The sequence below is a fragment of the Sorangium sp. So ce124 genome, from assembly GCF_051525235.1.
Lineage (GTDB): Bacteria > Myxococcota_A > Polyangia > Polyangiales > Polyangiaceae > Sorangium > Sorangium atrum.
Genome location: NZ_CP150312.1, coordinates 4,054,954 through 4,170,296, shown reverse-complemented (window position 1 = coordinate 4,170,296; position 115,343 = coordinate 4,054,954). Strand labels below are relative to the sequence as shown.

Genomic DNA, 115,343 nt, shown 5'->3' with positions numbered 1-115,343 from the left:
CAGCTCGTAGGGACCAAAGGGCCCCTTCGTCGAGCGCAGCACATACTCACCGTTCGCGTATTGCGTGGTGAAGATGTAGTAATTTCCATCCTTCTTGATGAAGCGAGAGCCCTCCAGCGGTCCGGAGAGGTCGCCCGGCGTCTGGAACACCGTCTGACTCTTGACCTGGCTGAAGCCGTCCGCGCTCAGCTGCGCTACGCTGATCGTGTTGTTTCCGGAGGCCACGTACATGGTGTCGTCGTCGTCGATCAACAGCCCCATGTCGTAGTAACAGCCACCCTTGTGCTTTTCCCACGGACCTTCCGGGGACTTGGATGTGAAGACCCAGCCGCCGCCCTTGTTGTGCATGCAGCCCATCCAGTAGAAGGTCTTGTTGCTCTCCCGGTACTGGAGCGTCGACGCCCAGATGCCGTTGACATAGGATCGACCCCCGTTCAGGTCGTACGACGGGTCGACGTCCAGCAGGGGAACGGAGTGTGAAACGTACTCCCAGTGGACCAGATCGTAGGAGCGGAGGAGGGGCGCTCCCGGCGCATGGTGGAACGTGGACGCCGTGTAGTAGTAGGTGTCGTCGACGCGAATGACCTCGAGGTCGGGGAGGTCCTGCCAGATGAGAGGATTGGAGTAGGTCTCGGGGCAGACAGCCGGGGCGCCGCCGCCGTCGCCGCCGTCGCCGCCGTCGCCACCGCCGCCGGTGCCGGGGTCACCGCCTCCGGTCGCGTCCGAGCCTCCGCTGGCGCTCGTCGAACCGACGCTCGTCGTCTGGCCATTGCTCCCGCCCGAGCCGCTGCTGCTCGAAACGCCCATCCCGGGGCCGGTCGTCGCGCCCGTGGTGCCGCCCCCGCCGCTGCCGCCATCGCCGTCGCCCACCTGCGACTCCCCGCTACACCCTGCAAGGAGAGCGAGAAGACAGACAGCGGACGCCGTACCGCCCGCACGTCGGTTGAGAGAGCGGGTGCTGGGAGGTTGGGAAGAGAAGTGCATGGTCATGGCCCGATAAGAGGTGTCAGCGTTGAGCGCGCGGCGCGCGGCTTTCAGAAAAATGAAAAATGAACGCGTCCAGGCGACGCTGCTCCTTGGCCGGGACGACCCGCCGTGGTCGCGCGGCGGCCGCCCTGAAGCATCGCCACAAGTCTTTCGGGGGAATTCACAGGGAGGTGAGAAGACGGGGAGTCAACTCCCACCAATCTCCCCGTCTCCCCGTCTCCCTGTTCAATTTTCCGACAAGAATGCCGACCCCAGGAGGGGCCTGGTCAGGTCACCGCCCTGCCCGAGCGCACCTGAGTCAATTGTGAACGTTCACATCAAGCGAGTCAACCCAAATTGACAGGCGCGCGTCGCCGTCGATGGCGGCTCAGGAGCGCGGCCGGGGGATCCCGAGCCGCTGGCGCCGCTCCCACAGCGCCTTGCGGCTGATGCCGAGGCGGCGGGCGATCTCGGTCTCCGTCAGCTCGTGCTGGTGCTCGAGGACGAAGCGGCGGAAATAGCCCTCGAGGGAGTCGGACGGGGGCTCTCCCTCGTGCGCGTCCGCGGCAGGCCCGGGCGGAGGCGGTTGAGGGGGCGCGTCGAGCCCGAGCAGCTCCAGCCCGATCTCGCTCGCATCGGCGAGGACCGTCGCGCGGTGAACGGCGTTCTCCAGCTCCCGGATGTTGCCAGGCCAGGGGGCCGCCGCGATGGCGGCGCGCGCCTCCGGCGTCAGCGTCAGCGGCGCGCGGCCCATCGCCCACGCGCGCCGCCTCAGCAGCGACTCCACGAGGCGCACCGCATCGCCCGGCCGCTCGCGCAGCGGCGGGAGGCGGATCTCGAGGACCCGCAGCCGGAAGTAGAGGTCGCTCATGAACGATCCGTCGCGCACCATCGCCACGAGATCTCGGCGCGTCGCCGCGATGAGGCGCACGTCGACGCGCCGGGCGCGGGTCGCGCCCACGCGCCGCACCTCGCCCGTCTGGAGGAAGCGGAGGAGCCGCGCCTGGACCTTCGGCGGCAGCTCGCCGATCTCGTCGAGCAGCAGCGTCCCGCCCTCCGCGGCCTCGCAGAGCCCGGCGCGCGCCGAGATCGCGCCGGGGACGGCGCCGCGCTCGTATCCGAAGAGCTCCCCCTCGATCTGCCCCTCGGGGATGGCCGCGCAGTGGACCGGGACGAACGCCATCTGCCGGCGCGGGCTCAGCCGGTGCACGGCGCGGGCGAGCGTCTCCTTGCCCGTGCCGCTCTCGCCGAGGACGAGCAGCGTCGCCTCGCTCGGCGCGACCTTGCGCACCCGCGCGAACACCTCCCGCATGGCCGCAGAGCCGCCGACCATGCCCTCGAGCTCGTCGTCTTCCGATGTGGGCGGCGCGGGCGGCGCGGGCACCGAGGCGCGCGGCGCGACGTCGGACGGCGCGCCCCGCTCCGAGCGCGCGCCGGGGAGGTGGTGGTCGACGAGGGCGACCAGCTCGGCGTGATCGAACGGCTTCGACAGGTAATCCGCGGCGCCGCGCTTCACGGCGTCCACGGCCGCCTTCACCGTGGCGTAGCTCGTCATGAGCACGACCGGCGCGCCGCCGCACTGCCCGACGAGCGCTGTGCCCGGCGCGCCCGGCAGGCGCACGTCGGCCAGCACCAGATCGAACGTGCGCAGATCGTGGTCCGCCGAGGCATCCTCGACCGACCCCGCCTCGATGACGTCGTGACCATGCCGAGCGAGCAGCCGCCGGAGCTCCGTCCGGATGACGACCTCGTCCTCGACCAGCAGGATCCGGCTCACGGCGCCACCTCGATCTCGCGCCTCGCCCCGATCGCGGCCGCCGCCACGAGCACGGGCGCGCCATCCGTCGCGCTGGCCTCCGCGTCGTCTCCTCCGCGCATGGGACAAGGCTACTCAGGACCGCTGCGGCTGAATACGCGAGGACGCATAGCGCAACGCGTCAACACGGGCGGCTCAGTTATCCGGGCTACAGGCCATGGCGCCCTACAGGGACCGAGGCGCTTTCTCCGCCGGGGGAGCAGGTGGCCTTCGCCGGGCGCGCGGGAGCTCGGAGCTCCGCGCGCCCGATCCAGCGCCCCCGGAGCGGCCTCCGCTCTACTTGGGCTGGGGGACGAACAGCAAGAGGTCGACGGTGTTCGCCAGCGCCTCCAGGCCGGTCGGGTTGAAGTGCAGCCCGTCATCCTGGAAGTCGAGGTCAGCCTTCAGCTTGGTAGAATCGCTGGGGTCGACGACGGCCGGCTCGAAATCGATGACCTTGTCGAACTTTTTGCTCGTGCGGATCCAGGTGTTGACCGTCTGGCGGGTGGCCTCGTGCGCGGCGGAGTAGTACCCGTTGCCACCGAACGGCGTGATGGGCGCCCCGTAAACGAGCATCCCTTTGTCGTGCGCCTTGGTGATGAACTCGCCATAGGCCGCGATCAGGTTGTCGGCGACGGGCGGCTGGCTGTCGTTGCCGATGTCGTTCACGCCGATGAACGTGATCAGCCATTTCGCGCCGCGCTGGTCCAGGACGTCGCGCTGAAAGCGGGCCTTGGCCGTCGGCCCGAGCCCGCCGGCGAGCACGGTGCCGCCGCCGATGCCCAGGTTCAGCACGGCGACCTGCTGGGTCCCCTGATTGGAGCGCAGCCGGCGAGACAGGAAGTCCGGCCAGCGGGTGTTCCCGTCCGTGTCCGAGCCGCGGCCATCGGTGATCGAGTCACCCAGGATGACGACCGCCGCCGCCTCGGGTGCCGCGTCGACGTCGAGGCCCGTGATGTAGTACCAGTGAGCCGTTGACACAGGAGAGGTCAGGCTCGCCGCCGAGACCCCGTTGCCGGTCTGGATATACGAGTTGGTCCGCGAGCCCGGGTGCCCGGTGATCCCGGCCGGCACGGCGCCGAACTTGATGGTCACCGCCATCTTGGTGTTGGGCTTGATGGCGTACTCGATCGGATCGGAGAAGACGGTCTTGCCGACCGCGATGGTCACCGAATCGGCGCCCGCGAACTTCAGGGCGTGATCGGTGGCCACGTTGATGCCGTCGGCGGTCGTCGACTCCGCGATGTGGACCGACTCCATGGTCACCGGCCCGTCGCCGAACTCGTTCGAGAGCAGCAGCCGCACGCCCTTGCCGCCGATCGAGGTATAGATCACCTGGCGCAGCGTGTTGTTGGCCAGGCCCGGCTCGGGCGGGTTGTTGTTGGTCTCGGTCAGCTGCGGACCGGTCGTCCACGTCCCGACCCAGTGCGCCTCCGCCGCGCCGCCGGCGCCACCGCCGGCGCCGCCCCCGCCGCCCGTGGCCTCGCCGCCGCCGCCGGTGGCGCCAGCGCCGCCGCCGCCGGTGTCGCCGCCACCGGTGTCGCCGCCGCCGCCGCCAGAGGCATCACCCCCGCCGGAGCTCGCCGCCGCGCTGCTCGAGCTGGACGTCGAGCTGGACGTGCTGCTCGACATCGTGGTGTCCGTGTCATCGCCGCAGCCGGCGACAGCCAGAAACAGAAGAGCACAAAGTATTCTTCGCATGGTCCTCGACGCTCGAAAGATTGCCGTGTTCGCGATCGTTCGAATTGCCCCTCGGCGCACCGCCCCCGATCAGCAGCTCCTTCAGCGCATTCGAACTTTCCAATTTCCTTGATTTCAGCCGAGAGCGCGCCGGTTCGCTCGTGCGCGCAGCGTCGCCTGGATCGAGCTCGGATCCATCGAAGAGCTCGTCTGGATGGCTGCGCTGCCCACCGTCGATGTCCGGAGGCGCGCGGGAGAGCGCGGGCCGATGCCATGCCCCTCACACGCGCGGTCGAATGTGTCACATGAGGACTCGAACTACTACTCGGTTCATCGCCGGGAGGACGCCCGGGTGGCGTCGTCCGGCCACGTGACGTTACGTTCGGTAACGCTTCGATGCGCGCGCGTTACGTTTGGTAACACCCGGCACGACGCGTCGTCTAGGCGCTTCGGCCCATGACCCGAGGCCGCCGTGGGTTGCGCGGACGGCGCTCCGGCCGGCCAGGCGCCCGCCGCCGAGCAGGTCGCAAGAGCCCCGCGTCACGAGACCGGCTGCGATGGCATTCGCGCCGGCTGGGTCGACGGATCAGCGGCGCTCCATGCACTCGCTCACCCGGGCAAGCACTGTTCCGTGATTGAACTCGTCGAACCTTCGGCGCTCGCAGATGCCCAGGTCGCTGCTGCACCGCGTGGCTACCCGAACGCCGCTACTGAGGTCGCTCACGTCGTAGCACGCCGCGACGTCCTGCGATGCGCACGAGTCGTGGCAGTCGAGTGGTAGGGATTCGCACCGCTCGCGGAGGCGCAGCTGGCACCCGTCGCTCGAAGAGAAGCACTCCTGAGACTGCCGGCCGCAGAACCAGGGAGGGTCAACGGGTCGCGCGACCGGTTCCCGACCGCACCGGAAGCGGAGCCGGAATACGAGGCCGCGCTCCGTCCTCATGCCCATTCCCTCGTTGGAGGACAGCACGGTGTAGCCCTCCGGACAGGCCTCGCGGGCCCTCTCGTGCGCCTTGGCGATCGTGTCGTTCTCCGTGGCGAAGAAGATCCCTTTGGCCTCCACGACGAGGCCGGCGTCGGTCGACTCGATGACGTACGCGTATGTCTGCCCGTTCGACGCACAGCCGGCCATCGACATCGCCGCCACAACACGCATCCACATGCGTGCCAGCCTATCGACGCGCGTTCTTCGCTGCAAGGCGGCCGTACGCCACCTTACCTGGCAGCCCGTCGGCTTCTTGATCGCGACCGCCGTGCCGGTGCCGGCGGCGACCGCGGAGGCGGTGTCGCGCTTGGCGGCGCAGGTGGGGGCTCGACCGAAAGCGCGCCGGCGCCGTGGAGGTGTGCCCAGACGCGGTCGTGAGGGGCCGATCCCCGTGTCCGAGAAACTCGGCCGCACCCGAGGAGCGCCGCTCCGATGTTAGGATGCGGCGCATGTCCCTGCCGCACCTCGATCCCGGAGCCCTCGAGGCCATCCTCGAATCGACCGACGGGTTGCACCCGACCGGAGCGGTCCGCGCGTACCGGCGCTCCTTGCGCCTCCACAAGTGATGAGCGCTCCGATGGACCGAGAGTGGCCGCTCGACGCGGACGACTTCTCCGCTTACTACGCCTTCGCGCCCGCGGCGCTCGCCATCCGCGAGTGCGTGCGGCTGCGCGCCGTGCGCGAGCTCGATCTGCCGGAGCCGCTGCTCGACGTCGGCTGCGGCGACGGCCTGTTCGCGCGCCTCGCCTACCCGGACAAGCAGGCGTGGGGCATCGACATCAACCCGACCGAGGTCCAGCGCGCGCAGCGGACCGCGTCGTACCGCACGCTCATCTGCGGCAACATCGTCAACGTCCACCTGCCCGAGGGGTTCTTCGGCAGCGCCATCGCCAACTGCAGCCTCGAGCACGTGCCCGATCTCCACGGCGCCCTCGTGAACATCCGGCGCGCGCTCAGGCCCGGGGCGCGGTTCGTGCTCATCGTGCCGACGCCCGACTGGACGTACCAGCTCGCCCTGCCCGAGGCGCTCCGCTCCGTGGGCCTTGTCGGCCTCTCGCGGGCGTACGGCGACGCGCTCGATCGCGTCTTCTCGCACGTCCACCTCTACGACGAGGCGGGCTGGCGCGATCACCTCGCGCGCGCGGGCTTCGACCTCGTGGAGACGCGCCCCATCGCGGGCCGGCCGACCTCGTGGGCGTTCGACTTCATGCTGTACCCGAGCCTGCTCGGCTACGTGATGCGCAAGCTCACCGGCCGCTGGGTCGCGATGCCAGCGCTCCGCCCGCTCACCGTCGACGTGGCGCGCGCCGTGGTCAACGCGCTCGGGCGCCTCGCCCCGGGCGGCGACGCGGCCGCCGAGTACCTGCTCGTGGCGCAGGCAGGGCCCGATGGCTGACCCGGCGGCGCCGCCCGGCGATTACTTCTCGAACCACCGCCGCCGCGAGCGGTTCCCGTGGTCGCTCTACCACGGCGCGCTCACCCGCCCCCTCGCGCGCGCCATCGCCGCCCGCGGCCCGCGCCCGCGCGTGCTCCTCGTCGGCTGCGGCCTCGAAGGGGAGATCCCCGGCGCCCCGCCCGCGACCGAGCTCTACGGCTGCGATCTCGACGCGCGCGCCATCGAGGCGTGCCGGCGCCTCTACCCGGCGCGCGCAGAGCGCTTCGCCGTCTGTCCGGGGCCGTACGAGCTCCCGTCGGGCGGCGGGTTCGACGGCCCGTTCGACGTCGTGCTCGCGAAGGAGGTCGTCGAGCACACCCTCGATCCGTCGCGCTGGGCGCGCGGGCTCTCGGCGCGCCTCGCGCCGGGCGGCGCGCTGCTGCTCACGACCCCGAACTACGGCCGGCTGTCCACGCTGCCGCTCCTCGAGGCCACGGTGCTCGAGTGGATCGCGCGCCGCGACGGCTTCTCGCGCAAGCACATCCACCCGAGCAAGTTCGACGAGCGCAGCCTCGCGGCGCTCGACGTCGGGGAGCGGATGCGGCTCGTTTCGGTGCGGCGGACGCTCACCGGCTGGTCGCTCCTCGGCACCTGGCAGCGCGCCCCGGGCTGACCCGGGCGCCGGCGCGTTCCGTTGATGCTCTACCTCCTGCTCGCGCTCGGCGTCCTCGTCCTCCGGCTGGCCGAGCTCCGCGCCGGCGCGGCCGCCGGCCCTGCCGCGCCGGCCGTACCCGTCGCGCCCGGGCCCTCGCCGGCCGTAGCCGCCGCGCCCGGGCCCGCGCCGGCCATGGCCGCCACGCCCGGGGCCGCGCCGCGCCTCGCCTGGCTCGCCGCCGTCGCGGCGGTGGCGGTCGCGCTCCTGCCCGCGCTGCGCGACGCGCCCGCGCTCGCCGGGCCCGGCGCCGCGCTGACGAAGGACACGATCTCGCACCTCGCCATCGCCTACGACATCGCGACGAGCGGCCTGCCGCACGGGTGGATCGCCACGAACAACGGCGGCTTCCCGATCGCGCTGCACTACCCGCCCGTCGGCTGGCTGCTCGTGGCGGCGCTGATCCGCCTCGGCGTCGCGCCGGTGGTCGCGGTGAAGGGGCTCGGCTTCGCGGCCTTCGTCGGGGCCCCGCTGGTCGTCCTCGCCGCCGGCCGCGCGGTCGGCGCGCGGCCCGCGGCGGCCGCCGCCGGCGCGGTGGCGCTCGCGTGGGTCGCGCCGTACGTGCAGTTCGCCGGCGGGTGGCCGTCGTTCTTCCTCCTCGGGCTGCTCTCGCAGATCCTGGTCATCCCCCTCGTCATCGCCTGGGCCGCCGCCGTGATCCGCCCCGCCCGCTTCGAGCTCGGGCCGGCGCTCGCCGCCGCCTGCGCGGCGACGCACCCGCAGGTCTTCACGGTGAGCGCCGTCGTCCTGGGCGCGGCCGCGATCGCCGCGTGGGATCGGCGGCTGTGCGCGCGCGTGCTCCGCTCGCTCGCCGGCGGCGGCCTGGTCGCGGTCGCGCTCTACGGCCCCGGCATCGCGTCGATGGCCGCGCCCTTCGGCTGGCCTGCCGGCCTCGGCTGGCGGCACATCGGCTTCGGGCCCGAGCGCGTGCTGCCGTGGATGCTCGATGGCGACCTGCTGGACTACGAGCACGCCCCGGTGATCGGCTCCGCGTGGATCGCCTCCTGCTTCCTGCACGCGACGCGCCTCCGCGCCCCGGCGTCGCGGGCCGTCCTCGCGGCGTCGGCGGTCGCGCTGCTCCTGTCGATGAGCGGCGGCTGGATCGTCGGCGCAGGCCCGCTCGGCCGCGCGCTGCTCTCGCTGTTCCAGCCGATGCGCGCCCTCGCCCTCCTGCCGCTCGTCGCGGCCGCGGCCATCCTCAGCGCGCTCGACCTCGCGGCCGCGGCGCTCGCGCGCATCGGCGCCGCGCTGGCAGCGCGGGGCGCGCGCCGCTCGCGCCCCGCGGTCGCCGGGCTCCTGCCGGCCGCGCTCGCCGGGCTCCTGCCGGCCGCGCTCGCGCTCGTCGCAGCCGTCGAGATCCCCGCCCGCGCGGCCGATCTCCACGTCATGGCGGAGAAGCAGGCCGCGCTCATCGCGTCGCGCGGCTGCCCGCCGCCCGCCGAGGGCTTCGACCCCGATCTCATCGCCCGCTGGCTCGCCGAGGCGCCGCCCGGCCGCGCGAGCTACGCCGCCGAGGACGAGTTCGCGACCTGCTCCATGATGCACGCCGCCAATCTCCGCCGCGCGGTTCCCATGGCCGTCTCGACCGGCGCGGGCGCGCATGTGGGCGTTCACGCCGCGGCCTTCCTCAAGGTGGCGCCCGAGCGCCCCGGGAGCGCCGCGCGCGCCGAGGCGCTCGGCATCCGCACGCTCATCCACCTGACCGCGCAGCGGCCGGGGCCGCCCGATGCGTGGGCGCTCGTCGACAGGCGCGGCGAGGTCGAGCTGTCGCGGCGGGTGGGCGGCACGGACTACGTGGGGCTCGGCTGCGTGCGCGAGGTCTGGCGCGGGCGGGAGGCGGATCTGCTCGCGGCGCTCTTCGAGCACCTGGAGCAGCCGCGCACCGTGCTCGACACGCCCGGCGAGCTCGTGGCGCTGGAGGCCACCCGCGGCCCGCTGGAGCGCGTGGCCGTGGCCGACGACGGCTGCGACGCGGCCCGCGCCAGCGTGCGCGAGGTGCCGCGCGAGCCGGGCGCGTACGAGGCGACCGTCGACGCGGAGGCGCCTGTCGACGTGGTCTTCCGCGCAACGGCGTACAGCGGCTGGCGCGTGCGGGACGGCGGCGCCGAGCTGGCCCCGAGGCGCGTCGCCCCGGGCTTCTTCGCGGTGCGGGTCGGCCCTGGCCAGCACCACCTGGAGGCGGTGGTGGCGCTGCCGCGGTTCTACCTGCAGGGGCTCGCGCTCGCGTGCGGGGCTGCGATCGCGCTGGGGGCGGCGTGGCTCCGGCGACCGATCTTTCGCCGTGGCCGGCTCCCAGTCACCGAGCGCCGGTGACTGGATGGCTCCGCCGGCGCCGGAGCAATGGTAAAAGCGGACGCGCCGGGCAGCGGGGAGCGAACGAGTGCAGAAGGCGGCAGAGGGGTCGACGTACACGCGGGTTGCCGTCGTGCAGCTCGCCTATCATCCGGCGATCGTCCTGGATCGGCGATCGCCGCTCGAGGATCCGCTCTTCGATCCGAAGGGAGCGTCGGACTCGTTGCTTCCCTCGCGGGGCGAGGTGCCGGAGGCGATCAAGCCGAAGCTGGACGCGCTCCGCCGGCGCATCCGGGAGGTGTACGATGCGCAGCTCCTCGCGCGGATCCGGGCGGTGTTGTCGGCTTGCCGGGAGTACGGCGCGAGGATCGCGGTGCTCCCCGAGTACAGCGTTCCGTGGGAGATCCTCGAGGGCGTCGCCGAGGCCGCGGGCGATATGGTCGTCGTGGCCGGGACGCACACGTTCGACCGGGCAGCGCGGCGATCCGGGGTGTACGAGCGGCTCGGTGCGGCCGCGCTCCCCACGGTCGGACAGTCGGTGTGTCCGGTGCTCCACGGCGGCAGGCTGCTCGGCCTGCAGGCGAAGCTGAGCCCGGCGATCCCGGAGCGGAGCTCGATGCGGCCTGGCGCGACCTGGGCGCCCGTCGAGATGCCAGACGGCTTCCCGGGGCCCATGGGCGTGCTTGTCTGTCTCGACTTCCTGTTTCGAGAGGGCGAACCGCATCGGAAGCTCGTGGTGGAGCGCCTCGGGGCCTGTCGGTTCCTCGCCGTGCCGAGCCTCACGCCGCACCACACACTGCCGGAGTTCGCCGGCAAGGCGTGGGAGGAGGCGCGCCGGTACGGGCGGCCGGTGCTCTATTGCGACGGCGCGGAGGGCGGCGGCACGTCGGTGTACGTCGACGAGGGGCAGGCGCATGATCTGAAGCGGTTTCCGGATCGCGCCGGGTACCTCGATCCGGGCGACGAAGGGGTGATCGTCGCCGACGTCGACCTCGGGTATGAGCGGGCCGGGAGGTCGACGCGGTACGAGGCGCCGAGGCCGGTGGTGCCGGTCGCCGAGGCGACGCTCGTGTACCGCGGGCATCCGGCCGGGGAGGCGTACGCGCGGTGGCTCGACGAGGCGCGGGGGCTGCTCGCGCGGGATGACGACGACGCGCTGGAGGCGGTCGTCGCGCGGCTCGAGCAGGGGCGCGACGTGCTGCTGAACGCCGGCGCGCTCTCCGGGGCCGCAGCGCGGGGGAGGCGGCTCAGACGGCTGTACGGCGAGCTCGACAGGGTGACGAGCGTCGAGCAGCTACGGCAGTTCACACGGGAGGTGGTGCTCCCGGCGGAGGTGCTGCCGCTCGAGGCGCTGCGGGCGGCGATGGCCGGCGCGGCCGCCGACGTGGTGTTCGGGTGGATGGCGCAGCGTGAGGCGCGGGAGGCCGGGTTCGCCGAGGTCGAGGCGCGGCTCCGGAAGGCGGTGGACGCGACGCGGGGGGCCGGCGAGTGGACGAGCGACGGCGCGGCGGCGCTCGGGGCTGTGGCGCAGGCGGTGCGCGGCCCGCGCGAGGTAGACGAGGGGAGGCAGGACGGGAGGCCGGCGCCGGAGGTGCGGGTGGTGCTGCCGGGAGGGCTCGACCCGGCGGCGCTCGGGACGAAGCGGGTCGGGGGGTGGATCCTCGCGTTTCAGAGGCGGCCCGCTGACCTGATCGAGGTCGTCAAGGATCGCCTGCGGCGCGCGGCGGCTGATGCTGAAGCGCGGTGGCCCGCCGAGGAGCTGGACGAGCACGGGCACGTCACGCGGTTCTCCAAGCATCAGATCGATGCGGCAGAGGACCTTCGCCTGCTCGCGATGACGGAGGGGAGACAGCGTATCGCGACCGTTGGTGTCTCGTCCGAGAGCCAGAGCGTTCCTCCCGAGATCCTGATTGCATCTTCCCAAGACGACGGGTGGGTCCTGTGGACCGACGGTGGCGAGGGATCCCTCGGTGGTCGCTCGGAGGGACTGCTCGCCGCGCTCGCCGAGACCGGGCTTGCGGGGGCCGCCTGCGACGAGGTCCCATCGGATGCGCGGCGGGACCGGATCGCGAGACTCTTGCCCCGCTTCGACGGCGCGCGCGCCGTGATCGCGGCGCTCCGCGACCAGCGGCTGCGCGAGGTCGACGGCAGGTTCGTGGAGCCCGACGCCCGTGTCGACGGGGGGGAGCCGACACCGATGCTCGGCGCCCTCGACGCATGGCTGTCGTCGGGCGAGCCGACGGCCCTCGTCCTCGGCGAGTTCGGCCTCGGGAAATCGACAGCGCTCGCCGTGTGGGCCGACAGGCGCTGGGAGTCCGCGGCGACGCCGCTGCCGCTCCTCGTGAACCTCGCCGGCGCGTCCCCGTCGGCGAGCGCGGAGCAGCTCCTGCTCCAGGCCGCCGGGCTCGCGGATGCTCCCGAGAACCGCGCAGCCGTGCGCCTCCTGACTCGGCATCGCCTGCTCGTGCCCTGCTTCGACGGCTTCGACGAGATGGCGACGCGCCTCGAGGCCGCGGAGCTCGCGGGCCGGCTCTCCGGGCTGCTCGAGATCGCGGCGGGCGGAGGAAAGGTGCTCGTCTCCTCGCGGGACAACTACTTCCCCAGCCAGGCGCACCTCACGACGACGACCGACAGCGCTCTCTCGCAGGCGCTCGGCGCGCCGGCGGGGATCCGGCGCGTCGTGGTCCAGCCGTTCACCGACGATCACGTGCGCGATCTCGTGCGGCAGATCCGCGGCGAGGGCGGCGCCGCGGCGGCGCTCTCGCGCATCGCCGGGATCTACGACCTCAAGGACCTCGTGCACCGGCCGCTGCTTCTCGGGATGGTGCTGGCCACGCTGGACGACCTCTCTCCCGGCGCGCAGGTCGGCCGGGCGGACCTCTACGAGGCGTACCTGAAGCGATGGCTCGACAACACGCGGAAGGACGACCCGGAGTGCTTTACTGACGAGCAGAAGAAGGAGTTTGCAGAGGCGCTGGCCGAGCAGCTCTGGCGGTCTGGAAAGGCGACCTGCACGTGGCAGGAGCTCCAGAGGTCCGTCCGCGCTCGCCTCTTCCCGCTCCTGCCCGAGGGCATGCCGCCGGGGGCGGCGTTCCTGGAGATCCAGGGTGGGGCGTTCTTCGTCCACGAGGGCGAGGACGGGTATCGCTTCGCGCACAAGTCGTTCCTCGAGTACTTCCTCGCCCGCGCGCTGGTCGCGACGCTGCCTGAGCGGCCGGAAGCGGCGCTCCGGACAAGGCCGATCACGCAGGAGGTCGCGGCGTTCGTCGGAGAGATCCTGAGGGCGGACGGGGAACCGAGGCGCGCGAGCGCGGTCCGCGCGGTCCAGTCGTTCCTGGCGGAGGATCGGCGGCCGCTCCAGCGACCCGGTGAGGCCGCCGAGAACGCCCTGCGGCTGCTGCTCGGGCTTTCGCGATGGGCAGGCGATGCGGCGGACTGGATCCCGGGCGGCGCGGATCTCCGCGGGGCGCAGCTCGCCGGCGAGGATCTTCGTGGGGCACGCTTCGCCGGCGCGAAGCTGGAGGGGGCGAACCTCGCCGGCGCCGATCTCTCCAGAGCGGATCTGACGGGCGCCGTGCTGAGCGAAGCCACGCTGTCGGGCGCAAAGCTCGACGGCACGATCCTCCGAGGTGTGATTGCGCATCGCGCAGACTTCACGCAGGCCGAGGCGAACGGTGCCGTGGCCGAGGCGGCGGACCTCACGGGCGCGGTCTTCCGGCAGTCGACCTGGACAGGATGCCTCTGGAGGGGCGCGCGGGCCGAGGGCGCCAATACAAGCGCGTGGATGACGGCGGGAACGGACGAGCCCCTCGAGCGCGGGCGCAACCTGGCCCCGATACCGCCGCAGGTTCAAACGGAGCTCGTCTCGGGACACACCGCTCCCATCGACGCGATTGCCTGGGCGCCTGACGGCAAGCGCCTGGCGAGCGCCGGGCACGACACGACAGTGCGCCTCTGGGACGCGGACACAGGCCACGAGATCGCTCGCCTCGAGGGACATTCGAATTCGGTCAGGGCCGTGGTCTGGCACCCCGGCGGCAAGCGCCTGGCGAGCGCTGGGCACGACAGGACGGTGCGACTCTGGGATGCGGACACCGGCCACGAGCTCGCTCGCCTGAGTGGACATTCGAATTTGGTCAGGGCCGTGGCCTGGCACCCCGACGGAAAGCGCCTGGCGAGCGCTGGTGACGACAGGACGGTGCGACTCTGGGATGCGGACACCGGCCACGAGCTCGCTCGCCTGAGTGGACATTCGAATTTGGTCAGGGCCGTGGCCTGGCACCCCGACGGAAAGCGCCTGACGAGCGCCGGACACGACAGGACGGTGCGCCTCTGGGATACCGGCACCGGCCACGAGCTCGCTCGCCTGAGTGGACATTCGGATTGGGTCAGGGCCGTGGCCTGGCACCCCGACGGAAAGCGCCTGGCGAGCGCCGGACACGACAGGACGGTGCGCCTCTGGGACGCGGACACGGGCCAAGAGCTCGCTCGACTCAAGGGACACGCAACTGGGGTCACGGCCGTGGCCTGGCACCCCGACGGAAAGCGCCTGGCGAGCGCCGGTGACGACGAGACGGTGCGACTCTGGGACGCGGACACTGGCCACGAGCTCGCTCGACTCGAGGGACATTCGGATTGGGTCAGGGCCGTGGCCTGGCACCCCGACGGAAAGCGCCTGGCGAGCGCTGGTGACGACAGGACAGTGCGACTCTGGGACACCTGCACCAGCAACGAGCTCGCTCGCCTGGAGGGACACGCAACTGAGGTCAGGACACTGGCCTGGCACCCCGACGGAAAGCGCCTGGCGAGCGCCGGTGACGACAAGACGGTGTGCGTCTGGGACACCGACACCGGCCACGAGCTCGCTCGCCTCGAGGGACACCCAATTAGGGTCAGGGCCGTGGCCTGGCACCCCGACGGAAAGCGCCTGGCGAGCGCCGGTGACGACAAGACGGTGCGCCTCTGGGACGCCGACACCGGCAATGAGCTCGCCCCCTTCGGGCGACATTCGAACCCGGTCAGGGCCGTGGCCTGGCACCCCGACGGAAAGCGCCTGGCGAGCGCCGGCGACGACAAGACAGTGCGCCTCTGGGACGCGGACACGGGCCAAGAGCTCGCTCGACTCGAGGGACATTCGGATTGGGTCAGGGCCGTGGCCTGGCACCCCGACGGAAAACGCCTGGCAAGCTCCGGTGACGACAAGACGGTGCGCCTCTGGGACACCGGCACCGGACACGAGCTCGCTCGCCTCGAGGGACACGCGGCTGAGGTTACGGCCGTGGCCTGGCACCCCGACGGAAAGCGCCTGGCGAGCGCCGGCGGCGGCAGGATCGTGCGCCTCTGGGACGCCGACACCGGCCACGAGCTCGCTCGCCTTGAGGTACACCCAATTAGGGTCAGGGCCGTGGCCTGGCACCCCGACGGAAAGCGCCTGGCGAGCGCCGGAGACGACAAGGCGGTGTGCGTCTGGGACGCCGACACCGGCCACGAGCTCGCTCGGCTCGAGGGACATCGATCCAAGATCAGGGCGATTGCATGGCACCCCGATGGAAAGCGCCTGGCGAGCGCCGGGAGCGACGCGGTACGGATCTGGAATGCCTTCGACGGCAAGCTCCTCGCCTCGTTCGAGTCGGCGGGCTTCGCCACCCTCACCCGCACCGCCGGTGGCTTCTGCTCGTTCGGTGACCTTCACCCCGACCGCGCTCGCCTCGCGCTCCGGCGCCCCGACGCGACGACCACGCTTTACCTTCCCCTCGCCGGCTTCCGTGACGTCCTCCACCGCCCCGACAAGGTGAAGGCTGCGCTCTCCGGGGATCTCAGCGGCGACAACCTCGGCGAGGAGCTCACCAGGCACGGCTACCCGGGTGGCGTCCCCTGGGATGGCGAAGCGCACGTAATCAGGGCTCGCCCCTCTCCGCCCGCCCTCCCCGCCGCTGTCCCCGCGACTGCCGGCCCTGCACCAGCGCTCACCGCTCGTGCGATAGCCGCCGCTGCCCCCGCCGCCGCCGCCCCCGCCCCCTCCCCCACGCCTGCCATCCGCGAGCTCGCTCTCGAATCGCTCTCCCTCCCCGCCGGCGCCCTCCTCAACCCCTTCCGCCCCGGCCCCGCCCTCACCGACGCTTCCGCCCTCCCCGGCCGCGCCCCCGTCCTCGCCGAGCTCCTCGCCCTCATCGACAGTCGCAGCCCCGCCGTCCTCCGCGGCCCTCGCCGCGCGGGCAAGACCTCCATCCTCCACCACCTCGCCGCGCGCCTCTCCCCTGCCCGCGCCGTCCACCACCGCTCTCTCGAGGGCCGCGCCTCTCCCCTCCGCACCGCCGACGATCTCGCCCTCTTCCTCGACCCCTCTCTCCAGTCCGACGCCACCCCCGCGCTCACCTTGCGCAACCGCCTCTCCAGCGCCGGCAACGCCGTCCTGCTCCTCGACGAGGTCGCCAACCTCCACCAGGCCGACGCCACCGTCTTCGCGTGGCTGCGCGCCGTGGGCCAGGAGAGGACCAGCATCGTCCTCGTCGGCTCGCACTGGGACTGGGTCACCGTCGTCGAGCACGCCTTCGCCGCGGCCCCGGGCTCCTCGTTCGGCAACGACGTCACCCCGGTCAACCTCGGCCCGCTCGAGCCGGCGGATGCGATCCGCTTCCTCGTCGACACCGCCCCTCCCGACGTCCCCGTGGAGGCCGAGCGCACCGCCCGCTGGATCGTCGAGCTCTGCGGCCCATGGCCGTTCTATCTCCAGGTCATGGGCTACGCCCTTGTCCAGGCCGTCCGCGCCGGCCAGCGCCGCGCCCTGGTCGAGCGCGCCGGCGTGCGCGAGCTCTACGAGCAACGCCTGCTCCTCGACCGCGACGCGGCCTTCTTCCGCGCCCGCTGGGCCGAGCTGCCCGAGCGCGCGCGCGGCGTCCTCGGCGCGCTCCGCGGCGCGCCCGACGCGGCGCTGCCCGAGGTGCGCAGGCTGCCTTCCGAGGACGTCGCCGTCCTCTGCGACGCGGGCCTCTGCGATGCATTCGGGGCATGGCTCGCGGATCCGCCGTTCTTCGACTGGATTCGACGGATCGCCAGGCAGACAGGGAGGGAGTCATGACGCGCGCGTTCGACGTGAGGAGATCCTACGCACCGGAGCGCGATGTCCGCGATCACGCGCAGCTCCTGGATCTCTTGCTGTCCTTGCCGGTGAACGGCGTGATATGGCCGCTCGTCGGCGCGCGCAGGGCCGGGAAGACGTGGACGCTCAAGGCGCTCGAGCACCACCTCGGCCTCGCCGACAAGACGCGCGTGCGTTACCTCGACCTCCGCAAGTTCGGCCGGGCGCTCCCCAGCGTGCCGCCGGGGACAACGCTCCTCCTGGATGAGCCGCAGCTCGCCGGCCAAGGCGGCAGCCCGCGCGACGCGAGCGCCTTCCTGCGCTGGTGCGTCGACCTCTACACGACCAACACAACGATCTTCCTGGCGATGAGCCCCGCCGAGTGGATCGCGCTCGAACGCGCCGCCGCCAACGACGCCGGGCTCGTCTGCTCGCGGGACATGCGCTTCCTCGATCCCCTCACCCACAGCGAGGCGCTCAAGCTCGCCCGCACCGCGGTGTCGAGGGCGCTCCTCCCCGAGCTGCCCGCAACCTGGCGCCGGAATCCCTTCCTGCTCGAGCTCGTCTTCGAGCTCGCCGAGCAATCTCCCGCTCTGGCGAACACCCCGTGGACGCTCCTGCGAACGGCGCGCGTGCGCAGCGAGCTCCGGGAGTTCGCGTACCACCGCGCCGTGTTCGACGACGGGCTCACCGAAACGCAGCGGGGCGTGCTCCGCGAGATCGCGCGCGGCGCGGCGCCCCGCGACGAGAACGTCGATCTGCTCGAGCGATGCGGCCTCGTGGAGCGGCGCGGCGGGCGGCTCGTGCTGGCCGATCCAATCCTCGAAGCGAACCTGTGCCCGCTGAGGATCCACCATGTCTCCGACATCCACTTCGGACCGAAATCCGCCGAACGCGTCGACGTGAAGGAGAGAAACCAGCACGGCAACACGATGAAGAGCGGGCTGGGCCCGCCGCGCGTCTGCGATCACTACACCGAGCACGTCGCTGAGCTCGCCGCGGCCGGCCGCGCGCCGCACCTGCTCGTCGTGTCCGGCGACATCGCCGAGTGGGCGGACGACGCCCAGTATGTCGAAGCCCGGGTCTGGCTCGATCAGATATCGAGCCTCCTCGCGGATCACCCTCGCTTGCCGCCCGACGAGCCCAACGTGCTGCTCGTGGGCGGCAATCACGACGTCGACTGGCGGCAAGCGGCGGCGCCCGCGCAGGCCGGGACGCAGGCGCGCCACGCGCCTTTCGCGAGGGCGTTCGGCGATCACCCGCGCTGCGCGCGGCCGCCGCTCGAGGAGCCGCCGGCGACACGGGCGCTCGCCGTGGCGCGGTATGCGGATCTCGGGGTGGAGTTCGCGCTGCTCGGATCGGCGGAGTTCGGCGGCGAGGAGGAGAAGGATCCGGTCCGGGACGAGCTCCTCTCGCTCATCGGCCGCCTGCGGCAAGGCGCGATCGAGGAGCCGGACGCCGAGCGCGCCGCGGCGCTGCGCGACCACGTGGCGCGCATCGATCCCGGCCTGGTGCACAACGCGGATCTCCAGCGCCTGCGCAGGGCGCAGTGGCACGCGCCGATCCGGATCGCGGTCCTGCATCACCCGGTGTCCCCGCTGCCGTCCACCGAGCTCGCCCGCTTCGGCGGCCTGATCAACGCCGGTGAGGTGAAGGACGCGCTGGCCCACAAGGAGTTCTGCCTGGTGCTCCACGGCCACAGCCACACGGGATGGTTCGGCAAGGAGCAATGGCCGGAGCGGCACGAGGACTGGACGATCCGTATCGCCGCGGCGCCGTCGCTCTCCAGCCGGGAGGTGCAGGAGCACAACGGCTACAACGAGATCGAGATAGCGCGCGACGGCGTGGGCGGCGAGGTCGGCTATCAGATCCACGTGAGGCGCATGGTGAGAGAGGGCGCGACCTGGACGCGGCGCGCGTCGATGGGGCCGTTCGCGCCGGGGAAGTAGCGCCGCGGCCGGGAGGCGCGCGATCGCAGCGGGGAGCGCAGGGCCACGCCTGGAGAGTACGCGGGCCGAGCTCGGACCTGTCGGCCCTTTTTCGGAGCCTGCGCCGAGACCTCTGGCTTGTGGCTGTCCCTGGCCCGACGTCGGGCTAAAGAGGCCACAACTTCCCTGAGGTTGAGCGGCGCCACCAGCGCACGCCCAGAACGGATCGACTCATGTTCATTCGGTCTACTCGACGATTTTCTATTTGACGCCCAGATCACACTCAGAAGAATAGCGTCTGTACCAACACCGCGTGTCGCGGCTCGCCAGGAGCCTCTACCATGTCGATGCGCTTCCATGGCACGGTCGGCCTGTGCTGCGCTTGTATGCTCGTCGTCGCCCCCGAGCCGGCGCTGGCGCTCGAGTTCAGTGGCGGCGTGAGCGTCGGCGGGATCCAGCTCGGGACCGAGCCCGAGCTCGCCGTCAGCCCTTTCGTCGGGTGGCTCTGGCGCAGAACGAGCGACTTCCGGATCGAAGTCCACAACGTGCTCAGCATTGTTCCAGGAGCAGGCGTCGGGGTTTACGGCCGGACGGCGGTCACCTTCGGGTACACCACGAAGACCGGCAACGTCAGCCTCGGGCCGTCGCTCTCGATCTACCTGATGCGGGTGTGCGGCCCCTTGATCTGCGACCGCGTGATGGGGGTCGCTCCGGGCGGCCGCGCCCAGTCCGACTGGTACTTCGCCGGGCGCCTCGGGGCGTCCACGAGCGTCAATGTGGACTGGGCGGGTGGTAGTAGCCGTGTGCTTCCTGGCAGCATGGTGCTGATGGTCACGGCTGGGCCTATCTGGAGGTTCGGGGGAGAGTCAAGATGAAGAGGGGGATTGTGCTTCTGTTTCTCGGTCTCACCGGGTGTAACTTCGACCTGGGAGAATGTTACGTCCGGGGTGATGGAAAGGAGGGGGCCGGCGGGAGCATCATCACCCCCACGGGCGGGGTCGGAGGCTTCGGGTATGTACCTCTCCAGCCGCAGAATCACACCGGCTACGACGAGGATCCGTGCAGCGGCGGCTCACAGGTCGCCGAATGTACGGTCACATGGAAGGCGGATTCGGTTCAGTGCAAGAACCGGGGTGAGGCAGGTACCTGCACCACGCTCTACCAGGGCCATCATGGGAGCCTGGACGAAGCCAAGGAACGATGTGAATATGCCAACGGGGTGCACCTCGGCTCGGGCGTGCAGTCGTGCGGCCCGTGCCGGTGGGTAAATGGTGCAAATGGGGATTGCAAGGAGCGCTGCAAGCAGAAGTGCGACGAAATTCACGATGGCTGTCATGAGGACTGCACGAAGCGCGATCCCACGGCAACGTGTCGCGAGAAGTGCAACACTCGTTATGCCAGGTGCCTTCGCGACTGCGAGGATGGATGCAGGTAAGTTCCAATGTTTGAGTTAACCACGACATTTACCCCAGCGGACGGCAGTCCGCAGCGAACCATCACGCTTCGCATGAGTGACGTGCGGCTCGATTCCGATGGTACTTCATGGTCTGTTGCCGTGGAGATCCTCGGGTTCAAGGATGATGACAGAGTTCGGTTAAAACAGGTAGACTGGACACAGGCGATCGTAGATGGTGCGCAATTCATCGCTCGGAGGGTCAACGACAAGGTCGAGAATGCAGGTGGCGGAACGCTCGACCCACCCATTTGGAACACGACGTGGGGAACTTGAGGGAGTGGACGCAATGGTTGACGCCTGTGCTCGGCGCGGTGCTCAAGCTCGGCCATATCGCGTGCGAGGTCGTCAGCGTCCCCGGGGTGAGTTCCGCGATCACGAGACCGGGGCCAGGTCACCGTCCGCCTGGTCGAACGTGCTGGGGGAGTGGCGGCCGCTGGCTCGAGCGGGATGCAGGCGAACTCGGAGCGCGCCGTTGTCGCGCTATATGGCGCCCGAGTCATTGGCAGCGTCAAGGATTGTGAACAATGAACATCTTAGAGATCGTCTCCACCTTCACGCCATCGGACGGAAGCGCGCCACGGACTATAACGATCCGTATTAGCGACCTCCGCGAGGAACCCGACGGGTTGTGGTCTGTGGCCGTGGACGTGCTCGGATTCAAGACCGATGATCACGTGCGCCTCAAGGGCGCTGACTGGCTGAATACCATCGAGAGTGCGGCCGGCTTTATTCGAAGGCTGGCGGGAGGTAAGGTCAGGGATTGCGGTGGTACTATCACCCCGCTCCTTCTTCCGCCTTGACGTCTGGACCGTAAGAGTCCGAGCTCGCGCCGCGCCCTGGCCGCCGTAGCCGCCGGCCCCGCCTTGGCCACACCGGCCGCCCATGCAGCCCTGAAGACGTCCACATCGGCGGCGCCCGGTGTGCCTCGGCCGCCTCGCTGCCTTCCTGGCGTGGCCCTCCGTCACCGCCGGGGTCGCCGGAGACCATCGTGAGCACGCTGTCGCGCACGGTCACCCGGGAGTGAAGCGCGAGAACGCCGATGGTTGGAGGTCGGTACGGACCGGTGGCCTGGGTAACGGTTCAGACCGGCAGCCTGGGTAGCACCTGGACGGACCGGGAGCTTCGGTGACACATGTCGTAGAGGACCGGCGACGGAGGAGCGCTGGTGCCTTGGAAAGAGACATGTTCAGTGGACGAGAGGCTTCGGTTCATCGCGCAGGTAAACGAGTCGGACGAGACGTTCGCGGAGCTGTGCCGGCGGTTCGGCATCAGCCGGAAGACGGGGTACAAGTGGGTGGAGCGCTACGAGCAGGCCGGACCGAGCGGGCTGGAGGAGCGGCGGCCCGTGGCGCACACATTCCCGCATGCGACGCCAACGGTGCTCGTCGACGCGCTGATCGAGCTGCGGAAGGAGCGCCCCACGTGGGGGCCGAAGAAGCTGCGCGCCCGGCTGGAGAGCCTGGGCGTGGAGGGGCTACCGGCGGCAAGCACCATCGGCGAGCTGCTCAAGAAGCATGGGATGATCCGGCCCCGTCGGCGGCGCGTGGTGACGCCACCGACCGCGATGCCGCCGCCGCTGGCTCCAGCGGAGCAGCCTAATGACACATGGTGCGTCGACTTCAAGGGGCATTTCGCGCTCGGCGACAAGACCCGGTGTCACCCGCTCACGTTGACGGATCAGGCGACGCGGTACTTGCTCAAGTGCGAGGGCGTGGCGAAGCCGGACGAGGCCTCGGTGCGGCCGCACTTCGAGCGCCCGTTCCGCGAGTTCGGGCTGCCGCATCGCATCCGCTCGGACAACGGCCCGCTGTTCGCCACGATTGGCATCGGTGGGCTCTCGGCGCTCTCGGTCAGCTGGATCAAGCTCGGTATTCATCCCGAGCGGATCGAGCGCGGTAAGCCGCAGCAGAACGGCCGCCACGAGCGAATGCACAAGACGTTGAAGGCGGAGGCGACATCGCCGCCAGAAGCCAACTTGGCAGCGCAGCAGCGCGTCTTCGACCGGTTTCGGCACGAGTACAATGATCAGCGTCCGCACGAGGCGCTCGGCCAGAGGACGCCGGCTTCGCGCTACACGCCCTCGCGCCGCTCGATGCCGAGCAAGCCCTCGTCGCCGGAGTACCCGGACACGATGGCCATTCGACGCCTTGACGACCAAGGACGGATGCTGTTCGGGGGCTCGCAGACCACCATCTCCTCACTGCTCGCCGGCGAGCCCGTGGGGCTGATTCCGAGCGCCGATGACGTCTGGGAGCTGTACTACGGCCCGGTTCTGCTCGCGCAGGTCACTCTGAAGAACAAGGAGCTGAAGCTGGCCAGGGCGCGGTGACCTGCCCGAACTCACACCGGATCGTGAGAAGAGGCTCGTGTGTACCGCGACCACGGGGAGCGGTTGGTGTATAGATCCTGGCGGTCCGAGAAAGCGCGGCGAGCGTGTCGCGTCGACGAGGATCCGGTCCCTGTTTCCAGTCCTCCCGGAGCAGGGGCCCGTGGCTCAAGGAAGTGTCACCGCAGCTCCCGGTCAGAAGTGTTACCAGGGCTCCGCTCGTACACCCTCTCGGCCTCCGCTCATACACTTCCCGTCCCCGGCGGCCTCCTGCGCGGCCCCAGCGGCCCTCCTGCGCAGCTGCGGCGGCCTCCTACGCGATCTCAGCACCCCTCCTGCGTGGCCCTGGCGGTCCTGCTGCGCGGCCCCGGCAGGCTCCTGCGCGGCCTCGGCGCCCTTCCTGCGCGGTCTCAGCCCCCCCCCTGCGCACCCAATTTGGTGTCCTAACGTACAACCAAGCGGCTCCTGCGCGGTCCCAGCGCCCCTCCTGCGCACCCAATTTGCTGTCCCATCACACGTCCCCGTGGCTCCTACGCAGCCCCGGCGCGCTCCTGCGCAGCCCCGGCCCCCCTCCTGCGCAGCCCCGGCCCCTCCTATGCGCCCCACTTGGTGTCCTGCATTACCGGAAATCAACTCCCGTGTCTGGAGGATGCGCTCGTGTTGCCTCCGTCGGTGGTGTGGTTCCAATCCGGGCTGCTCGGATCGGCGCGCACCCGGTCACCCGCGCCAAATACAACGTCTTCGTCGAGGCGACGGGCGCCTCGGCGCCGCCCTCCGCGGGCCGCACTCCCCGGTGCACTGCCCCTCGACGCCGATCGCGATGGCTGACCAGCAGGCGCCCTGACCGCGCACCGCGTGCCGTGATGGCCACGGCGCGGACATCCATCGGAAACACACGCTCGACAACCCATTTGCCGCCCGACATCGGCCGGAAACATACGATCGACAGCCCATCCAGGGTCCGACATCGACCGGAAACATACGATCTGCAGCCCATTTGTGCTCCGACATCGATCGGAAACATACGATTTACGACCCATTTACGGTCCTTGTTTTATGGATCCGTCCTGAGGCCTCGAGCTGCGCACCGCGAGGTCCTTCAGAACCGCACCTTACGAGGACCCATGACCCAGGCTACCAAGGCGACCAAGATCGAGCTATTTTCGCTGTCGACTCCAGCGATGCGCGCATTCCACTTGACCTGGCTGGCGTTCTTCGCCTGCTTCTTTGCGTGGTTCGCGGTTGCGCCGCTGATGCCGGTCATCAAGGGCGAATTCGGGCTGACCAAGGAGCAGATCGCCAACATCAACATCGCCGCCGTGGGAATCACGGTCGCGGGTCGCCTGCTGATCGGGCCGCTCTGCGACAAGTACGGTCCGAGGGCGACCTACACGTGCTTGCTGGCGCTCGGCGCCATCCCCGTGCTCGGGATCGCGCTGGCGCGGAGCTATGAGGTCTTCCTGTTCTTCAGGCTGCTGATCGGCATGATCGGCGCGAGCTTCGTCATCACGCAGTACCACACGTCCGTCATGTTCGCTCCCAACGTGGTCGGCACCGCGAACGCCACGAGCGCGGGCTGGGGCAACGCCGGAGGGGGGGTCACGCAGTCGACCATGCCCTGGGTGCTCGCGGCGGTGCTGAGCCTGGGTGTCAGCTCCTCGATGGGCTGGCGCCTCGCGATGGTGGTGCCGGGCGCGCTCATGCTCGTCGTGGCGGTCCTCTACTGGAAGTTCACCCAGGACTGCCCGCAAGGGAACTACAAGGACCTCCGCGCGGCGGGCGTCGAGATCGAGGGCGGGAAGAAGGGCGGATGGGCGGTCTTCAAGGCGGCGATGGGCAACTACCGGTCCTGGATGTTGTTCGTCACGTACGGAGCCTGCTTCGGGATCGAGCTCTTCGTGCACAACGTGGCGGCCAGCTACTTCGTGGACCGCTTCAAGCTGGATCTCCAGACCGCGGGCATGGCCGCGGGCAGCTTCGGGCTCCTGGCGCTGTTCGCGCGCGCCGTGGGCGGCATCCTCTCCGATCGGCTGGCCCATCGGAAGGGCCTGGACGCGCGCACGACCCTCCTGTTCGCGCTGATGGTCGGCGAGGGGCTCGGCCTGCTCTGGTTCTCCCGGACGCAGACGGCGGGGATGGCGGTGGTCGCGATGATCTGCTTCGGGCTCTTCACGCACATGGCGTGCGGCGCAACCTACGCGCTCGTGCCCTTCATCGATCGCAAGGCGCTCGGCGGCGTCGCGGGCATCGTGGGCGCGGGCGGCAATGTCGGCGCTGTCGCGGCGGGCTTTCTGCTCAAGGCGGTCGGCGACACCCAGGACTGCTTTGCGGTGCTGGGCTTCGCCGCGCTCGTCTCGTCGGTGTGCGCGATCCTTGTGCGGTTCACGGCCGCCCACAAGGCCAGCGAACAGGCCCTCTACGACAAGGCCCTCGCCGAGCGCCTCGCCCAGAGCGGCGCCCCGGCCACGGTCGGCCTCGCGCGCGCGAGCTGAACACGCCTCGAGGGCGCCACCCTCGCCGGCGACCGCGTGCACGTCAATCACCTCGCACGCGCGCGACGAGAACGGCGTCCTCGCGAGGCCGCGTTACGCCGCCTCCGGAGCGCGGTCTCTCGCGCAGTAGCGCTCGATCCACTCGACGATGCGGCGGCTATAGAACACGCGGTGGCTCGGCTTGCCGTGCTCGGCGAGGTGGTGATCGCCGCCAGGAAAGCGGATGAACTCGACGGGCGCCTTGCCCGAACGCGCGAGCGCCGCGAAGAGCTCCTCCGACTGGCCGATGGGGCAGCGGTGGTCCTCCTCGCCACACAGGATCAGGGTGGGTGTCGTGGCCTCGCCGGCCGATGACACCGGCGAGAGCTTGCGGTAGAGCTCTCGCTTGTCGAACGGCTCTCCTCGCATGTCGTGGGGATCGACGTAGTAGCCGGTGTCGGACGTCCCGAAATGGGACTCGAGGTTCGCCACCGGCGCGCCCGAGACGGCGGCGCGGAAGCGCTTCGTTTTGCCGATCGCCCACGCCGCCATGAAGCCGCCGTACGACTTGCCCGCGATGGCGACGCGATCGCCGTCGACCGTGCCCTCGGCGACAAGCTCGTCGATGGCGGCGAGGTGCTCCGGCAGATCGCGCTCGCCCCAGCGCCCCCGCAGACGATCGGCGAACTCCTTCCCCTGCCCGGTCGAGCCGACCGGGTTCAAGGACAGGACGGCCCACCCGCGGGACACCAGCACATACCAGTATGGCCGGTACGTGAAGCCGAACTCGACAGAGGCGTGCGGGCCCCCGTGCACATGGACGAGCAGCGGTACGGGTCCCCCGCCGCCTCCCGGCGGCAGCATCAGCAGGCCGACGTTCTTCATCCCCGACGCGCCACGGAACTCCCGCAGCGAGACGTCGGGCCACGCGCGATCGCTGCCCCACGCCTCGTTGACGTCGATGAGGAGCCGCGCGTCCGAGCCGTCCCAGCGCGCGCTGCCAAGCAGGCCGCAGAGGCGCATGCTGCTCCACAGGAACGCGATGGCTCCGGCGCCGGGCGCCGCGCTGATCTGCGTGATCTGACGATCGTCCGAGATGGCCTTGCGGAGCGCGCGCTGCTCGACCGAGACCAGGGCGACGTCCGAGGTGCTCTCGGTCGCGAGCGCCACGGCGATCTCGCGCCCGTCCGCGGACCACGCCGGGGGCATCAGCTTGCCGAGCGGGAAGCTCGCGACCTCCGTGTCCTCCGAGGTGACCATGCGCGGCTCCGCCTCGCCGCGCGCGTCGACGACCCAGACGTGCAGCCGCGAGGCGCCGTCCTCGCGCGGGCCGTAGAAGGCGAGGGTGCGCCCGTCCGGCGACCAGGAGGGCATCGTGGCGAGCGGGCAGCTGCGCGTCACCTGCCGGAGCCCTTCGCCCGACGGCGTCATCACCCAGAGGTCGCTGCGGTGGGCGTCACGGGGGCCCGCCCGCGTCCGGCTGAACGCGATGAGGCGCCCGTCGGGCGACCACGCCGGGTCGCTCTCGTTCGCGTCACCGCGCGTGATCTGCCGCGCCTCGCCCCCCTCGGCAGGGACGATGAAGAGGTGCGTCCGGCGGTCCAGCACGAACCCCACCCCATCGCTCTTGTACAGGGCCCTCGTCACCACCCGCGGAGCCCCCGGCGGCGCATCGGAGGCGACCTTCGCCGAGAAGACCAGGGCAGCGCCGTCAGGCGACCAGGCGGGGAGACCGGCGCCCGACTTGAGGTCGGTCAGCCGCCTCGCCTCGCCGCCGTCGATCCGGATCACATAGAGCTGCGCCGGGCCGCCGTCCCGATCCGAGAGGAAGGCGATCTGCGAGGAGTCTGGAGAGAAGCGGGGGCTCTCGTTCGTGTCCGAGCCGAACGTGATCTGCCGGGGAGCGCCTCCGCTCGCGGGGATCAGCCACAGGTTGGAGACGTAGGTGTCTGCCTTAGCGTCGATCTCCTCGAGGACATAGACGATCCAGCGGCCGTCGGGCGAGAGGACCATCTCGGCGACGAGCTTGAACGACAGCAGATCGTCCGGCTCGAAGCGGCGCGCGTGGGGATGTCGCATGGTACAGAAAGGCGAGCCGTGAGGGCGGATGTCAAGACCACCTCGGAGCGGCAAGGATCTCACGAGAGGACGCGCTGCGTACGGTGGACGGGATGCGCTTAGGGAACTGCGCATCTCCCCGACAGCAGCGCCGACAGGCTTGCTCGCTCGTGCGTCAAGGGGTGATGGGCTCGTCGATTCCATCCGTCGGGATCGCCGGACGGCTGGCTCTCGCCGGTGGAGCGAAGGGGCGAATTCATGTGGGCTTCGAGCGCGCGCAGCAGGGCTCCTCGGCTCGCGGTCCGGCCGAGCACCTCGAGCGCGCGCCGCGTCCGCCGCGCCATCGAGAGCCCGCAGCGCGCCACCCGCACCCGCTCGGGGCCTCGCCCGTCATCGTCTTGTCTTCCGGAGGAGGCCGTGATCCGTTGCGAAGGAGATGGCTCGGTGATGGAATGCCCCCGTGGACCGTGACTCCGTACTTGCGCTGTTTGACCAGCAGATCAGGCAGGGGCGCTCGGGCGAGCCGGCGACTGAACGATCCGGCTTCGCCCGCCACGCCGTACGGGCGGAGGGCTCGGACGGGAGCTGGGCGACCATCGTCTGGTCCGACCTCGATGAGACGACCGTGGACCTCGCGATCGCCGAGCAGATCGCGCGCTTCGCGCCGCTCGGGCGTGCCTTCGAGTGGAAGCTCTACACCCACGATCGGCCGGCGGACCTGGGGCAGCGGCTGGTCGCTGCCGGTTTTCATCCGGAGCCGGAGGAGGCGCTGCTCGTCGCCGACACCGCCGAGCTCCCCACCGAGGTGGGGCTGCCCGAAGGCGTGCGGCTGCTTCGCGTGACCGATGCCGAGGGCGTGCGGCTGGTCGTCCGGGCGCACGAGGCGGCCTTCGGTACGGATCACGCTTCGCTGGAGCGCAGGCTGGTGACGCAGCTGGCAGAGGAGCCCGAGGCGATGGCCGCCGTGGTCGCGATGGCCGGCGACGTCCCCATCTGCGCTGGCAGGGTCGAATTCCACCGAGGGACGCAGTTCGCCAGCCTCTGGGGCGGAGGGACCGCGCCTGCGTGGCGTGGTCAAGGCGTTTACAGGGCGCTCGTCGCGTACAGGACCCGCCTCGCCGCCGAGCGCGGTTATCGTTACCTCCAGGTCGATGCTCGGCCCGACAGTCAGCCCATCCTGTCGCGGCTCGGCTTCGTCCGACTCGGCACGACCGTCCCGTACATTTACGAGCGGTAGGCGGCGCATAAAGCACCACCGCGGGCGCCCGATCGAGGTATCCCGGCGTCGCGCGCGCCCGCGCGCTGGCCTCGGACCGCGGGCTCCGGCCAGCGCGCGGGCGCCGATCAGGGCACGATCTCCCGGATGCTGCCCTTCTCGTGCAGGAGCCCGTCGGGGCCCACGTGGGTCCGAGCAGCCTCGCGAACGCAATAAAATCGCCATTCGACGTGGCGGCGATCCCTCTCCACGCGCTCTCGCGTCTTTGCGCTGGATTCCATCGACGTGATAGCCTCGCGCCGTGCAGCGCCCGCAGCAGCTCCGCGAGCTCTTCTCCGCGTTCGCCCCACGCGTGATCTCCGGCCCGATATCCCATTACGGCGGCCTGCGGCAGAGCGCGGAGAGCTTCTGCGAGATCGCCCCCGCCTCCTCTGCCGAGCTCGCCGACGCCCTCGGGACGGCTTACCGGCACGGCGTCCCCGTGCGGATCCGCGGCCAGGGGCACGGCCTGAACGGCGCCTCGCTGCCCGGCGCGGGCGAGCTCCTCCTCCGCACGGAGCGGCTCGGCGACGTCCGCTTCGAGGCGGAAGGCACCGTGACCGCGGGCGGCGGCGCCGTCCTCTGGGACGTGCGCGACGTCGTGGAGCGCCACGGCTTCACCGTGCCCGTCGTGAACGACGGCCACGCAGGGCCCTCCGTCGCCGGCTTCGTCGCCGCGGGCGGCTTCGGGCCGGGCTCCAGCCTGCACGGGGGCTTCTGGGAGAACGTCGCGGCCGTGACGCTCGTCGATGGCACAGGCCAGCTCCGCCGCGCCGGCAGGGGCGACGCGCTCTTCCCATGGCTGTTCGGCGCCATGGGCCAGCTCGGCGTCGTCGCCGAGGCAACGCTCGAGCTCGTCCCGCGCGACAGGGCGAATCCCCCGCCCTATCCGACCGGCGCTGGCGCCGCCCGGGAGGTCGTCGCCGCCTCGCGAGAGCTGAAAGGGCCCGTGCCGGACGAGCACGAGCACGACGAGCAGCTCGTGTGGTTCACGCTGTTCACCCCGGGAAAGCGGCTCGCCGTGGCGCAAGCGCGGATCGCGGCCCTCGAGGCGGCGCACGCAGGCCTCCTCGACTACCGCCGGCGCTACGTGTACCCGATACGCCAGCGGCGCCCCGTGCCTCCGCTGGTGTATCCGCGCGACGAGCCGTTCTTCGCTATCGGCTCCTGGGGCGCCCTGCGCCTGCCTCCCGGGGACGCGGCGGGCCCGCTGCGCGCCTACGCCGAAGAGCTCACGAGGCACGCCGTCGAGCTCGGCTGCCGCCGGTACATCCAGTCCGAGGCGACCTGGGACGTCGACGCCTACCGCGCCTGCTTCGGCGACGAGACCTACGAGGCGCTACGCAAGCTCAAGGCGCAGCACGATCCAGCGCTCCTCCTGAACCGCGGCGCGGTCTTCGCTCCATGAGACGGGGAATCACGGCACCGCCCTCACGCCACGACATCGCGGGAGCGCTGCTGCCCGTCTCACCCGATCACCCGAACAGCGCCACGTAGGGCGTGATCCCGAGATAAGCCTTCGCCTCCAGCGGCACGCCGGGCCGGTAGACCAGCTTGAGCATGACCCCCTGACGGAGGCGCGCCGGCCACCCGCGGCCCGGCCAGCTCCGCGCCTCCGCCGGCCAGCCAAGGACCGCATCGCGCTTCTCCGGCGAACACGCGCCCAGCGCCACCAGCCGATCGAGCACCGTCGCCCAGCGGACATCCACGACCGGATACGAGATCTCCAGGCCCAGCATGGGCTGCACCTCCGCGTCGACGTCGAGGTGGAAGCTGACATGGCTCGTGAACGGGACCACGCTCTCGAGCAGCGCATCGATCTCCGCGATCGCCCCGGGCCAGCCGATGCGGGCCAGGTACGCACGGACATCCGCCTTCGCCATGGCCGCCACCAGCCGGACCGCGGCGCTTCCCCGCGCGGCGAGCGGAGCGACGTGCATCGCCCGCCCGCCCGGAGGCAGCCGCGCGAGGCACCGGAACAACGCGCCATCGACCGCCGGCGGCACAGGCTCGCCGAGCAGCAGCGCGAGCGCACGCCGGATCACGCTCGACTGCTCCGGGAGCGCAGCGCCGCCGCTCGCCCCCTCCGGGATCGCGGCGCCAGCCGCCGCGCCGGGGCTCGCCGGCACGAGGCCGCCCACGAGCCCGGGCTCGACGCAGGGGAACGGGTATGGCGCCGGCACGGGTCCAGGCAGCGCACCGGTGTCGGGGAGGTCGAGCTCGAGCCAGAGCAGCGGGACACCCCGGTGCAGCGGCGAGCCGGCGTCAGCCCACTCGGCGCAGAACTCGACGACCCTCGCCCACGCCGGCGTCGCGAGCAGGTCGAGCTCGGCGCGCCGCCGCACGAGCTCGCGGTGGCCGCCCTCCGCCGCGATCAAACACACCAGCAGATCGACGCGCTCGGACGCCCCGAGGCGGCACTCGACAGCGACGCTGGACGCCGCCGCGGGCAGGCCGCCCGCGACCGCTGCGAGGCGCGCGCACGCCGCCGGAGAGACCAGCGCCGGCGGGAGCAGCGCAGCGTCCGGCGCCAACAGCGCACGGAGCGGGACGATCAAGGCGCGCCTCTCCGAGCGGCGGCGCCGCCCCTCGCGCTGGGCGCTCCGCTCATCGCACGCGAGCGCGCTCCACCTCGAACGCCCTCGGCAGCGTGCTCTCGGCCTTCTGCGTCCGCGCCTGCACGCCAAACCAGTCGGGGGGCGCGTTGCCGAGGTTGAACTGCACATCCATGCGCGAGTTCTCCCCGGTGACCACGTTCGAGACCACCCCTCGGATCACCGTCTGCCCCTGGACCAGCGAGCACTGCATGGCGCTCTCGAAAAACGTGCCGTAAACGACCAGCTTGACCACCTGCCCCACCACGCCCGCGGGCGGGTAGACGGCGGTGACATGGAGCACCGGGCCAATCCAGTTGACCACCGGGTCCGGCGACCGCATCGGCAGGCGCTCGACCTCCCGGGCGACTGCATCGGCGATGCGCTTCGGATCGCGCGACCGCAGCACCGCTCGCTGAGGATCGGAGAGGCCGGCGGCCTCCATGGTGTGCTCCGGATCCTCGGCGAAGGCCGCCTGGAGGTTGGGATCGCGGGCGAGATCGGCGATGAAGAACATCAACATGGGGGCCGCTCCACGGTGGGGTGATGCACGCGACGACGAGCTCGCGCGCGCGGCGCCGCACGGCGTTCACCGGGGCGGCGTGTGATAGAAGATATAGCTCGACGTATCGCAGTTCGATACGACGATGTCCAGCTCGGTCGAGTAGGTGTAACGCACCTGCACCTCGTCGCCGGGCACGAGCCGCCGGGCGAAGGAGATCCAGCTCCCCCCGGGGAGCGAGGCGACGTCGCGCGGCGCGACGAGCGCGCCATTGCGACGGATCTCGTCGATCTGCTCGATGACCTGGCGAGAGAGCGTGACGACGGCTCGTTCGCGCTGGATGCGAAACGTCTCCGTCGCTGTCCGCAATGCCTCGCGGCCCAGGTCGGCGAGGGCGATGGTCTCTTGCACGGTGCTCGTCGCGGACACCCAGACGGGCTCCGGGCTGAAACCGCCGCCCTGGCCGAGGTAGATCTGCATCGGCGCGCCCAGCGATTTCGGCGGCGGCGCAGGACCCCAGCGGCCCGCGATCACATCCAGCACGCCATCGCCGCTCACGTCGGCCAGCGCGACGCCTGCCCCCCAGCCGAGGCTCGCCGACCGCCAAGTCGGACCCGGATCGAGCTGCGGCGCATAGGCCTCGAAGCGGGTCGAGCTGGCGCTCGCCGCGCCCACGCCAGCGCCGGCCGCATCTCCGCCCGTACCCGCCGCGCCCGCGCCCGCCGCGCCCGCCGCCGGCGCGGCGGACACGCTCGGCGCGCGCGCGCCGCCCGACTGGCCGATGCTCGCGCCATAGTCGCTGTACGAGACGACGAGCCCGGTGGAGGCCCCGAGTCGCCCCGCGTCCAGGAACATCGGGTATCGGATCGCCTGGTTCGCCGTCCAGCCCGGCTCCCGCGGGAGCGAGATGACGCCACGATCGCGCAGCACGGCGCGGAAGATCGGGACGCCCGGCATCGCGACGGCGAGATCCAGGAGGCCGTCCTGATCGATGTCGGCGAACTCCATGCCGAAGCTGTGGTCGACCCTGGCGCTCTTCCAGACCGGCAGCGAGGACAGCACGCCATCGACGTTCTCGTAGATCCGCGCAGGGCCCGGCGCGACGCCCTCCTCGAACGCGACGGAGGCCGCGAGATCCAGATCCCCGTCGCCGTCCATGTCGCCCAGCGCGCAGCCGACGCTCGAGTAGCTGTCTCCGCTGCGGTAGCTCGGCGACCGCTCGAGCGCCCCGCCGCGATTGCGATAGACCTTGACGTGCCCCTGCTTCACATCCTGAGGAGGCATGGGGCCGACGCTCACCGCGACGTCGATCCGGCCATCGCGATCGATGTCCCCCACCGCGAGCCCGGTGTTGTACTCGAGATCCCGCGACGACCAGCTGGGCTGCTCAGGGAACCGGCCGGTCCCGTCGTTGTAGTAAACGACGACGGGCTTCGCCGCGAGGTCGTTGCCGTTCGCGATGATGATGTCCTTGAACCCGTCGCCGTCGATGTCGGCCAACCCCATCCCCATCGAGTCCGCGCCCTCATCGGCGGACCGCCAGCCCGGCTCCGTCCGGTACGGCAGGCGCCTCGGGGCGACGGGCGTCGCCGCCTGCGATTGCGTCGGCTCGGGCGGCGGCGCGCGGCCTGCCCCCGTGGCGCAGCCCGACGGCGAGAAGAGCGCGAGCCACAGGGCCGCGGTCGAGGTCGCAACGCTCGGGCTCTTCCGCGCCACGGACCGGAGGATAGACCAGCTCAGCGCGAGAGCGGGCTCGCCGCGCTGCGCAGCTCGCGGCGCCCCGCCGACAGGGCCTCCATCAGCGCTGTGTCCTCGGCTGGCTTGACGAGGTGCTTGTCGAAGCCCGCCTCTCGCGATCTACGCCGGTCCTCGTCCTGACCATAGCCGCTCAGGGCGACGAGGCGCGTCGCGGCGAGGGACGGCTCGGCGCGGATGGCGCGGGCCACGTCGTAGCCGTCCATTCCGCCCGGCAAACCGAGGTCGCACAGGACCACATCCGGAGGGCGCGTCCGGGCCGCCGTCAGGCCGGTCGGGCCGTCGAACGCCGTCTCCACGTCGTAGCCGCTCAGGGTCAAGAGCATCTCCAGGCTCTCGGCCGCGTCGTGGTTGTCCTCGATCACGAGGACGCGAACCCCCTGGCGGCTGGCCTCCTCCCCGTCGGAGGCGGCCGACAGGTCCCGGGCGACCGGCGCCGCGAGCGGCAGCCGCAGCGTGAACATCGAGCCGCGGCCGGGCCCCTCGCTGTGAGCGGCCACCGTCCCGCCGTGGAGCTCGACGAGCCCCTTCACCAGCGCAAGGCCGAGCCCGAGCCCGCCCTTGCTCCGGGCGAGCCCCTGATCCGCCTGGCTGAACGGGTCGAAGATGCGCGAGAGCAGCCCCGAATCCATCCCGACGCCGTTGTCCTCGACCGTGATGACGGCCTGTCCAGACACGCCCCCGTCGCCCCCGGGCGCCCGAGGACGAGGTTCCGCCTCGACGCGCACCCACACGCGCCCGCCCCCGCTCGCGCCCGCGTCGGTGAACTTGCCGGCGTTCTGCAGCAGATTGCCCAGCATCTGCGCCAGCCGGGTGTCGTCACCCTCCACCCAGAGCGGCTCGTCCGGCGCGCTCACGCGGAGCGCCACGCCGTCGGCCTCGAGGTTCGCCCGGTAATCCTCGGCGGTCTGGCGGACGATGCCGACGAGATCGCAGCGCGCCTTGCGGAGCTGGATCCGGCCGCGGGCGATGCGAGAGATGTCGAGCAGGTCGTCGATCAGCCGGACCATGTGCGTGACCTGGCGATCGATCACGTCCCGCGCTCGCCGCTGCACGGGATCCGCCGTGCCGACCCTCCGGAGCATCGCGACGGCCGTGCGGACGGGCGCGAGGGGGTTGCGCAGCTCGTGGGCGAGCATGGCCAGGAACTCGTCCTTCCGCCGGTCCGCGTCCCGCAGCGCCTGCTCTGCCAGCTTGAGATCGTGGATGTTGATCGCGATCCCGAACCAGCGGACGATCCGGCCCGAGGCGTCGAGGATGGGCCGCCCGCGCACCTTGAACCACTGGTATCCGCCGTCGCGCCACCGGATACGGTACTCCAGGTCATACGGAGCGAGCCCCCCGACCGCGGCGCGCCACGAGGCGAAGACCCGCTCCCGATCGTCCGGGTGCAGGACCTCGAGCCACCGGTCGCCGAACTGCCGCTCGGCGGGCACGCCGGTGAACTCGACCCATTGCTCGCTGAAGAACTCGCAATAGCCGTCGGGCCGGGTCGCCCACACCATGCCCGGGATCGATTCGAGGGTCTGACGGTGAAAGAGCTCGCTCTCGCGCAGGGCGGCCTCGGCCCGGTGGCGCTCGGTCAGATCCAGCATCGAGCCGATCATGCGGGTGGGCGCGCCGCTCGCGCTCCGGCCGATGTAGCCGCGGTCGAGGAAGGGCGCGTACGAGCCGTCGCTCTTGCGAAAGCGGTACTCGTCGGTCCAGCTCTCCCCGTTGCCTTCGACCGCCGCGCGGATCCCCTCGGATACCCGCGCCCTGTCCTCGGGGTGGATGCGGTCGTACCAGCCCTCGGGGCCGTCGCCGAGCTCCTCCGGCGTGCAGCCGAAATGCTGGACGACCGCTCCGTTCCAGTAGACCCGGTTCGTCTCCAGATCCCAGTCCCAGATCACGTCGTTCGTGGCGCGGTTCAGGAGGCGATACTGCTCCTCGCTTCGCCGGACGGCCGCCTCGGCCTCCAGCCGGGCGGCTTCTGCGCTGGCCGCCCGATCGCGGGCCTCGCTCTCCCGCAGCGCCACCTCGGCCTGCCCGGCCGCGGTGGCGCCCTCGGTGCGCTGGTCGCCGGTCCCGTCCACCCGTGTGCTCCGCATCCTCGTCCTCGCCCGGAGGTTTGCGTAGTGGCGCGCGCGGGGTTTCGCCACCCGCCGGCGCGCTCGTCGCGCCGAGAAACGACGCCGGAGACCTCGGCAATGCGGGGCCCGCGCGGGCCCCGCCAGCCGACGCGACCTCGTCCGTGCGGTTGCGCGCGCGACCTGTGGTAACAATGCATAGAGCGTGGCTGCGCTGGGGAAATCCGCCGAAGAAGGCGCCGCCGACGCGCTCAAGCGACAGCTGGCCGAGCTCGGCGGCGCCGAGGCGCTGCTGCAGGCGGTCCTGGACAGCGCATCCGAGTGCATCCTGGTGATCTCCCCGGAGGGCACCATCCTGCTCTCCGGCCGCGCGCTGCCGAAGGCGACCTCGACGAGCCTCCTGCGGACGAGCATCTACGAGCACATCGCGCCGGAGACGCGCGAGGCGGCCCGCTCCTGCGTCGAGCGCGTCGTGCGGTCGGGGGCGCCCGACAGCTTCGAGTGCACGATCCCCGGCGAGCACGGCCAGGCGGCGCGCTATGAGGCGAGGGTCAGCCCCATCCTGCGCGGCGGCCGCGTCACCACCCTGCTCATGATCTGCGCCGACGTCACGGAGCGCAGGGCGACGGAAGCGGCGCTCCAGAGGAGCGAGGAGCGCTATCGTTCGGTGATCGCCGCCCTCGACGAGGGGATCGTCCTCCAGGACGCGAGCGGCGCGATCCAGGCCTGCAATGCGAGCGCCGAGCGCATCCTCGGGCTCACGTCCGCGGAGATGGCGGGCCGGGAGAGCCGCGATCCCCGCTGGAGGGCCGTCCACGAGGACGGCTCTGCGTTCAACGGCGACCTGCACCCGGCCATCGTGACGCTCCGCACAGGGGAGCCGCAGAAGAACGTGATCATGGGGGTCCACCGACCGGAGGGCGAGATGGCGTGGATCTCCATCAACTCGCAGCCGTTGCTCCGCGCGAGCGAGTCCATCCCGTACGCGGTGGTCACGTCGTTCCACGACATCACGGAGCGCAAGCGCTCCGAGGAGGAGCTGAGGAGGAGCGAGGAGCGCTTCCGCGCCACCTTCAACCAGGCCGCGGTCGGCATCGGCCAGGCGTCGATCGAGGGCCGGTGGATCCGGCTGAACGAGAAGTTCTGCGATCTCGTGGGTTACTCCCACGCAGAGATGACCAACCTCACGTTCCAGCAGATCACGTATCCACCGGATCTACCCACCGATCTCGAGAACCTGCGCCGCATCGTGTCGGGGGAGGTCGAGACGGTCTCGCGGGAGAAGCGTTATGTCCGCAAGGGCGGCGAGCCGGTCTGGGCGAAGGTCACGGTCTCGCTGGTCCGTCACGCCACCGGGGCGCCTGCCTACTTCGTCGTCATCGCGGAGGACATCACCGACCGGAAGCACGTCGAGGAGACGCGCCGGGAGTTCTTGACCATCGCGTCGCACGAGCTCAAGACGCCCCTCACCCCGGTGATGCTCCGGGTGCAGGCGCTCCTTCGCATGTACCGGAGGGCCGGCGGGGCGCCGCCGTCCGCCGAGGAGGTGATCCCGAAGCTCGAGGCCGTGGAGGCGCTGCTCGACAGGCTGCACCGCCTCGTCGAGGAGCTGCTCGACATCTCGCAGATCACGGCGGCGCCGATGACCGTGGCGCCGAGGGAGGTCGACCTCAGCGCGCTCCTCCGGGACATCCTGAGCGGACACGCGGCGCTGCTCCGGCGCGCTGCCTGTCCCGTCACCGTCGACGCGCCGAGCGCCCTCAGCGGGCACTGGGACCCGGTGCGGCTCGAGCAGATCATCACCAACCTGCTCTCCAACGCGTCCAAGTACGGCGCCGGCAAGCCCGTCGACGTGGCGCTCGAGGCGTCCGGCGACATGGCGCGCCTCACCGTCCGCGACCGCGGGATCGGCATCGCGGCGGCCGATCACGAGCGGATCTTCCGCTGCTTTCAGCGGGCGACGACGTCGCGCCATTACAGCGGGTTCGGGCTGGGGCTCTGGATCGTGCGCGAGGCGGCGGAGGCGATGGGCGGCGCGGTCCGCGTGGAGAGCCGCCTAGGCGAGGGCGCGATGTTCACGGTCGAGCTGCCGCGCGCGCGGCGGCACGCCGGCCGCTGAGCCACTGATCAGCTCGCGTCCGGGGGCATGATCCCGCGCACGAGCTTCTGCGCGCTCGCCATGCTGGAGACCACGCTGTAATGCTGGACGGCCTTCTCGACCGCCGCCATGAGCCCCGACACGTCGCCATTCTTGTCGAAATAGCCGAACGCCTTGTGGGTCGAGAGCAGGTCTTGCTTCTCCAGGATGTCCTGGAACGCGGTGTAGAAGATGATCGGCACCTTCGGGAACAGCGCCTTGATCTTCAGGTAGGCAGTGAGCCCGTCGATGCCCGGCATGCGGATATCCAGGATGACCAGGCTGACCATCTCCGTCATGGCGGCGATGCCCTCCTGCGCGCTCGCGTACAGCCGCACGTCGTAATCATGCCGCATGGTGAACGCGAGCGCAGACCGCATCCGCGGGTCGTCGTCGATCACGACCACGATCGGCCGCTCTTTGTGAGGCTCCTCCGGCGCCTCGTCCGAAGCTTCGCGGAAGCGCCTGGTGAATTTCGCCGATGCCATCTTGGCGCCTCCTTTCAATTCCCGGAGAGGTTGAGATCGTTCCAGCCGACGGGCCCGCCGGCCTGCTGCGGCCGCTCGTGGGGCGCCGCCCGCGGAAGCCGGACGACGAACGTCGTCCCGCGCTCGGCGGCGCTCTCGACGTCGATCGTCCCGCGGTACATCGCGACGAGGCGGGAGACGAAGCTGAGCCCCAGGCCCACGCCGGTCGTCGGCTTCGTCGAGAAGAACGGCTGGAAAATCTTCGAGAGGTCCTCGGACGAGATCCCGTCCGCGTTATCGCTGATGGTGATGACGTGGAGCTCCCCCTCGTCGACCGTCTCGACCCGCATCCGCCGGCCGCGGTCATCGCCGACAAGGAGCAGCGCGTCGCGCGCGTTCAGGACGATGTTGCTCACGATGGAGTCGAAGTGCGACTCGTACCCGACGACCGCCGAGCCGCCCCGGAGATCGAGCTCGACCGATACGCCCTGGCGCGCGAACTCGTCGCGGTGCCGCGCCGCGACGGACTCGATGACGCGGCGCAGGCTCACGACCTCGTCGCCGGCGAGCGCGACGCCGAGCTTCGAGTACTCCAGGATCCTGTTCGTGACGCTCAGCGCGCGCTCCGTGCAGTCGCCCACCATGCGGAGCACGCTGTCGAGCGTCTCCTCGGCCTCCTCGATGTCGCCCAGATAGGCGATGGCGGCCTTGATCTTTCCCTCCGGAATGTCGCCCTTGAGCAAGTCGAAGAGCTCGCCGAGCCGGGCTGCGTTCTTCGCGCACAGCGTCTCGCCGCCCTGGGTCACGGACTCGAGCACCATGGCGGCTCCGGAGAGGGCGTTGCGCATCTCGTGCGCGAAGCCGCCCGCCATCTGGTTCTCGACCGCCTCCCGCTCCAGGCGGACGATCGTCGCGTGGGCCTGCTGGAGCTCCGCCGTGCGCTCGCGGACCTTCTGCTCCACGCCCGTGTAGAGCTTCGCGTTCTCGATGGAGATCGCCATCTGCGAGGACAGCATCGAGAGGAGCTCCAGCCGATCCTGGGTGAACGTCCCGGTCGCCGTGTTGTTCTCGAGGTAGATGGCGCCGTAAAGGTCGTTATGGTGGACGATGGGCGTGCACAGGACCGACCTTGGACAGCGCTGCGCGACGTAGTCGTCGCGCTGGAACTGCCGGTCCGTCGAGGCGTCGGAGAGGACGACGCACTGGCCCGTCCGCGCGACGTACTGCACGACCGCGGCCCAGACGAGCGGGCGATCGTGCGCCGCGGCCTTGTCGAGGGGCAGCCCCGGGAAGCGCGTGTCGTCGCGGCCGTCCGTCCAGTCGACCTCGGCCTCGATCCGCAGGCCGTCGCTGTCCCGGAGGACGATGCAGCCGCGCTGGGCGCCGGCGTTCTCCATGGCGACCGACAGGAGCTTGGCGAGGAGCCTGTCGAGCACGATCTCCCCGGAGATCGCCTGCGCCGCCTTCAGGACCGTCCTTAGGTCGAGGCGCGATGCGCCGAGCGACGTCGTCGTGACGAACGTCCGGGAGGGCGCGATCTCCGAGGATCGCGGAGGGTGCGCCTCGCGCGCGACGAGCTGCGGATACCGCTCCTCCAGGTCCTGCGCCTTACGGACGGCGCCCCAGAGTCTGTAGTGGTAACTCGCGTCCGCGAGGTACACGCGCGCGAGCTTCTCTCTCCCCTGCGCGAGCCAGAACCGCCCCGCCAGCTCGCAGGCCACCGCGGCCTCGTTCACGTAGTCGTGCTCCGAGGCGGACGCGATGGCGCGGTCGTACAGGTCGAGGGCCTCGGCCGCGCGGCCGTCGAGCCGCGCGAGCTCGGCCTCCACGAGCAGGTACCGGTGCAGGAAGTTGCTTGCGCACGTCGCGGACAGCGCCTTGAGCTTCGCCTGGTTCTCCGACAGCTTCGCGCTGTAGCGCGCCTTGTCCTCCGGCGAGGCCGCCGGGTAGAGCGCGGTCATGGCAAGCGAGTAATAGAAGGTGTGCAGCGGCGTGAACACCTTGCCCGTGCTCGCGCCGAGGGTCGGCTCCGTCTCGGCAGCGTGCTTGTACGCGAGCTCGTATTCGCCAAACACGAAATAGAGCATGGCCTGCGCCGTATGAATGTAATTGACGGTGTTGAAGTTCTTTGTCGCGTAGAGGCCCGGGAGCGCCTGCTCGGCGTCGAAGAACTCTCCCTCGATCTTCGCCGCGCGCTCGGACCTGCCGGTGAGGTTCCGGATGACCTGCCGCCACACGCTGAGCTGGTTGATGACCTGCTCCTGCTTGAACCTGAACACCTCCTCGATGTACCTGTCGAACATCGACTCGAGGTCCATGAGGTTCTGCCCGGAGACGGCGCCGCAGACGAAGGCGTTGATCAGGCAGTACGCGGCGCTCTCGGCGTCGCCGTTCTCCGCGTAGCTCAGGTATCCTTCGATGAGCGGCGCCTGGCTCTCGCGGGCCGGACGGTAGAAGTGCCGCGAGAGCCCGTAATAGAAGTTGTAGACGCTCGCCTTGTAGAACGGCTCGTCCCTGCGCCGGTGCACCGCGATGGCCAGCTCGCCGAACTGGGATCCCGTCGCGATGTCGCCAACGCCGGCGTTGACGAGCACGCTGAACGCCGCGAACGCATAGGACGAGAGCGGCGACTCGCCGTGATCCATCGTCAGGTCGAGCGCGCGGCAGATGAAGAGCCCGAGCATCTCCGGCGCGGCGAAGTAAGACGCATGGATCGCGCGCCGGAGGATCACGAGCGCGGCCTGCTTCGGGGCCTCCGTCATCGGGCCGAGCCGGCCGAGGCGCTCGAGGCCGATCTCGGCGACCTGCTTCGTCGTCTTCGTGTAGGCGTCGAGGAAGTCCTGCATGCCGGGGCTCGCCGGGAACGTCTCTCCGAGCTGCGCGAGCGCCTCCACGGCGATGTCCACGGCCTTCCGGAACTCCGCCTGGGTGTGGTGATAGAGGATCAGGAGCTCGTAGAGCTTGCTCCTGTGGATGACGTCGTGGATCTCGCACAGGGCGGCGTCGACGAGCTCCTTCATCGCGCCCCAGTCGGCGTTCATGCACGCCGCCTCGGCCGCGCCGACGTGGAGCGCGCTCATCAGCGCAGGATCGCCCTGCCAGGCGCTCGCGGGCAGGAGCGAGAGGCCTCGGGCGAAGTAGCCGCGCGCCGCGTCGAAGGCGGCGGAGAGCAGCGCGCGCCGGCCCGCGAGGAGGTTCAGCTCCGCGAGGCGCCGCTGCTCCGCGGCGTCGCTCAGCAGGTCGGCGCCGCGGTTCAGGTGGTAGACGACGTCGAAGACCTTCTCCTCGGGGGCGCGCCCGCCCAGGCTCCGCAGGAGGAGCCGGCCGATGTCGGCGTGGAGGCCGCTGCGCTCGTGGTCCTCGATCATGGCGTACGCGGCCTGCTGGACGCGATCGTGGAGGAACCTGTAGTCCGGGAAGACGAGCGGCGCGGCGAGATCGTCGGGAGCCGCGGACTCCATCGGGGAGAGCGGGACGATGAGGCCCTCCTGCAGCGCGGGCACGAGGTGCCGGTAGGCATCGCCGCGCGTCTCCTCGCGGATGACGGCGAGCCTGCCCAGGTCGAAGCGGTTGCCGAGGCAGGACGCCGACATGAGCGCTCGCTGCGTGTCCTCGGGGAGCTCCCGGAGCTTGCCGATCATCAGGTCGACGACGTTGTCCGTGATGTTCCTGGACTCGATGTGCTCGACGTCCCACGTCCACGCCGCGAGCCCGGCGTCGTGCCGCAGGCACCCGGTGTGGTGCAGCGTGCGGAGGAACTCGTTGACGAAGAACGGGTTGCCGCCCGTCTTCCGCGCGACCAGCGCGGCGAGCGGCATGACCGCCGCGGCGTCCGCGCGCAGCGCGTCCGCGAGCATCCGGCAGACCATCTCGGTGCCGAGCGGCCCCGGAGAGATCTCGCGCACCCGACCGACCGCCCCTTCCCGTCGCAGCGCGGCGATCGCGGCCGAGAGCGGGTGCGCGGCCCCGACCTCGTTGTCGCGGTAGGCGCCGATCACGAGCAGGCCGCGCAGCTTCGCGTCCGTCATCAAGAGCTCGATGACCCTGAGGGACGCCGCGTCGGCCCACTGCAGGTCGTCGAGGAAGATGGCCAGCGGGCGCTCGGCGTCGCAGAACACGCGGACGAAGTTCTGGAGGACGCGCACGAAGCGGTTCTGGGACTCGGCGGGCCCGAGCGCCGGGACGGCCGGCTGGTCGCCCACGATGCGCTCGATCTCGGGGATCACGTCGACGAGGACCTGCCCGTTCACCCCGAGCGCGGCCTTGATCTTCGAGCGCCACAGCGCGAACTGCGCCTCGGGCTCGGCGACGATCTGCCGCACCAGGTCGCGGAACGCGCTGGTGATCGCTGTGTACGGGGTGCTTCGCTGGAGCTGGTCGTACTTGCCCGCGACGAAGTACCCGCGCGCCTCGGTGATGGGCTTGTACAGCTCGTGCGCCAGCGCGGACTTGCCGATCCCCGAGTATCCTGCGATGAGCATCAGCTCGGCGCTGCCCCGCGCTGCGCGATCGAACGCCTCGAGCAGCGCCTGCACCTCGCGCTCGCGCCCGTAGAGCTGCTGCGGGATGCGAAGCTCGCCGGAGGCGTCGGCGCGGCCCAGCGGGAACGGGGCGATCTCGCCCGTGGCCGCGAGGCGCCGCTCGCACTCCTCCAGATCGTGGAGGAGGCCCGCCGCGCTCTGGTAACGGCCCTCGGCCGCCTTCGCCATGAGCTTCATCACGAGGTCCGACAGGACCTCCGGCACGCTCGGACAGCGCGCGCGCGGCGGGGCGGGCTCGCGCGCGACGTGGCAGTGGACGAGCTCCATGGCGTCCGTCGCGCTGAAGGGCGGCGCGCCCGTGAGGAGCTCGTAGAAGGTGGCTCCGAGCGAGTAGAAATCGGTGCGATGGTCGAGCGACCGGTTCATGCGACCGGTCTGCTCGGGAGAGATGTAGGCGAGGGTCCCCTCGAGCACCGCGGGGCTCTTGATCGAGAGCTCTTCCCGTGAAAGCCGCGTCGAGATGCCGAAGTCGATGATCTTGGCGGCGCCCGTCTCGCGGTTAAATACGATATTGGACGGATTGATATCCTTGTGTATGATTCCGCTTCTGTGCACTTCGTGAAGGGCGCGCGTGATCTGGATCGCAAGCCGGACGAAGTCCGCGGCGTCGAACGGGCGGCGCTCAAGGTGGTGGATGTGGTGGAGGTGGTGCGCCAGCGAGCGGCCGCCGAAATCCTCGAGGACGAGGAGGAGCCCGTTCTCGTATTTGCACAGGTCGAGCGCCCGGACGACGCCCGGCACATCCAGGTCGCGGAGCACCGCATATTCATGCCGGTAGCGCGTGAGCTCCGTCTGGCTGGGATAGTCCGAGCGCAGCAGCTTGAGGATCACGGCGCGCCCGTCTCCGGCGCGCTGGCCCCGGTAGACGCGGGAGCTGCCGCTCTCGTAGATCTTGTCGGTCGCTTGATAACCCGAGATCGTCAGCATCACTCCCCTTGACGTCAGACGTGCTCTGGCGCGGTCAGGCCCGGTCGACAGCCCACGGCGTGGCATGCCCCCGCCACGAATGTGTCCTGGATAGTAACACGAAGACGCTTCGAGGCTGGACGAATCTCGCTGGACGGCGTGGGCGGATGTCTGTCGTTGATGCCTGTTCTGGTCCAAGGTGCCACCTTGGGAGCCGGGCCTGCGAGGTCTCCGGACAGGCAGCAGGGATCAGCGGGCGACGACGCCTGGCTCACTGCCAGGGCTCCGACCACCGCTCTTCACACGCAAGGCGGCGCCTCGGGTCTCTGTCATGACGTGATCCCGAATTTCTGGCTCGCGGGGGGCTCAGTGGCGTAGCTCCCTGATGCCGCACGGGAAGTGCACGGTCGTGTCGTACTCGCAGGTGATGCGAGCAGGGTACTCATCGCTGCCGACGAACGTCGTCACGGCCGTGAGCTTCTCCGCGGCGGAGGGCGGCGGAGTTGCCTCCTCCGGACAGTCGACGGGCGCGGCGGGGAGCCCGGTGCTCGCGTTTGCGTCGGCGACAAGGATGATCTGGCCGTAGAGGGTTCCCTCGGCGTCGCAGCTCAGCAAATAGCTCGTGGACGAGGTGGCGGGGCCCTCATCCGGTGCCTGCTCGGGGCGCGTCGCGTCGATGAGCATGGACGCCCGCGTGCCCCACCAGATGCAGGGCGTGATGCCCTCGGCTTCCGTAGCTCGGTACCAGCACACGACGCGCGCCTGAATGGCCACCCGGGTTCGAGCTTCCGAGTCGACGCTCGTTCCGGTGTGCGGCACCGCGGAGTCCACGCGCGCCTGGACCTCGCGCGCCGACGGGCACATCTGATCGGCGCGCAGCGTGACGGCCGTCGGGACCGGGGCAGAGCACTCCTCGGTCCAGGCGCACGCGGGGAGCAGGATCGCGACAAGGAGCAGGGCCGCCGCAACGAGGGGCCGTTCCGTGGGCTTCATGGGAGGACCGTTGCACGACGGGCGCCACCCCACGTCCACGGGAATGCCAAACAGGTTCGTCGGCGCGCCAATCGGCGCGAGCGCGCCGCTCGATCTCAGATCCCTCGCCGGCGCGCGCGAAACGTACTCGGGGCCTCCCCGCGTCGGCGGCGGAACAGGTCGCTGAAGTGCTGGGACGACGCACAGCCCACCTCGATCGCGATCTGGGTGACGGGCGCGTCGCTCCGGAGGAGCAACCGCTCGGCCACGCGAACCCGGGCTTCCTGGGCCTCTTCGATGAATGACGTCCTGTGCTCGCCGAGCCTCCGCTGCAACGTTCGCGAGCTGACGCCCATCGTGCGCGCCGCCGAGGCGAGAGAATGGGTCGCGAGGTTCGCTTCGAGGTACTGCCGCAGCTCACGCAGAGGCTCGGAGATGCCGCTCGCGGTGACGATCGCGAGGCGCAGGGCCTCGGCGGACTCCCGCGGGCGTGGGTGCTCGAGGTGGGAGAACGCCGAGATGAGATCGTCGCAGAACGAGACCGGGAACGGGGAACCGACGATATCGAAGAAGCCGCTGGCGATGGCGCCGTTCAGGCCGGTCGAGCGGATCATCGCTGTTCGGGTGACGACGTGCGCGAGGCGATCGGCGTGCTGCATGACGTAGGCGGCGAGGACCTCGAAGCCTTCCTGGCTCAGAGCGTCGACGTTCGCGACATCGACGACGGCCGCGTGGGGCTCGCGATCGAGCTCGAGCTCGAGGACGTGGACCAAGGCGCGGAGATCCTGCGGGGCTGGCGTGCCCCAGAGGGCGTAGCCGAAGACGGTCCAGTCGATGGCAAAGTACAGCCAGTGGCGGCCGGCGACGTAGCTTCCCGCGGGGTGCGCGCGAAAGTCGTCGAGGCTCCGGGCGACCAGCATCGGGCCATTTTACCCTTCTTTCTTCGATCTGCGTCACCCGCGACAGCTTTTGACCCCTCACCCCGTGAGCGCGTCGAAAGCCGCGAGCAGCGGCGCCGCCCGCTCGCGATCGATCATCTGCACATAGGCGATCCTGCCGCGCAGGTGCGCCTCGAAGTCCGGCACACCCTGGCGGTTCTGGGCGGCTAGGCCGGTCTTCTTCGCCGCGTGGAGGATCGCGCGCAGGCGGCGCACCTCCTCGCGCGGGGCAGAGGGCTTGTCGTTGACCACGACGCCCGTCACCACCTGCCGGCCGCCGGCGCGCTGGATACGGCCCTTGTCGGGATTGATGGCGAAGCCCTCCTCCTCGACGATGTGGCGGACGCGGGCCAGCAGCATCGCGATGTCGCCGCGCTTGCCCGGGGGTGCAGAGAAGGTGAGGTCGTCCGCATACCGCGTGTACGTGAAGCCCGCGCGGGCGCACATGCCGGCGAGGCGGCGATCGAGCTTCCGCGCGACCTGGTTCGAGATCGCCGGGCTCGTGCAGGCGCCCTGCGGCAGCGCGCGATCGCCGACCGCGACCCAGTAGCGCTGCCCGTCGTACTCGACCGGCCGCCGCGGCGGCTCGGTGCAGAGCAGGGCGAGGAGCGTGGCCACCGCCGGGGAGTAGCCGAGCCGATGGAAGACGCCGCGCACCCGCGGGAACGTGATGGTCGGGAAGAAATCGGACAGATCGAGGTTCACGACAACGTCGCGGCGCGTGTGCGGGCGCGCGTTGGTGACCGTGGAGCGGCCCTTCACGAAGCCGTGCGCGGGCGCCTCGACGGGCAGCTTCTCCAAAATCTCGCGCAGGACCCACGCCTGCGCCGCGGCCAGCGAGGCGTGGGGCGCAGCGAGCTGCCTCGTCCCGCCCGAGCGCTTCGGGACGTCGAAGTACACATAGTGAGGGCGCTCGACGGCCTCGCCATGAAAGCAGAGCCAGCGCAGCCGCGGGACGGGGACGCCGAGGGCAGCGGCCAGGTCGGCCGGGGTGGACAGCACGGGCAGCCCGCGCTCGACGAGCGACTCGACGTGCGAGCGCCGGTCCGCGAGGCCCGCCGAGACATCGGTGCCAAGGAAAATGATGTCCTCGGCCCGGCGGCGGGCCACCGCCTCGGCGCGCTGCCGCTTGCGCTCGGCGCTCCGGCGCCGCTTCTCCTCCTTGCGGGCGAGCCTCTCGCGCTTGAGCCGCTCGATCGCCTCGTCGGCCGAGCGCGCCGCGGCCGCGCCGGCGAGCGACGCGGCGTCCTTGTGCCTGAGCCAGAGATCACCGATGCGGTGGATCTCGGCGATCTGCGCCTCGGTGAGCAGGCCGCGCAGGATGAGGCCCCGATCGATCAGGGCGGTGCGCTCGTCGCTCTGCGGCGGGATCGTGTCCACTCGGCCGATCCAGGCCGTCATGCGCGGGTTGATCTTGAGCGCGCGCTTGCGCAGCTCGTCCGCGGAGAGGCCGAGGATCCCGCCGGCGGCGTAGGGGTCCGCGGGGCGCGGCTTCGCGCCCGCCGCCGCGGCGCGGGCGGCCGGCTGCGCGGCGGCCGCGGGCCCGGCCTGCGCCCCCTGGGCCTGCTCGGCCCCACCCGGCGCTCGCTCGCCCTGCTCGGCCCCGCCCAGGCCGAGCATCGACTTCAGCTTGTCCCAGAAGCCCATTCGACCGTTCCTGTGGACAGCACCCGGTCCAGCCCTCCAAGGAGGCCCGCCCGCCCGACTACTTGCTCGTGACCACGCCCGATCACCCAGGCGCCGGGCAGCTGTGCGGTTCCAGGACCGTCAGGTCCCTCTGAGTGGAACCGCACAGCTGCTAAAGGCGCCCAAAGAACATCGGGTGTGGGGATGCATGGAAGAGCAATCTCCACCGCGGCGGAGCGCCGCAGCATGTTGGGCTCGAGCGGACGGATCTCCTTGCAGGGCTGGACTCTCGGATCCTGGGTGAACCTCACGTCGTCGATCGCCTGGCGACGAGCCACGCGAGGCCCACCACCGCGGCGGGGCTCGCCTTGAACTGGTCAGCGACGCGCCGGATCTCGACGAGCACGTCCGCGTGGACCGGGAGCGTCCTGATGACCGGCGCGCGGAGCTCGCGCGCGCGGAGCGCCCGCTCCGCCTCCGGACCGCCCAGCGCGAGGGCCTCGACCCAGGAGCGGCAGCCCTGGATGCGCTCGAACGCGAGATCCCACGACGCCTCGACGACCTCCGCGAGCCCCACCCGCTGGGCGGCCGCGGCGCGCTCGATCTCGACGAGGAGCTCCGCGGGGAACGGCACGGCCTCGCCTCGCGGGGCGGCCGTCGCCGCCCTCGCGCCGCGCGCAGCGGACGCCGCCTGCCCCGGCGGCTCCGGAGGCTGCTGCGAGGGCGCCGCGTCGCCGCGACCGGACAGGTGGAGCTTGACCGCGAGCAGGTGCCGGCACGGCCCCGCGCGCAGCCGGTTCTTGTAGAAGTACGAGCAGCTGCACTTCGCCTTCTTGATCGCGCCGTCGGTGTCGAGGAGCAGCTCGCAGCTCGTCGCCTTGGCCCTGGCCATGACGACGCGGCGGCCGCCGGAGAGCGTCTCTTCCCGCGCGATCTCCACGCCGCCCCGGGCGATGCGCCGGCCCTCCGCGAGCTCCGGGGGCTCGGGGCCGAGCAGCGCGTCGGAGAGGGCGACCGGCATCACCGGGCGGCAGCGATAACACTCCGCGGCGTGGTCGTAAACCACCTGCCCCTGCTTCGCGGCGAGGTGCAGCGCGCTGCGAAGCGCGCCGTCCGGCGCGCCCATCGACACGGCGAGCTCGCCGTAGGACGCGCGCCGGACCATCTCGAGGTGGCGCGCGACCCGGTCCGCCAGCTGCGCGTCCGGGGTGAAGGCGTCCGCCATGACGTCGAGGTGAGAGCCCGAGGTCCAGTCGTTCGCCGTCCAGCCCGAGAGCGCGAGGGTGAAGCGCATCTCGCCCATGAAGACGATCCAAAGGCTCGGCAGCCCGGAGCCGAGCAGCCGCACCTCGATCCGATCGGCCAGCGGCAAGAGCCGCGCGAGCACTTCGATGCGGCGCCTCCCCCACACCTTGATCTCCTCGGTCGCCTCCGCCGCCGGCGCGCCCCTCGGCGCCCCGGAGCGGTACGGGCCGAGCCCTCCCCCGCCCGCCGCGGGCCCCACGGCCACGGGGACATCGTCGCAGGTGACGCCGCGGCACGGGATGGAGACGCCCCACGGGTCGAGCACGAGGATCGGCGCCTTGCCCGGCGTGAGCTGGAAGCGCAGGCTGCGCGGGCCCGTGCGCTCGCGGTGCCGGTCGAGGTGCGCGAGCAGCGAGTAGACCGCCTCCACGGGGACCTCGACCCTCCGGCACGGGAGGCACATCGCCGCCTGCAGCTGGCCGAAGCCGCGCAGCCACGAGGGCGGGAGATCGATCTTCTCCTCGCGGTAGTCGCCGCGGCCCTCCACGGCGACCTCGAAGCCTGTCGGATCGACGAGGAGCCGCGTCGGCCGGTAGCTGCGGAGCGTCTGGAAGTGCTCGTAGAGCGCGAGCGAGTAGTCGACGTTCGTCGTGCCGAGGCCGGCGTCCTGCGCGCCACGGAAGGCGTCGCGATCGACCGAGAGGCAGCCGTAGCTCGACTCGTCCTTGGAGAAGCACTCGAAGAAGACGACGTCGGGCGCGACCGTCACGACCGGATCGCAGGGGACGAGGTGGCGGAAGAGCTGCGGATCGCTCTTCGCAAGCTCGTTCGCCCAGCGGACACGCGCCCCCCAGTAGAGCTTGTGCATCTTCCGGAAGTCGGCCTCGAGGTTCCGCGGAAGCGGCGCGTTCCCGAGGCGCGCGAGCTCGGCCTTCATGGCCTCGCCGTGGATCTCCCGGCGGAGCCGGGCCTCGCGCTCGGCCTCCTGCTGCTTCCACGCCTCGTGGGCGGAGCGATCCTTCGGCAGGCGCCGCAGGTCGCCCACGACGACGTCGTGGAGGGCGCTCATCGCCTCGCGGAAGCGCACCGGCCGCGCGAGCTCTCCGTCGAAGAAGACCCTGGGGCGCGCGAGGTTGGGCGCGAAGCTGAGGGCGGCGCCGCCGCCGAGCTCCTTCATGCCGCTCTTGCCGAGGTAGCGGAGATCGAAGCTCACGCCGCGTCCTCCCCCTCGAACAGCCGGAGCTCCGGGAGCCTGCGCGCGATGGCGTCGCGCAGCGCGGGGGCGCGGAACGCGGCGCGGGCGAGCGCGCCGAGGGCGGCGCGACGCTCGGGCGCGCGCACGCTGCGGAGCGCGACGCCGAGCAGCGGCAGGAGCGCGTCCGCCTCGCCGGGCCGGGCGACCACGCGGTCCGCGATCTGCCGGACGACCGCGCGCTTGTCGCGCGCGCCGCCGTGGACGGCGAGCAGCGCCGCCGCCCAGACGTGCCGCAGCGCCTCGGGCGAGAAGGCCGCCTTGCGGGCGGCGAGGTGCCGGATCAGGAACGCGCGGGCGTCCGCGTGGGGCGTCTCGGCCAGCGCGGCCCACAGGCCGGTGTCGTCGCGGAAGCGGGCGTCGGCCTCGAACAGCTCGAGCGCGCGGGCGCGGACGTCCTCGTGGCGGGAGTCCAGGAGATCGCGCACGTGCTCGGCCCGGCCGTGGGGCGAGCGCCCGAGCACCTCGATGAGCCACGCGACCGCCTCCTCCCGCACGCGAGGGGCGACCGCCGTCGCGAGGCGCGCGATCGTGTCGAGATCCGCTGCAGTCTCGACGGGCTTCGTCCTCGCCCAGCGGAGGCCGAGCTCCGCGACCGGCGCGGCGCGCGCGCAAGCGAGGCCCACGCACTCGGCGAGCGAGAGCCGCGCCGGCGCCACATGCTCGACAACCGCCTCGCAGAGGAAGGCGAGCGCCGCGGCGTTCTCGGTCTGGAGCAGCGAGAGCCAGTCCGAGATCGGCAGGCTCCCGAGGCCCGGCATCTGGCGAAGCAGGCCGGCGGCGAAGGTCTGCACCTCGTCGTGCGGGCTCTCGAGGAGCGCTCGCACGCGGGCGAGCGACAGGCCGCGGAGCTCGGCGGCGTAGGCGCGCTCGAGGAGCCCGACGGCGAACGCCCGGACGGTGCGGCTCCTCGCGGCCGTGACCAGGCCGAGCACCTCGTCGAAGGCGCCCTGCCACGCCTCGGGGTAGATGGGCGCGGGCTCGAGCTCGGCGAGGGCGGCGCCCTCCGCGAGGCGGACGCCGCGCGGGAGCCGATCGAGGGCGGGCGAGCCCCAGTAGAGCGCGTGGAGCAGCCCCCAGGCGTCGAGCAGGCGCTCGGGCCTGTCGAGGTGCTCGTCGCGGTAGAGCGCGAGCGCGGCGCGGATCGCGCGGCCGTAGCGGGCGGCGTCGCGCCGGCCGAGCCGCCGGAAGTAGCGGAACGCGCGGCGCCGCAGGTAGTGGCGCGTCCGCATCGAGAAGCGCGGCGACTCGATGTCGCCCTTCGGGAGGCTGACCGGCACGCCGGTGTCGCTGACGAGGCAGGGCTCGTCGCTGGAGGTCCTGGTCACCCAGTCGTAGCGGGTCACCTTGACGAGCTTGCGGCGGACGAGGCGATCGAAGGCGACCATGAAGCGGCCGACGATCTCGTCGTCTCCCGCCTGCTCGGCGAGCTTGTAAAGGACCTTGACGAGGCCGCGGTGGTGCGGCCTGTCGCAGCCGTCGTCGATGTAGCGGAGCAGCGCGCGGCGCGCGAACGGGCGCCGGTCCGCGTACCAGCGCGGGGCGAGCGCCTTCAGCTTCCGGCCCGCCTCCGACGCGAGCACCTCGTCCACGAACCGGTCGTCGCCGGCCTCGAAGTGCTCGTCGAGGAGGAGCGTCGACGCTGTCTGGGATCGAGCGGCGCTCATGCGCCGCAGGATGCTAGGGAACCGGCCCGGAGCCGGTCAAGGGGGGCGCCGCCGCGCCGCGCGTCGCGCGAGGGGGGTGTCGCGCGACGCGCGGCGCGGTCGGCGCCTACGATACCGCCTTACCGGCGCTCGGCGCACTCGCCGCGCGACACGACCGACACGCCCGCCGCGTGCGCGAAGCACTCGTTGCCGTACGTGTTGTCGTCGCAGCCGCAGACCGGGTCGTACTGCTCGGTGCACGCCTCCGGGATGGTCTGGCAGGTGCCCGTCTGATCAGCCGCGCCGCACATGGCCTCGATGCTGTAGTTGCAGAACTCGCCCTTGTCGCACGCGAAGCCAGCCAGGCCGCCGCAGATCTTCCCCGCAGGCGCGCACTCGCCCTTCGACGCGACCGACACGCTCGCCGAGGCGGCGGCGCAGGCGTTGCTGTACGTCTGGCCGTCGCAGCCGCAGACCGGGTTGTACTCGAGCGTGCACGCCTCCGGGATGGGCGTGCAGGTCCCCGGCCCGTCCCACGCGCCGCACTCGACCTCGGGCGCGAAGTTGCAGAACTCGCCCTTCTCGCACGTCCAGCCGCCGCGGGTGCCGCACGCCTTGCCCTCTTCCGGAGGCGGCGCGCACTCGCCGCTCGACGCGACCGAGACGCCCGCCGCGTTCGCGGTGCACGCGTTGCCGTACGTGTTGCCGTCACAGCCGCAGACCGGGTTGTACTCCCTGGTGCACGCGCCCGGCGTGGGCAGGCAGGTGCCCGTCATGTCGCCCGCGCCGCACTGGGCGTCGGGCGCGAAGTCACAGAAGTACCCGTCCTTGCAGGAGAGGCCGAGGAGGCCGCCGCAGGTATCCCCCGGAGGAGGCGCGCACTCGCCGACCGACGACACCGACGTGCCCGCCGCGTTCGCCATGCACTCGTTGCCGTACGTGTTGCCGTCACAGCCGCAGACCGGCCTGTACTCCTTCGTGCACGCGCCCGGCGTGGGCTGACAGGTGCCCGTCTGATCGGCCGCGCCGCACATGGCGTCGAGCTCGTAGTCGCAGAAAAGGCCCTTCTTGCAGGAGAGGCCGAGGAGGCCGCCGCAGGCCTTGCCCTGCCCGCCGCCGCCGCCCTTCACCTCCGCCGAGTCGGAGGCGGTGCTGTCGTCGGCGATCTCCACGTGACAGCCCGCGGCGAGCGGGAGCATCGAAAGCGCGAGCCAGAGGAAGGATCCGATACGGCTGCTCTTGATACGATTCTGGACGTTCATGTGTTCCTCCAAAAGAGCCCCGCCGTCCCCGGCGAGGCGATAGACATCCACGAGCCCCTCCCCTCCAGAGGAAGGGGCGCCTCGCGCCGCGCGCAGTACGTCGAGCGCGGCGCGCGAGTTCGTTGTTCGTCTCCCCGACCGCTCAGTCGGGGAGCGTCAATGTCACGGCGCGGCGCCCAGGCTCCGGCGCCGTGACCTCGAGGAAGAGCACGTCCTCGCGCTCCACCCCTTCACCGTCCGCGCGCACCGTGACGACGGCGGACTCGCCCGCCGGCACCACGAAGGCCTCCGCCGGGCTGAACCCGAACGGCCCTGCGCCCCGGCGCAAGCGCGGCGCGCCGATGGCGACATCCTCGGCGCACGAATTGCGGACGACCACGTCGCCTTCGCCGGCCTCGAGCGAGACCCACGCGGCGGGCTCGATCGTGAGGCAAGGCAGGTGCGCCAGCATCGTCCGCGTCGCGTCGATGGGCTCCCCCGTGAGCTGCAGATCCACCGGCTCCGACCGGCGCTCGCCCTGCTTCACCTGGATCCGCAGGACCTGCTCCGTCGACGCGTCCACCGCGGCCACGAAGCTGCCGTCGGCCTTGATCTCCGCGACGACGGGCGCGTCGGCGCTGTCGAGGTTCGTCACCAGGACCACGCCCTCCGCCGGCTCGACCGCGCCAGGCTCCCCCTTGAGGAAGACCTGTTGCCGCAAGACCGTGGGGTCGCCCGAGACGCCGACGAGCCCCGTATCCAGGATCGGCTCGTGGACCGGCGGGCTCGGCTGCGGGCTCACGACACAGCCGCCAAGCAGCACCCCGAGGAGCGTCGCGACGCGCGCGCCCCGCCGTCCTCGGTGTCCGTATGTCGTCTGCATCGCCATGCCGGTCATTAGAGCAAACCTGGTGCCGAATGAAAAAGGACGGAAATCGACGCGAAATCCAAGGCACAAGTGTCTCATAGAGTGTCTCACTGTCTCAGATGGCACATCCGTGAGACACTGCGCGGGTGAGCCAAGCCGAAGGGACCCTGCTCGCCCGCCGCTACCGCCTGATCCGTCCCCTGGGGCGGGGGGGCCTGGCCACGGCGTGGCTCGCGCGCGACGAGGCGCTCGGGCGGGACCTGTGCCTCAAGCTGCTCGGCCACGCGCGCACGGCGGAGCGGGCGGCGTTCCGCGGCGAGTTCAGGATGCTGGCGGGGCTCTTCCATCCGCACCTCGTCCGGGTGCTCGACTTCGGCATGCTCCGGGAGACCGGCGAGCCGCGCTTCTACTTCACGTCGGAGGCGGTGCTGGGCGCGCCGCTCGACGAGTACGTGACAGGCCGGCGCTTCGAGGACGCGCGGGCCGCGATCGTGGACGTGCTCGACGCGCTCCGGTTCCTCCACCGCGCGCGCATCCGCCACGGCGACGTGAAGCCGGCCAACATCCTCGTCGGGGCCTCGGGGCGCGCGGTCCTGATCGACCTGTCGTGCGCGGCGCGGCTCGGGGGGAGGCCCGACGACGGCGTCTCCGGCACCCGGGGCTACCTCGCGCCCGAGGTGATCCGCGGCGAGCCGGCCGACGGGCGCGCGGACCTGTTCTCGCTGGGCCGCACGCTCGAGGCGATCGCGCCGCTGTTCGCGGAGCCGCTGCCGGAGGCGATCGGCGCGCTCGCAAAGCGCCTCGTGCGGTCCGAGCCGCGCGACCGCCCGGCCGACGCGGGCGAGGTGCTCGACTGGGTGGGCGCCACGCCGCGCGCCCTGGCTCCGCCGCCGCCGGAGCCGCCCCACCTCGTCGGGCGCGAGGGTGAGCTGCGCGCGGTCGCCGAGGCGCTCGCCGCGCTCGAGCGAGGCGAGCGCGGCCCGCGCGTCTGCGTGATCTCCGGGGAGCCAGGCTGCGGGAAGAGCCGCCTCCTCCGCGAGGCGACGTGGAGCGCCGAGCTCCGGATGGAGGCCGTGGAGGGCTTCGCCAGGGCCAGCGCGCCGGTGGCCTCGATGCTGCGCCGCGCGACCGGCGAGGAGGCGCTCCCCTCCGGCGCGCTGGGCGCCCTGCGCGCGCACGAGCGCCTGACGCGCGCGCGAGGAGGAGGAGGCGGCGACGCGGGGGCCGGGCCGCTGGTGCTCGTGCTCGACGACGCCGACGAGGTGAGCGGGGCGGACCGGGAGATGCTCGAGGCGCTCGCCCGCCTGCTCGGCCCTGAGGATCCGGTCCTGCTCCTCGCCGCCGAGCGTGTCCCGCACGGCGGGGGCCGCGCGCCGCTCGCCGCGGTGGCCGCCGAGGCGGGGCGGAGCGCGCGCGAGGTCGCGCTGCCGCCGCTCGGGCGCGAGGCGGTGCAGCGCTGGATGGACGACATCGGCCTGGGCGACGCGACGGAGGTCGTGCTGCGCGCGAGCGCGGGGTGGCCGGCCGATCTCGTGGTGATCGCGGGGCGGCTCGCCGAGAGCGGGGACGTGGCGGGGCTCGACGCGACGACGCCCGGGGCGAGCGCGCGCTACGCGCTGCGGCTGCGGGGCCTCGGGCGGCCGCTGCGGGACGCGGTGGCGACGCTGGCCGTGCGGGGCGGCGCGGTCGCCGACGAGGAGCTGCCGCCGCTCGATCTCCCGGTCGCGCACCTGGCCGAGCTCGCCGCCCGCGGCGTCGCTGCGCGCACCGCGGGGGGGTGGACGCTGACGCGCGCCGGGCCGATCGCCGCCCTCCTCTGCGCGCTCGGCGGCGAGGTGGTCCGCGCGGCGCACGCGCGGGCGGCCGCCGCCCTGCCGGCGCACGCCGAGCAGCGGGCGCTGCACCTCGCGCTGTCGGGCGACGCGGCGGCCGCCGAGCGCCTGTTCCTCGAGCGGCGCGCGGAGCGCGAGGCGGATCCAACGCCGTGGGCCGCGACCGCGGAGGCGCTGCTCGAGGCGGCGACGTCGGCGGAGGCGCGGCTCGAGATCGCGTCCACCCTCCAGCGCGCCGGCCGCGCGGCGCGGGCGCGCGAGGTGCTGGAGCACCTGCTCGCGAGCGACGAGGCCGGAGCGCTCGGCGCGCGGCGCGCGCAGGCGCTCGTCCGGCTCGGCGCGTGCCTGCTGGAGCTGGGCGACCCCACGGCGGCGCTCGCGCGGCTCGACGAGGCCGAGCGGGTCGAGCAGGCCGGCGGGGAGGGCTCGGCGTCATCGTCCACGCCGCGCGAGCGCGCGGCCCTCGCCGATCTCGCGAGCCGGGCGCTCTTGCGGCTCGGATCCCACGCGGAGGCGCGGGCGCGCGCCGAGCCGGCGCTCGCGTTGTGCGACGAGCCGGAGGTGCTGGCGAGCCTCCACGAGGACGTCGGCGTCGCGGCGAGCTACCTCGGCGAGCGCCGGCTCGCGGGCCTGCACCTCGGGCTCGCCGCCGGGCTGCACCGCGATCGGCGCGCGCCGAGGGCGCTGGTGCGGGCGCTGTCGTACCAGGCGATCGACGCCTTCCGGGCCGGGGAGGTCGAGGCGTCGCTCGTGGGGTACCGGCAGGCGCTGGCGACCGCGGAGGAGCACGGGCTCGGCGACCTGGTGGCGCGCTGCAGCCTCAACGTGGGTACGGCGTGCCACCAGTCGGGCGAGCTCGGGGAAGCGCTCGCCGCTTACGAGCGCGGGGCGCGGCTCGCTTCCGCCCTGGGCCAGGCGGACCTGGTCCTCGTCCTCGATTTCGATCTGGCGAAGCTCTGGGCGGACGTGGGGGCGTTCGAGCGGGCCGCCCGCGTCGCCTCGCGGGTGGAGGCGGAGGCCGCGCGGCGGGGCGCGCCGTTCTTCGCGGCGGCGGCGGCCTCGGTCCTCGGGGACTGCGCGCTCGCGGCCGGCGACGCCGAGGAGGCGGCGCGCTGCTTCGAGCGGTCGCGGCGCGGCTTCGAGGCGCAGGGGGCGCAGCGGGAGGTGGTGGAGGAGGAGCTGGAGCTCTGCCGGGCCCACCTCGCGCGGGGCGCGGCGGGCGACGCGCGCGCCGCGCTGGGCCGGGCGCGCGAGCACGGAGCCGCCCGGGAGGCGCCCGACCTCGGGGCGCGCGCGGCGCTGCTGGAGGGGCGGCTCGCGCTGCTCGACGGCGAGGGCGACGGCAACCTCGGTCAGGGCGGTTCCGACCTGGGCGGTTTCAGCCTCATCGGTCAGCCCAACCTCGGTCAGCCCAACCTCGGTCAGGGCAGCCCCAACCTCGGTCAGCCCAACCTCGGTCAGGGCAGCCCCAACCTCGGTCAGCCCAACCTCGGTCAGGACCTCGCCGCTGCCCGGGAGCGCCTCGAGCGCGCCCTCGGCCTCGCCGAGCGCGCGGCGCAGCCCGACCTCGCCGCGGACGTCCGCCTGGCCCTGGCCGAGGCCCACGAGCTCGCAGGCGAGCCCGAGGCCGCCGCGGCGCAGCGGGAGCGCGCGACCGCCGCCTGGACCGCCATGGCGCGCTCGCTGCCGGAGGCGCTGCAGCACGCCTTCTGGACACACCCCCGGCGCCGCGCGGCCCAGCCGGCGCGCGCGCCCGCGGCGGCCGAGCCCGCGGCGCAACCGGCGGCGGAGCGCACGGCCAAGCTCGAGCGGCTCCTCGCTGTGTTCCGCAGGCTCAACTCCTCCGTCGAGATCGCCGACATCCTCGCGATGGCGATGGACGCCGCGATCGACCTCACGGCCGCGGAGCGCGGGTTCCTGCTGATCGAGCAGCCGGGCGGCGAGCTGCGCGTGGCGGTCGCGCGCAACGTCGACCGGGAGAAGGTCGGCAGGAGCCACCTCAAGTTCAGCTACGGCATCGCCGAGCGCGCGATCGCGACGCAGGAGCCCGTGGTCACCGTGGACGCCCAGGAGGACCCACGCTTCCACGAGCACGCGTCGGTGCACGCGATGAGGCTCAGGTCCGTGATCGCCGTGCCGATCCGCTCGCCGGACGGCGTGCTCGGCGCGCTCTACCTCGACAACCGCTTCCGGCGCGCGCGCTTCGCGCCGGAGGACGTCGACCTGCTCCTCGCCTTCGCCGACCAGGTCGCGCTCGCGCTGCGCAACGCGCGGCTCGTCGACGATCTGCGCCGCCGCACCGTGGAGCTCGAGGCCGAGCGGCGCCGCGTCGAGGAGCTCCTGCGCGGCCAGGCCGCGGAGATCGACCGTCTGCAGGAGCAGGTGCTCGTCCGCCAGCAGGCGCTGGAGCACCGCTACGATTACGGCGCCATCGTGGGGCGCGGCCCCGCGCTCCGCGCTGTGTTCGCGACGCTCGACCGCGTGGTCGAGGCGCCGGTCAACGTGCTCGTGACGGGCGAGAGCGGCACCGGCAAGGAGCTCGTCGCGCGCGCCATCCACTTCGCCGGCCCGCGGAAGAGCGGCCCGTTCATGGGGATCAACTGCGCAGCGCTCCCCGCCGCGCTGCTCGAGTCGGAGCTCTTCGGCCACGTCCGCGGCGCGTTCACGGGGGCCGACAGGGACCGGACCGGCCTCGTGGTCGCGGCGCGCGGCGGCACGCTCTTCCTCGACGAGCTGGGCGAGATGCCGCTCGAGGTGCAGGCGAAGCTGCTCCGGGTGCTCCAGGAGCGGGAGGTGCGCCCGGTGGGCAGCGCCGAGGCCGTGCGCGTGGACTTCCGCCTCGTCTGCGCGACGAACCGCGATCTCCTGGCCGAGGCCGCGCGCGGGCGCTTCCGCGAGGACCTCTACTACCGCGTCGCCGTGGTGCAGATCCGGCTCCCGGCGCTGCGCGATCGCCTGGAGGACCTGCCGGAGCTCGCGCTCCACTTCGTGCGCCGCGCCGCCGAGCAGCTGGGCCGCCCGGCGCCGCACCTGTCCCACGAGGCGCTGCGGCGGCTCGGCCAGCACGGCTGGCCCGGCAACGTGCGCGAGCTGGAGAACGTGATCACGAAGGCGGTCGTGCTCTGCGACGGCCGCAGGATCGGCCCCGACGACGTGGACCTGCCCCGCGCGCAGGAAGGCGGCGGCCGCGGCGCGCTGCGACCGCCGCGCGACGAGCGCGCCGCGCTGCTCGCCGCGCTCGAGCGGACCGGCTGGAACGCGCTGCAGGCCGCGCGCGAGGCGGGCATGTCGAGAGCGACGTTCTACCGGAAGCTGCGGAGGCTTGGAATCGAACGCCCGATCGAACCGCCCATCGCACGCACGACCGAACGGCCGAAAGGCGCCCGCGACGATTGAGCCCCTCCTCCAGCGCGGGCCCGATCCGGTGCTGACGACTGGCGCTCTCGACGACGTCCGTCACAGGCGTACACACGCGCCGTCCTCCGCCCCCTAGCGCGATTTCTCCCCTTCTGACATCGCCGGCACGGGGCAGTTCGCCCCACTTGGGGCAGTCCGGCCTCTTTCCAGTCATGAGCTTGCCAGCCGCGCGCCGCCGCAGGGAAGAGCCACCCACGGTACGGCGTGAAAAAAGGCATCTCCTCCTCCGGCGTGACGGGGATCATGCTCCGCCGTGGCCACGGCCGCGCACCGACAGGCGCTCTCCACCAGGGATGGCCCGGGCCTTGCGAGGGCGGCGGGCATGAACACAGCAAAATACCTCCTGCTGATGCCTCTCTCGCTCGCCGCTGCGGCCGGCTGCGATCGAGCGGAAGGCACGACTCGCTCGGACGGCAATCCCGCGGTGCCGGGCGAGATCGCCCAGCGGGCGAACAACCCCACGCCGACGGCCGCCGACAACACGGGCAAGAACGATCGCGATCGCGATCCCGCCGCGCTGACCCCCGGGGACCAGGGCGAGAACGAGGCCGATCGCACGATCACCCAGAAGATCCGGCAGGCGGTGGTCGCGAACGACACGCTCTCGATGAGCGCGAAGAACGTCAAGATCATCACGACGGGGCAGGTGGTGACGCTGCGCGGCCCGGTGAAGAGCGACAAGGAGAAGGCCGATATCGGCGCGATCGCCCTCGGGATCCCGGGTGTGCAGAAGGTCGATAACCAGCTCGAAGTCGACGTTGACTGAACCGAATCGAACGGTCCGAAAGGAAGACACCATGGCAACGAAGAAAGCGGTCCTTGGCCTCGTGAGCACGCTCGCTCAGGCAGACATCATCGTCGGCGATCTGCAGCGCGCCGGCTTCATGACAGGCGACATCTCGGCGCTGTTCCCCGACAAGCACGGGACGCGGGACTTCGCGCACGAGAAGCACACGAAGGCGCCCGAGGGCGCGACGGCGGGCGCCAGCGCGGGCGGCGCGGTCGGCGGGACCATCGGGCTGCTCGCGGGCATCGGCGCCCTCGCCATCCCGGGGCTCGGGCCCTTCATCGCCGCCGGCCCCATCATGGCCGCGCTGAGCGGCGCCGCGGCCGGCGCCGCGCTCGGCGGCGTGACCGGCGCCCTGATCGGGCTCGGCATCCCCGAGGTCGAGGCCAAGCAGTACGAGGGGAAGATCAAGGGCGGCAATATCCTCATCTCCGTCCACGTCAACGACAGCAACGAGCGCGCGCTCGCCAAGCAGATCCTGGAGCGCAGCGGCGCGACCGACATCGCGGTCCTCACCGAAGAGGGGATCTCGTCGAAGCAGAAGGCCGTCGCCTGAGCGCGACGCTCTTTCTTCCCACGCTTCCCACGTGACCTCGGGCAGCTGCCCGCCTGCACGCTTCCCACGTGACCTCGGGCAGCTGCCCGCCTGACGCCGCGCGCCGGCGGCCTCAGGCGGGCAGCCGCTCGAGGTCGAGCTCGTCCGACGGCGTGATGTCGGCCTTGAGGAAGCGCTGCATCTGCCGGAGCGCATGGCCGTTGTCCTCCTCCGTCTCGGAGGCGGTGCAGTCCGACGGGACGAACAGCCGGTAATCGCGCATGTAGGCGTCGTTCGCCGTGAACAGGACGCAGATGTTCCCCGCCATGCCGGTGAGGAGGAGCGTCTGCGCGCCGAGCGACTCGAGCAAGATCTCCAGCGTGGTGCCGTAGAAGCCGGAGTGCTTGGGCTTGAGCACGAAATAATCGTCCTCTCCAGGCCGCAGTAGCGCCGCGATCTCGCGGCCGCGGACGCCCTCTTCCAGGCAGTGCTCGATCTGACGGTGGAAGTTGGATTGCCAGCGGCCGAAGTTGTCGTTCACGTAGACCGCCGGAATGCCGGCGTCACGACACCGCTGCTTCAGCGCCCGGACGCGGTGAGCCATCGGGAGCGCGTGGGCGAGCAGCCGGTCGCCTCCCGGGAAGTCCAGATCGTTGATCACGTCGATGAGGAGCAGCGCTGTCCGGCTCTCGTCCGGCGCGGCGCCGTGAAGGTCGTGGGAACGCCGAGGCATGTCACGCGGGTTATACAGCGGGCCAAGGCGCGTGGGGCAGCGATCACCACCGATCGGCGCCGCGCCCGGTCCGCCGTGGCGAAACGCGACCTCGGCTGTGGCAGCGCGGGGCGGGAGGAGCAGGCTCCGCGATGCCCCCGGGCGGCCGGGACGGGCGCGCGGCGCAGGCTCCGCGAGGGCGCGTCGTCGGCCGCCGGCTTGCATTGCTCGCCATGACGGACCTGGCGCGGGCCCCTCGGGTCGCCGCCCGGGTCGAAGGAGCGCACATGCCTCGCAGCATCTGGAAAGGGAGTATCAGCTTCGGGCTCGTGCAGATCCCGGTGGCCCTCTACCCCGCCGAGGAGCCCGACGAGCTCCACTTCACGCAGCTCGACAGGCGCACCATGGCGCCGATCCGCTATGAGCGCGTGAACCGGGAGACGGGCGAGCCGGTGAGCTGGGACGATATCGTCCGCGGCTATCCCTACGAGAAAGACGAGTATGTCGTCCTGTCCGACGAGGACCTGCGCCGCGCGAACGTGGAGGCGACGCAGACCGTGGACATCCTCGACTTCGTCGACGCCTCGGAGATCGACCCGATGTACTACGATAAACCGTATTTCCTCGCTCCTGCGTCCCAGAACGGCAAGAAGCGATCGCCGGTGACGGCGTATGTCCTCCTGCGCGAGGCGCTGCGGAAGACGGGCAAGGTCGGTATCGCGAAGGTCGTGATCCGGACGCGCGAGCACATCGCCGCGGTGAGGCCGCACGGCAGAGGGCTCGTGCTGAACCTGCTCCGGTTCGCGCACGAGCTCCGCTCCGACGAGGAGCTCGACCTGCCCGAGATGGACGCCAAGGGAAAGGGGCTCGGCAAGCGGGAGCTGGAGATGGCGGAGCGGCTGGTGGCCGAGATGGCCACCGCCTGGGAGCCGGAGAAATACAAGGATGAGTACCGCGACGACGTGATGAAGCTCATCGAGAAGAAGGTGAAATCCGGCCGCACGACCGCCCCAGCGGAGCCCGTGGAGGAAGAGCGCGAGCGCCGCGCCACTGGCACGGTGGACCTCATCGCGCTGCTCAAGAAGAGCCTCGGGCAGAAGGGCGCGAAGGCCGCGAACGACGAGGCGAAAAACGGCGCGAAAAACGACAGACCAGCGCCGGAAGAGGGCGGCAAATCCAGGGCGCGGAAGGCGGAGACCCCGAAGCGGAAGGGCGGCAGCTCGCGTCGGGCCGCGTAGCGAGCACGGCGAGGCGGTCCGCGCGCCGCCCGCCGGGCTGTTCGGGGGCGCGGAGGAGGGTAGAGCGAGCTCATGCGCCCCAAGTATCCGGCGGACGTCACGGCGGCTTTCCTCGAGCTGCAAGGGCAGGCCCCGCTCGCGGCGCAGAAGCTGGCTCCGGGCGCCCGCGTCGCCCCCGACGAGGCGCCGCCCTCCTTCGCCGCGATCCTGACGCAGCTGATCGAGACGCTGTTCTTCGCGTCCATGGCGACGGAGGAGGGGCGGCTCAACCCGATCGGCGTCGTGTTCGCCGAGCGCCTCGCCGAGTTCGAGTCCGGAGAGCCCGCGTGGGATCTCGTGCGGTTCGGGTCCCTGGTGGCGTTCGACGCGGAGCACCTGGCCAACCTGGCTCCGGCGAGCGCGTGGCCGCGCTCCTTCCTGGCCGTGGTGCCGATCGAGGGGTCGCTCGCCGTCGCCGGCATCGCGGTGCCGCACGGCCGGCCGTCGTTCGCGCTCGATCAGCTCGTGCGCGTCGTCGCCCCGAAGCCCGGCGTCGTGGCCGTGTACCGCGGCGAATGGGAGGTCGTCCGATACGAGCGCGGCGCCGTGCGGACGTGGATGCCCAAGAACCGGCCGCTGCTCGACTCCATCGAGCGGACCGTCGCGCGGGACCAGGCGAGCGCGCTCGCCCGCAACGTGCGCGGCTATCTGCTGCGCATCGTCGAGGGGATGGTCGAGCTCGGCCGCGGCGGGCTCCTGGTCGTACTGGGACCGGGCGAGGGCCTGCCGCAGCTCTTCGGTGAAGAGGGCAATCAGCTCGACACCGAGGTCAAGCGGCTGACCCCTGCCCTGTGCCTCGGTTCGGCCATCCTCGACCTCGCCGGCGCGCACGAGCCCCACCTGACGGACGGGCAATGCCAGCCGTCCGGGGGAAGGCCAGCGGCGAGCGAATCGGAGCACGCGCTCCAGCGGTCCGAGCGCGTCAGCCGGCTGCTCGAGCTCATCGTCCGGCTGACGACCGTCGATGGCGCGGTCGTGATGAGCCACGCCCTCGACGTGCTCGCGTTCGGCGCGAAGCTGCCGCCTCCGCGGGCGATCATCTCCGAGGTCTTTGCCGCCACGCCCGACCAGCGGATGGACGCGAGCTTGAGCCTCGACGCGCGAGGCACCCGCCACCGCGCGGCCGCGGCGTTCGTCGCGGGGTACCCGGAGCGGATCGCCTTCATCGTCTCCCAGGACGGCAACGCGGCGACGTTCCAGGAGATCGAGGGGAAGGTCGTCTACTGGCCGCTGTGACGAGGCGCGCCGCGCGATGTGCGATGTGCGACGTGCGACGTCAGAGATGCCGCAGGATGGCCGCAGGCATCTGATCGATCGGCGCCGCGGCCGCGGCGAGCCCGGCCTCCAGCACGCGGCGGGGCATGCCGTAAACGACGCAGGACGACTCGGCCTCGGCGAGGATCCTCCCGCCCGCCGCGCGGATCGCCCGGGAGCCCTCCAGGCCGTCGTCCCCCATGCCCGTCAGCACGACCCCGAGGACGCCCGGCCCGAACTCGGCCGCGGCGCTGGCGAACAGCAGATCCACCGACGGGCAGTAGAGGGACGAGTCGGCCGTCGCCACGAAGCGGACGCTCGCGCGCGTTAGGTCGCGCCGGACCTCGATGTGCGTCCCCCCGCGCGCGAGGACCACGAGCCCGGGCCGGAGCGGGAGATCGTCCGACGCCTCGACGATCGAGAGCGCGCTCGCGTCGTCCAGGCGGCGCGCCAGCGATTCCGTGTAGCCAGGCGGGATGTGCAGCGCGACGACGATCGGGGCCGGGAACTCTGCGGGCATCGCCGCGAAGAGCCGCGTCAGCGCCAGAGGGCCGCCGGTCGACGCGCCGATCACGACGACCCGCGTGCGCGAGAGCGCCGGGATCGCGCCAGGCGCGGGCGGCGCGGGCGGCGGCTCTGCGCGGTGGATCTTGGCCTCGGCGGCGGCGAGCACCTTGCGGACCAGCTCGTCCGCGAGGCCGAAGAGGCGATCGGTCGCGAGCGCCGTCGGCTTCTCGACGAGATCGGTCGCGCCTTCCTGGAGCGCCCTGACGCCGAGATTGCTGTCCGCTTCGGCGCTGCTGACGACGATCACCCGCGGCGCACCCTCGCGCGGCAATGACGCGAGCACGCCGAGGCCGTCGAGGTTCGGCATCACGAGATCCAGAGTGACGACATCCGGCTTGTAGCGCGCGATCTTCTCAAGCGCGTCCAGGCCGTCCATGGCCGTGTCGACGACATCGATCGAGGAGCTCGCGTTGAGGACCTGCCGCAGCACCTTGCGCACGAAGGCCGAGTCGTCGACCACGAGCACGCGGACCGCAGGGCGCCTCATCGCTCCGCGTTCCGGTAGAGGAACACGCCGCCCCGCTCCTCGCAGGAGAGCGCGGTGCCGAGCCTGAAGAGCGACTCGGAGACCCCGACCAGGAGGATCCCGCCCGCGGAGAGCGCCCCCGCGAGGTTCTTGACCACCCACCGCGCCGTGTTGTCGTGGAAGTAGATGAGCACGTTGCGGCAGATCACGACGTCGAGCTGCCCAAGCGACGCGACCTGGGGCGCGTCGAGCAGGTTGATCCGCCGCCAGTCGATCGCCCGCCTGAGGTCGGCGCTCACGACGACGCGATCGGGCGTCACCTGCAACCACCGCTCGGCGAACGGAGGCGGCGGGGCGTTGCTCCGGAGCGAGCGGGGCCCGAGCACGCCGGCCTGGGCCCGCGAGAGCGCCCGCGCGCTGATGTCGCTCGCGATGAGCTCGACCCTGTCGAGCAGGCCCCGATCGGCCAGGAGCATCGCGAGCGTGAACGGCTCCTCGCCGCTCGAGCAGGCCGCCGACCAGATCCGCGGCCGGCCGCCCGCCGCCACGCGCGGCGCGATGAACTCCGAGACCGCGAGCTCGAGCTGCGCGAACTCGCGGAAGAAGTACGTCTCGCCCACGACCAGCCCGTCGATCAGCGCGTCCATCTCGGCCGCGCCCGCCGGGTCGTAGCGGAGGAAGTAGTAGTAATCGAGCAGCGAGTCGAAGCCGGCGTCGATGGCGCGCGCCGACAGCTTGTCGCCGAGCAGCTCGCGATCGGCCACGTCGTAGTAGAGGCCGAGCTTCTCGGCGACGAGCGCGCTGAAGATCGCGAAGACCTGCGGAGAGATGGGGAGGCGGCTCGTCATGCCCACGGGATCAGGCCCACTGCGCGAGGACCGACGCGGACACGCGCCGCACCTCGGGATCTGGATCGGTCCGCGCGGCGCGCTCGACCGCCGCGAAGCCCTCGCGGGTGGCCACCGCGGCGAGCGTCGTGGCGGCCGCCTTCCGCGCCGGCGCGCGCGGCAGCCGGAGCGCCTCGAGGAGCGCGGCGTGCGCCCCGGGGAGCCGCATCCGCGCGAGCGCCGCGGTCAGGAGCGGCGAGAGCTCGTCGTCCGCCGTGCCCAGGGCGTCGAGGATGCCCTGGATGCGGCCCGGCACGGGGGTCGACAGCGCGGCGAGGAGCGGGCCCTGCGCCCGCGATGTGACGAGCAGCGCGACGAGCGTCCTCGTCGCCTCGGCGCCTGGCCGCCCCGCGATGAAGCTGGTCGCGGCCGTACGCACGCTCTCGTCGGGGTCGCCCGCCGCTTGCACGAGCGCCGGCAGGACCTCGGGCGACGAGAAGCCGGAGATCGCCGAGACCGCGACCAGCCGGGTCGCCACGTCCGGGGACGAGAGCGCGCCGAGCAACGTCGGCAGCGACGCCTCCCGCCCGGCGATGCCGAGCCCGATCAGCGCCGACCGCCGCATGTCCGTGTCGCCGTCCCGGGCCGCCTGCTCCAGCGCCGCGAGCGCGAGATCGCCCTTGATCCCCGACAGCGCCTCGATCGCCGCCACGCGCACCTGGCCGCTCTCGTCCCGGAGCCGCTCGGCGATGACCCCTGCCGCCGCCTCCCACCCGAGCTTCCCCAGCGACTGGCAGGCGTAGTACCGGACCCATGCGTCGCCGTCGCGGAGCCCCGCGAGGAGCGCGTCGATCACGCGAGGATCCCGGCGCGACTGCCCGAGCGCCCGCATCGCCACGGCCCGGATCCGCGCCGTGGGATCGGCCGCGACAGCGACGAGCGCGTCGAGCGCCGCCGGCGCCGCGAGGGACGCGAGGCCATGGATCGCCTGCTCGCGCGCCCGCACGTCGGGGTCGCAGAGGCCGTCGAGGAAGACCGGCAGCGCCGACGCAGGCGCGAGGTGCCCGAGGATCCGGAGGGCCGTCCGCCGCGCGGCCGGGGTCCCTTCGTGGGCCGCCGCGAGCGCGAGCCCCTCGACGTCCGGGCCGCCGAGGCCCTGGATCGCGGTCGTCGCGGCGTGGACCACGCGGGGGCTCGGGTCGTCGAGGACCTGGAACAGCGCGCGCGCCGAGCCGGGCTCCGCGATGCGCGCGAGCGCGTCGCACGCCGCCGCGCGGACCTCCGCGTCCGGATCGGCGAGGCAGCGCTCCACGTCGCCCGCCGCCGCGACGCCCCGGACGAGCGGCAGGAGCAGGAGCCTGCGCGGGCTGTCGCCGTCGCGCAGCGCCGCGAGCACCCGGGGATCCGCGCTCCGCGAGAGCTGGCCGAGCGCCTCCGCGGCGGCGCTCGCGACGGGAGGACCGGCGTCGAGCAGGCGCGTCAGCTCGAGCAGGGCGTCGTCGCCCCCGATCGCGCCGAGCACGCTGCAGAGGGCGGCCTGCTCGGCCGGATCCGCGCCCGCGAGGCTCTGGGAGAGCCGCCGCGCCACGCCGGGCGCCGGCGCCTCGCTCCGGAGCGCCTCGTCGATCGGCGCGGCCGTCCCGTAGCGCTCGCGGTACCGCTCGCGCAGCTCGGCGAGCGCCGCCGCGGCGACGCGCACGACGCCGTCGCTCGGCCGCCCGAGGAGGCGCACCAGCGGCGCCACGGCGCCGCGGCTGCCGGTGCGGCCGAGCGCCCGCGCCGCCTCGAGCACGTAGCGAGGATCATCGAGGAGGACCGCCAGCGGCCCGGTCGCGCGCGGGTCGCCGCTCCGGCCCAGCACGTCGATCGCCGGGAAGACACGGAAGAAATTCCCGCTGGAAACAGCCTCCACGAGCGAGTCGACCGCGGACCTGCCGCCGACCCGGCCGAGCGCCTCGATCGCGGCGACCGCGACGTTGTCGTCGGGGTGCGACGTGAGCTCCGCGAGCCGGGAGACGGCCTTCGCGCTGCCGCGGCGGCCGAGGATCTGCGCCGCGTCGGCGACGAGCGCGGGGCGAGGATCCAGGCTCAGCGCGAGCACGGCGGCGTCGACGTCGCCCAGCGACGCGACGAGCGCGTCGACCGTGGCGGCGATGCGCGCCTCGCTGTCGCGCCGGGTGGAGAGGCACGCGCACAAGGGGTGGACCGCCGCATCGCCGAGCGCGGCGAGCGACGCGACCACGGCCCGCCGCACGGTCCAGCTCGGATCCGCGAGCATCTCGATGAGCGCAGGCGCCCCCGGAGGCCCCGAGGCGGCGAGCCGCTCGACCTGCTCGACGCGCTGCCGCTCCGCGTCCGAGACGGCGAGCGCGGGGCGCCGGGCGATCACGCTGTCTCCGGCGGCGCGGGGTGCTGCGTCCCGTTCGCCTTGATGTGGGCGACGGCGTGGGCGACCGTGGCGACGACGCCCGCGACCGCGTCCGCGTGCTCCGCGCTCGCCTGCCGGATCCTGCCGAGCTGCTCGAGCACCTGGCCTGCGTCGCTCGCGATCGCGCCGGTGTCCCTCGCGTGCCTGGCCGTGGAGGCGAGCAGCTCCCGGACCGGATCGCGCAGCCGCGAGAGCGAGGCGGCGTGCTGCTCGCTCCGGGTCGAGAGCTCAGAGGCCCCCTTCTCGGCGGCCTGGAGCGACGCCGTGTGCCGGTTCGCGCCCGACGCGAGGGCCATGACGACCTCCGCCTGATCGGCCACGGCCCGCGCCGTCTGCCTGGCGATCCGGCGCACGGACTCCCCCTCCTTCGCCAGGGCCGCCGTCGCCTTGCCCTGGTCCGCCGTCGCGGCGGTCACCGCCGCCGCGAGCCGCGCGACCTGGCGGGCGGACGCCTCCAGCTGCTTCGCGGCCCGCGCCTGCTCGCCGATGCCCCGCGCCGACTGGACCGACAGCCGCCGGATGTCGTCCATCGCGCGCGCGATCTCGGTCGCGCCGCCCGCCTGCTCCGCGAGGCCGGCGACCATGCGCTGCGACGCGCCCGTGACGTCCTGCGTGAGCGCCGTGATCCCGGCCAGGGTGCGGGTCTGCTCGACCATGGCGGCGCTGGTCTGCTGGGTCAGCGCGCGCATCTGCGCGGCGGCCTTGGCGAGCTGCGACGCCCCTGTCGCCTGCTCGTCCATCGCCCGCGACACCCGCTCGGCGGTGGACGTCAGCTGCGCGTTGGCCTTCACGGCGTCCCGCAGCGCGCGCGCCTGCTCGGCGGTCGCGTCCTTCGTCTGCCGGGCCATGCGCCGCATCTCGGCGCTGCCCTGCGCGAGCGCCTGGATCGCCCTGGTCTGCTCGGCCGCAGAGCGCGCGACCGTCTTGCCCTCGTCGCTCATGCGCGACGCGGTCTGGGTCAGGGAGGCCACCGCCTGCACCTGCTCCACGTTCGCCCGGTCGATGTCGCGGATCGAGCGGCCGAGCTCCTCGACCCCCTGCAGGATGGACGTGAGCGCCCGATCGGCGTCGCTCGCGAGCCGGGTCCCCTCGTCCGCGACCTTGACGCCCTCGCTCGAGGCGGCCACCGCCTCCCGGGCGCTCGCCTGGAGCGCGCGGACGATCTTGGCGATCTCGGCGCTCGAGACGGCGGCCCGATCGGCGAGGTTGCGGATCTCCTCGGCGACGACGGCGAAGCCGCGGCCGTGCTCCCCGGCGCGCGCGGCCTCGATGCTGGCGTTGAGCGAGAGGAGGTTCGTGCGATCGGCGATCAGGTTGATGGTCTGGACGATGTCGCCGATCTCCTCCGCCCGCTTGCCCATCTCCTTCATGACCGACGCGGAGTCGGCCATCGCCTGCCGGATGCTCCCGAGCCCGGCGATGGACCTGCCGACCGTCGCGGCGCCCTGGCGCGCGGTCGCGACCCCCTGCTCGGCGGTCGCGCGCGCGGTCTCGACGATGGCGACGATCCGCCGCGTCGAGGCCTCGACCTGCGACGACGTGGCGGCGTTGCCGGCCGCGAGCCCGCTGATCTGCTCGGCGCTCTGCGCGACCTGCTGCGCGGTCCGCGCGAGCTGCTCGGCGGCGACCGCGTTCGCCTCGATGGTCGCCGCGCTCTTCTCGGCGGTGGCCGCGACCTCCTCGACCGAGCTCGCGATCTCCGTGATCGTGCTCGCGGTCGTCGACGCGCTCCCGTCGAGCGCCCTCGCGCTCTCGGCCACCCCGCGGATCGACCGCGCCATCTGCTCGGCGGTCGCCGCGGTCTCCTCGACCGCGCTCGCCATCTCGATCGCGTCCTTCGCGACGCGATCGAGGGAGCCGCTCACGCCCACGACGGCCCCGGCCATGCTCGAGATCTGCGCCCCGACCCCCTTGGCGTCGGCCGAGAGGCGCGCGACGCCCTTCGACATCTCCTCGATGGTGGCCCCGATCTCCTCGATGGCCGCGGCGTTGCTCTCGCCGCGGGCCGCCGCCTCGTCGGCCGATCCGCTCGTCACGGAGACCGCGCCGAGGAGCTCCTCGCTGGAGGACGCGAGCTCCTCGGCGCTGGCGCTCACCGCCTTCACCGAGCGGGCCATCTCCTCGAGCGCGACCGCGGTCGTGTCCGCCGAGGCGGCGAGCGTATCGGCGTCGCCCTTCACGCTCGCGAGCGCGGGGGCGAGCGCGCCGATGCCGCCCGCCATGCCCTCGGTCCCCCTCACGACCTCGACGACGGCGTCGCCCACCCGCTGCCCTGTGCGGGCGAGCGCCTGCGCGGCCGCGCCGGCCTCCTCGATCTCGCCCGCGAGCGCCCCCGCCATGGCCCCCTGCTCCCTGCCGGCGGTGGCCTGCTCGGCGCCGAGGGCGGCGAGCCGCGCGGCTGCCTGCTCGACGCCGGCGACGGTCGCGACCGCCTGACGGAGCGCGCGCTCGGTCTGCTCCGCCCGCGCGAGCGCGCCATCGATGTCCGCGATTGCATCAGCTGCCATGATCCTGCTCCTCACCGATGATCCTGCCGACGTCGACGAGCATGACGAGGCGCTCCCCGATCTTCGCGACGGCCCTGACGAACCCGGCGCTCTCCTCCGCCATGACCTCGGGGGGCGACCGCAGCTCGCCCTCGGCGATGTTGACGACCTCGCGCGCGCTGTCCACCAGGAGGCCCACGGTGCGGCCGCCGTGCTGGACGACGATGACACGCGAGTCGAGCGTCGGCTCCGCGCTCGGGAGCCCGAAGCGGACGCGCAGATCCACGACCGGGACCACGCGGCCCCGGATCTGCACCAGGCCGCCGACGTACGATCGCGTCCCCGGCACCCGGGTCGCCCCGGCGAACGACTCCATGTGGAGCACGTCCGCCGCCGAGATGACGTACTCGGTGTCCGCCACCTTCAGGACCACGTGCAGCTCGCTCACGAGGCCACCCGGACGAGCGCGCCGCGGCCGCCGCGGCCGGCGGAGAGCCTGCCGCTGAGGGTCACGAGGTCCAGGACGAGCGTGGGGCGCCCATCGCCGAGATCCGTCGAGCCAGACACGCCCGGCACCCTGACGAGCGGGTCCTCGAGCGGCCGCACGACCACCTCTTGCTGGCCGATCACGCGGGTCACGCCGAACGCGAAGGGCGCGCCGTGGCGACGGACGACGAGCGCCCTGCGCGCGGGCGAGGCCCCGGTCTCGAAGAGGGCGCCGAGGTCGACGAGGGGCACGACCTCGCCACGGCGCTCGATCAACCTGGTCCCGCCGCGCGCTTCGCCCGCGGCTGGCAACCTGGTCCCTCCGCGCGCTTCGCCCGGGGCCGGGCCGCGGATGATGCGGGCGGCATCGATCTCCAAGACCTCCTCGACGCCCGCGACGGGCGTCACGAACAGCTGGTCACCGCACAGGAAGGAGAAGGCGTCCACGATGGTCAACGTGAGCGGGATCCGGAGGGTGAAGGTGGTGCCCGCGCCGGGCGACGTGCTCACCGAGAGCTCGCCGCTGAGCTGCTCCACCGCGATGCGGCGCACGATGTCCATCCCGAGCCCGCGACCGCTGGTCTTCGTGGCCTGGTCGAGCGTCGACAGCCCAGGGAGCGTGATGAGGTCGAGCAGCGCCGCGTCGCTCTCGGGCGCGGGGCGGCCGGCCCGCCTCGCCACCAGCGCGCGATCGATGCCGCGGCCGTCGTCGGCGACGCTGAGCTCGAGCTGATTGCTGGAGCGCTCGAAGCAGGAGACCCGGACGACGCCCTCCTCGGGCTTGCCGAGGCGCCGCCGCTCGGCGGGCGGCTCGATGGCGTGGTCGACGGCGTTCCGGAGCAGGTGCACGATCGCAGGGAAGACGCGCTCCGCGACCGCCTTGTCGAGCTCGGCCTTGCCGGCGTCGATCTCGAGCCGGGCCTGCTTGCCGGTCGCGCGGCCGAGGCCGCGAACGACCAGCGGCACGCGCTCGAGGAGCTCCTTCACGGAGATCATGCGCGCGCGCATGATGGCGGCGCGGAGGTCGCGCAGCGTCCGGTCGTGCTCGCGCAGGATCTCCGACAGATCGCGGGTGTCGACCCCCCGGGCGCGCAGCTCGGCGGCCGCCCGCGCGAGCCGGAACCGCGTGACGACGAGCGCCGACAGCTTGTCGAGCGCGTCGTCGAGGCGCGCCACCTCGACGCGGACGACGCCTCGGAGCTGGGGCTCCTGGTCCACCGGCTCGTCCGGCTCGCGCTCCGCCAGGGCCGCGACGGCCGGCGGGACGGGGGGCTCCACCGTGAGCGCGCGGACGCCATCCGCCGCCGCCGCGCGCGCGACCTCCTCGTCGGGCGCGCTCGTGAGGACGAGGAGCGCGAAGACGATGCCGCCCGGCGCCCCATCGCCGGCCGGCACCGAGAGCGGGACGACCTTGACGATCTCGGCGAGCTTGCCGACGCGCTCGCGGACGGTCGTGATGTTCACCCCCTCGGCGGTGCGCGCCGGCGAGGGGGTGAAGTCGACCCGCAGCGCGCGCCGCCCGCCGGCCACGCCCTGCGCGAGCTGCACCCGCTCGCCGGGCCCGAGCTTCGCGAGGATCTCGGGATCGGCGCCGATCGTCGGCACGGGCGGCGACGGCGCGGCGGCGAGATCGAGCGCGGTGAGCGCGGCGAGGAGCTCCGGCGCCGCCGGCAGCACCGGCTTGCCCTCGGCGAGCGCCCGGGCCCGCTCCTCGATGGCCCGGAGCCCGCGGAGCAGCACCTCGATCGACGAGGCGGAGAGGCTCCCGGCCGCCCGGTCCGCCGCCCGGAGCACGGTCTCCATCGCGTGGGCGAGATCCACGATCGGCTCCACGCCGACCATGGCGGAGAGGCCCTTGATGGTGTGAAGGGCGCGGAAGAGCTCCCGGATCGGCCTGGGGCTCGACTCGCCGGCGCGGAGGGCCGCCTCGACGGCGAGGAGGTTGGCCGTCGACGCGGAGAGGTGCTCTTCCACCTCGACGAGGTAGCCGGCCACGAACTCGTTTACATCGAGCGCGCCGGTCATCCGGCGCCGGCGACGTCGTCCTGCAGGAGCGCGCGCACGCTGGCCAGGATGGCGTCAGGAGTGAAGGGCTTCGTCATGAACTCGGACGCCCCCGCGGCGAGCGTGCGGGCACGGGACTCCTCATCACCCCGGGTCGTCACCACCAGGATCGGCAGGCTCCGCAGCCTGTCTTGACCCCGGATGAACTCGATCACCTCGAGTCCCCCGATATCGGGCATATTCAGGTCGAGCACCACGAGATCGAACGGCCTGAGCGAGAGCGTCTCAATCGCCTCGAGCCCGCTCGCCGCGTGCGCGAACCCGTGCTGCTCTGCCCGCAGGCAGGCCACCACCATTTCGCGCATCACCCTGCTGTCATCGACGACGAGGATCTCTGCCACAGCGGTGCTCGGTCGAGGGAATAGCCTCTCCGAACACGAGGTGTCAATCGCGCCTGTGCGTCCGAGGGAGAATCAGGGAACTCCCGTCAGCCCCGCCCCGAGCTCCGGTTCCCCGGCTCGGGCGAGCAGCGCGCCGGCCGTGCGCTGGCCCGCGCGTCGAGCCGGCGCCGGCGATGTCTGCTGTGCTCGCTGACGAGCCCGGGCTCCCCCGGGGAGCGCCAGTGCGCCAGCGAACGTCGGCAGGCGCGCGAACGCCATGACAGCGGTCGCTGGAAACCGGCGACGGCCGCGTGGTGCGGGGGGCAATGACCAGAAGCAACCTGACGCAACCGGACGTGATCGGACGCAACAAACGCCAAACGCAACCCAGAAGAAGAGAGCGACAGGGCGTCTTTCATCGTATTACGCTTGCATCGTCGCAGGCTCTCACTCAGATGAGACTGGGCGGTAAAGACGCTTGCGGAACCAGCGCGTCTCCGCGCCCCGTCTCGCCCCGAGAGGCGCCGCCCTCTAGCGATACGCCTCGCGGCCCCTGCTGCTCCTGGAGAACCATGAATCGGCCAATGACGATGGACTTCGTGCTCGCCGACGCCGCGCGCGATGCGAACGGCCCGCCCCGGCGCCCGGCGCCGGCCGCGGGGCGAGGCGTCCGGGACGTGGGCATGGAGCCTCCGCCGAGCGAGCACGCGCAGCGCGGGGTGGTGTGGATCCTCGACGATTCGCTGCTGGAGGCCGAGATGGCCGCGCGCGCCCTCGCGCCGGGGTACGAGGTCCAGGTCTTCACGGACGCCGCCGCGATGCTCGAGCGCGTGGCGGGCGGCGATCTGCCGGACGTCCTCGTGCTCGACCAGGTGATGCCGGCCATGTCCGGCACCGAGATCTGTGGCCTCTTGCGGTCGCGCGCCGCCACGGTCGGGCTCCCGATCCTCATCCTGACCGTGGCCGGGCAGGAGGAGGACCTCGTCGAGGGGCTCACCGCGGGCGCCGACGACTACGTGGTCAAGCCCTGCCCGGCGGCCGCGCTGTCGGCGCGCGTCGGCGCGCTCCTCCGCTCGAAGCGGCTCCGCGAGCGGGCCGAGCGGGCCGAGCGGATCGCGGCCGTGGAGCGCGATCTGCTGCGCGCGCTCATCGAGCAGAGCGGCGACGGCATCATGGCCGCGGACGCGCGCGGGGCGCTCCGGATCTGCAACGGCGAGGCCCAGCGGCAGCACGGGGTGTACGAGCGCGACGCGAGCGACGCGATCGAGTCGCTCCGGCCCCGCGGGCTGCTCGCGCTGGACGGCCGGCCGCTGCGCCCCGACGAGGACCCGCTCCACCGCGCGCTCCTGGGCGAGAAGGTCGAGAACGCGCGCTGGCTCGTCACGCGCCCGGACGGCTCGATCCGCGCCCTCGCCGGGACGGCGTCGCCGCTCCGGCACGCCGACGGCTCGCCCGCGGGCGCCGTGCTGATCACGCGCGACGAGACCGACGCGATCGAGGCGGAGCGGGCGCTCCGGGACAGCGAGGAGCGCTATCGCGTGATCATCAGCGCGCTCGAGGAGGGCATCACGCTCGAGGACGAGCGCGGCGTCATCCGCACCGCGAACGCGAGCGCCGAGCGGATCCTCGCCCTGCCCATGGCCCAGCTCGTCGGGTCCACGATGCTGGGCCCGCCGTGCAGGCTCGTCCGCGAGGACGGCTCGCCCTTCCCTTTCGAGATGGTCCCCTCGCAGATCGCGCTCCGGACCGGCGCGCCCCAGTCGGGCGTCGTGCTGGGGCTGGAGCGGCCGGGCGGCTCGGTCGTGTGGCTCTCGGTGAACGCGCAGCCGCTCCGCGGCGCGAACGGCTCCGTGGCCGGCGTCGTCTCCTCGTTCTTCGACATCACGGCGCGGAAGCGCGCGGAGGAGGAGCGGCAAGACCTGCTCGCCGCGGCGCAGTCCGCCCGTCGGGAGGCCGAGGCCGCCAGCCACCTGAAGGACGAGTTCCTGGCGACGATGAGCCACGAGCTCCGCACGCCGCTCACGGCGGTCCTCGGCTGGGTCCGGATGCTGCGCACCGGCCAGCTCGCCGAGGAGCGCCGCGACAAGGCGCTGGAGACGGTGGAGCGCAACGCCCAGGCGCAGGCGCAGCTCATCGACGACCTGCTCGACATCTCGCGCATCATGGCCGGCAAGCTCCGGCTGGACGTCCATCCGATCGAGCTCGTGCCCGTGATCGACGCCGCCCTCGAGGTCGTGCGGCCGGCGGCCGACGCCAAGGGGGTGCGGCTCCTGCCGCTGATCGAGCCCGGCGTAGGCGCCGTCGCGGGCGACGCGGGCCGGCTGCAGCAGGTCGTCTGGAACCTGCTCAACAACGCGGTGAAGTTCACGCCGCGCGGCGGGGTGGTGCGCATCCGGCTCGATCGCGCCGACGGGTCCGCCGAGATCACCGTGTCCGACACCGGCCAGGGCATCGAGCCCGCGTTCTTGCCGTACGTGTTCGAGCAGTTCCGGCAGGCCGAGAGCGGCACGACCCGCAGGCACGGCGGCCTGGGCCTCGGGCTCACGATCGTGAAGAGCCTCGTGGAGATGCACGGCGGCACGGCCCACGCCCTGAGCGACGGGGAGGGTCAGGGCGCCACGTTCGTCGTCCAGCTGCCGCTCGCGGCGCCGCCGAGCCACGGCCGGGGGCGCCGGCTGGCGCAGCTGCCGAGCGTCTCTGCCGGGAGCGACCGCCCGCCGGAGCTCGCGGCGCTGAACGTGCTCGTGGTCGAGGACGAGGACGACACGCGCGAGCTCCTCATCACGATGCTCGAGCAGTGCGGCGCGCGCGTGACGGCCGTCTCGTCCGCGGCCGAGGCGCTGCTCGCGGTGAAGGCGCTGCAGCCCGACGTGCTCGTGTCCGACGTCGCGATGCCCGGCGAGGACGGCTACGCGCTGATCCGCAAGATCCGCGCGCTCCCGGCGGCGAGCGGGGGGCGGACCCCGGCGATCGCGCTCACCGCCTATGCGCGCGCGGAGGATCGCATGCGCGCGTTGCGGGCAGGGTTCAACACCCATGTCCCGAAGCCCATCGAACCGGCGGAGCTGCTCGCGGTGCTCACGACCATGTGCGGCTCGAGGGCGGGCGCTCCCAGCTGATTCACTGACGGTACGCGGCAGACCGGCAGCCCCGGGGAGCACGCCAGCCGCGGTGGCTCTCGACATTGACACGTGACCATCGCATCGGAAAACATGCCGTGCTGAATGCCGCCTTCCCGCGCAACACGCCGCTCATCTGTCTCGCGGCGCGATGACGCCAACGGCTCGCCGGGCGAGCACGTGCGCCCTCTTCCGGCGGCAGCGCCCCCGGAGGACGCGCCTACCGGGCGATGGCTGCTCCTCATCCATCAGCTCCCGCCCAAGCCCGCATACCTCCGTGTGAAGATCGGGCGTCATCTGCAGCGTCTGGGCGCCGTCGCAATCAAGAACTCCGTCTACACGCTACCGGCGACCGACTCGGCGCGCGAGGACTTCGTTTGGGTATACCGCGAGATCGTCGACGGCGGCGGTGAGGCGTCGGTGTGCGAGGCGCGGTTCTCCGCGGGGCTCTCGGATGAGCAGATCGAGGCGCTCTTCCACGAAGCCCGGAACGCCGACTACGAAGCTCTGGCCGAGGAGGTGCGCGCCGTCCAGAAGGTCCTTCCTCGGCGCGGAGGCGTCCCCAAAGAGCGCCGCACGGAGCTCGCGGGCGAGGTCCTGCGCCTCAAGAAGCAGCTCGGCGCGATCGCGGCGGTTGACTTCTTCGCGTCCACCGGACGCGTCGCGGTCGAGGGCCTCGTACGTGAGCTCGAAGCGCGCCTCGAAGGCGGCGCGAGCGAATCGTCGACGAAGCGTCAGCCGGCCGTGCTGGCCGCCGAGGTGCGCGGCCGTACCTGGGTCACCCGCAAGAACATCCACGTCGACCGCATCGCGAGCGCGTGGCTCATCCGGCGCTTCCTCGATCCGGAGGCGCGCTTCAAGTTCGTGAGCGGCAAGGGTTACACGCCGGAGCCGGGCGAGCTGCGCTTCGACATGTTCGAGGCCGAGTTCACCCACGAAGGCGACCGCTGCACGTTCGAGGTGCTCCTCGACCGGTTCGGGCTCGCGGATCCAGCGCTGCGCCGCATCGCCGAGATCATCCACGACATCGATCTCAAGGATGCCAAGTTCAACCGGCCCGAGCGGCCGGGCGTGGAGTGTCTCGTGAACGGGCTGGCCATGGTCGAGCGAGACGACGAGGCGCGGCTCGCCCGGGGAGCTGCGCTCTTCGGCGATCTGTACGAGTCGCTCGCGCGCAAGAGAGAATGAAGAGCGACATGAGCGCCTCGCGCTGTGCGGACTTCCGACCGAGCTCGCCCCTGCTGAAGGCGACGATCGCCAGAGGGGTCACCTCGAGCGCGCGACGGTCTGGTTCACGGTGAGCGCCCGGGTCGGGTCGCTGCCGTGCCCCCGTCTGCTGTCTCCTCCGGCGGCTTGACGGCGCCGAACTGGACCAGGAGGAGTACGTCGTAAATGGTCTTGGCGATGCCGCCGCACAGGAGCGGCCAGCCGAAGCTCGAACGGCTGAGCATCGCGCCCGCGAGGAGCGGCGCGAGGGCTGCGGCGAGGCTGCGCGGCACGTTCGTGACGCTCGCGGCGGCCGGGCGCTCCTCCGGCGGGACCACCGCCATCACGTACGACTGCCGCGCGGGCACGTCCATCTGCGAGAGGCACATGCGCAGAAGGAGGAACCCGACAGCGAGCGGCGCGGTGGGCATGAGCGCGGCCAGGATCAGGAGCACATTCGATGGCAGGTGGGTATAGACCATGGTGTTGATGAGCCCGATCCTGGCTGCGAGCCGTGCAGAGACGAGCTGCGAGAAGCCCGCCGCGATGCCTGCGGCGAAGAAGATCGCGCCCGCCGTCTCCACGGAGAGGGCGAAGCGACGGAAGAGCCACAGCGCGAGGAGCGACTGGACGATGAACCCGCCGCCGAACGAGTCGAGGCTGAACAGCGCCGCGAGCCGGACGACGATCCTACGCGACCGCAGGAGAGGCGCGGCCTTCGCGGCCTGCGTGTGCCGCTCGAGCGCGGGCGAGAGCTTGCAGTAGAGAATGCCGACTGCGACCGCGACAGCCGCATACAGCGCGAACCCCGAGCGCTCTGCCGCCGCCCGATCCCAGCCGAACCAGCGCGCACCCGCCACGGGCAGCCCGCTCGCCAGCGCGCCGAGCGCACCGGCGAGGTTGCCCGAGAGATTGTAGCGGGCGAACATCCCTGTGCGGTCGCGGCCTTCGACCGTCGCGCTGAGCGCGGCCTGTTCGGCAGGCAGGAAGACGCTGACGTCGCCTGCCGAGGGATTGAGCGTTCCCGCGACGGCGACCACGAGCAGCGGCCAGAACGCCGTGACCCCTAGGAAACCGAGCCCTGTCGCGAACATCAGCGCCGAGGCGCCAAGGAGGAGCTGCCGAGAGCCGAGCCCGTGCCCCAGGAGCCCGACAGCCAGCGTAAGAACCGCCGAGCCCAGCAGCGTGCCGGTGATGATGGTCCCGATCTGGAGCGGGCTGAGGCCGAGCGATGAAAGGTAGTCCGCGAGGAGCACGCTGACGAAGCCGTCGGCGAAGCCACGCAGCGCCCGGGTGACGAGGAGCCTCTGCGCGTCGGCCGTTGCGCTCGAAGGCATCAGGGCGAGGGCGGTGCGCTGCTTCGAGCCAGAGCCCTGCCGGGCGGCCGCGTCGGGGTCCGCCGCAGGGGCTACGGTCGATGGACGGTCATCGTTGTGGATCAACTGATCCATGGGTAGAACAATTGTACCATCGAGGCGAGCGTGCGCTGCGGCGTTCCCCTGGCGTCGATGCCAGCAGCGCGCGTGAGCTGGCTTGCAGCATCCTCGGCACGGCGCCGGCGCAGAGAGCTGGCTTGGCGAGGACGGCGAGTTTCCAGGATCGAAGGTGACCTGGCAGGCGCCGGTGCCCAGGCGCCGGTACGAGGACCTTATGAACCAGATCGTCCAGAGAGCTCTAGATTGGATGCAGCGGCGCCTGCTGTGGCTGCTCCTCTGCGCCTACGCGCTGGCGTGGTTGGTGTCCGGGCCAGGTCTGCGTTTGCGCGACCTGTCTGCCGGGTCGCTCCCCTGGGTGCGCGGCGGCCGCGTCGAGCTTTCTCTGCCGTTGCTCCTGCTGGCGTTCCTCTTGGCAAATGCGGGTTTCGGCGTTCGCGTGCAGCAGCTCCGGCATCTGACCAGGTACCTCGGGCTCGTCGGCATCGGACTCGCGGCCAGCACCGTTCTACCAATCGTCTTCGCGCTCGCCGTCTCGCTTCTGGCCGTGCCAAGGCATGATAACGAGTTACAGAACCTCCTGGTCGGGTTGGCGCTCATAGGATCCATGCCTGTTTCCGGGTCTTCTACGGCGTGGTCGCAAAACGCCGGGGGCAATCCCGTTTTGAGCTTGGGCCTGGTACTGCTATCGACGCTCTGTAGCCCGCTCATCACCCCGGTGGGGCTGCACCTCGTCGGCTACATGGCACGTGGGGATTATGCCGAGGATCTGCACGAGCTGGCGTTCCAGGGGAGCAGCGGATTTCTCATCGTCGCGGTCGTCGTTCCATCCCTGGTGGGCATGCTTCTGCAGCGCATGCTGGGCTCAAGAGCTCGGGAGGTGGTATCGCCGGCCTTGAGGCTGCTCAACTTGGTGGACCTGCTGGTGCTCAACTACTCCAATGCATCGAGCGCCTTGCCTCAAGCGTTCAACCACCCCGACTGGGATCTGCTGCTCATCATCGCCTTGATCACCACGACGTTGTGCGTCCTCAGCTTCGGTCTCGGGGGATTCCTCGCGCGCTGCACGCGGGCGGACGCGGCCGATAGACTCGCGCTGATGTTCGGCCTGGGCATGACCAACAACGGGACAGGGCTGGTGCTGGCATCCGTCGCACTTAGGGATCACCCGGAGGTGATGCTGCCGATCATCTTTTACAACCTGGTTCAGCAGATCGCGGCGGGCGTTGTCGACGCACGCAGCCGAAGCGCTGCTGCGCGGAAGATCGCTCGGCCCCCTTTGTCAGGTCCGAAGCTCTTTTCACGATGGAGACGAGGAGCGTGACGATCCGACGGCACGTATCACCTCGATCTCGGAAAACTCGAGACGACGTTGCTTCATGTCCCGTGCGCTCCCTTCAGCAGGAGGCCCACGACACCCGCCGCGACGATCACGAGCGGCTCAGGTATTTTTAGCTTCTTCTGTACCAGGACGCCAAGCGTGACGAGCGCAATCAGCGCGGTTGGGATGTCCGTGATCGCCCTCCTGCCGAGCACGAAGCCCGCGCCCGCGATCGCACCGGTGGCCGCGGCGGTCACCCCGTCCACGAAAGCGTGGATGCCCGGTTTTGCGGCGAAGCGGCGGAAGTGGCGTGCGGGGAGGACGACGAAGAGATAGCAGGGCAGAAACACGCCGAGCGCAGCAACCACCGCCCCTGCAGGGCCAGCGACGAGGTAGCCGATGAACGCGACCGTGATCACGACCGGCCCCGGCGTGATCATCGCGACCGCCACGGCGTCGAGGAACTGGCGCTCGTTCAGCCAGTGGAACCGATCCACGACCCCGCCATAGAGGAACGGCACGATCGCGAGCCCGCTGCCGAACACGAAGGCGCCGGCCTCCGCGAAGAACGAGCCGATGTGAAGGAGCGTGCGCCCCTCGGCCGGGCCGTGCAGACCGGTGAGCAGCCAGGCAGCGGCTGGGCTCAGGGCGAGCGCGGCTGGCCTGGAGGAGAGCGCCTTCCACCGCCGGACGAGCACGGCGGCGACGCCGGAGAGCAGGAACACCCAGACGATCTCGGACTCGGTGTACGCCGTCACTGCCGCGCTGACGCCGAAGATGGCCCAGAGCAGCCGGTCCTGCTTTACCGTCGTCTTCACGAGCTTCACCGCGCTCCGCCCGATGATGGCGATGACGCTCGCGCCGATGCCGTAGAAGACGCCCTGCATCCACGGCAGCCCCCCGAAGCGGAGGTAGAGCGCCGAGAGCCCGAGGACCATCAGGAACGACGGCAGGATGAAGCCGGCACCGATGAGCGTGGCCCCCGCGACGCCGCTGCGGAGCCAGCCGAGATAGATGGCGAGCTGCGCCGCCAGCGGACCGGGCGCGAGCTGGGCGAGCGCGAGACCTTCCTTGTATTCGGCCTCTGTGAACCACCGGCGCCGCTCCACCAGGTCACGTTGCATGTAGCCAACCAGGGCGATCGGTCCGCCGAACCCGAGCGCGCCGAGGTAGAGGAAGTAACGGAGCAGCTCCCGCAAGGTGAACGAGACCCGGGTCGGAGGTTCGCTGGCCGCTGAGTCGTCGCCCAGGGTTGGCATCGCGCCTTCTCCTGCCGCCCTCAGCCGCACGCCTTCGTGAGCCCGAGCGGATGCTTCACGTGGATCGAATTTTCCCATCCCCTACGCGCGGGCATGGTCGTATGCAACAGTTGTTACACACATAGAGCAGATGTATCATACAGCGCCATGGCTCCAGCGAGGTGAACGATGACGAGACCTGTTGCAGCGCTCCTCTCCCTTGTCGCGCTCGGCGCATGTCGTGGCGAGCAGGCAGCCCCGCCCAGTCCCGCGGCGCCGTCCCTCCTGACGCCCGGCGCATCCGCGAAACCGACGACCGAGCCGCGCGACGGCGACGGCAGCGCTGGCGCGCCTGCGGCCTCCTCAGTGCCGTCGCCTTCGGCTCCCTCTGGGCCGGCGGCGACGCGCACCTGGGACTTCGACGCGCAGCAAGCTGGCGCGCCGCCAGCCGGGTTCTCCTTCGGCAGGACGGGCGGGGGCGCCGTGGGGAAGTGGGTGATCAAGGCGGAGGCCGGAGCGCCGAGCGGGACGAACGTCCTCGCGCAGGTCGACACCGACGCCACGAGCTCCCGGTTTCCCGTGGCCATCGCCGATGCGCCCACGCTGCGCGACCTCCGGGCCTCGGTCAGGTGCAAGGCCGTTTCCGGCAAGGTGGACCAGGCGTGTGGTCTCGTCTTCCGCTATCTCGACGAGAACAACTATTACGTCACTCGTGCGAACGCTCTCGAGGGCAATGTGCGGCTCTATCATGTCAAGGACGGACGCCGGACGCAGATCGCGAGCTGGAGCGGCGCGGTGACTGGCAACTGGCACGAACTGCGGGTAGACGCCCGCGAGGACCGGATCCAGGTCCACTGGGACGGGACCCAGGTCATCGATGCGACGGACCGGACGTTCACTGCGCCGGGGAAGGTCGGTGTTTGGACCAAGGCGGACTCGGTCACGTACTTTGACGACCTCACCATCATGCCGCTCTGATCTGAGAAGATGCCGCTTGGACAATGGACAAGAGGAGAAGAAGCGATGAGGAACATCGTTGATTGGCTCGGTCTCGCCACGCTGATGGCGCTCGGCTGTAGCAACGCATCCCCTGCGCCCTCGGCGGAGCCGCCGGCGGTCGCGCGTCCCGCCGCTCCACCTGCGGCCGATTCCGCCGCTCAGGCGGCGCCGGCCGCCCCGGCCACGCTGGATCCCGCGGTCGTCGAGGCGTCCACGGGGGGCAAGGCGGAGGTCGCCGAAGGCGTCGTGAAGGTCTCGTTCCCCCGGAATGACGTCAAGGTCGAGGTGGATGGCTGGGCCATGCCGCCGTTCATGGGCCTCACCTCGTGGGCCGGGTTCACCCCGGGCCACAAGCCGGGCGTCGAGGCCATGGTGATGGGCGATCTCGTCCTGTTCGAGGACGAGGTGAACGACGCCATGAGCGCCGCCTTCGATGCCGGGATCGAGGTCACCGCGCTCCACAACCACTTCTTCTTTGACCGGCCCAAGGTCTACTTCATGCACATCGGCGGCGAGGGCAAGCTGGACGCTCTCGGCAAGGGCGTACGCGCTGCCCTGGACGCGGCGCGGGCCATCCGGCAGAAGACGCCGAAGCCGCGCGAGCGCTTCGAGGGGCCGGCCATTCCGGCGAAGAGCACCATCGATCCGGCCAAGGTGGAGGCGGCGCTCGGGGTCAAGGTCACCGCCAAGGACGGCATGGCCAAGGCCGTGATCGGCCGACCGGCCGCCGTCGCCGACTGCGGCTGTAAGATCGGCAAGGCGATGGGCGTGAACACGTGGGCCGCGTTCGCAGGCACGGATGACAATGCCGTCGTCGACGGCGACTTCGCGGTCACCGAGGACGAGCTCCAGCCCGTTCTGAAGGCGCTCCGCGCGGGCAAGATCAATATCGTGGCGATCCACAATCATATGATCGGCGAGGAGCCGCGCATCCTCTTCTTTCACTACTGGGGGCGCGGCCCCGTCGCCGAGCTCGGCAAGGTGGTGAAGGGCGCGCTCGGTTTGACCAAAAGCCAACCATGAATGCGGGCCGGCGGGCTCAGGTTCGAGCGAGCCGGCCAGCCCCGGTCAATCATGAAAGGCGTGAAGTTTCCAGCCCGCACGCCGCGCGCCGCCGGCTCACTCCCTCCGGCAGCTCCGCTCGATGGTGTCCATCAGCTTCAGCACATCGAACGGCTTGCTGAGGATCGCGTCCGCGTCGATGCCGGCGCGCTCCGTCGCGCCGCGCGCGGTCATCACCACGATGGGCGTGGCGGCGAGCGTCGGATCGCGCTTCTGCTCGGCGCGAAACTGGAACCCATCCATGACCGGCATCATCAGGTCGAGCAGGACGAGCGCGATGGACGAGGGATCGTCCCGCAGGGTTGCCAGGGCCTCGCGCCCGTTCGCGGCGCAGGCGACCGCATACCCCTCCTCTTCCAGGAGCTCGCTCAAGGTCCGGCGAATCGCGGCGTCGTCATCGACGATCAGGATGCGCTTGCTGGGACGGCTCATCGTCATGCGCACTCGCTCCCTTCGCAGGGTGACGGCGACCATGGCGCCACGACCTCGGGCCGGCCCGCGGGCCCCCCTCGCGCCGGGCGCCTCAGGCGCCCTCGAATCCCGGCAGACCCCGCCGGCCCGAGTCCCGAGGGCCGGCGAGCGGCAGGGTCACCTTGAAGGTCGAGCCCTCTCCCAGGGCAGAGCTCACCTCGATCGAACCATCCAGCGCTTCGACCACCTGCATCGTGATGTAGAGCCCCATGCCCAGACCGCCATAGTGCCGCGCCGACACGGCGCGCTCGAACCGCCCGAAGATCCGCCCGATGTGCTCCTGCGCGATCCCGATGCCGTGGTCCGCGATCGTCAACGTGGCCATCTGGCCCATCGGGGCGACGGTGATCTCGATCGGGTTTCCCTGACCATATTTGAGCGCGTTCGAGACGAGGTTTTCGACGACCTGCTCGAGCCGCACCCGATCCCAGCTCCCTGCGGCGTCGTCCGCCGCGCTCACGGTGACCCGCGAGCCCGCCTCCGCGATCTCGCCGCCCTCCTGGAAGCGAGACACCACCTGCCGGACGATGTCCGACAGCCGGACTGGCTCCAGCTCCAGGGCGAGGCGCCCCGCGGAAATGCGGGAGATGTCGAGGAGGTTATCGACGAGCCGCCTCAGCCGCTCGCTCTGCCGGCGAACGAGCCCGAGCCGGTCCATGAGCCACGGGAGGCGTTCGCTGTCAGGGCACAGCTCGGGCGCGCGGCGCATCAGGGTCTGGATCTGCAGCGCGAGCGGGGTGAGCGGCGTCTTCAGCTCGTGGGAGGCGATCGAGAGGAACTCGTCCCGCAGCGCGATCGCGCTCTGCGCGTCCCTGTACAGGCGCGCGTTGTCCACCGCGAGCGCGCAGCGGCGCCCGAGCTCCTCCGCCGCCGCGAGGTCCGCCCAGCTGTACCGGCGCTCGGATCGCACGACGATGAAGGTCAGCGTCCCGAAGAGCCGCCCCCGCCGCGCCAGCGGGACGCACATGAACGAGTGCCCCCCGATGGCCCGGATCACCCGGAGGTGCTCGTCGTTCTGCGCGATGGCGCACATCTGCTCGTCGGTGAAGTGCTCGACGAGCACCGACCTCTGCTCGAGGAGCACCTTGGTCGGCGGGTGCTCCGGGTTGCCGTCGAGCTTGGGCGCGAAGCGCTTCGCCTCCTCGGCCACGGCGGCGAGCGAGGGGTCCGCGTGCGCCACGCCCACCCGCCGGAAGGTGCCGTCCTCCTCGTCGAGCGCGTCGACGAGGCAGAAGTCGGCGAGGACAGGCACCGCGAGCTGCGCCACCCGCGCGAGCGTCGTGGAATAGTCGAGCGACTCGGCCAGCACCACGCTCGCCGCGTCCAGGAAGCGAGGCAGCTCCTGCGCGCGCTCCCGCTCCGCGGCCTCGACGGCGCGCCGCCGCATCCGCGCCATCTCGATCTGCGTCCGGACGCGGGCGAGGAGCTCGCGCGGCGAGAACGGCTTCACCAGGTAATCGTCCGCCCCCGTGTCGAGGCCCTCGACGACGGCGTCCTCCCCCGCCCGAGCGGACACGAGCACCACGGGGACGCTGCTCGTCCTCGGGTCCGCCCGGAGCTCCCGGAGGAGCGCCACGCCGTCGAGCTCGGGCATCATCACGTCGCTCACCACGAGGTCGGGCGGGCGCGCGAGCGCGGCCTCGAGGGCCGCCCGCCCGTCCGAGGCCGCCTCCACGCTCCACCTCGGCGTGAGCAGGTGGATGAGGTACTCGCGCATGTCCGCGTTGTCGTCGGCGACGAGGATCCGGCCCTCTCCGCCCCCCGGGGTGACCTGCACGGGCGCTGCGTCGGCGCGCGACTCCGGGCCCGTCGGCGCCGCGCCTTCGCGCCCGCGCGAGGACCACTGGGACGCCTCGAGCACGTGGAGGTTCGCGCTCGCCGCCGAGGGCGCCGGCTCCGCGGCGGCGACCACGCGCTCCGGCGCCAGGTGCGCGCGGCCCCTCGGGATCGCCACGGTGAACGCGCTCCCCTGCCCCACCGCGCTCGAGGCGCGCAGCGAGCCCCCGTGTGCCTTGACGAGCTCCTGGACGAGGGCGAGCCCGATCCCGGTGCCCTCGATGCTCCGGCTGCGCGCGCCCTGCACGCGGTGGAACCGCTCGAAGATGCGCGGGAGCTCCTCCGAGGGGATCCCGGTGCCGGTATCGCGCACGGTCAGCTCGACGTGGTCCGGGTGAGCGCGCAGCGAGACCGCGATCTCCCCCTCGAACGTGAACTTGAAGGCGTTCGAGAGGAGGTTCGTGACGACCTTCTCCCATTGCGCCGCGTCGACGTAGACGGGCTCGGGCAGCGGCGGGCAGTCCACGACGAGCGACAGGCCCGCGCCCTCGATCAGCGAGCGGAAGGAGCTCGCGAGCTCCGCGGTGAGCCGCGCGAGATCGGTGGGCGCGAACGACGTCTGGAGGCGCCCCGCCTCGATGCGGGAGAAATCGAGCAGCGTGTTCACGAGCCGGAGGAGCCGGAGGGTGCTCCTGTGGGCCGCGGAGAGGCCGTCGCCCGAGAGCGACCTCGCCTGGCTCGACAGCGCGTCCTCGACGCGCCCGAGGATGAGGGTGAGCGGGGTGCGGAACTCGTGGCTCACGTTGGCCACGAACTCGGTCTTGAGGCGGTCGAGCGTCGCGAGCTCGTCCCGGTGCTGCGCGACCTCGCGCTCGAGCCGCCGCTGCTCGGTGACGTCCCGCCCCTCGGCGATCATGAAGACGACCTTGCCCTGCCGATCCTTGACGGGGTTCAGGTTGAAATCGATGGTGATGCGCCGCTCACCTTCGTTGCCCCCGAGGACATCCACGTCGTACCTGACGAACTCGCCGCGCGCCGCGCGCCGCACCGCGTCCTTCAGGCGCTCCTGGATCTCCGGCGAGCCCTGCCACCAGCGGCACTCCCAGAAGGGCACGCCGTGCACCTCCCTCCGCTCCACGCCGGCGCCGCGCGTCGAGGTATGGTTCGACTCCCAGCTCGTACCGTGGGCGTCGAGCAAGCCGAAGAACTGGAAAGAGCTGTTCATCGCGACCCGCGCCGCGAGGAGCCGCATCAGCCCCGACTCACGACCAGGACTCGCGCGGGCGAGCTCCTGCTTCAGAAGCTCGGTGTCCCAGAGGAGATGTTCTTCGGAGTCATCCACAGGTCGCACGATCGCGAGGTCTTCCAGGCATTCGATGAAGTCGCGCCCTTCTGCGCGTTCCTCGCTCGACCGCTGTTTCATCCCTTCTCGCATCACGCTCGCGGCTGCTCGAGACAGAGAACAGCTCATCCTGATGCGCTTAGCGGAGATCGCCGACCACGCAAGGGCCGAGCGACAACCACCTTGCACTTCCACGGGGCGCCCGCGCGTGGATCCGGATCGTTCGAGCGCAGGGCCCCCTGCGTGCGCCGCAGCAGCCGATCACCACGGGCTGCTGCTGAGGCAGCAGCCCCCTCCCACCGCGCCTCCACGGTCACGGTCGAGGCAGAGTTGGCCCGGTTAGTGCATTTGAGGGCGGAAGGCGGAGGGCGGAGCGCGCAATAACCGTCAGCTCATGAGGGCGCGCTGGGCGCCCAGGACATCTCGGTGGAACCCAAGACATCTCTGCAGCGCGCCCCCGGCGCTCCGGTGCTCCCGGACACGCCCTTCCGCTTCATCCTTCATTTCGTCGGTCGTTACCGCGCCTGGTACCTGGCGATGTTCGTGTTCGAGTCGGCCCACGCCTCGTGCGGGATCATGATCCCGTACGCCATCGGGCAGGTCATCCAGGGGGTGACGCATGCGTCGGGCGCTGACCGGGCCTTGCTGAGCGGACGGCTGCGCGACCCGCTGGCGCTGTTCGTCGCGCTCATCGCCGGCGAGTTCCTGTTCAGCCGCGTCGCCGGCCTCTGCCAGATCCTCGTCGGGCCCTGGCAGCGCCAGAACGTGACCCGCAATCTGTACGCGTACCTCCAGCATCACTCCCATCGTTACTTCAGCAACAACTTCGCCGGAGCGCTCGCCCACCGGATCAGCGAGACGTCGATGGGGGTCTCGCAGACCCTGTGGGCCATCCTCTTCGACTTCTGGCCCATCGCCATCGTCTTCTCGGTCTCGATCGGGCTGCTCTACCGCGCTCACCCGGCGCTCGCCGCCGTCGTCTCGGCCTGGGCGGTGCTGTTCGTCGGCATCTCCTACTGGCTCGCGACCCGGTGCCAGCCCCACGCGGTGCGCGCCGCGTCGGCGCGGAGCGAGACCACAGGCAAGCTCGTCGACTCGGTCACGAACCTCACGAGCGCGCGGCTCTTCGCCCGGTTCGGCTTCGAGCGCGCGTACCTCGACGAGCAGCTCAAGCAGGAGCTCCGCGCGGTGCGCCGATCGAACTGGTACTCCGAGCGCGTGCGCTGGTTCCAGTTCGCCTCCGCCGCGCTGCTCAAGGTGGGGACGCTCTACCAATCGCTCAGGCTCTGGGAGCGCGGCGACATCGGCGTCGCCGAGTTCGTCATGGCGACGAGCCTGTCGCTCCTCATCATCAACGAGGCGCGCAACCTCAGCCGCCGCTTCCTCGAGTTCTTCGAGTTCGTCGGCAACGTCGCGAACGGGGTGAACACCATCGTCCGCTCCCACGAGCTCGTCGACCGCCCCGAGGCCGTCGCCCCGACGGTCGAGCGCGGCCGGATCGAGCTCCGGGACGTGACCTTCGGGTACACGCCCGGTCAGCCGATCTTCGAGGGCCTCAACGTGACGATCCCGCGCGGCCAGCGCGTCGGGCTCGTCGGCTTCTCCGGCTCCGGCAAATCCACCTTCGTCAGCCTCATCCTGCGTCTCTACGACATCGACTCCGGTCACATCCTGATCGACGGCGTGGACATCCGAGACATGACGCAGGACGCGCTGCACGCGCAGCTCAGCCTGATCCCGCAGGACCCGAGCCTCTTCCACCGGACGCTCCTCGAGAACATCCGCTATGGCCAGCTGAACGCGACCGACGCAGAGGTGGTCGAGGCCGCGCGGAAGGCGCACGCGCACGAGTTCATCATGCAGATGAAGGAGCAGTATCACTCCATGGTCGGCGAGCGCGGCGTCAAGCTCTCGGGCGGCCAGCGCCAGCGCATCGCCATCGCGCGGGTCATCCTGAAGGACGCGCCGATCCTCCTCCTCGACGAGGCGACCTCGAGCCTCGACTCGATCACCGAGCAGGCCATCCAGGACACGCTGGACGACGTCATGAAGGAGAAGACGGTGCTCGTCGTCGCCCATCGCCTCTCGACGGTGGTCCACCTCGACCGCATCCTGGTGTTCGAGAACGGCCGGATCATCGAGGACGGCACCCACGCCGAGCTGCTCGCGCGAAACGGGGCCTACAAGCGGCTCTGGAGCAAACAGTCGGACGGATTTCTGCCGGTGAGCGCCGCCGAGGAGCCTGCGGCGATGGAGGCGCCGCCGGTCCGCGTGCACGAAGCACCGCGGCTCCAGCCGGCGGCTGACCGCGCCGACGAGCTCCCGCGGGGGACTCCGCTGAAAGCGTGGGAGGCACCGCTCGCCTGAGCGGCCGCCAGAAGGTCGCGTTGGACGACGACAGCCCCGCGGCGGGCGTCACGGGGCCGAGCGACACCCACGCTCGATGACGTGGGACGACCGCAACACCGCCGCTTCATCGGCCTTCCTGGCCCGGAGAACCCCTAAGCCAAGCTGTCGCCCAGCCCTTTGCCGGATCCGCTGCTCGTGCTCACCGCGCTCAGGCCGAGGCCGGCTCGTTGAGGCCAGCTCCCCCGGCCCCACAAGGCGCGCGGGACTGGAGCGCGCCGGCGCAGGAGAGGCGCGCTTACCGGAAGCTCCACGGCTGCGGCTGACCCAGGCGGGCGCGGAGGCCCTCCTCCCAGCGAACGAGCCGCGGCGTGAGCCACGCCGTGCCCACCGCCAGGGCGGCGCCGGCGACCACATCGACCGCATAGTGCCAGCGGAGGAGCATGGTGGAGACGATGATGTTCATGGAGAAGAACGCGGCCACCACCGCCAGCCAGAAGAGGCGCCGGTCAGTGCGGGCGCGGTGGAACGTGTAGAGGGCGAACCAGAGCGGCGCGGCCGTGTGCAAGGAGGGAAAGACGTCCTTCATCGCGCCGCCGGCCTGCACGACGCTGCTCACGCAGCCCCAGAAGAAGCCGCCGTCGAGCGGCCCCTGATAGAGGTGCTTCAGCGCCTGGATGGGGCCGTACGCAGGGACGGCCATGTAGCCGAGCTGGCCAACACAGTAGACGATCGTGGAGCCGACCGCGTACTCCGTCGTCCTCCGGCCGGGGCGGGCGACCCAGACCGCCAGCACCATCGAGAGGAAACAGATCAAGAAGTAGCTGAAATAGAAGAAGGAGAACCACTCCACGATCGGGCGCGTGTTGAAGCGCTCCATCCAGAGCGCTGGCTCGACGCGGAAGACGAGGAGGTCGAGGTGGAGGAGCTCCGCGTCGACGCTGTCGCTCCGGACCGCCGGCAGGAGGGTCCGGAGCGACAGGTAGTTGAGGAGGAAGGCGCCGACGAGCGAGAGTCGGTAAAGGACGCTCCTCAGCGAGGGCGCCAGGAACGTGGCGCGACGAACGAGCACACAGACGGACACCAGGGCGGCGATGCCCGCCAGATTGCGGTTCATGGACTGCGCTCGCAGCTCCGTCGGCGGCGCCCCGAGCAGGAAGACCGTCGTCAAGGCGAGATAGCCGATGAGGATCACGTCGTGGAGAGCGAACACGCCGACCAGGCCGCGCAGAGCGTCCTTCAACAGCGCGCCTTCGGGCTCGACGTCGACCAGCCCGCCGGAGCCGGCGACCTCGTCACAGTCCGTTGTGAGCCTCTCTTGCATTCGGGGACGTTCCAGGGATGGCATGGTGCGCATGGGCTACTGACGCCGGGCCGCTCTGTATCACGTGTTCGCGCGTGGCGTCACCGTGACATCGGTGACGCTCCAGCGACCGGGAGGCAACAGGCTGAGCAACTCGGGGGCCACGCGGATGTCGAGTTTTTGACGGGCCGCCTCGCGCCGCTCGACGGCGGCAGGAGCCCCCGCGCCCCCGGCGCGGCGCCCAGGCGACAGCCCACCGCCGCCTCGGCGGGCCGCTCGCGTGCGAACGCGGCGACGCAGCGGCGCAGCGTCTACGCGTCGCCACGACGCTGCCGTCGCGTCCCAGGTTGCGCTGCAGGGCTCGCTGACGCGCAGAATCTGCGCGGCGGCGTCGCCTCTGGATCTGCGCGACGGCTGCGCCCACGACGCCGGGGTCGGCGATGGTGTTCGGGAACGCGCGCCGTCAAGCGCTCTGGGCACCGGAGCTCGATCCTCGCCTCGCAGCGGCCCGGCGGCCGTGACGTCGGCGACGTCGCGAGCGCCCGAGTCGTCCACACGAGAGAGCGCGTCGTCTCGACCGCGCGCCGAGGACGAGGCGCGATGGCCCGCCCGCTCACGACCGGTGGGGCAGTCTGCCGCGCGGCGGGCCGTCCGCTGGAACGCCGGTCTCGGCCAGGCTGAGCGGCGCTGGACGCAACGCGATGCAATCGGCGCTGCGCACGTCGGCGCAGAAACCGCGTCCTCCCCCGGGTGCGCGCGGAGCATCGCCGTCACCTCGCCCGGCTGGAGCGCACCCTGGACGCTCCCGAGCTCTCACGAGAATCCACGGATGCCCCTTGGATCCGCGCCGGTGACGTCGAGTGTCCATGGATCCCTCTTCATGGCACTCACGTTGCAATCCCCCGGAGGAGCCGACATCGTTCAGCGACGATCCCACAGGGCACCACGCCTGGGTCGCCCGTGCGGGTGCTGAAGCGATGCGCCCAGACACCAAGGAGACGACTCATGGCACAGCAACACGGTCAGAGCAGCAGTCGTGGGTTCGCCGCGATGGACCAGAAGCAGCAACGCGCGATCGCGAGCATGGGCGGCAAGGCCGCGCACGAGAAGGGCACGGCCCACGAGTTCAGCTCCGAGGAGGCCCGCGCGGACGGCCGCAAGGGCGGCGCGAGCGTGAGCCAGAATCGCGAGCACATGGCCGCGATCGGCCGCAAAGGCGGCGCGGCCGTGAGCCAGAACCGCGGACATATGGCGCAGATCGGGCGCAAGGGCGGCGAGTCGCGCGGCGACGGACAGAGCGGCGCGCCGGGCGAGGGCGAGCGCGAGGGCGAGCAGGGCAGCAGCACCGCGCAGCGCGCCGACCAGCAGCGCCACGAGACCAACTGAGCGGCGCTGCGGCACACCGTCGCCAGTGATCGGGCGCGCGGGGATCCCTGCGCGCCCGATCTGCCGTCACGGCGACAGGGTGACGAGGAAGACGTCGGCGTTGCTTCGGTCGCCCGCAGGCGCGCTGTGCTCGATGGCGGGGAGGCCTCCGCCGAGCTCGATGCGCTCGCCGTGGAAGAGGCCAGCGGCGACGGTGTTCCCGCTGCCGGTGACGGCCTGGGCCGTGGCGAAGCAGAAGACCCCATCGTGGTAGACGTCGGACCAGAGCTCCTCGGAGAAGTCCTGGCTGAGCTTCGCCACGAACGCATCGCCCGACTCGGGCGGCTCGATCTCGACCGGGGCCCCGCCGAGCTCGAGCGCCTCCGTGAAGTAACCGCTCAGCACGTGGTTGCCCCAGGGATCCTGCGAGAAGCCCCAGACGAACTCGTCGCCCGCGGAGGGAAGCCCGCGGGCGGCGAGCGGCGCACCCGTCCCTGCGTCGAGCCGGGCCAGGTAGAGGTCGTACTCCCCGACCGCGGCATGCTCGATGTCCGTCGACCCGACGCGGAACGGAGCGCTGTAGTTGCCGAGGACGACCGGATGGCCGTCGAGCCCGAGGCTGACGAACTTGGCGAACTGCTCGCCGGCGGCGCCGAGCGACCGAGCCCAGGCGAGGCCGCCCGATGCGAGATCGAACCGCAGGACGAGCCCATCAATGCCGTAGATCGGCTCGCCGTCGCGCGACCCGTCGACGGCGCTCTCCACGACGTGGCCGTCGATCTCGAGCTTTCCGCCGAACGCGCCGGCCGCGTAAAGGGCCGACTCGCCGACCGCGACGCTGCGGAAGCGCTGCCAGCTCTCCGCGGACCCGAATCGCCGGCTCCAGAGGTGGCCGCCGCTGGCGTCGAGCTTCGCGACGACGACGTTGGGACCGCCGCTCCCCTCGAGCGCGGTCCCGGGATCCTCGCTGAAATTGATGCTGCCGTCGACCATGCCGAGGACGACGATCTCGCCCGCCTCGGTGACGGCCACGGCCGTGGCGCCCTGGTCGAGCTCGCCGCCAAAGCGCTTGCTGAAGACGTGGTTGCCGTCGGCGTCGAGCTTGGCGACGAAGAGGTCCTTCCCACCGGCGCTCACGAGCGCCGTGCTCGGGTCCGCGCCGAAGTTGAGGGTTCCCTCGAACTCCCCGGCGACGACGACGTTGCCGATCGAATCCGTGGCCACCGCGAACGCAACCTGCTCGGACTTGTCGCCGAAGCGCCTGCTCCAGACGTAGCCCCCCGCTGCGTCGAGCTTCACGACGAAGAGGTCGAGATCACCCTCGCTCACGAGGGCGTCCGCCTCACCGCCGAAGTTGATCGCCGTCTCGAAGCCGCCGACCAGGACGACGTTCTCGTGCGGATCCGCCGCGATCGCCTCGATTCGCTCGTTCTTGGCCTCGCCGGCGCCGCGCCCCCACAGGGCATCTCCGAGGAACGCCGGAGGCTCGCCGCCACCACCGCCGCCCGCGCCGCCGCTTCCCGCGCCCCCCACTCCACCTGATGCGCCCGCGCCCGCTTCGCCACCTTGCCCGCCGGCGCCTCCGACTCCACCGCTGCCGCCGGCGCCCGCTTCGCCACCTTGCCCGCCGGCGCCTCCGACTCCACCGCTGCCGCCGGCGCCTCCGACTCCACCGCTGCCGCCGGCGCCCGCTTCGCCACCTTGCCCGCCGGCGCCTCCGACTCCACCGCTACCGCCGGCGCCGCCTTCACCGCCTTGCCCGCCGCCGGCGCCGGCCCCGCCCTGCCCAGCGGCGCCGCCTTCGCCACCTTGCCCGCCGGCGCCCCCGACGCCGCTCGCCGACGAGGTGGCGCCGTCCTCGGGCTCCGAGTCGCAGCCATCGCAGCCCAGGGGAAGTCCCATGCTCGTCAGAAGAGCAATCCGAGCCACTTTCGTCACGAAGTGCGCTTTCATCAATCCTCCATATCCCGACGAAGAGCCCGAGCCACGGGCGCTCGGTGGAGCCAAGGCTGGTCCGGCCCCCCCTCGCTGTGGGCTGTCGAACGTCCTCAGTCTGCTGTGTCGTGGACGTCAAGTACGCGTGCGCGCGGATCGAATCAAGCAGCTGTCGCGACGGATTCGTGGCAACGATCGGCTACCCGTGGATCCGCCGGAACGACGCGTCCCGCGTGGACGGCGCGCCTCGCCGGGACGGCGCCCCCGCTGACCAACCGTTCTCTTGCACGCTGGCCGCGATGGGCTCGGACGCACGCTGCGCGCCGCACGTTTGCCTCATCGTGGCAGAATGCCTCACCGTGAACCCCGCGGCACCTCCGACATACGTGCCGCGCCGGGCGGCGGTGGGCGCGGTACGCGATCTGCATTGTCCCGCGAGCGATGTGGGTGGCTTGGCTCCGGAGCGCCACGGCTCTCTTTGCGCTCGCGCGCTTCGCGTGCAGCGGCGACAAGCGCCGCGCGGGCAAGCGTCGGCGCGCGGGAGGTCGGCGTGGTGAGAAGGGCCTGACGAGCTCACCCGAGCGCGCGTTCGCGCGCGAACGAAGAGCGCCGCCGGCGCGCGTCCCCCCGCGCGCGCCGGCGGCGCGGCGGCCATGGAGGCCGTGTCCGCGGCGTCCGGTGCCGCAGATCATCACGCCTCCCGGGCAGCGGACCACACGACCGATCACCGAGACGAAGCGCCAGGTGAAAGCCCTCGGCTTCCAGACGCGGAGCGCCTATGACAGAGCGAGCCTACGATAAGAACACCGCCTGGACCCACGCCGTCATCCCTCCGATGACCCCCCTCGCGACCGACCACGAGGCGGACGTGTGCGTCGTCGGCGCGGGGATCGCCGGGCTGACGACGGCATATCTCCTCGCGAAGGCCGGCAAGAGCGTCGTCGTCCTCGACAACGGCGCCGTCGGCGGGGGCGAATCGGGGCTCACCACCGCGCACATCACGCACGCGCTCGATCGGCGCTGGGCCTCGCTCACGAAGCTCCACAGCAGGAGCCGCCTGCGCCTCGCCGCAAGGAGCCACACGACGGCCATCGAGACGATTGAGCGGATCGTCGCGGAAGAGAAGATCGACTGTGACTTCCGGCGCGTCCACGGCTATCTCTTCGCGGCCCCGGGGTCGCCCCCGGCCGCCCTCCGGGACGAGCTCGAGGCCGCGCAGCGCGCCGGGCTCGGCTCCACTCATTACGTCGACCGCGCGCCGCTGCTCGATTTCGATACGGGACCCGCGGTCCGCTTCCCCGATCAAGCGCAGTTTCATATCCGCAGGTACCTCGCGGGGCTCGCGCGGGCGATCGAGCGCGACGGCGGCAAGCTCTACACGCTCGCGCACGTGGTCGACGTCGACGAGGGCGCCGTTCCTCACGAGGTCGTCGTCAGGACGGCCCGCGGGCACCGGGTGATCGCCGGCGAGGCCGTGCTCGCCACGAACTCCCCCTTCATTCCGCGCATCGCCGTGCACCTGAAGCAAGCCGGTTACCGGACCTACGTCGTCGGCCTGCGCATCCCCCGGGGCGCCGTCCCGCCGGGGCTCTACTGGGACACGGCCGAACCGTTCCATTACGTCCGCCTCGCCAACATCAACGGCGCGGACGGCCCGGACGAGGTGCTCCTCGTGGGAGGAGAGGACCACAAGACCGGACAGGCCAGCGACGCGGACCAGCGCCACGCGCGGCTCGAGGCGTGGGCGAGAGAGCGCTTCACGCAGGCCGGCGAGGTGCTGCACCGCTGGTCCGGCGAGGTGATGGAGACGGTCGACGGCCTCGCGTACATCGGTCGCGTCAAGAAGGGATCGAGGATCCTCATCGCCACGGGCGACTGTGGCAACGGCATGACGCACGGGACGATCGCAGGCCTCGTGATCTCCGACCTCGTGCAGGGCCGCGAGAGCCGGATGGCGTCGCTCTTCGATCCCACCCGCGTCAACCTGCGCCTGGCCGCCGTCTCCGAGTACGCGAAGGAGAACCTCAATGTCGCGTGCCAGTACGCCTCATGGTTCGGCAAGGGCGATGTCGATGACGTGGCGCAGATCGCGCCCGGCGCCGGCGCCGTCGTGCGCAGGGGCCTGAAGAAGCTCGCCGTCTACCGGGATCCGCAAGGGCAGCTCCACGAGATGTCGGCGATGTGCACGCACCTCGGCGGCGTGGTCTCGTGGAACTCCGCGGAGCGCAGCTGGGACTGCCGCTGTCACGGCGCCCGCTTCGACGCCGTGGGCCGCGTCCTCCGAGGCCCGGCGACGGCCGATCTCGCGCCGATCGCGCCGAGCGAGGCGCCGCTCAGCGCAGGAGGATCCATCTCGCCGCCGAAGGAGCGGGAGGGGGTCGCCGGCCCGACGCCCGCCGTGCCGCTGCCGCAGAGTCGCCCGGCCACGTGAACGGAGCGAGTCGCGAACGCCAACAACCGGTGAGCGCAATGGATGTGGATGGACGTGCGTGATCGACGTGATCGACGTGATCGACGCCATACGCGATGCGCGCGCCATGGGCCCATGAGCACGATGCGCGCGCGCTGGCGTAGTTGACCCCCGCGCGAGCGGCGTGCGATCATGATCGAGTAGTCCGGGACAGTCCCGGGCGGCTTGGTGATGAGATGAAATTGTTGCGCCCCCGTGCCTCCCGCGCCGCAGGCATAGCCCTGGCTGTCCTCTCGGTCGCCGGGGCGCTTCCGGCGCGGGCCGAGCCCTCGGCGGCGGATCGTCAAACCGCGCGGACGCTCCTCATCGAGGGGCGCAAGAAGCGCGACGCGGGGGACGTCGCCGGCGCCCGCGAGGATTTCCAGGCGGCCCATGCGCTCGTGCGCGCCCCCACGACGGGGCTCGATCTCGCGCGCGCCGACGAGGCGCTCGGTCGCCTGATCGAGGCCCGGGAGACGGCGTACGAGGTCGTCCACCTGCCCCTCGGGAGCGACGAGCCGCCGGTGTTCACGCAGGCGCGGGCGGCCGCCGCGACGATGGTCGAGCAGCTCGAGGCGCGCATCCCGTCGCTCCAGCTGCGGGTCGAGGGCGCGCCGCTGGACCAGATCGAGGCGCGCGTGGACGGCCAGCCGATCCCCCGCGCGGCGCTCCCCTACCCGCGCAAGCTCAACCCCGGTCGCCACGAGGTGGTGGTGACGGCGCCGGGCTTCCAGACGGGGCGGCGCGAGGTCACGCTGAAGCAGGCGGAGCGCGCGCCGGTGGAGGTCCGCATCCGCCTCGTGCCGGGGCCCTCGACCGAGCCGAAGGCAGGCGCGGCCGCAGGTGGGAGCATGGGTGCAAACGTGGGCGGAGGGCAGCTGTCGGCCGCGGATGCGCCGGCGGAGCCCCGCGCGCCGGTACCGCTGTGGGCATGGACGGCGGGCGGCGTGGGGCTCGCGGCGCTCGCGGGCAGCGCGGTGTTCGCTGTCGACCACATGGCCGCGCGGGCACGGGTCGAGGAGGAGTGCCCCGGGTCCGTATGCGACCGGACCGTCCACGACTTCGAGAGCATGGAGGCGCTCCGAGCGCGGTGGAACCGCAGCCTGGGGCTCTCGGTGACCCTCGGCGCGGTCGGCATCGCCGGCGTGGGCGCGGCGCTGGGCGGCATCCTCCTGCGGCCCAGGGCGGGCGGCGAGCGGGCGTCGTCGCTCGTTCCGATCGCGACGCCCACGACGCAGGGCGTGGTGTGGCAGGGGGTGTTCTGATGAGGGTGCGGCGGTTCTACCCGGCAACAACAGCCGGCGCGGCGCTCGGCGTCGTGATGGTCGGCGCTGCGGCGCTCGGCGCTGCGGCGCTCGGCTGCGCTCCCGAGCTCAGCCTGTCGACCCCCGCGGGGGCCGGCGGCGAGGGCGGCGGCGCGCCGCAGTCGGGCGGCGAGGTGCAGTGGGCGCGCGCGCTCGGGGGCGACGGAGAGCGTGCGGGGGCGAACGTGGCCGTCGCCGACGACCGCACCGCGGCGCTCCTCGGCAGGCTCACGAAGGCGGAGGACGTGGCCCTCGACGACGAGAGCGTGACCCCGATCGGCGAGGAGAACGTCTTCTGGGCGCGGCTCTCGGCGAGCGACGGGTCGGGGCTCGGGCTGAAGCGCTTCGGTGCGTTCGATCCGCAGACGGTGAACTCGCTCGTGCCGGACGGGAACGAGGGCCTCCTGGTCGCGGGGGAGTTCTCCGGCACGCTGGAGTTCGGCGGCGAGCCGCGGACGAGCGCCGGCGGGCGAGACGGCTACGTCGCGAGGCTCGACGCGGAGGGGCAGGAGCTGTGGCTGCAGCCGCTCGGGGGCATCGGCTTCCAGGCGGCGACGAGCGTGGCGACGACGGCGACGGGGCGCCTCGTCGTGGCCGGGCGCTTCTCGGGCGCGCTGCACGTCGGCGAGGACCGGCTCGAGAGCGCCGGGGGCAGCGACGTGTTCCTGGCCAGCTTCGACGCCGACGGCGCGCCGCTCTGGAGCGAGCGGTTCGGCGACGGCTTCGATCAGCAGGCCCGCGCCGTGGCGATGGACGAGCGCGGCAACGCGATCGTGGTCGGAGATTTCGCCGGCACGCTCGATCTCGGCGGCGATCCCCTGGAGAGCGCCGGGGATTTCGATGTGTTCGTGGCGAGCTTCGACGCGCTCGGCAAGCACCGCTGGAGCAAGCGCTTCGGCGACGCGGGGCCGCAGCGGGCCAAGGCGGTCGCGGTGGACGGGGCGGGCAACGTGATCGTGGGCGGGGAGTTCGGCGCGACGATCGATCTCGGCGGGGGCCCTCGGACGGCCGGAGAGCACCCGGCGGTGTTCGTGGCCAAGCTCGATTCGAAGGGCGAGCACATCTATAGCCGGGTGATCGGCGAGGACGGCGCGTCGCTGGGTCAGCTCCTCGTCGACGGCGCGGGGTACGTGGTCGTGGCGGGGGGGTTCCGCGGAGACACGACGCTGGCGGACGGCTCGGTGACGAGCGCGGGAGACGACGACGTGTTCGTGGCCAAGCTCGATCCGGACGGCGGCTACCAGTGGAGCCACCGCTTCGGCGGCGCTGGCGCGGACCGGGCGACGAGCGTGGCCATCGACAGCGACAGGCAGGTCTACGTGACCGGCGCGTTCACCGGGAAGGTGACGTTCGGCGAAAAGCGGATCGAGGGAGGCGAGGGCACGGACGTGTTCGTGACCAAGCTGTCGCCATGAAGGCCATGAAGGACGGAGGCGCGATGAAACGTGCGGGGACGAGGGGCGTGCGGTCGCGCGGGCGACGGTTGTCGGTGGGGCTCTTGGCGGGCCTGTTCGGGCTGATCCTGCCGGCCACGGGGTGGGCGGAGGACCCCGATACCGATCTGGATGGGGTCGTGGATTCCCAGGACAACTGCGTGCACACCCAGAATCCGGACCAGGCGGATGCCGACGGCGATGCGGTCGGCGATGCGTGCGACGACTGCTCGTCCGTCGCCAATCCGAATCAACTGGATTCGGACTCCGACGGCGTCGGCGACGCTTGCGACAACTGCCCTGTCGCGATGAACCCGGACCAGTCGGATGCGGAGGCGGACGGCACCGGCGACGCCTGCGACGACGATGACGACAACGACGGTGTCCTGGATGCCGACGACAACTGTCCTTTCACGGCGAACGCCAATCAGATGGACTCCGATGGAGACGGCACCGGCGACGTCTGTGAGGCCGGCGACGACGACGGCGACGGCATCGACAACGACGTCGACAACTGCCGCGACGTCCCGAACTCGCTCCAGCAGGACAGAGACGACGACAAGATCGGCGATCTCTGCGACAACTGCCCTGCCACGCGCAATCCGAACCAGGAGGACAGCGACGGCAACGGCATCGGCGACTTCTGCGAGCCCGACATCGACGCCGACGGCGACGGGCTGCGCAACGCAGAGGACAACTGCCCTGCGGATCAGAACCCTGGCCAGGAGAACGCGGACGGGGACAGCCTCGGCGACGCCTGCGATCCGGACAGCGACGACGATGGCGTCGTCGACGTGGAGGACAACTGCGCTGTCGTGTCCAACCTGTTCCAGGAAGATACGGACGGCGACGGCACCGGCGATGCCTGCGAGGACGACGACGACAACGACGGCGTCGTGGACACGGAGGACAACTGCCCGCACGTGCCCAACCAGGATCAGACCGACGCCGACGGCGACCGCCGCGGCGACGCCTGCGACCTCGGGGCCGACGTCGACGGCGACCGGGACGGCATACCGGACGAGACGGACAACTGCCCGCACGTGCCGAACCCCGATCAGACGGACGCCGACGACAACGGCGTGGGCAACGCTTGCGAGGACGTGGACGGAGACGGCCTGAGCGACGCGGCGGACAACTGCGACGAGGAGTACAACCCCGATCAGGCCGACAGCGACGGCGACGGTCAGGGCGACGCCTGCGAGGAAGACGACGACAACGACGGCGTCCCGGACGAGCAGGACAACTGCACCTCCGTGCCCAACGCGGATCAGGCCGACAACGACGAGGACTATCAAGGCGACGCCTGCGACGTCGATGACGCGGACGACGACAACGACGGCGTCCCGGACGGCGACGACAACTGCCCGCTCACGGCCAACGCGGATCAGGGGGATGGCGACGCCGACGGGGTCGGCGACGCCTGCGACGACAGCGGTGGTGCGGGTAGCAGCGGCGGCGGGTCCACGGAGCCGGAGGTCTCGTCCGGGCTGGTCTGCGCGATGCAGCGAGGCGAGCGCGGCGGTACGCTCGTCGGCCTCGTGGCGCTCCTCGCCGGCGCGCTGGGCCTGGGCGCCCGCCGGCGGCGCGATCACGCAGCGTGACCGCCGCTGCGCGCGATCCCGGCGCGCAGCGGCCACGCGGCCCCATGTGAACGCCGAGCGTGCCCGCTCGGTGGCTACCTGAAAGAGAAGCGGAAACTGCGAGCACAACGTGGGTCATCACCCCAGGACCGCACGCCGGCTTCACGATGGCTCCGCGTTTTTTTCGCGATCGGTCATTTTTCTGAGCCGTGACCTGACCGCGGCGGAACTACTCCGGATGAACGCGCCGGTATCCCCGCTCCGCAGCTCGCGCTGCGGGCGGGAGCGCCTGAGCCACCTCTGGAGACACCATGCGCCTAGCTCTCTCTCTCTCTCTCTCGTTGGTGACCGCCCTGTTTGGACTCACCCTCAGCGCCGGCTGCAGCGACAGCACCGTTGACGGCGCCGCCCCGTCCGGCGGCGCGGGAGGAGGCGACACCGCGAGCGGCGGCAGCGCGAGCGGTGGTGGCAGCGCGAGCGGTGGTGGCAGCGCGAGCGGCGGCGGCAGCGCGAGCGGCGGAGGGGCCGGCACCGGCGCTGCGGGCGGAGGCGTGGCGACCCCGACGAGCATCGTCAAGTGTCAGGGCAAGACGTACGAGTGCGGGGATCTCATCGACAACGACGGCGACGGGCTCCTCGACGCGCAGGATCCGGACTGCCTCGGCCCGTGCGACAACACCGAAGGCAGCTACTACGGCGGGATCCCCGGCCAGGCGGGGCCGGCGTGTACCGTCGACTGTTATTTCGACCAGGACTCCGGCTCCGGCAACGACGATTGCCACTGGAACCACAAGTGCGATGAGCACGAGGTCGCACCCGGGTTTCACCCGGAGTCGAACAACGGGACGATGTGCGCCTATGACAGCCGGGCCTCGACGCCGGGCGCAGAGGGCAAGAGCTGCAGCGATCTCAACGACGAGCAGTCCGATACCTGCCATACGATCTGCGGTCCTCTCACGCCGAACGGCTGCGACTGCTTCGGCTGCTGCGAGCTGCCGGCGGGCGGCGGCAAGTACGTCTGGCTCGGCTCCGACGCCGATGGCACCGGTGAAGGCTCCTGCTCGCGCGGCCACGAGTCCGACCCGACCCGCTGCGAGCCCTGCACGCCCGTGGATGCTTGCCTGAACGAGTGCGGCCACTGCGAGCTGTGCCTCGGCAAGGACAAGCTGCCAGACGACTGCTTCGAGTCCGGCACCGGCGCAGGGAGCGGCGTCGGCGGTGGAGGCGGCGGAGCCGCGACAGGCGGCGGCGGAGATGCGACAGGCAGCGGTGGCGGGCCCAGCGGTGGGCCCCAAGGCCAGTGCGCAACGGGGGTGCAGCCGTGCGGGCTCGCCGGCCAAGAGCCTTGTGCCGCAGGCTACTACTGCATCACCGGCTGTTGCCAGGTCATCCTGAACTAGCCCAGCGCTGGCCCGGGTTCTCCCTGGATTCGAGAACAGGGATCGAACCACGAAAGACATAGAAGAACCGGGAGGGATGTGTTCCCCCTGCTCGGCGCCCGCCGCGCCTGCGTGATTCACTGCCCCTGCTTGAAGCGGCGGCGAGATCGCAGGCCGCGGCGCTGGCCGCTCACGGGCTGAAGAGCCGTGCCTGCGGCGACAAGACAGGTTCGAAAGGAGACGAGTCGATGGTGATGCGCTCGATATCTGTTGGATTGCTGTGCGCCTTGATGGGGATGGGGTGCGGCGGCGACGACGAGGGTCAGCCGCAGAGCTGCTCGGTGGCCGAACAGACAGGGTGCGCCGCGCCGCAGGTGTGCGAGGAGGTGGAGGGCGCCCAGCCCGCTTGCTTCGAGCCGGTGACCCTGAGGGGGCGCGTCTACGACTCGCTCGACGACAAGGCCGTCGCGGGCGCGCGCGTGCTCGCCCGGGACCCGAGCGACGCGGTGATCTCCCGGGTGGCGGTCACCGGAGCCGACGGGACCTATGAGCTCGTCGTGCCCGCGCGGCGCGATCTGAGCGGCGCTCCGGTCGAGGCCAACATCACGCTGCGCGCCGACGCGCAGGCTTACGAGACGTTCCCGAAGGCGCCGCGGGTCGCGCTGCCCATCGACCTCTCCACCGCAGCGGGCAAACCGCTCGCGATCGAGTCGGCGGCGACGGAGATCTCGCTGTTGCCGCTCTCGGACAGCGATGGGCTCGGTTCCATCTCCGGGGTCGTCCACGCCGACCAGCCCGGCGGGACGCTGCTCGTCGCGGGCGGCGCCACCGGCGCGGCCGATCTCGACGGCAGCTACACCATCTACAACGTGGCTGCGGGCGACGTGACGGTGAACGGTTATGCCGCTGGCCTCGCGCTCGACACGGCGAGCGCGACCGTCAGCGCCGGCAAGGAGACGACGGGCGTGGATCTTCACGCGACCGGAGACGCCACGGCGGTGGTGAGCGGCAAGGTCGAGATCGTGAATGCTCCAGGCGGGAGCGCGACCTCGGTCATCCTCGTCGTGGCCGATACCTTTGACGAGGCGACCGCGCGCGGCGAGACCCCGCGAGGGCTCCGGCAAGGCGACGTCACCGGCGACTTCTCTATCGCCGGGGTCCCCGACGGCGATTACGTGGTCCTCGCCGCGTTCGAGGACGATGCGCTCGTGCGAGATCCTGACACGTCGATTGGCGGGACCGAGATCGTGCGCATCACGGTCTCCGGCCAGGACCTGATGGTCCAGGAGTCGTTCAAGGTGACGGGCGCGATCGGCGTGGTCTCGCCCGGCGCGAGCGCGCTGGAGGAGGTGAGCGGGACACCGACGTTCGTCTTCGAGGACGACTCCAGCGAAGATCTGTACGAGGTGCGGTTGTTCGACGCGCTCGGCGCGAAGATCTGGGAGAACCTGGAGGTGCCCAGGATGACGGGGAGCGAGAGCGTCTCTGTCGAGTACGACGGTCCCGCGCTGATCCCAGGGATGATCTACCAGTTCAGGACCACCTCGAAGAAGGACGGCACGCCCATCTCGCAGACCGAGGACCTGAAGGGGGTCTTCGTCTACAGGTGATCGCAGGGCGCGGGGGCGCCGCCGTCAGCAGCGACGGCGGCGAGCGCGGCGCGCGCTGCCGAGCGCCACGAGGACGCTGCACAGCGCGAGCGCGCGGGCCGCTCCTGGCGCGTGCCTGGTCTCACCGCCCATGGCGGTATACGCGCAGCTGATGCTCAAACAGCAGCATTGGCCCGGGGGCGCTCCTCCGTCGGATTGGCCTCCTCCCCCTTCCCCACCCCCACCCGCCGCATCTCGACCACCGCCGACCCCAGCGCCGCCCGCCCCGCCGGCATCGGTGGAGCAATCGCCGCCGGCGCCGTCGCTCCTGCCTCCTGCGCCCTCGGCCGGTCCTCCGGCGTCGCCGCCGCCGCCCGCACCGCTGCCGCCAGCGCCGTTACCGCCCGCGCCGCCGCCGCCTGCTCCGCTGCCGCCAGCTCCGCTGCCGCCTGGGCCGCTGCCGCCTGGGCCGCTGCCGCCTGGGCCGCTGCCGCCTGCTCCGCTGCCGCCTGGGCCGCTGCCGCCTGCTCCGCTGCCGCCTGGGCCGCTGCCGCCCGCTCCGCTGCCGCCTGCTCCGCTGCCGCCTGCGCCGACTGCAGTTCCTCCGTCGTCTCCGCCTCCGACCCCTCCCACCGTGGCGCCGCTCGGCGTGTTCCGGCAGCCGAAGAAGGGATGGCACTCGTCCGTGGTCGTCGGATCCCCGTCATCGCAGTCGAGCGGGAGGTCGCTCAGACAAAGTCCCTGGAAGCAGACCTCGCTGCCATTGCAAACATCGAAATCATCGCAGCTGGCGCCGTCCGGCAGGCTCACGTCCGCGGGGCAGCTCCCTGCGCCGTCGCAATACTCCCCTGGATCGCACAGCGAGGTCGCGATGCGGCAGATCGTGGTCGGCGGCTCGGCGGTGCACAGATCCGAGCAGCAATCCCCGTTGCGCAGGTTGCCGTCGTCGCACTCCTCGCCTAGCCCGAGCTCACCATCGCCGCAGATGGCGGGCCTCACCATGAGCACCGTCGGATCGGCCGCGCCGGCGAACAGGGGCTCGTCGGTCATCGCGCTCGACTCGTTGACGCCGTCCGAGTCCGCGTCGAAGAACAGCGTGCCCTGGTTCGTGACGACGAGTCCATCGGTCAGGGGAAGGAGGATCGCTTCGATCGTGAGCACTACCCACTCTCCCGGCTCGACCTCGCCGTCCCAGCCCACCGTGTTGGTGGTGGGATCGGCCGAGACCGCGCCGCTGTCCGCGAACGCGCCTTCCAGCAGGAGCTCGGGCGGGAGCACGTCAACGAACTCGAACCCTGCGTTGTCGTGCTGCACGCGCCCCCCCGTGTTGCTGATGAGCGCCGTATAGGCGAGATCCTCGCGGGGGATGCGCTCGCCGAGGACCGTGAGATAGCAGATCAGGCGCGCCGGCACGGAGACGTCGATGCGCACGCCGCTCTCGTTGTTCTCCGGCGCCGGATCGTAGTCGCTGGAGCTCACCTTCGCCGTGCCCTCGATCTCCTCGTTGACCGTGCGCGGCGCGAGCGTGGGCGCGACCAGGGTGACCGCGATCGACGAGCTCTCCCGTGCGGCGAGCGAGGCGCGCCGGCACACGAGCTCTTCGCCGGCCGGATCGCACGTCCAGCCGGTCCCCGCGGCGCTGACGAGGCTCGCCCCGGCGGGCAGCGCGGACGACACCACGACGTCGCTCGCGTCGCCCGGCCCTTCGTTGGCGACGTCGATCGTCACCGTGAACTGCGCGCCCGGCGACACAGGATCCGGCGCGGCCGCCTGGGTGATGGCCAGGTCCGCCCCGCAGGCGCCGGACACGACCGGCACCGCCGCGAGCGCGATGTTGTCGACCGCGACGCCGCACGGCCCAGGGCGCCCGATATCCGTGCAGACCCGGCTGTCGTCCTGCGTGTAGTCGAATCGGAGCCTCACGGTCCGCCCGCGTAACCCCGCGCCAGGGAAGCGGATCGACACGTGCTTGCTCCCGCTGGAGCTGCCGGACCATACCGCGTTATCCTCGAGGTAGTCCGGGTCGTCGCGGGCCGGAAGGTGCTTGGGAAAGTGGTGGCTCCCGCCGGTGGTGATCCGCTCGGCGAACGCCTCCGCGAGGACCGCCCGGGGCGCGGCGCCAGCCGTGAGATCCTCCACGCGCAGCGTCAGACCGTCGAACGCCTGGATGAGCTTTTGCGGATCGTCCTCCAGCTCGTAGGTGAGATCGAAGTCGAGCGTGACGTAGGAGTTCCCGGAGCTCTCCGGGATGGTCACGGCGGGCGCCACCAGCGCGACGAGCGACGTCGCCGCCTCCTCGTCGTGAAATGCCGCGTTGTTTCCGGGCGTCAGCGTCTGCGCGACGATCCACGGCGAGGCGGAGGCCGACCCGCCGGCGCGCACCGACTGCCAGCCGGAGGGCAGCGCGGGCGCGCTCGCGGCGTTGAAATCCTCGCGGAGGAGGACCTCCGCGGCGCCCGGCGAGCCCGTCTCGAGCTGGATCGGCAGCTCGACCGTGCCCTGAGCCGAGCTCACCGTGAGCGTCAGGTCGATCGGCGTTCCCGGAACGAAGTCCCGGGCCGTCCTGAGCACGAACGGCGCGTCGCCCGCGACGGTGCGGAGAGGCTCGATATCGGGGTAGAGCGCGCTCGCCCTCACGATGGTCACGGAGGGCGTCTCCGTCGACAGCGTGGCGGTGATCCGCGAGACGGTCGTCCTGCCGGAGATCGGGTTGGCGAGGTAGTTCTCGAGGTAGACGCCGACGTCGACGAGCTCCCCCGGATCGATGCGCTCGTTCGCGAGGGCGCCGCACGCGGTGTCCGCGATCCGGGTGCCGGCCGCGCGCAGCGGCGGGACGCGCGCGAGCTCGTCGAGGACGTCCAGGTGGACGTTGGGCGCGATCAGGGATGTCGACGACGGCTGCCCCTCGTCGAACCTCGGCGGGGTGGCCGTCATGCTGAAGACGCTGTAGAGCTCGCCGGCGAGCGCCACGCCGCCGATGCGGTCGCCGAGGTTCTGCCGGGAGGCGTCGTTGCCGTGGCCCGCGTGAAAGGGGTGGTCCGAGATCGCCGCAGGTGGGCTGAAGGAGGCGCCTTGATCGCTCGAGGCGGTGTGGACGATCTCGGTCATGTCGCCCGAGCTCTCGACATCCTGGTCGTAGTAGACGACGTGCGCCGTGCCGGTCGTTCGGTCGACGGCGACGAAGGGGAAGAACTGGGCCCGATCGCGCCCTGGATTGCTGTTGAGGAGGACAGCGGGGCCTGCGGTGCACTGCTCCGTGAAGGAGCGCAGCGCGATGTCCCCTGTCCCGCGGGCGCCGCTCCGCTGATAGACGACGTAGACCTGCCGCGTGGCCTGGTCGACGTCGATCGACGGGGCGCTCCTTCCTTGGTCGACGCCGAGGATCTGGTCTTCCGCGGGGTAGCTGGCCTCGTCGAGGAGGGTGAGCGGCTCCCAGGTGACGCCTCCGTCGATCGAACGGCGGCAACCGATGTTGCGCAGCGAGGTCCCCGGCTCGATGGCGCGAAAGACGGCGTAGACGACCGAGTCCCGGTCGGTCGCCCCGGGGAGGATGCGCGCGCTCGGCCCGTCGAGATCGCCGCCTGCAGGCGCCTGGGCGATCGTGGCCGCGGGCGACCAGGTGTGGCCGAGATCGTCGGAGTGGCTGTAGAGGATCCTCGGAGACGCTCCGCCGCGCTGAACCCAGGTGACGGAGAGGCGCCCGGTCGCCGCGTTGACGTCGATGGAGGCCTGCTCGGCGCTCTCCCCCGCGACGAACGCGGGAGCCACCTCGACCGGTGCGGACCACGAGGAGCCGGCCGTGCTGCCGGGGTTCGAGCCATGAATGCAGAGGCCCTGGAGGCCGTCGGTGGGCCGGACGTAGGTGGAGGAGCTGACGAACACGTCGCGCGTCGGATCGTGGACGACGCGGGGGGCGCCGAGCACCCGCCCGCCGGCGGCCGAGGGCAGCGCGCCCACGCCGTTCGGGCCGAGGACCTCGGCGAAGGATCTGCCGCCGTCGGCGGAGCGCGCGACGCCGGACAGGCTGATCGGATCTGCGAGGGCGCCGCGCGGATCGGTGTAGGTCGCGACGAGGATGCTCGCGTCCGCGTTGGCGGCGATCGCGGCCTGGTGCTGGGCGCCGAGCGCATCGGGCGCGTGCACGGTGCGGTCGGCGCTCGCGACGGCCGCGAGCCGCGCCGAGCCGAGCATCTCCGGTTCGTCGCTGCCACAACCGGCGCCGGCGGTGAGGAGCCCCCCGCTGAGCAACCAAGCGACCGTGCGTCGCGCGCGCATAACACCTCCGAACCCAGATAGATGCCGCGAGCTCGCAGGACGTGCCGATTTCTCCGACATTGGGCGGCCTGGCCGGCGACCGGGCGCGATGTGCTGGGGTCGGTCTCGGTCTCGCACAATTCCAGCGCAAGCCCCGCGCCGCGCGAGGTATGCGCCCGGCGCGAAGGCGCGCGCCGACGCGCTTTCCCTTTTGTCCTCGCCGGCGAGCCGTGCGCCAGGAGCCGGTGCGTCGCGCGCGGAGCGTCCTGCAAGCGCTCTGGCGCCTGAACGCGCCTGGGCGGACGGCTCAGGCGCGGCGCCCGGGGCCGCCGCGGTCGTGGCCCGCCTGGGAGGCGGTCGGCTCGGATGGACGGACGGGGAGGACGAGGTCCGCAAGACGGCGTGCAGCGGCGAAGGCCACCTCCGTATCTGCGGCGGGGCCCTCACCCGCGGGGCCCTCACCCGCGGGGCCCTCACCTGGGTTGGCGGGTGTTCGTACGCTCCCAGGTTGCCGTCAACCTGGATGCGCCGTCCGGGGTGACCGGGCAGCGAGGGGCAACAACGTGGGGGGTATCGCTAGGAGGCGGGGTCCACCTGTAGAGCTGTTGAGCTCTTGTTTTATTACCGACCCACGATGCATCGCCGCCATGGCCTTCGAGCAATCCCCGTCTACCGAGCTACGTTGCACTCTGCCCTGCCCCCCCGACCTGACCACTGGGTGGCGGAAGGTGGCGGAGTGGATGGCGGCCGCCACCCGTTCAATCACCAAAATCTTCAAAAATCGGCGGACTTCGAGTCCGGCACGGCGCTTGACATACCCGTCGGACATGAGCCAGCCTCGTGCGATCGTCCCCGGCGCTACGTATCTTCTCACCCGCCGTGTACTGCGAAGGCACTTTCTCTTCCGCCCCGACTCCGCGATCACACGGCTCGTGATCTATACCCTGGCGGTCTCGGCCCACCGCTATGGTATCCTCATACACGCCCTCTGCGTAATGTCCACGCACATTCATATCGTTGTCACAGACACACACGGCGAGCTCCCACGATTTCTACAGAGATTCCATCGGCTTGTCGCTCTCGGGACCAAGATCTTGCGCGCGTGGGAAGGGCCGGTGTGGGACCATCGAGCAACCAGCGTGGTACGGCTAGCAACACGGGACGCTCTGGTGGAGAAGATCGCTTACACACTCGCCAATCCGGTCGCTGCTGGTCTCGTACAGCATGCGTATGAGTGGCCAGGAGCCAAGGTGCTCGTCGGCGACATCGGCCGCGCCGTGCTGCGGGTCCAAAGGCCTGAAATATACTTCAATCCACGGAACCACGAATGGCCAACCGACGCAGCACTTGCGATCACACTTCCGCCGTCAATCAACGACTGCGACGCTGACAAATTTCGCCACGAGATCACCGAAAGGATCGATCTACACGAGAGACAGGCTCGCACTACCCTGCAACGACAAAGGCTTGGCTTCCTGGGGGCTGCGCGCGCGAGGAACATTTCTCCTTACAAGCGAGCAACGAGCGTCGAACCACTTCGCGATCTCAATCCAACATTCGCGGTCGGCCGCAGACAGGCAGGCGCACAGAACGCCGCCATCGCTGCCGTTCACGCCTTTCGCATCGCATACCGACATTCGATCAATCAATGGCGCGCAGGTATTCGCAGCGTAACCTTCCCTGCGGGAACGTGGTGGATGCGCGTGTTCCACGGTGTCACCGTTAACGAGGGCGAGCCAGCGGCCGCATAGATGCAGGACCAGCACACATTGGTACCAGAGCATTTCAAAAGCCGAAACCTGGGATATCAGCTCACCTGCCGCGCAACACTACCGAGACCTGAGTACGACACGGCGTTATTGCAGGCAACGGCAGGACCACACATTCGTTCTCCTCCAGGGCTTGACTCATGCACTACGTCGGGCGATTCGGCTGGCCGGCAGGCGCGCCCGCTCGCCAGCTCGGTTCGCTCGATGATACCAGGCTCGGCGTGAGCAGAGTCCGAGCGGTCGAAATGCCGGCGTGGAGTCGAGAGTCGACATTACCGTCGTGACTAGAGGCCATTCAGGACCGGGGCCGATCTGAAGTACCCGTCGTGTAGCGCCCCCTCCTACGACGTCCACGCGATACACTCCCAGCACGCTGTGGTTGCGCTCCCGGCCGCAGCACGGCAGGGTGGCACCTGCGCGGCGCGAACCACGGTCAGGTCGCGAAAACAACGGCGGGTCGAATCGCTCCGCCCATGCTAGACCGCGCTGCGCCGATGCCCCCCGAGCGCTCCCTCACCTCCACCTCGAGCTCCCCGCTCAGCGCCACGATCGCCGAGCTCTCAGGCCACGTCGACGACAGTGCTTCGAACGATACCGGGACCAGCGGCCCGCCCGCCTCCACGCCGGCCGACTTCGAGCCGCTCCCGTCGTTCGACCTCCCGGCAGACCGCCGGGTCATCACGCCCCGTGAGCTCGCCGCAGAGCTCGCCGCGGCGCCACCTGGCACCCGTCATGTCACAGGCTCGGCCGGTTCGGCCGGCGCACTCGTCATCCGTCGCCTCGTCGCGGCCGCCGCCGGGCGCCGGATCATCGCCCTCACTCCCGACGTCGACAGCGCCCGCGCTCTGGCAGCCGACGCGTCGTTCCTGCTGGTCGACCGGGACGCCGATGACGCCGAGGCCGCCGGCTCGACCACGTTCGGCCGCGTCCTTCTCTACCTGCCGAACGAGGCCAGCCCTTACGCGGATGTCAACCCGGACCGCCGGGGCGCCCAGACACGCCTCGCCACGCTTTTCCACCTCGGCATGGACCTTCCCTGGTCGGTCCTCGTCTGCCCCATCACCGCGCTCGCCCGCAAGGTCGTACCCAGGGACGAGATCACCGAACACGCCGAGCTCGTCATCACCGAGCAGGAGATGGATCGCGACGCGCTCTCGGCCCGCCTGGGTGCATCCGGCTACGTCCGCAGCCCCCTGGTAGAAGATCCCGGGACATTCGCCGTCCGCGGCGCCCTCCTCGATGTCTGGGCGCCCTCCGCCGAGCTGCCGGTGCGCATCGACTTTTACGGAGACATCGTCGCATCGATCAAGACCTTCAACCCCGACGACCAGCGCACGGTCGCCGATGTGAAGGAGGTCTGGATCCCGCCGGCGCGCGAGGCGATCCTCACGCCTGCAAATGTCGAGCGAGCCCGCCAGCGGGTGCGCGCCGCGTGTGACGTCATCGACTTCCCCTCGACCAAGGCGCGCGCCTTGGTCGACGACGTCGCGAGCGGTCGCGCTTTCTTCGGGGCCGAAGGCTACTTGCCTGCCTTCATCGACCTCGTCTCCTTCACGTCGTACCTGCCCGACGACGCGCTCATCGTCCTAGAGGACCCCTCCTCCGTCACCGCCGCCGTGCGCGACGAGCTCGGTCGCGCCGCGGCCGATCGGAGCCACAAGGACCGTGAGCCGCACTTCCCGCTGGCCGCCTTCTACGAGGACGAGGTGCACATTGCCTCGTGGCTCGGCGCCCGTACGGTGCTTGCCCTGCACCGCACCGGGGTTGAGGGTGCTGCGGAAAATCGGAACTCGCTGGAGCGCTTCGAGGTCGTCCCTGAGGACGTCCCATCGCTTGCGACGCGCGATCAGTCGGACCTCGAGCGCGCGATCAAGATCGCCCGTGCTTCACGCGGCAAGCACGGCGCCCTCGACCCGCTCGTTCGTCGCGTGGTCGCATGGCAAGAAGCGGGCCTACGAGTGCTCATCGCCGCACGCGCGCAGACCCAGGTTGAGCGCCTCGTCGCCCTGCTCCGCCATCGCGACGTGCGGGTGAAGGCCAACCTCGGTCCGTTCGACCCCGCGTTCTTCGATGGCAGCAGCTCCGCGTCTCCGCGCGACACGGCCCTCGTCGTAACGGGCTCGCTTGCGCGCGGCGTCATCGCTCCTGCCGAGGGGCTCGCGCTGGTCACAGAGGAGGAAATCTTCGGTGCCCGCGCTCACCGCCGCGCCGCACGCGCCGCTTCCTCCTCCACGAAGCCGTCGCAGGCCTTCCTCGAGGACCTCCGCAATCTGGGCGTCGGGGACTACGTCGTCCACGTAGAGCACGGCATCGGGCGGTACCTTGGCCTCGTCCACAAGCAGGTCGGCTCAACCACGGTCGATCTCATCGCCGTCGAGTACGCCGGGGGCGACAAGCTCTACCTCCCGGTCTACCGCCTGAACCAGATCCAGAAATTCAGCGGCGGCGAGGGCGCCCCCAAGCTCGACCGGCTCGGCGGGCAGACATTCGCCAAGACGAAGGCGCGGGTCGAGAAGAGCGTCCGCAAGATGGCCGACGAGCTCCTCCGCCTCTACGCCGAGCGCCGCGCCGCCACGGCGGAGCCCGTCCCTCCGCCAGACGACGATTACCGCGCCTTCGAGGCGACCTTCCCCTTCGACGAGACGCCCGACCAGGCCCGGGCGATCACCGAGGTTGCGGCCGACCTCGAGTCCGGCCGCCCGATGGACCGCCTCGTCTGCGGCGATGTTGGGTTCGGAAAGACCGAGGTTGCCATCCGCGCCGCCTTCCGCGCCGCCAACGCCGGCAGGCAGGTCGCCGTCCTCTGCCCAACCACGGTGCTCGCGCAGCAGCATTACCTCAGCTTCCGATCGCGGATGGCTTCCTACCCCATCGAGGTCCGCGCCATGTCCCGCTTTCAGACCAAGCAGGAGCAGGACGACGTCTCCCGCGGCCTCCGCGACGGCAGCGTCGACGTCGTGATCGGCACTCACCGCCTCCTCTCCAAGGACGTCCACTTCAAGCGGCTCGGCCTGCTCGTCGTCGACGAGGAGCAGCGCTTCGGCGTCACCCACAAGGAGCGCATCAAGGCCCTCAAGACCAACGTCGACGTCCTTACGCTCTCGGCCACCCCCATCCCCCGCACCCTCCAGATGGCGGTCTCCGGCCTCCGCGACATGTCGATCATCACGACCCCCCCGATCGATCGCCGCGCCATCCGCACCGTGGTGACCCGCCACGACGAGGCCGTCCTCCGCGAGGCCGTCCTCCGCGAGCTCGGCCGCGGCGGCCAGGTGTTCTACGTCTACAACCGCGTCGAGGGCCTCTACGAGCGCGCCGCCCGCCTCGCCGAGCTCGTCCCGAGCGCCCGCATCTGCGTCGCCCACGGCCAGATGAGCGAGCAGAACCTCGAGCAGGCGATGCTCGACTTCGTCGAGGGGCGCTATGACGTCCTCTGCGCCACCGCCATCATCGAGAGCGGGCTCGACATCCCCCGCGCCAACACCATCCTCATCGACCGCGCCGACATGTTCGGCCTCTCGCAGCTCTACCAGCTGCGCGGCCGCGTCGGCCGCTCCAAGGAGCGAGCCTACTGCTACCTCATCGTCCCGCCCCCGAACGCCATGACCGACGAGGCGCGCGCCCGCATCGAGGCCCTCGAGCGCCACACCGAGCTCGGCTCCGGCTTCCAGATCGCCTCGCTCGACCTGGAGCTGCGCGGCTCCGGCGACCTCCTCGGCGCCGAGCAGAGCGGCACCGTCGCCCAGGTTGGCTTCGAGCTCTTCTGCCAGATGCTCGACGAGGCCGTCCACGAGCTGCGCGGCGAGCCCGTGGTTCACGACGTCGACACCGAGCTCTCCTTCGATGCCGACGCGCTTCTGCCAGAAGAGTATATTTCCGACGTAGGCGTACGCCTCTCCCTCTACAAGCGGCTCGCCGGTGCCGCCTCGACCGACGACGTGCAGGACCTCGCGGTCGAGATGGAGGATCGCTTCGGCCCGCCTCCGCTCGAGGCGCGCCGGTTCGTGCACCTCATGCGGCTCAAGACCGAGCTGCGCCGGCTGAAGGCGCTCGCATGCGAGGCGAGCGCCAAGGGGGTCACGCTGCACTTGCGCGAGGACACCCCGCTCGATCATGCCAAGGTGCTCAAGCTGGTCCAGCCGAAGAGCTCACCTTACCGACTCTCGCCCGACATGCGGCTCACCCGCCGAGCCAAGGAGGGAGAAGCCTTCACGAGCGGTCTGGAGGCGACCGACAAGCTCCTCAGCGAGCTCGCCGGCTGCCTCAAGGAGGGCGGTGATCTCGCCTAGCGTGAGTGCCCACGACGTCGTCGTGCCGCGCTGAGGCGCTCGGGCGAGGCGACGCGGCGCTCCGGCGGTGATAACCTCCCTTGAGCGGAGGGACGGATGATCGATCGCCCGGATCGCGAGCAGCTCGCGGCGCTCCAGCGGAGCCTCATGACCTGCTGGTACAGCCCCTTCCAGCTGGCCCGCTCCGCGCTCGACATGACGGTCTCCCGCCTGATGGGCGCGCGCGACGATTTCCGCCTCCTCGAGGCGATCGCGGGGCCGCAGCCGCCCTTCGACTATGCCGTCCGAAACGGCGTCGTGCGCGACGAGCTCTGGATCGATTACGTGGCGGACACGGGCGATGGCTTCAACCCCACCTACGCGATCGCCAGCCTCCTCGCGCGACCGGTCCTCTCGCTCGGCGGCCGAGAGACGAGGCGCGGAGAGGTGCTCATCATGGGCGGCGACCAGGTGTACCCCTCGGCCACGCGTCAGGCGTACTGGACGCGGCTCGTCGAGCCCTACGCGGCCGCGCTCCCGAAGGCCGATGTGACGGAGGCGCCGCACCTGTTCGCCATCCCAGGCAACCACGACTGGTACGACGGGCTGATGAGCTTCATGCGCCTCTTCGGCCAGAAGCGCACGCTCGGCGCCTGGAAGACGTTCCAGTCGCGGAGCTACTTCGCGCTGAAGCTGCCCCACGGCTTCTGGCTGCTCGGCGTCGACATCCAGCTCGAGTCCGACATCGACCAGCCGCAGATCGAGTATTTCTGCAAGCTGGCGACGCACGACATGCGCGACGGCGACCGCGTGATCCTCTGCACCGCCGAGCCCGACTGGGTGAAAGGCGCCATCTACAACCCAGAGCTCCAGAGCAACCTCGCTTTCTTCGAGAAGCAGCTCGCCGACGCGCGGCCCGGGGTCGAGATCGTCGCGCGCATCGCCGGAGATCTGCACCACTATCGCCGCCACGAGTCCGCGGATGGCCGGCAGAACGTCATCGCCGGCGGCGGCGGCGCGTTCCTGCACCCGACCCACGGCGAGCCGGTCACCGTCGTCCGCTCCGGCGCGGGCACCGACCAGCGCCCTTATATGTTGCGTGCCTCGTTTCCGTCAGAGTCGGAGTCGCGCCGGCTCGCCTGGCGCAACCTCTCGTTCGCTTGGCACAACCTCGGCTTCTGGCCTGCCGCCGCCTTCGTCTACATGCTCTCCTCCCTGACGCTGCCCCGTCCCGGGCCGGGGGCCGTGGGGTGGGTCCTCGTCGTCGTGCTCGTGTTCATCGTCTTCACGGACACCTACAAGACCTGGTATCGCCGGTTCGCGGGCTCGCTCCACGCGCTCGCGCACCTCGCGGCGGCGCTGGGGCTCGCGCACCTCGGCGGCGCGCTGCTCGGTGTCGACGTCCAGGACCTCCCGTCCATGTGGAGCCTCCTCGGCGTGACGCTCTTCGTCGGCGCCACCGGCGCCGTGGTCGGGTCGACGATCATGGGCCTCTACCTCCTGATCTCGCTCAACGTCGCGCGGCGCCACGGCAACGAAGCGTTCTCGGCGCTCCGGATCCAGGACTACAAGAACTTCTTGCGGATTCACGTCCACCGCGAGGGGCTCACCCTCTACCCCGTCGGGCTGAGGAAGGTGCCGCGCGCGTGGAAGGTGGCCGAGGATCGCAAGCCCGGCGAGCCGCGCTTCATCCCCGCCCGCGGCGCGCTGGCGCCGGAGCTCATCGAGGAGCCCGTCACCATCCCGATCGCGCGGCAGCGCCGGACAGCCCAGCTCACGGTCGACGCAGCGGGCGCCGGGCTCCA

68 protein-coding genes (2 of these 68 only partly in view) are annotated in these 115,343 nt (G+C 71.4%); 34 read left to right on the top strand and 34 right to left on the bottom strand.

Annotated features, from left to right (window positions below; all coding sequences use genetic code 11):
• The 4 genes from WMF19_RS15760 to WMF19_RS15745 all read right to left on the bottom strand — a co-directional run.
• Positions 1–870, bottom strand: the 5' portion of a protein-coding gene (locus WMF19_RS15760) for a glycoside hydrolase family 43 protein (protein ID WP_437899849.1). Its footprint begins 873 nt before the window's first position; 870 of the gene's 1,743 nt are visible here — the first part of the coding sequence; its start codon is at positions 868–870; its stop codon lies off the left edge, out of view.
• Between the two features lie 484 nt (positions 871–1,354).
• Positions 1,355–2,743: a sigma-54-dependent transcriptional regulator gene (locus WMF19_RS15755; protein WP_437899848.1), complete on the bottom strand. Its 1,389-nt coding sequence runs from the start codon at positions 2,741–2,743 to the stop codon at positions 1,355–1,357.
• Between the two features lie 315 nt (positions 2,744–3,058).
• A complete protein-coding gene (locus tag WMF19_RS15750) occupies positions 3,059–4,393 on the bottom strand; it encodes an SGNH/GDSL hydrolase family protein (RefSeq protein WP_437899847.1) in 1,335 nt (444 codons plus the stop codon).
• Between the two features lie 634 nt (positions 4,394–5,027).
• Complete coding sequence (locus tag WMF19_RS15745; protein WP_437899846.1) at positions 5,028–5,597, bottom strand: hypothetical protein; 570 nt, start codon at positions 5,595–5,597, stop codon at positions 5,028–5,030.
• A gap of 406 nt (positions 5,598–6,003) precedes the next feature.
• On the opposite strand from WMF19_RS15745, the gene WMF19_RS15740 reads away from it, so the two are divergent.
• The 10 genes from WMF19_RS15740 to WMF19_RS15695 all read left to right on the top strand — a co-directional run bounded on the left by WMF19_RS15740 (position 6,004) and on the right by WMF19_RS15695 (position 25,085).
• A complete protein-coding gene (locus WMF19_RS15740) occupies positions 6,004–6,822 on the top strand; it encodes a class I SAM-dependent methyltransferase (RefSeq protein WP_437899845.1) in 819 nt (272 codons plus the stop codon).
• The gene (locus tag WMF19_RS15735; RefSeq protein WP_437899844.1) at positions 6,815–7,474 is read left to right on the top strand and encodes a class I SAM-dependent methyltransferase; all 660 of its coding nucleotides are present in this window, start codon (positions 6,815–6,817) and stop codon (positions 7,472–7,474) included. Before WMF19_RS15740 ends, WMF19_RS15735 begins: the two co-directional genes overlap by 8 nt.
• Positions 7,475–7,495: 21 nt before the next feature.
• Entirely contained in the window at positions 7,496–9,826 is a 2,331-nt protein-coding gene (locus tag WMF19_RS15730) for a hypothetical protein (protein WP_437899843.1), read from the top strand.
• Between the two features lie 67 nt (positions 9,827–9,893).
• The gene (locus WMF19_RS15725) at positions 9,894–16,883 is read left to right on the top strand and encodes a pentapeptide repeat-containing protein (protein ID WP_437899842.1); all 6,990 of its coding nucleotides are present in this window, start codon (positions 9,894–9,896) and stop codon (positions 16,881–16,883) included.
• Complete coding sequence (locus tag WMF19_RS15720) at positions 16,880–18,832, top strand: metallophosphoesterase (RefSeq protein WP_437899841.1); 1,953 nt, start codon at positions 16,880–16,882, stop codon at positions 18,830–18,832. The genes WMF19_RS15725 and WMF19_RS15720 overlap by 4 nt, the downstream gene beginning before the upstream one ends.
• 320 nt (positions 18,833–19,152) lie before the next feature.
• A complete protein-coding gene (locus WMF19_RS15715; protein WP_437899840.1) occupies positions 19,153–19,686 on the top strand; it encodes a hypothetical protein in 534 nt (177 codons plus the stop codon).
• 566 nt (positions 19,687–20,252) lie between these two features.
• On the top strand, positions 20,253–20,540 hold the full coding sequence (locus WMF19_RS15710; protein WP_437329389.1) for a hypothetical protein: 288 nt from the start codon (positions 20,253–20,255) through the stop codon (positions 20,538–20,540).
• A 251-nt stretch (positions 20,541–20,791) separates the two neighbouring features.
• A complete protein-coding gene (locus WMF19_RS15705; protein WP_437329388.1) occupies positions 20,792–21,067 on the top strand; it encodes a hypothetical protein in 276 nt (91 codons plus the stop codon).
• A 365-nt stretch (positions 21,068–21,432) separates the two neighbouring features.
• A complete protein-coding gene (locus tag WMF19_RS15700; protein ID WP_437899839.1) occupies positions 21,433–22,596 on the top strand; it encodes an integrase core domain-containing protein in 1,164 nt (387 codons plus the stop codon).
• A 1,121-nt stretch (positions 22,597–23,717) separates the two neighbouring features.
• Positions 23,718–25,085, top strand: coding sequence for an MFS transporter (locus WMF19_RS15695; RefSeq protein ID WP_437329386.1), 1,368 nt, complete (start codon positions 23,718–23,720; stop codon positions 25,083–25,085).
• 93 nt (positions 25,086–25,178) lie between these two features.
• On the opposite strand, the gene WMF19_RS15690 is transcribed toward WMF19_RS15695, so the two are convergent.
• Complete coding sequence (locus tag WMF19_RS15690) at positions 25,179–27,143, bottom strand: S9 family peptidase (protein ID WP_437899838.1); 1,965 nt, start codon at positions 27,141–27,143, stop codon at positions 25,179–25,181.
• A 439-nt stretch (positions 27,144–27,582) separates the two neighbouring features.
• Between WMF19_RS15690 and WMF19_RS15685 the strand changes: the two genes are divergently transcribed.
• Positions 27,583–28,359 carry a GNAT family N-acetyltransferase gene (locus WMF19_RS15685; protein WP_437899837.1) on the top strand — a complete coding sequence of 259 codons (777 nt, stop codon included), beginning with the start codon at positions 27,583–27,585 and terminating at the stop codon, positions 28,357–28,359.
• A gap of 107 nt (positions 28,360–28,466) precedes the next feature.
• On the opposite strand, the gene WMF19_RS15680 is transcribed toward WMF19_RS15685, so the two are convergent.
• Positions 28,467–28,619, bottom strand: a complete 153-nt coding sequence (locus WMF19_RS15680) for a hypothetical protein (RefSeq protein ID WP_437899836.1) — start codon at positions 28,617–28,619, stop codon at positions 28,467–28,469.
• A 20-nt stretch (positions 28,620–28,639) separates the two neighbouring features.
• Here WMF19_RS15680 and WMF19_RS15675 point away from each other — a divergent pair, with 20 nt between their 5' ends.
• Positions 28,640–29,785: an FAD-binding oxidoreductase gene (locus WMF19_RS15675; RefSeq protein ID WP_437899835.1), complete on the top strand. Its 1,146-nt coding sequence runs from the start codon at positions 28,640–28,642 to the stop codon at positions 29,783–29,785.
• Positions 29,786–29,852: 67 nt separating this feature from the next.
• On the opposite strand, the gene WMF19_RS15670 is transcribed toward WMF19_RS15675, so the two are convergent.
• From WMF19_RS15670 to WMF19_RS15655, 4 genes are all read right to left on the bottom strand, one after another.
• On the bottom strand, positions 29,853–30,935 hold the full coding sequence (locus WMF19_RS15670; RefSeq protein WP_437899833.1) for a hypothetical protein: 1,083 nt from the start codon (positions 30,933–30,935) through the stop codon (positions 29,853–29,855).
• A gap of 49 nt (positions 30,936–30,984) precedes the next feature.
• A complete protein-coding gene (locus WMF19_RS15665) occupies positions 30,985–31,494 on the bottom strand; it encodes a hypothetical protein (protein ID WP_437899832.1) in 510 nt (169 codons plus the stop codon).
• A 66-nt stretch (positions 31,495–31,560) separates the two neighbouring features.
• Positions 31,561–33,189, bottom strand: a complete 1,629-nt coding sequence (locus tag WMF19_RS15660) for an FG-GAP repeat domain-containing protein (protein WP_437899831.1) — start codon at positions 33,187–33,189, stop codon at positions 31,561–31,563.
• 20 nt (positions 33,190–33,209) lie between these two features.
• Positions 33,210–35,318: a hybrid sensor histidine kinase/response regulator gene (locus WMF19_RS15655; RefSeq protein WP_437899830.1), complete on the bottom strand. Its 2,109-nt coding sequence runs from the start codon at positions 35,316–35,318 to the stop codon at positions 33,210–33,212.
• Positions 35,319–35,502: 184 nt separating this feature from the next.
• On the opposite strand from WMF19_RS15655, the gene WMF19_RS15650 reads away from it, so the two are divergent.
• Positions 35,503–37,416: a PAS domain S-box protein gene (locus WMF19_RS15650; protein WP_437899829.1), complete on the top strand. Its 1,914-nt coding sequence runs from the start codon at positions 35,503–35,505 to the stop codon at positions 37,414–37,416.
• An 8-nt stretch (positions 37,417–37,424) separates the two neighbouring features.
• Here the strand turns inward: WMF19_RS15650 and WMF19_RS15645 are convergent, their stop codons facing one another.
• The 9 genes from WMF19_RS15645 to WMF19_RS15605 all read right to left on the bottom strand — a co-directional run bounded on the left by WMF19_RS15645 (position 37,425) and on the right by WMF19_RS15605 (position 53,151).
• Positions 37,425–37,922, bottom strand: a complete 498-nt coding sequence (locus WMF19_RS15645) for a response regulator (protein WP_437899828.1) — start codon at positions 37,920–37,922, stop codon at positions 37,425–37,427.
• Between the two features lie 14 nt (positions 37,923–37,936).
• Positions 37,937–43,369 (bottom strand): trifunctional serine/threonine-protein kinase/ATP-binding protein/sensor histidine kinase, encoded by a 5,433-nt coding sequence (locus WMF19_RS15640; protein WP_437899827.1) that lies wholly within the window; start codon positions 43,367–43,369, stop codon positions 37,937–37,939.
• A 345-nt stretch (positions 43,370–43,714) separates the two neighbouring features.
• Positions 43,715–44,341, bottom strand: coding sequence for a hypothetical protein (locus WMF19_RS15635; RefSeq protein ID WP_437899826.1), 627 nt, complete (start codon positions 44,339–44,341; stop codon positions 43,715–43,717).
• Positions 44,342–44,436: 95 nt separating this feature from the next.
• Positions 44,437–45,240 (bottom strand): helix-turn-helix domain-containing protein, encoded by an 804-nt coding sequence (locus WMF19_RS15630; RefSeq protein WP_437899825.1) that lies wholly within the window; start codon positions 45,238–45,240, stop codon positions 44,437–44,439.
• A 57-nt stretch (positions 45,241–45,297) separates the two neighbouring features.
• On the bottom strand, positions 45,298–46,905 hold the full coding sequence (locus WMF19_RS15625) for a reverse transcriptase family protein (RefSeq protein WP_437899824.1): 1,608 nt from the start codon (positions 46,903–46,905) through the stop codon (positions 45,298–45,300).
• A gap of 286 nt (positions 46,906–47,191) precedes the next feature.
• Positions 47,192–49,342, bottom strand: coding sequence for an SWIM zinc finger family protein (locus WMF19_RS15620; RefSeq protein ID WP_437899823.1), 2,151 nt, complete (start codon positions 49,340–49,342; stop codon positions 47,192–47,194).
• Positions 49,339–51,048 carry a hypothetical protein gene (locus WMF19_RS15615; protein WP_437899822.1) on the bottom strand — a complete coding sequence of 570 codons (1,710 nt, stop codon included), beginning with the start codon at positions 51,046–51,048 and terminating at the stop codon, positions 49,339–49,341. The genes WMF19_RS15620 and WMF19_RS15615 overlap by 4 nt, the downstream gene beginning before the upstream one ends.
• Positions 51,049–51,167: 119 nt before the next feature.
• Entirely contained in the window at positions 51,168–52,289 is a 1,122-nt protein-coding gene (locus tag WMF19_RS15610; protein ID WP_437899821.1) for a Kazal-type serine protease inhibitor family protein, read from the bottom strand.
• Between the two features lie 142 nt (positions 52,290–52,431).
• Complete coding sequence (locus WMF19_RS15605) at positions 52,432–53,151, bottom strand: hypothetical protein (RefSeq protein ID WP_437899820.1); 720 nt, start codon at positions 53,149–53,151, stop codon at positions 52,432–52,434.
• 131 nt (positions 53,152–53,282) lie between these two features.
• Here WMF19_RS15605 and WMF19_RS15600 point away from each other — a divergent pair, with 131 nt between their 5' ends.
• The 3 genes from WMF19_RS15600 to WMF19_RS15590 all read left to right on the top strand — a co-directional run bounded on the left by WMF19_RS15600 (position 53,283) and on the right by WMF19_RS15590 (position 59,728).
• Positions 53,283–58,364 carry a sigma 54-interacting transcriptional regulator gene (locus tag WMF19_RS15600; protein WP_437899819.1) on the top strand — a complete coding sequence of 1,694 codons (5,082 nt, stop codon included), beginning with the start codon at positions 53,283–53,285 and terminating at the stop codon, positions 58,362–58,364.
• 343 nt (positions 58,365–58,707) lie between these two features.
• On the top strand, positions 58,708–59,151 hold the full coding sequence (locus tag WMF19_RS15595; RefSeq protein WP_437329366.1) for a BON domain-containing protein: 444 nt from the start codon (positions 58,708–58,710) through the stop codon (positions 59,149–59,151).
• Positions 59,152–59,182: 31 nt separating this feature from the next.
• Positions 59,183–59,728, top strand: coding sequence for a DUF3341 domain-containing protein (locus WMF19_RS15590; RefSeq protein ID WP_272103636.1), 546 nt, complete (start codon positions 59,183–59,185; stop codon positions 59,726–59,728).
• Between the two features lie 112 nt (positions 59,729–59,840).
• Here the strand turns inward: WMF19_RS15590 and WMF19_RS15585 are convergent, their stop codons facing one another.
• Positions 59,841–60,440, bottom strand: coding sequence for a cysteine hydrolase family protein (locus WMF19_RS15585; RefSeq protein ID WP_272103634.1), 600 nt, complete (start codon positions 60,438–60,440; stop codon positions 59,841–59,843).
• Between the two features lie 266 nt (positions 60,441–60,706).
• Here WMF19_RS15585 and WMF19_RS15580 point away from each other — a divergent pair, with 266 nt between their 5' ends.
• Both WMF19_RS15580 and WMF19_RS15575 read left to right on the top strand, forming a co-directional pair.
• Positions 60,707–61,657 (top strand): Ku protein, encoded by a 951-nt coding sequence (locus tag WMF19_RS15580; protein ID WP_437899818.1) that lies wholly within the window; start codon positions 60,707–60,709, stop codon positions 61,655–61,657.
• Between the two features lie 72 nt (positions 61,658–61,729).
• Complete coding sequence (locus WMF19_RS15575) at positions 61,730–62,932, top strand: putative sensor domain DACNV-containing protein (protein ID WP_437899817.1); 1,203 nt, start codon at positions 61,730–61,732, stop codon at positions 62,930–62,932.
• 40 nt (positions 62,933–62,972) lie between these two features.
• Here WMF19_RS15575 and cheB read toward each other — a convergent pair whose 3' ends face one another.
• Genes cheB through WMF19_RS15540 form a run of 7 tightly spaced genes read right to left on the bottom strand, consistent with a single transcriptional unit; the run spans position 62,973 to position 72,615 of the window.
• Entirely contained in the window at positions 62,973–64,004 is a 1,032-nt protein-coding gene (cheB, locus tag WMF19_RS15570) for a chemotaxis-specific protein-glutamate methyltransferase CheB (protein WP_437899815.1), read from the bottom strand.
• Complete coding sequence (locus tag WMF19_RS15565; RefSeq protein WP_437899814.1) at positions 64,001–64,831, bottom strand: CheR family methyltransferase; 831 nt, start codon at positions 64,829–64,831, stop codon at positions 64,001–64,003. Before WMF19_RS15565 ends, cheB begins: the two co-directional genes overlap by 4 nt.
• A gap of 10 nt (positions 64,832–64,841) precedes the next feature.
• Positions 64,842–67,199 carry a HEAT repeat domain-containing protein gene (locus WMF19_RS15560; RefSeq protein ID WP_437899813.1) on the bottom strand — a complete coding sequence of 786 codons (2,358 nt, stop codon included), beginning with the start codon at positions 67,197–67,199 and terminating at the stop codon, positions 64,842–64,844.
• On the bottom strand, positions 67,196–69,745 hold the full coding sequence (locus WMF19_RS15555; RefSeq protein ID WP_437899812.1) for a methyl-accepting chemotaxis protein: 2,550 nt from the start codon (positions 69,743–69,745) through the stop codon (positions 67,196–67,198). The genes WMF19_RS15560 and WMF19_RS15555 overlap by 4 nt, the downstream gene beginning before the upstream one ends.
• Positions 69,735–70,172, bottom strand: coding sequence for a chemotaxis protein CheW (locus WMF19_RS15550; protein WP_437329358.1), 438 nt, complete (start codon positions 70,170–70,172; stop codon positions 69,735–69,737). Before WMF19_RS15550 ends, WMF19_RS15555 begins: the two co-directional genes overlap by 11 nt.
• Complete coding sequence (locus tag WMF19_RS15545) at positions 70,169–72,235, bottom strand: chemotaxis protein CheA (RefSeq protein WP_437899811.1); 2,067 nt, start codon at positions 72,233–72,235, stop codon at positions 70,169–70,171. The genes WMF19_RS15550 and WMF19_RS15545 overlap by 4 nt, the downstream gene beginning before the upstream one ends.
• On the bottom strand, positions 72,232–72,615 hold the full coding sequence (locus WMF19_RS15540) for a response regulator transcription factor (protein ID WP_437329356.1): 384 nt from the start codon (positions 72,613–72,615) through the stop codon (positions 72,232–72,234). Before WMF19_RS15540 ends, WMF19_RS15545 begins: the two co-directional genes overlap by 4 nt.
• A 563-nt stretch (positions 72,616–73,178) precedes the next feature.
• On the opposite strand from WMF19_RS15540, the gene WMF19_RS15535 reads away from it, so the two are divergent.
• Together WMF19_RS15535 and WMF19_RS15530 are read left to right on the top strand one after the other, a co-directional pair.
• Complete coding sequence (locus tag WMF19_RS15535; RefSeq protein ID WP_437899810.1) at positions 73,179–75,713, top strand: hybrid sensor histidine kinase/response regulator; 2,535 nt, start codon at positions 73,179–73,181, stop codon at positions 75,711–75,713.
• Between the two features lie 180 nt (positions 75,714–75,893).
• Entirely contained in the window at positions 75,894–76,901 is a 1,008-nt protein-coding gene (locus WMF19_RS15530) for a chromate resistance protein ChrB domain-containing protein (protein WP_437899809.1), read from the top strand.
• Between the two features lie 104 nt (positions 76,902–77,005).
• On the opposite strand, the gene WMF19_RS15525 is transcribed toward WMF19_RS15530, so the two are convergent.
• A complete protein-coding gene (locus tag WMF19_RS15525) occupies positions 77,006–78,256 on the bottom strand; it encodes an MFS transporter (protein ID WP_437901635.1) in 1,251 nt (416 codons plus the stop codon).
• 313 nt (positions 78,257–78,569) lie between these two features.
• On the opposite strand from WMF19_RS15525, the gene WMF19_RS15520 reads away from it, so the two are divergent.
• On the top strand, positions 78,570–79,676 hold the full coding sequence (locus WMF19_RS15520; RefSeq protein ID WP_437899808.1) for a bile acid:sodium symporter family protein: 1,107 nt from the start codon (positions 78,570–78,572) through the stop codon (positions 79,674–79,676).
• A 53-nt stretch (positions 79,677–79,729) separates the two neighbouring features.
• On the opposite strand, the gene WMF19_RS15515 is transcribed toward WMF19_RS15520, so the two are convergent.
• Positions 79,730–80,932, bottom strand: coding sequence for a chromate transporter (locus WMF19_RS15515; RefSeq protein ID WP_437899807.1), 1,203 nt, complete (start codon positions 80,930–80,932; stop codon positions 79,730–79,732).
• Positions 80,933–81,100: 168 nt separating this feature from the next.
• On the opposite strand from WMF19_RS15515, the gene WMF19_RS15510 reads away from it, so the two are divergent.
• Positions 81,101–81,889 carry a hypothetical protein gene (locus WMF19_RS15510; protein ID WP_437899806.1) on the top strand — a complete coding sequence of 263 codons (789 nt, stop codon included), beginning with the start codon at positions 81,101–81,103 and terminating at the stop codon, positions 81,887–81,889.
• Between the two features lie 45 nt (positions 81,890–81,934).
• The gene (locus WMF19_RS15505) at positions 81,935–82,933 is read left to right on the top strand and encodes a DUF1259 domain-containing protein (RefSeq protein WP_437899805.1); all 999 of its coding nucleotides are present in this window, start codon (positions 81,935–81,937) and stop codon (positions 82,931–82,933) included.
• A gap of 96 nt (positions 82,934–83,029) precedes the next feature.
• On the opposite strand, the gene WMF19_RS15500 is transcribed toward WMF19_RS15505, so the two are convergent.
• Together WMF19_RS15500 and WMF19_RS15495 are read right to left on the bottom strand one after the other, a co-directional pair.
• The gene (locus WMF19_RS15500; protein ID WP_437329349.1) at positions 83,030–83,410 is read right to left on the bottom strand and encodes a response regulator; all 381 of its coding nucleotides are present in this window, start codon (positions 83,408–83,410) and stop codon (positions 83,030–83,032) included.
• An 85-nt stretch (positions 83,411–83,495) separates the two neighbouring features.
• Positions 83,496–86,642 carry an ATP-binding protein gene (locus tag WMF19_RS15495; RefSeq protein WP_437899804.1) on the bottom strand — a complete coding sequence of 1,049 codons (3,147 nt, stop codon included), beginning with the start codon at positions 86,640–86,642 and terminating at the stop codon, positions 83,496–83,498.
• A gap of 456 nt (positions 86,643–87,098) precedes the next feature.
• Between WMF19_RS15495 and WMF19_RS15490 the strand changes: the two genes are divergently transcribed.
• Entirely contained in the window at positions 87,099–88,928 is a 1,830-nt protein-coding gene (locus WMF19_RS15490; RefSeq protein WP_437901634.1) for an ABC transporter ATP-binding protein, read from the top strand.
• 277 nt (positions 88,929–89,205) lie between these two features.
• Here the strand turns inward: WMF19_RS15490 and WMF19_RS15485 are convergent, their stop codons facing one another.
• The gene (locus WMF19_RS15485; protein WP_437899803.1) at positions 89,206–90,231 is read right to left on the bottom strand and encodes a phosphatase PAP2 family protein; all 1,026 of its coding nucleotides are present in this window, start codon (positions 90,229–90,231) and stop codon (positions 89,206–89,208) included.
• Between the two features lie 984 nt (positions 90,232–91,215).
• On the opposite strand from WMF19_RS15485, the gene WMF19_RS15480 reads away from it, so the two are divergent.
• Positions 91,216–91,596, top strand: a complete 381-nt coding sequence (locus tag WMF19_RS15480) for a KGG domain-containing protein (RefSeq protein ID WP_437899802.1) — start codon at positions 91,216–91,218, stop codon at positions 91,594–91,596.
• Between the two features lie 66 nt (positions 91,597–91,662).
• On the opposite strand, the gene WMF19_RS15475 is transcribed toward WMF19_RS15480, so the two are convergent.
• Positions 91,663–93,477 carry a PE-PGRS family protein gene (locus WMF19_RS15475; protein WP_437899801.1) on the bottom strand — a complete coding sequence of 605 codons (1,815 nt, stop codon included), beginning with the start codon at positions 93,475–93,477 and terminating at the stop codon, positions 91,663–91,665.
• 811 nt (positions 93,478–94,288) lie between these two features.
• On the opposite strand from WMF19_RS15475, the gene WMF19_RS15470 reads away from it, so the two are divergent.
• The 6 genes from WMF19_RS15470 (at position 94,289) to WMF19_RS15445 (ending at position 103,268) form a co-directional block, all read left to right on the top strand.
• Positions 94,289–95,941, top strand: a complete 1,653-nt coding sequence (locus tag WMF19_RS15470; RefSeq protein WP_437899800.1) for an FAD-dependent oxidoreductase — start codon at positions 94,289–94,291, stop codon at positions 95,939–95,941.
• Between the two features lie 215 nt (positions 95,942–96,156).
• A complete protein-coding gene (locus WMF19_RS15465) occupies positions 96,157–97,224 on the top strand; it encodes a hypothetical protein (RefSeq protein WP_437899799.1) in 1,068 nt (355 codons plus the stop codon).
• Positions 97,224–98,678, top strand: coding sequence for an SBBP repeat-containing protein (locus WMF19_RS15460; protein WP_437899798.1), 1,455 nt, complete (start codon positions 97,224–97,226; stop codon positions 98,676–98,678). The genes WMF19_RS15465 and WMF19_RS15460 overlap by 1 nt, the downstream gene beginning before the upstream one ends.
• Positions 98,675–100,300, top strand: a complete 1,626-nt coding sequence (locus WMF19_RS15455; RefSeq protein WP_437899797.1) for a thrombospondin type 3 repeat-containing protein — start codon at positions 98,675–98,677, stop codon at positions 100,298–100,300. The genes WMF19_RS15460 and WMF19_RS15455 overlap by 4 nt, the downstream gene beginning before the upstream one ends.
• Before the next feature lie 290 nt (positions 100,301–100,590).
• Complete coding sequence (locus WMF19_RS15450) at positions 100,591–101,679, top strand: hypothetical protein (RefSeq protein ID WP_437899796.1); 1,089 nt, start codon at positions 100,591–100,593, stop codon at positions 101,677–101,679.
• A 233-nt stretch (positions 101,680–101,912) separates the two neighbouring features.
• Entirely contained in the window at positions 101,913–103,268 is a 1,356-nt protein-coding gene (locus tag WMF19_RS15445; protein ID WP_437899795.1) for a hypothetical protein, read from the top strand.
• A 24-nt stretch (positions 103,269–103,292) separates the two neighbouring features.
• Here WMF19_RS15445 and WMF19_RS15440 read toward each other — a convergent pair whose 3' ends face one another.
• A complete protein-coding gene (locus WMF19_RS15440) occupies positions 103,293–107,438 on the bottom strand; it encodes a hypothetical protein (protein ID WP_437899794.1) in 4,146 nt (1,381 codons plus the stop codon).
• An 890-nt stretch (positions 107,439–108,328) separates the two neighbouring features.
• Between WMF19_RS15440 and WMF19_RS15435 the strand changes: the two genes are divergently transcribed.
• From WMF19_RS15435 to WMF19_RS15425, 3 genes are all read left to right on the top strand, one after another.
• Complete coding sequence (locus WMF19_RS15435; RefSeq protein WP_437901633.1) at positions 108,329–109,252, top strand: transposase; 924 nt, start codon at positions 108,329–108,331, stop codon at positions 109,250–109,252.
• Between the two features lie 491 nt (positions 109,253–109,743).
• Entirely contained in the window at positions 109,744–113,559 is a 3,816-nt protein-coding gene (mfd, locus tag WMF19_RS15430; protein WP_437899793.1) for a transcription-repair coupling factor, read from the top strand.
• A 96-nt stretch (positions 113,560–113,655) separates the two neighbouring features.
• Positions 113,656–115,343, top strand: partial view of a metallophosphoesterase gene (locus WMF19_RS15425; protein WP_437899792.1) — the 5' portion only. Its footprint extends 79 nt past the window's final position; only the first 1,688 of its 1,767 coding nucleotides appear in the window; the start codon lies at positions 113,656–113,658; its stop codon lies beyond the right edge, outside the window.

What these genes read in the sequence shown, in the direction of transcription:
- WMF19_RS15750 (WP_437899847.1), bottom strand. Translation starts at nt 4,393, where the DNA reads ATGTCGAGCAGCACGTCCAGCTCGACGTCCAGCTCGAGCAGCGCGGCG.
- WMF19_RS15745 (WP_437899846.1), bottom strand. Translation starts at nt 5,597, where the DNA reads ATGCGTGTTGTGGCGGCGATGTCGATGGCCGGCTGTGCGTCGAACGGG.
- WMF19_RS15740 (WP_437899845.1), top strand. Translation starts at nt 6,004, where the DNA reads ATGGACCGAGAGTGGCCGCTCGACGCGGACGACTTCTCCGCTTACTAC.
- WMF19_RS15735 (WP_437899844.1), top strand. Translation starts at nt 6,815, where the DNA reads ATGGCTGACCCGGCGGCGCCGCCCGGCGATTACTTCTCGAACCACCGC.
- WMF19_RS15720 (WP_437899841.1), top strand. Translation starts at nt 16,880, where the DNA reads ATGACGCGCGCGTTCGACGTGAGGAGATCCTACGCACCGGAGCGCGAT.
- WMF19_RS15715 (WP_437899840.1), top strand. Translation starts at nt 19,153, where the DNA reads ATGTCGATGCGCTTCCATGGCACGGTCGGCCTGTGCTGCGCTTGTATG.
- WMF19_RS15710 (WP_437329389.1), top strand. Translation starts at nt 20,253, where the DNA reads ATGTTTGAGTTAACCACGACATTTACCCCAGCGGACGGCAGTCCGCAG.
- WMF19_RS15705 (WP_437329388.1), top strand. Translation starts at nt 20,792, where the DNA reads ATGAACATCTTAGAGATCGTCTCCACCTTCACGCCATCGGACGGAAGC.
- WMF19_RS15695 (WP_437329386.1), top strand. Translation starts at nt 23,718, where the DNA reads ATGACCCAGGCTACCAAGGCGACCAAGATCGAGCTATTTTCGCTGTCG.
- WMF19_RS15690 (WP_437899838.1), bottom strand. Translation starts at nt 27,143, where the DNA reads ATGCGACATCCCCACGCGCGCCGCTTCGAGCCGGACGATCTGCTGTCG.
- WMF19_RS15680 (WP_437899836.1), bottom strand. Translation starts at nt 28,619, where the DNA reads ATGGAATCCAGCGCAAAGACGCGAGAGCGCGTGGAGAGGGATCGCCGC.
- WMF19_RS15665 (WP_437899832.1), bottom strand. Translation starts at nt 31,494, where the DNA reads ATGTTGATGTTCTTCATCGCCGATCTCGCCCGCGATCCCAACCTCCAG.
- WMF19_RS15655 (WP_437899830.1), bottom strand. Translation starts at nt 35,318, where the DNA reads ATGCGGAGCACACGGGTGGACGGGACCGGCGACCAGCGCACCGAGGGC.
- WMF19_RS15645 (WP_437899828.1), bottom strand. Translation starts at nt 37,922, where the DNA reads ATGGCATCGGCGAAATTCACCAGGCGCTTCCGCGAAGCTTCGGACGAG.
- WMF19_RS15640 (WP_437899827.1), bottom strand. Translation starts at nt 43,369, where the DNA reads ATGCTGACGATCTCGGGTTATCAAGCGACCGACAAGATCTACGAGAGC.
- WMF19_RS15635 (WP_437899826.1), bottom strand. Translation starts at nt 44,341, where the DNA reads ATGAAGCCCACGGAACGGCCCCTCGTTGCGGCGGCCCTGCTCCTTGTC.
- WMF19_RS15630 (WP_437899825.1), bottom strand. Translation starts at nt 45,240, where the DNA reads ATGCTGGTCGCCCGGAGCCTCGACGACTTTCGCGCGCACCCCGCGGGA.
- WMF19_RS15625 (WP_437899824.1), bottom strand. Translation starts at nt 46,905, where the DNA reads ATGGGCTTCTGGGACAAGCTGAAGTCGATGCTCGGCCTGGGCGGGGCC.
- WMF19_RS15615 (WP_437899822.1), bottom strand. Translation starts at nt 51,048, where the DNA reads ATGAGCGCCGCTCGATCCCAGACAGCGTCGACGCTCCTCCTCGACGAG.
- WMF19_RS15610 (WP_437899821.1), bottom strand. Translation starts at nt 52,289, where the DNA reads ATGAACGTCCAGAATCGTATCAAGAGCAGCCGTATCGGATCCTTCCTC.
- WMF19_RS15605 (WP_437899820.1), bottom strand. Translation starts at nt 53,151, where the DNA reads ATGCAGACGACATACGGACACCGAGGACGGCGGGGCGCGCGCGTCGCG.
- WMF19_RS15595 (WP_437329366.1), top strand. Translation starts at nt 58,708, where the DNA reads ATGAACACAGCAAAATACCTCCTGCTGATGCCTCTCTCGCTCGCCGCT.
- WMF19_RS15590 (WP_272103636.1), top strand. Translation starts at nt 59,183, where the DNA reads ATGGCAACGAAGAAAGCGGTCCTTGGCCTCGTGAGCACGCTCGCTCAG.
- WMF19_RS15585 (WP_272103634.1), bottom strand. Translation starts at nt 60,440, where the DNA reads ATGCCTCGGCGTTCCCACGACCTTCACGGCGCCGCGCCGGACGAGAGC.
- WMF19_RS15580 (WP_437899818.1), top strand. Translation starts at nt 60,707, where the DNA reads ATGCCTCGCAGCATCTGGAAAGGGAGTATCAGCTTCGGGCTCGTGCAG.
- WMF19_RS15575 (WP_437899817.1), top strand. Translation starts at nt 61,730, where the DNA reads ATGCGCCCCAAGTATCCGGCGGACGTCACGGCGGCTTTCCTCGAGCTG.
- cheB (WP_437899815.1), bottom strand. Translation starts at nt 64,004, where the DNA reads ATGAGGCGCCCTGCGGTCCGCGTGCTCGTGGTCGACGACTCGGCCTTC.
- WMF19_RS15565 (WP_437899814.1), bottom strand. Translation starts at nt 64,831, where the DNA reads ATGACGAGCCGCCTCCCCATCTCTCCGCAGGTCTTCGCGATCTTCAGC.
- WMF19_RS15555 (WP_437899812.1), bottom strand. Translation starts at nt 69,745, where the DNA reads ATGGCAGCTGATGCAATCGCGGACATCGATGGCGCGCTCGCGCGGGCG.
- WMF19_RS15545 (WP_437899811.1), bottom strand. Translation starts at nt 72,235, where the DNA reads ATGACCGGCGCGCTCGATGTAAACGAGTTCGTGGCCGGCTACCTCGTC.
- WMF19_RS15535 (WP_437899810.1), top strand. Translation starts at nt 73,179, where the DNA reads ATGACGATGGACTTCGTGCTCGCCGACGCCGCGCGCGATGCGAACGGC.
- WMF19_RS15525 (WP_437901635.1), bottom strand. Translation starts at nt 78,256, where the DNA reads ATGCCTTCGAGCGCAACGGCCGACGCGCAGAGGCTCCTCGTCACCCGG.
- WMF19_RS15520 (WP_437899808.1), top strand. Translation starts at nt 78,570, where the DNA reads ATGAACCAGATCGTCCAGAGAGCTCTAGATTGGATGCAGCGGCGCCTG.
- WMF19_RS15515 (WP_437899807.1), bottom strand. Translation starts at nt 80,932, where the DNA reads ATGCCAACCCTGGGCGACGACTCAGCGGCCAGCGAACCTCCGACCCGG.
- WMF19_RS15510 (WP_437899806.1), top strand. Translation starts at nt 81,101, where the DNA reads ATGACGAGACCTGTTGCAGCGCTCCTCTCCCTTGTCGCGCTCGGCGCA.
- WMF19_RS15505 (WP_437899805.1), top strand. Translation starts at nt 81,935, where the DNA reads ATGAGGAACATCGTTGATTGGCTCGGTCTCGCCACGCTGATGGCGCTC.
- WMF19_RS15500 (WP_437329349.1), bottom strand. Translation starts at nt 83,410, where the DNA reads ATGACGATGAGCCGTCCCAGCAAGCGCATCCTGATCGTCGATGACGAC.
- WMF19_RS15495 (WP_437899804.1), bottom strand. Translation starts at nt 86,642, where the DNA reads ATGAAACAGCGGTCGAGCGAGGAACGCGCAGAAGGGCGCGACTTCATC.
- WMF19_RS15490 (WP_437901634.1), top strand. Translation starts at nt 87,099, where the DNA reads ATGTTCGTGTTCGAGTCGGCCCACGCCTCGTGCGGGATCATGATCCCG.
- WMF19_RS15485 (WP_437899803.1), bottom strand. Translation starts at nt 90,231, where the DNA reads ATGCAAGAGAGGCTCACAACGGACTGTGACGAGGTCGCCGGCTCCGGC.
- WMF19_RS15480 (WP_437899802.1), top strand. Translation starts at nt 91,216, where the DNA reads ATGGCACAGCAACACGGTCAGAGCAGCAGTCGTGGGTTCGCCGCGATG.
- WMF19_RS15475 (WP_437899801.1), bottom strand. Translation starts at nt 93,477, where the DNA reads ATGGGACTTCCCCTGGGCTGCGATGGCTGCGACTCGGAGCCCGAGGAC.
- WMF19_RS15470 (WP_437899800.1), top strand. Translation starts at nt 94,289, where the DNA reads ATGACAGAGCGAGCCTACGATAAGAACACCGCCTGGACCCACGCCGTC.
- WMF19_RS15465 (WP_437899799.1), top strand. Translation starts at nt 96,157, where the DNA reads ATGAAATTGTTGCGCCCCCGTGCCTCCCGCGCCGCAGGCATAGCCCTG.
- WMF19_RS15460 (WP_437899798.1), top strand. Translation starts at nt 97,224, where the DNA reads ATGAGGGTGCGGCGGTTCTACCCGGCAACAACAGCCGGCGCGGCGCTC.
- WMF19_RS15455 (WP_437899797.1), top strand. Translation starts at nt 98,675, where the DNA reads ATGAAGGCCATGAAGGACGGAGGCGCGATGAAACGTGCGGGGACGAGG.
- WMF19_RS15450 (WP_437899796.1), top strand. Translation starts at nt 100,591, where the DNA reads ATGCGCCTAGCTCTCTCTCTCTCTCTCTCGTTGGTGACCGCCCTGTTT.
- WMF19_RS15445 (WP_437899795.1), top strand. Translation starts at nt 101,913, where the DNA reads ATGCGCTCGATATCTGTTGGATTGCTGTGCGCCTTGATGGGGATGGGG.
- WMF19_RS15440 (WP_437899794.1), bottom strand. Translation starts at nt 107,438, where the DNA reads ATGCTCGGCTCGGCGCGGCTCGCGGCCGTCGCGAGCGCCGACCGCACC.
- WMF19_RS15435 (WP_437901633.1), top strand. Translation starts at nt 108,329, where the DNA reads ATGAGCCAGCCTCGTGCGATCGTCCCCGGCGCTACGTATCTTCTCACC.
- mfd (WP_437899793.1), top strand. Translation starts at nt 109,744, where the DNA reads ATGCTAGACCGCGCTGCGCCGATGCCCCCCGAGCGCTCCCTCACCTCC.